Source organism: Paenibacillus sp. FSL E2-0151 (assembly GCF_037993015.1).
Lineage (GTDB): Bacteria > Bacillota > Bacilli > Paenibacillales > Paenibacillaceae > Paenibacillus > Paenibacillus amylolyticus.
In genome coordinates, this window is sequence record NZ_CP150308.1 from 3,224,616 (window position 1) to 3,339,958 (window position 115,343).

111 protein-coding genes and 1 riboswitch (2 of these 112 cut by a window edge) are annotated in these 115,343 nt (G+C 44.4%); of the genes, 93 read left to right on the forward strand and 18 right to left on the reverse strand.

Annotation, left to right across the window (positions count from 1 at the left end):
* The 9 genes from MHI55_RS14695 to MHI55_RS14735 form a co-directional block, all read left to right on the forward strand.
* A protein-coding gene (locus tag MHI55_RS14695) for an ABC transporter substrate-binding protein (protein ID WP_340390449.1) crosses the window boundary here: on the forward strand, nt 1-255 show its end. The gene continues 1,311 nt to the left of window position 1, outside the view; 255 of the gene's 1,566 nt are visible here — the last part of the coding sequence; its start codon lies beyond the left edge, outside the window; the stop codon is at nt 253-255.
* A gap of 102 nt (nt 256-357) precedes the next feature.
* Nucleotides 358-1,275, forward strand: a complete 918-nt coding sequence (locus MHI55_RS14700; protein ID WP_017688654.1) for an ABC transporter permease — start codon at nt 358-360, stop codon at nt 1,273-1,275.
* A 16-nt stretch (nt 1,276-1,291) separates the two neighbouring features.
* The gene (locus MHI55_RS14705; protein ID WP_036670788.1) at nt 1,292-2,221 is read left to right on the forward strand and encodes an ABC transporter permease; all 930 of its coding nucleotides are present in this window, start codon (nt 1,292-1,294) and stop codon (nt 2,219-2,221) included.
* 21 nt (nt 2,222-2,242) lie between these two features.
* A complete protein-coding gene (locus tag MHI55_RS14710) occupies nt 2,243-4,261 on the forward strand; it encodes a S9 family peptidase (RefSeq protein ID WP_340390450.1) in 2,019 nt (672 codons plus the stop codon).
* Nucleotides 4,258-4,734 (forward strand): hypothetical protein, encoded by a 477-nt coding sequence (locus MHI55_RS14715; protein ID WP_340390451.1) that lies wholly within the window; start codon nt 4,258-4,260, stop codon nt 4,732-4,734. Before MHI55_RS14710 ends, MHI55_RS14715 begins: the two co-directional genes overlap by 4 nt.
* 165 nt (nt 4,735-4,899) lie before the next feature.
* A complete protein-coding gene (locus MHI55_RS14720; RefSeq protein ID WP_340390452.1) occupies nt 4,900-5,262 on the forward strand; it encodes an Asp23/Gls24 family envelope stress response protein in 363 nt (120 codons plus the stop codon).
* 32 nt (nt 5,263-5,294) lie between these two features.
* Nucleotides 5,295-5,903 carry an N-acetyltransferase gene (locus tag MHI55_RS14725; RefSeq protein ID WP_340390453.1) on the forward strand — a complete coding sequence of 203 codons (609 nt, stop codon included), beginning with the start codon at nt 5,295-5,297 and terminating at the stop codon, nt 5,901-5,903.
* Nucleotides 5,904-6,150: 247 nt separating this feature from the next.
* On the forward strand, nt 6,151-6,756 hold the full coding sequence (locus MHI55_RS14730) for a pentapeptide repeat-containing protein (protein WP_036608249.1): 606 nt from the start codon (nt 6,151-6,153) through the stop codon (nt 6,754-6,756).
* 142 nt (nt 6,757-6,898) lie between these two features.
* Nucleotides 6,899-7,282 carry a hypothetical protein gene (locus MHI55_RS14735; RefSeq protein WP_340390454.1) on the forward strand — a complete coding sequence of 128 codons (384 nt, stop codon included), beginning with the start codon at nt 6,899-6,901 and terminating at the stop codon, nt 7,280-7,282.
* Nucleotides 7,283-7,439: 157 nt separating this feature from the next.
* On the opposite strand, the gene MHI55_RS14740 is transcribed toward MHI55_RS14735, so the two are convergent.
* Entirely contained in the window at nt 7,440-8,945 is a 1,506-nt protein-coding gene (locus MHI55_RS14740; RefSeq protein ID WP_340390455.1) for an MFS transporter, read from the reverse strand.
* A 139-nt stretch (nt 8,946-9,084) separates the two neighbouring features.
* On the opposite strand from MHI55_RS14740, the gene MHI55_RS14745 reads away from it, so the two are divergent.
* The 9 genes from MHI55_RS14745 to MHI55_RS14785 all read left to right on the forward strand — a co-directional run bounded on the left by MHI55_RS14745 (nt 9,085) and on the right by MHI55_RS14785 (nt 19,308).
* Complete coding sequence (locus tag MHI55_RS14745; protein ID WP_282321534.1) at nt 9,085-9,924, forward strand: MerR family transcriptional regulator; 840 nt, start codon at nt 9,085-9,087, stop codon at nt 9,922-9,924.
* A gap of 383 nt (nt 9,925-10,307) precedes the next feature.
* The gene (abc-f, locus tag MHI55_RS14750) at nt 10,308-11,786 is read left to right on the forward strand and encodes an ABC-F type ribosomal protection protein (RefSeq protein WP_253508198.1); all 1,479 of its coding nucleotides are present in this window, start codon (nt 10,308-10,310) and stop codon (nt 11,784-11,786) included.
* A gap of 151 nt (nt 11,787-11,937) precedes the next feature.
* Complete coding sequence (locus MHI55_RS14755) at nt 11,938-12,504, forward strand: helix-turn-helix domain-containing protein (RefSeq protein ID WP_036608234.1); 567 nt, start codon at nt 11,938-11,940, stop codon at nt 12,502-12,504.
* A 351-nt stretch (nt 12,505-12,855) separates the two neighbouring features.
* On the forward strand, nt 12,856-14,010 hold the full coding sequence (locus MHI55_RS14760) for a glycosyltransferase (RefSeq protein WP_017688647.1): 1,155 nt from the start codon (nt 12,856-12,858) through the stop codon (nt 14,008-14,010).
* A gap of 37 nt (nt 14,011-14,047) precedes the next feature.
* Nucleotides 14,048-15,355, forward strand: a complete 1,308-nt coding sequence (locus MHI55_RS14765) for an aminotransferase class III-fold pyridoxal phosphate-dependent enzyme (RefSeq protein WP_338708741.1) — start codon at nt 14,048-14,050, stop codon at nt 15,353-15,355.
* Nucleotides 15,356-15,397: 42 nt separating this feature from the next.
* Nucleotides 15,398-16,429, forward strand: coding sequence for an alcohol dehydrogenase catalytic domain-containing protein (locus MHI55_RS14770; RefSeq protein ID WP_036608226.1), 1,032 nt, complete (start codon nt 15,398-15,400; stop codon nt 16,427-16,429).
* 92 nt (nt 16,430-16,521) lie between these two features.
* Nucleotides 16,522-17,766 carry an MFS transporter gene (locus MHI55_RS14775; protein ID WP_051449724.1) on the forward strand — a complete coding sequence of 415 codons (1,245 nt, stop codon included), beginning with the start codon at nt 16,522-16,524 and terminating at the stop codon, nt 17,764-17,766.
* Between the two features lie 267 nt (nt 17,767-18,033).
* Nucleotides 18,034-18,627 (forward strand): DUF1349 domain-containing protein, encoded by a 594-nt coding sequence (locus tag MHI55_RS14780; RefSeq protein WP_340390456.1) that lies wholly within the window; start codon nt 18,034-18,036, stop codon nt 18,625-18,627.
* Nucleotides 18,628-18,666: 39 nt separating this feature from the next.
* Nucleotides 18,667-19,308 carry an HAD family hydrolase gene (locus tag MHI55_RS14785; RefSeq protein WP_047842847.1) on the forward strand — a complete coding sequence of 214 codons (642 nt, stop codon included), beginning with the start codon at nt 18,667-18,669 and terminating at the stop codon, nt 19,306-19,308.
* On the opposite strand, the gene MHI55_RS14790 is transcribed toward MHI55_RS14785, so the two are convergent.
* Nucleotides 19,305-20,120, reverse strand: coding sequence for an AraC family transcriptional regulator (locus tag MHI55_RS14790; RefSeq protein ID WP_340390457.1), 816 nt, complete (start codon nt 20,118-20,120; stop codon nt 19,305-19,307). The two genes, MHI55_RS14785 and MHI55_RS14790, sit on opposite strands and share 4 nt — an antisense overlap.
* Nucleotides 20,121-20,415: 295 nt before the next feature.
* On the opposite strand from MHI55_RS14790, the gene MHI55_RS14795 reads away from it, so the two are divergent.
* From MHI55_RS14795 to MHI55_RS14805, 3 genes are all read left to right on the forward strand, one after another.
* A complete protein-coding gene (locus tag MHI55_RS14795; RefSeq protein WP_340390458.1) occupies nt 20,416-21,558 on the forward strand; it encodes an FAD-binding oxidoreductase in 1,143 nt (380 codons plus the stop codon).
* Entirely contained in the window at nt 21,555-21,842 is a 288-nt protein-coding gene (locus MHI55_RS14800) for a hypothetical protein (protein ID WP_340390459.1), read from the forward strand. The genes MHI55_RS14795 and MHI55_RS14800 overlap by 4 nt, the downstream gene beginning before the upstream one ends.
* A gap of 215 nt (nt 21,843-22,057) precedes the next feature.
* Nucleotides 22,058-23,293, forward strand: coding sequence for a cytochrome P450 (locus MHI55_RS14805; RefSeq protein ID WP_047842850.1), 1,236 nt, complete (start codon nt 22,058-22,060; stop codon nt 23,291-23,293).
* A 98-nt stretch (nt 23,294-23,391) separates the two neighbouring features.
* Here MHI55_RS14805 and MHI55_RS14810 read toward each other — a convergent pair whose 3' ends face one another.
* Nucleotides 23,392-24,831 (reverse strand): DHA2 family efflux MFS transporter permease subunit, encoded by a 1,440-nt coding sequence (locus tag MHI55_RS14810; RefSeq protein ID WP_076249946.1) that lies wholly within the window; start codon nt 24,829-24,831, stop codon nt 23,392-23,394.
* Between the two features lie 282 nt (nt 24,832-25,113).
* Here MHI55_RS14810 and MHI55_RS14815 point away from each other — a divergent pair, with 282 nt between their 5' ends.
* From MHI55_RS14815 to MHI55_RS14890, 16 genes are all read left to right on the forward strand, one after another.
* Nucleotides 25,114-25,719: a TetR/AcrR family transcriptional regulator gene (locus tag MHI55_RS14815; protein WP_047842851.1), complete on the forward strand. Its 606-nt coding sequence runs from the start codon at nt 25,114-25,116 to the stop codon at nt 25,717-25,719.
* Nucleotides 25,720-25,764: 45 nt separating this feature from the next.
* A complete protein-coding gene (locus MHI55_RS14820) occupies nt 25,765-26,298 on the forward strand; it encodes a GNAT family N-acetyltransferase (protein WP_340390460.1) in 534 nt (177 codons plus the stop codon).
* Nucleotides 26,299-26,371: 73 nt separating this feature from the next.
* The gene (locus MHI55_RS14825) at nt 26,372-27,046 is read left to right on the forward strand and encodes a response regulator transcription factor (protein WP_017688634.1); all 675 of its coding nucleotides are present in this window, start codon (nt 26,372-26,374) and stop codon (nt 27,044-27,046) included.
* Nucleotides 27,043-28,413, forward strand: coding sequence for a HAMP domain-containing sensor histidine kinase (locus MHI55_RS14830; protein ID WP_340390461.1), 1,371 nt, complete (start codon nt 27,043-27,045; stop codon nt 28,411-28,413). Before MHI55_RS14825 ends, MHI55_RS14830 begins: the two co-directional genes overlap by 4 nt.
* A 219-nt stretch (nt 28,414-28,632) precedes the next feature.
* Complete coding sequence (locus MHI55_RS14835) at nt 28,633-29,619, forward strand: alpha/beta hydrolase (RefSeq protein WP_340390462.1); 987 nt, start codon at nt 28,633-28,635, stop codon at nt 29,617-29,619.
* Between the two features lie 193 nt (nt 29,620-29,812).
* The gene (locus MHI55_RS14840) at nt 29,813-30,733 is read left to right on the forward strand and encodes an alpha/beta hydrolase (RefSeq protein WP_340390463.1); all 921 of its coding nucleotides are present in this window, start codon (nt 29,813-29,815) and stop codon (nt 30,731-30,733) included.
* A gap of 264 nt (nt 30,734-30,997) precedes the next feature.
* On the forward strand, nt 30,998-32,230 hold the full coding sequence (locus MHI55_RS14845; protein WP_340390464.1) for an alpha/beta fold hydrolase: 1,233 nt from the start codon (nt 30,998-31,000) through the stop codon (nt 32,228-32,230).
* Nucleotides 32,231-32,262: 32 nt separating this feature from the next.
* On the forward strand, nt 32,263-34,350 hold the full coding sequence (locus tag MHI55_RS14850; protein ID WP_340390465.1) for a serine hydrolase domain-containing protein: 2,088 nt from the start codon (nt 32,263-32,265) through the stop codon (nt 34,348-34,350).
* Between the two features lie 162 nt (nt 34,351-34,512).
* Nucleotides 34,513-35,187: a response regulator transcription factor gene (locus MHI55_RS14855; RefSeq protein ID WP_339199489.1), complete on the forward strand. Its 675-nt coding sequence runs from the start codon at nt 34,513-34,515 to the stop codon at nt 35,185-35,187.
* Nucleotides 35,184-36,545 (forward strand): HAMP domain-containing sensor histidine kinase, encoded by a 1,362-nt coding sequence (locus MHI55_RS14860; protein WP_339199492.1) that lies wholly within the window; start codon nt 35,184-35,186, stop codon nt 36,543-36,545. The genes MHI55_RS14855 and MHI55_RS14860 overlap by 4 nt, the downstream gene beginning before the upstream one ends.
* Nucleotides 36,546-36,739: 194 nt before the next feature.
* Entirely contained in the window at nt 36,740-38,866 is a 2,127-nt protein-coding gene (locus MHI55_RS14865; protein ID WP_339199979.1) for a serine hydrolase domain-containing protein, read from the forward strand.
* 25 nt (nt 38,867-38,891) lie between these two features.
* Nucleotides 38,892-39,833 carry an alpha/beta hydrolase gene (locus MHI55_RS14870; protein WP_339199494.1) on the forward strand — a complete coding sequence of 314 codons (942 nt, stop codon included), beginning with the start codon at nt 38,892-38,894 and terminating at the stop codon, nt 39,831-39,833.
* 180 nt (nt 39,834-40,013) lie between these two features.
* Entirely contained in the window at nt 40,014-40,388 is a 375-nt protein-coding gene (locus tag MHI55_RS14875; protein ID WP_339199496.1) for a hypothetical protein, read from the forward strand.
* 2 nt (nt 40,389-40,390) lie between these two features.
* On the forward strand, nt 40,391-42,109 hold the full coding sequence (locus MHI55_RS14880; protein ID WP_036670808.1) for an ABC transporter ATP-binding protein: 1,719 nt from the start codon (nt 40,391-40,393) through the stop codon (nt 42,107-42,109).
* Nucleotides 42,110-42,567: 458 nt separating this feature from the next.
* A complete protein-coding gene (locus tag MHI55_RS14885) occupies nt 42,568-42,990 on the forward strand; it encodes a MarR family winged helix-turn-helix transcriptional regulator (protein ID WP_036670809.1) in 423 nt (140 codons plus the stop codon).
* A complete protein-coding gene (locus MHI55_RS14890; RefSeq protein ID WP_340020300.1) occupies nt 42,987-44,066 on the forward strand; it encodes a low specificity L-threonine aldolase in 1,080 nt (359 codons plus the stop codon). Before MHI55_RS14885 ends, MHI55_RS14890 begins: the two co-directional genes overlap by 4 nt.
* 178 nt (nt 44,067-44,244) lie before the next feature.
* Here MHI55_RS14890 and MHI55_RS14895 read toward each other — a convergent pair whose 3' ends face one another.
* On the reverse strand, nt 44,245-44,919 hold the full coding sequence (locus MHI55_RS14895) for an AraC family transcriptional regulator (RefSeq protein ID WP_235193823.1): 675 nt from the start codon (nt 44,917-44,919) through the stop codon (nt 44,245-44,247).
* A 500-nt stretch (nt 44,920-45,419) separates the two neighbouring features.
* Between MHI55_RS14895 and MHI55_RS14900 the strand changes: the two genes are divergently transcribed.
* The 12 genes from MHI55_RS14900 (at nt 45,420) to MHI55_RS14955 (ending at nt 56,236) form a co-directional block, all read left to right on the forward strand.
* Nucleotides 45,420-46,184: a methyltransferase domain-containing protein gene (locus tag MHI55_RS14900; protein ID WP_340020301.1), complete on the forward strand. Its 765-nt coding sequence runs from the start codon at nt 45,420-45,422 to the stop codon at nt 46,182-46,184.
* A gap of 11 nt (nt 46,185-46,195) precedes the next feature.
* Nucleotides 46,196-46,825 carry a pentapeptide repeat-containing protein gene (locus MHI55_RS14905; protein WP_036670813.1) on the forward strand — a complete coding sequence of 210 codons (630 nt, stop codon included), beginning with the start codon at nt 46,196-46,198 and terminating at the stop codon, nt 46,823-46,825.
* A gap of 70 nt (nt 46,826-46,895) precedes the next feature.
* Nucleotides 46,896-46,996, forward strand: a riboswitch (guanidine-I (ykkC/yxkD leader).
* Nucleotides 46,997-47,097: 101 nt separating this feature from the next.
* Nucleotides 47,098-47,436, forward strand: a complete 339-nt coding sequence (locus MHI55_RS14910; RefSeq protein ID WP_036608190.1) for a multidrug efflux SMR transporter — start codon at nt 47,098-47,100, stop codon at nt 47,434-47,436.
* Nucleotides 47,436-47,750, forward strand: coding sequence for a multidrug efflux SMR transporter (locus MHI55_RS14915; protein ID WP_036670814.1), 315 nt, complete (start codon nt 47,436-47,438; stop codon nt 47,748-47,750). The genes MHI55_RS14910 and MHI55_RS14915 overlap by 1 nt, the downstream gene beginning before the upstream one ends.
* A gap of 117 nt (nt 47,751-47,867) precedes the next feature.
* Nucleotides 47,868-49,274, forward strand: coding sequence for a DEAD/DEAH box helicase (locus MHI55_RS14920; RefSeq protein WP_036608186.1), 1,407 nt, complete (start codon nt 47,868-47,870; stop codon nt 49,272-49,274).
* A gap of 142 nt (nt 49,275-49,416) precedes the next feature.
* Nucleotides 49,417-49,770, forward strand: a complete 354-nt coding sequence (locus tag MHI55_RS14925) for an MmcQ/YjbR family DNA-binding protein (protein WP_076249404.1) — start codon at nt 49,417-49,419, stop codon at nt 49,768-49,770.
* A 105-nt stretch (nt 49,771-49,875) separates the two neighbouring features.
* Nucleotides 49,876-50,568: a hypothetical protein gene (locus MHI55_RS14930; protein WP_036608182.1), complete on the forward strand. Its 693-nt coding sequence runs from the start codon at nt 49,876-49,878 to the stop codon at nt 50,566-50,568.
* 164 nt (nt 50,569-50,732) lie between these two features.
* A complete protein-coding gene (locus MHI55_RS14935; protein ID WP_127548351.1) occupies nt 50,733-51,617 on the forward strand; it encodes an alpha/beta hydrolase in 885 nt (294 codons plus the stop codon).
* Between the two features lie 230 nt (nt 51,618-51,847).
* Nucleotides 51,848-53,005 (forward strand): type III polyketide synthase, encoded by a 1,158-nt coding sequence (locus MHI55_RS14940; protein WP_339187569.1) that lies wholly within the window; start codon nt 51,848-51,850, stop codon nt 53,003-53,005.
* Nucleotides 52,992-53,711 carry a methyltransferase domain-containing protein gene (locus MHI55_RS14945; RefSeq protein WP_127548355.1) on the forward strand — a complete coding sequence of 240 codons (720 nt, stop codon included), beginning with the start codon at nt 52,992-52,994 and terminating at the stop codon, nt 53,709-53,711. The genes MHI55_RS14940 and MHI55_RS14945 overlap by 14 nt, the downstream gene beginning before the upstream one ends.
* A 6-nt stretch (nt 53,712-53,717) precedes the next feature.
* Entirely contained in the window at nt 53,718-54,866 is a 1,149-nt protein-coding gene (locus MHI55_RS14950; RefSeq protein WP_340390466.1) for an FAD-dependent oxidoreductase, read from the forward strand.
* Between the two features lie 179 nt (nt 54,867-55,045).
* Entirely contained in the window at nt 55,046-56,236 is a 1,191-nt protein-coding gene (locus MHI55_RS14955; protein ID WP_062834297.1) for a PLP-dependent aminotransferase family protein, read from the forward strand.
* 69 nt (nt 56,237-56,305) lie between these two features.
* On the opposite strand, the gene MHI55_RS14960 is transcribed toward MHI55_RS14955, so the two are convergent.
* Nucleotides 56,306-56,731 (reverse strand): MaoC family dehydratase, encoded by a 426-nt coding sequence (locus tag MHI55_RS14960; RefSeq protein WP_282321509.1) that lies wholly within the window; start codon nt 56,729-56,731, stop codon nt 56,306-56,308.
* 161 nt (nt 56,732-56,892) lie between these two features.
* Here MHI55_RS14960 and MHI55_RS14965 point away from each other — a divergent pair, with 161 nt between their 5' ends.
* The 8 genes from MHI55_RS14965 (at nt 56,893) to MHI55_RS15000 (ending at nt 66,040) form a co-directional block, all read left to right on the forward strand.
* Nucleotides 56,893-57,891 carry a LacI family DNA-binding transcriptional regulator gene (locus MHI55_RS14965; protein ID WP_340390467.1) on the forward strand — a complete coding sequence of 333 codons (999 nt, stop codon included), beginning with the start codon at nt 56,893-56,895 and terminating at the stop codon, nt 57,889-57,891.
* 102 nt (nt 57,892-57,993) lie between these two features.
* The gene (locus MHI55_RS14970; protein WP_081594975.1) at nt 57,994-58,893 is read left to right on the forward strand and encodes an AraC family transcriptional regulator; all 900 of its coding nucleotides are present in this window, start codon (nt 57,994-57,996) and stop codon (nt 58,891-58,893) included.
* An 85-nt stretch (nt 58,894-58,978) separates the two neighbouring features.
* Nucleotides 58,979-60,244 carry an extracellular solute-binding protein gene (locus tag MHI55_RS14975; RefSeq protein WP_036608163.1) on the forward strand — a complete coding sequence of 422 codons (1,266 nt, stop codon included), beginning with the start codon at nt 58,979-58,981 and terminating at the stop codon, nt 60,242-60,244.
* A 97-nt stretch (nt 60,245-60,341) separates the two neighbouring features.
* On the forward strand, nt 60,342-61,232 hold the full coding sequence (locus MHI55_RS14980; protein ID WP_036608160.1) for a sugar ABC transporter permease: 891 nt from the start codon (nt 60,342-60,344) through the stop codon (nt 61,230-61,232).
* A gap of 14 nt (nt 61,233-61,246) precedes the next feature.
* A complete protein-coding gene (locus MHI55_RS14985; RefSeq protein ID WP_081745887.1) occupies nt 61,247-62,128 on the forward strand; it encodes a carbohydrate ABC transporter permease in 882 nt (293 codons plus the stop codon).
* Nucleotides 62,129-62,276: 148 nt separating this feature from the next.
* Nucleotides 62,277-63,686: a spore germination protein gene (locus MHI55_RS14990; protein WP_036608157.1), complete on the forward strand. Its 1,410-nt coding sequence runs from the start codon at nt 62,277-62,279 to the stop codon at nt 63,684-63,686.
* A gap of 40 nt (nt 63,687-63,726) precedes the next feature.
* On the forward strand, nt 63,727-64,845 hold the full coding sequence (locus MHI55_RS14995) for an endospore germination permease (protein WP_340390468.1): 1,119 nt from the start codon (nt 63,727-63,729) through the stop codon (nt 64,843-64,845).
* Nucleotides 64,846-64,888: 43 nt separating this feature from the next.
* Nucleotides 64,889-66,040 (forward strand): Ger(x)C family spore germination protein, encoded by a 1,152-nt coding sequence (locus MHI55_RS15000; RefSeq protein ID WP_340390469.1) that lies wholly within the window; start codon nt 64,889-64,891, stop codon nt 66,038-66,040.
* A 345-nt stretch (nt 66,041-66,385) separates the two neighbouring features.
* Here the strand turns inward: MHI55_RS15000 and MHI55_RS15005 are convergent, their stop codons facing one another.
* Complete coding sequence (locus MHI55_RS15005; RefSeq protein WP_340390470.1) at nt 66,386-67,660, reverse strand: stalk domain-containing protein; 1,275 nt, start codon at nt 67,658-67,660, stop codon at nt 66,386-66,388.
* 266 nt (nt 67,661-67,926) lie between these two features.
* On the opposite strand from MHI55_RS15005, the gene MHI55_RS15010 reads away from it, so the two are divergent.
* Entirely contained in the window at nt 67,927-68,349 is a 423-nt protein-coding gene (locus MHI55_RS15010; RefSeq protein WP_017688591.1) for a hypothetical protein, read from the forward strand.
* 96 nt (nt 68,350-68,445) lie between these two features.
* Here the strand turns inward: MHI55_RS15010 and MHI55_RS15015 are convergent, their stop codons facing one another.
* On the reverse strand, nt 68,446-68,871 hold the full coding sequence (locus MHI55_RS15015; protein WP_340390471.1) for a hypothetical protein: 426 nt from the start codon (nt 68,869-68,871) through the stop codon (nt 68,446-68,448).
* A gap of 46 nt (nt 68,872-68,917) precedes the next feature.
* On the reverse strand, nt 68,918-70,150 hold the full coding sequence (locus MHI55_RS15020; protein WP_076249391.1) for a GAF domain-containing protein: 1,233 nt from the start codon (nt 70,148-70,150) through the stop codon (nt 68,918-68,920).
* A gap of 163 nt (nt 70,151-70,313) precedes the next feature.
* Between MHI55_RS15020 and MHI55_RS15025 the strand changes: the two genes are divergently transcribed.
* The 5 genes from MHI55_RS15025 (at nt 70,314) to MHI55_RS15045 (ending at nt 76,502) form a co-directional block, all read left to right on the forward strand.
* The gene (locus MHI55_RS15025) at nt 70,314-70,622 is read left to right on the forward strand and encodes a hypothetical protein (RefSeq protein WP_076249390.1); all 309 of its coding nucleotides are present in this window, start codon (nt 70,314-70,316) and stop codon (nt 70,620-70,622) included.
* A 186-nt stretch (nt 70,623-70,808) separates the two neighbouring features.
* A complete protein-coding gene (locus MHI55_RS15030; RefSeq protein ID WP_051449755.1) occupies nt 70,809-71,381 on the forward strand; it encodes an alpha/beta fold hydrolase in 573 nt (190 codons plus the stop codon).
* Between the two features lie 192 nt (nt 71,382-71,573).
* Nucleotides 71,574-72,572 (forward strand): AraC family transcriptional regulator, encoded by a 999-nt coding sequence (locus tag MHI55_RS15035; RefSeq protein WP_076249388.1) that lies wholly within the window; start codon nt 71,574-71,576, stop codon nt 72,570-72,572.
* A 129-nt stretch (nt 72,573-72,701) separates the two neighbouring features.
* Nucleotides 72,702-73,496, forward strand: coding sequence for an SDR family NAD(P)-dependent oxidoreductase (locus MHI55_RS15040; protein WP_076249387.1), 795 nt, complete (start codon nt 72,702-72,704; stop codon nt 73,494-73,496).
* A gap of 186 nt (nt 73,497-73,682) precedes the next feature.
* Entirely contained in the window at nt 73,683-76,502 is a 2,820-nt protein-coding gene (locus tag MHI55_RS15045) for a glycoside hydrolase family 2 TIM barrel-domain containing protein (protein ID WP_076249386.1), read from the forward strand.
* 106 nt (nt 76,503-76,608) lie between these two features.
* On the opposite strand, the gene MHI55_RS15050 is transcribed toward MHI55_RS15045, so the two are convergent.
* A complete protein-coding gene (locus MHI55_RS15050; RefSeq protein WP_076249385.1) occupies nt 76,609-77,982 on the reverse strand; it encodes a sugar phosphate nucleotidyltransferase in 1,374 nt (457 codons plus the stop codon).
* A 17-nt stretch (nt 77,983-77,999) separates the two neighbouring features.
* Nucleotides 78,000-78,809 carry a DUF6492 family protein gene (locus MHI55_RS15055; RefSeq protein WP_047842887.1) on the reverse strand — a complete coding sequence of 270 codons (810 nt, stop codon included), beginning with the start codon at nt 78,807-78,809 and terminating at the stop codon, nt 78,000-78,002.
* Between the two features lie 202 nt (nt 78,810-79,011).
* Here MHI55_RS15055 and MHI55_RS15060 point away from each other — a divergent pair, with 202 nt between their 5' ends.
* From MHI55_RS15060 to MHI55_RS15105, 10 genes are all read left to right on the forward strand, one after another.
* On the forward strand, nt 79,012-79,776 hold the full coding sequence (locus MHI55_RS15060; protein ID WP_076249384.1) for a YheC/YheD family protein: 765 nt from the start codon (nt 79,012-79,014) through the stop codon (nt 79,774-79,776).
* Between the two features lie 197 nt (nt 79,777-79,973).
* On the forward strand, nt 79,974-80,714 hold the full coding sequence (locus MHI55_RS15065; RefSeq protein WP_076249383.1) for a LytTR family DNA-binding domain-containing protein: 741 nt from the start codon (nt 79,974-79,976) through the stop codon (nt 80,712-80,714).
* Between the two features lies 1 nt (nt 80,715).
* Nucleotides 80,716-82,014, forward strand: coding sequence for a GHKL domain-containing protein (locus MHI55_RS15070; RefSeq protein ID WP_036670839.1), 1,299 nt, complete (start codon nt 80,716-80,718; stop codon nt 82,012-82,014).
* A 110-nt stretch (nt 82,015-82,124) separates the two neighbouring features.
* Nucleotides 82,125-84,176 (forward strand): serine hydrolase domain-containing protein, encoded by a 2,052-nt coding sequence (locus MHI55_RS15075; protein ID WP_340390607.1) that lies wholly within the window; start codon nt 82,125-82,127, stop codon nt 84,174-84,176.
* 195 nt (nt 84,177-84,371) lie between these two features.
* Nucleotides 84,372-85,775 (forward strand): PQQ-binding-like beta-propeller repeat protein, encoded by a 1,404-nt coding sequence (locus MHI55_RS15080; protein ID WP_076317945.1) that lies wholly within the window; start codon nt 84,372-84,374, stop codon nt 85,773-85,775.
* A gap of 351 nt (nt 85,776-86,126) precedes the next feature.
* Nucleotides 86,127-86,789, forward strand: coding sequence for a hypothetical protein (locus MHI55_RS15085; protein WP_076317944.1), 663 nt, complete (start codon nt 86,127-86,129; stop codon nt 86,787-86,789).
* A gap of 168 nt (nt 86,790-86,957) precedes the next feature.
* A complete protein-coding gene (locus MHI55_RS15090; RefSeq protein ID WP_340390472.1) occupies nt 86,958-87,938 on the forward strand; it encodes an SDR family NAD(P)-dependent oxidoreductase in 981 nt (326 codons plus the stop codon).
* Nucleotides 87,939-88,141: 203 nt separating this feature from the next.
* Nucleotides 88,142-89,032 carry a UDP-N-acetylmuramate dehydrogenase gene (gene murB / locus MHI55_RS15095; protein WP_340390473.1) on the forward strand — a complete coding sequence of 297 codons (891 nt, stop codon included), beginning with the start codon at nt 88,142-88,144 and terminating at the stop codon, nt 89,030-89,032.
* Between the two features lie 187 nt (nt 89,033-89,219).
* A complete protein-coding gene (gene tnpA / locus MHI55_RS15100; protein WP_340386860.1) occupies nt 89,220-89,693 on the forward strand; it encodes an IS200/IS605 family transposase in 474 nt (157 codons plus the stop codon).
* 243 nt (nt 89,694-89,936) lie between these two features.
* Nucleotides 89,937-90,629: a hypothetical protein gene (locus MHI55_RS15105; protein ID WP_340390474.1), complete on the forward strand. Its 693-nt coding sequence runs from the start codon at nt 89,937-89,939 to the stop codon at nt 90,627-90,629.
* Between the two features lie 93 nt (nt 90,630-90,722).
* Here the strand turns inward: MHI55_RS15105 and MHI55_RS15110 are convergent, their stop codons facing one another.
* Nucleotides 90,723-91,508 (reverse strand): DUF817 domain-containing protein, encoded by a 786-nt coding sequence (locus tag MHI55_RS15110; RefSeq protein WP_340390475.1) that lies wholly within the window; start codon nt 91,506-91,508, stop codon nt 90,723-90,725.
* Nucleotides 91,509-91,775: 267 nt separating this feature from the next.
* Between MHI55_RS15110 and MHI55_RS15115 the strand changes: the two genes are divergently transcribed.
* The 7 genes from MHI55_RS15115 to MHI55_RS15145 all read left to right on the forward strand — a co-directional run bounded on the left by MHI55_RS15115 (nt 91,776) and on the right by MHI55_RS15145 (nt 97,212).
* On the forward strand, nt 91,776-92,120 hold the full coding sequence (locus tag MHI55_RS15115; protein WP_017688572.1) for a YojF family protein: 345 nt from the start codon (nt 91,776-91,778) through the stop codon (nt 92,118-92,120).
* 23 nt (nt 92,121-92,143) lie between these two features.
* Entirely contained in the window at nt 92,144-92,818 is a 675-nt protein-coding gene (gene bshB2, locus MHI55_RS15120; protein WP_036670850.1) for a bacillithiol biosynthesis deacetylase BshB2, read from the forward strand.
* Nucleotides 92,819-93,135: 317 nt separating this feature from the next.
* A complete protein-coding gene (locus tag MHI55_RS15125) occupies nt 93,136-94,524 on the forward strand; it encodes a right-handed parallel beta-helix repeat-containing protein (protein WP_340390476.1) in 1,389 nt (462 codons plus the stop codon).
* Nucleotides 94,521-95,102 (forward strand): nitrous oxide reductase accessory protein NosL, encoded by a 582-nt coding sequence (locus MHI55_RS15130; RefSeq protein WP_340390477.1) that lies wholly within the window; start codon nt 94,521-94,523, stop codon nt 95,100-95,102. The genes MHI55_RS15125 and MHI55_RS15130 overlap by 4 nt, the downstream gene beginning before the upstream one ends.
* A 28-nt stretch (nt 95,103-95,130) precedes the next feature.
* The gene (locus tag MHI55_RS15135; protein WP_340390608.1) at nt 95,131-95,952 is read left to right on the forward strand and encodes an ABC transporter permease; all 822 of its coding nucleotides are present in this window, start codon (nt 95,131-95,133) and stop codon (nt 95,950-95,952) included.
* Entirely contained in the window at nt 95,945-96,658 is a 714-nt protein-coding gene (locus MHI55_RS15140; RefSeq protein ID WP_340390478.1) for an ABC transporter ATP-binding protein, read from the forward strand. The genes MHI55_RS15135 and MHI55_RS15140 overlap by 8 nt, the downstream gene beginning before the upstream one ends.
* A gap of 62 nt (nt 96,659-96,720) precedes the next feature.
* The gene (locus tag MHI55_RS15145; RefSeq protein WP_340390609.1) at nt 96,721-97,212 is read left to right on the forward strand and encodes a TlpA disulfide reductase family protein; all 492 of its coding nucleotides are present in this window, start codon (nt 96,721-96,723) and stop codon (nt 97,210-97,212) included.
* 144 nt (nt 97,213-97,356) lie between these two features.
* Here the strand turns inward: MHI55_RS15145 and metE are convergent, their stop codons facing one another.
* Entirely contained in the window at nt 97,357-99,651 is a 2,295-nt protein-coding gene (gene metE / locus MHI55_RS15150; protein ID WP_340390479.1) for a 5-methyltetrahydropteroyltriglutamate--homocysteine S-methyltransferase, read from the reverse strand.
* 224 nt (nt 99,652-99,875) lie between these two features.
* On the opposite strand from metE, the gene MHI55_RS15155 reads away from it, so the two are divergent.
* A complete protein-coding gene (locus MHI55_RS15155; RefSeq protein WP_339187504.1) occupies nt 99,876-100,499 on the forward strand; it encodes a hypothetical protein in 624 nt (207 codons plus the stop codon).
* Between the two features lie 151 nt (nt 100,500-100,650).
* On the opposite strand, the gene MHI55_RS15160 is transcribed toward MHI55_RS15155, so the two are convergent.
* Nucleotides 100,651-101,316: an MBL fold metallo-hydrolase gene (locus MHI55_RS15160; RefSeq protein ID WP_339187501.1), complete on the reverse strand. Its 666-nt coding sequence runs from the start codon at nt 101,314-101,316 to the stop codon at nt 100,651-100,653.
* 218 nt (nt 101,317-101,534) lie between these two features.
* On the opposite strand from MHI55_RS15160, the gene MHI55_RS15165 reads away from it, so the two are divergent.
* The gene (locus MHI55_RS15165) at nt 101,535-102,005 is read left to right on the forward strand and encodes a GNAT family N-acetyltransferase (protein ID WP_074095010.1); all 471 of its coding nucleotides are present in this window, start codon (nt 101,535-101,537) and stop codon (nt 102,003-102,005) included.
* Nucleotides 102,006-102,147: 142 nt separating this feature from the next.
* Here MHI55_RS15165 and MHI55_RS15170 read toward each other — a convergent pair whose 3' ends face one another.
* Nucleotides 102,148-102,516, reverse strand: coding sequence for a helix-turn-helix domain-containing protein (locus MHI55_RS15170; RefSeq protein WP_076212005.1), 369 nt, complete (start codon nt 102,514-102,516; stop codon nt 102,148-102,150).
* Nucleotides 102,517-102,621: 105 nt separating this feature from the next.
* On the opposite strand from MHI55_RS15170, the gene MHI55_RS15175 reads away from it, so the two are divergent.
* Nucleotides 102,622-103,479: an arginase family protein gene (locus tag MHI55_RS15175; RefSeq protein WP_340390480.1), complete on the forward strand. Its 858-nt coding sequence runs from the start codon at nt 102,622-102,624 to the stop codon at nt 103,477-103,479.
* 144 nt (nt 103,480-103,623) lie between these two features.
* Nucleotides 103,624-104,802: an MFS transporter gene (locus MHI55_RS15180; protein ID WP_340390481.1), complete on the forward strand. Its 1,179-nt coding sequence runs from the start codon at nt 103,624-103,626 to the stop codon at nt 104,800-104,802.
* Between the two features lie 87 nt (nt 104,803-104,889).
* Here the strand turns inward: MHI55_RS15180 and MHI55_RS15185 are convergent, their stop codons facing one another.
* Complete coding sequence (locus MHI55_RS15185) at nt 104,890-105,702, reverse strand: undecaprenyl-diphosphate phosphatase (RefSeq protein ID WP_036608062.1); 813 nt, start codon at nt 105,700-105,702, stop codon at nt 104,890-104,892.
* Between the two features lie 211 nt (nt 105,703-105,913).
* Between MHI55_RS15185 and MHI55_RS15190 the strand changes: the two genes are divergently transcribed.
* The 5 genes from MHI55_RS15190 to MHI55_RS15210 all read left to right on the forward strand — a co-directional run bounded on the left by MHI55_RS15190 (nt 105,914) and on the right by MHI55_RS15210 (nt 109,867).
* On the forward strand, nt 105,914-106,942 hold the full coding sequence (locus tag MHI55_RS15190) for an ABC transporter substrate-binding protein (protein WP_340390482.1): 1,029 nt from the start codon (nt 105,914-105,916) through the stop codon (nt 106,940-106,942).
* Nucleotides 106,943-107,149: 207 nt separating this feature from the next.
* Complete coding sequence (locus MHI55_RS15195; RefSeq protein WP_282321482.1) at nt 107,150-107,554, forward strand: MarR family transcriptional regulator; 405 nt, start codon at nt 107,150-107,152, stop codon at nt 107,552-107,554.
* Nucleotides 107,555-107,691: 137 nt separating this feature from the next.
* Nucleotides 107,692-108,336 (forward strand): SDR family oxidoreductase, encoded by a 645-nt coding sequence (locus MHI55_RS15200; protein WP_340390483.1) that lies wholly within the window; start codon nt 107,692-107,694, stop codon nt 108,334-108,336.
* Nucleotides 108,337-108,387: 51 nt separating this feature from the next.
* On the forward strand, nt 108,388-108,732 hold the full coding sequence (locus MHI55_RS15205) for a hypothetical protein (RefSeq protein ID WP_340390484.1): 345 nt from the start codon (nt 108,388-108,390) through the stop codon (nt 108,730-108,732).
* Between the two features lie 112 nt (nt 108,733-108,844).
* Nucleotides 108,845-109,867 carry an NADH:flavin oxidoreductase/NADH oxidase gene (locus MHI55_RS15210; protein ID WP_340390485.1) on the forward strand — a complete coding sequence of 341 codons (1,023 nt, stop codon included), beginning with the start codon at nt 108,845-108,847 and terminating at the stop codon, nt 109,865-109,867.
* Between the two features lie 133 nt (nt 109,868-110,000).
* Here MHI55_RS15210 and MHI55_RS15215 read toward each other — a convergent pair whose 3' ends face one another.
* Entirely contained in the window at nt 110,001-110,924 is a 924-nt protein-coding gene (locus tag MHI55_RS15215) for an AraC family transcriptional regulator (protein ID WP_340390486.1), read from the reverse strand.
* Between the two features lie 288 nt (nt 110,925-111,212).
* On the opposite strand from MHI55_RS15215, the gene MHI55_RS15220 reads away from it, so the two are divergent.
* Nucleotides 111,213-111,791: a TetR/AcrR family transcriptional regulator gene (locus tag MHI55_RS15220; RefSeq protein ID WP_340390487.1), complete on the forward strand. Its 579-nt coding sequence runs from the start codon at nt 111,213-111,215 to the stop codon at nt 111,789-111,791.
* A 99-nt stretch (nt 111,792-111,890) separates the two neighbouring features.
* On the opposite strand, the gene MHI55_RS15225 is transcribed toward MHI55_RS15220, so the two are convergent.
* Nucleotides 111,891-112,310: a MerR family transcriptional regulator gene (locus MHI55_RS15225; RefSeq protein WP_036608041.1), complete on the reverse strand. Its 420-nt coding sequence runs from the start codon at nt 112,308-112,310 to the stop codon at nt 111,891-111,893.
* 185 nt (nt 112,311-112,495) lie between these two features.
* Between MHI55_RS15225 and MHI55_RS15230 the strand changes: the two genes are divergently transcribed.
* The 3 genes from MHI55_RS15230 (at nt 112,496) to MHI55_RS15240 (ending at nt 114,697) form a co-directional block, all read left to right on the forward strand.
* Nucleotides 112,496-113,536 (forward strand): NAD(P)-dependent alcohol dehydrogenase, encoded by a 1,041-nt coding sequence (locus MHI55_RS15230; RefSeq protein WP_340390488.1) that lies wholly within the window; start codon nt 112,496-112,498, stop codon nt 113,534-113,536.
* A 187-nt stretch (nt 113,537-113,723) separates the two neighbouring features.
* Nucleotides 113,724-114,197, forward strand: a complete 474-nt coding sequence (locus MHI55_RS15235) for an HIT family protein (protein WP_101313719.1) — start codon at nt 113,724-113,726, stop codon at nt 114,195-114,197.
* A 128-nt stretch (nt 114,198-114,325) separates the two neighbouring features.
* Nucleotides 114,326-114,697, forward strand: a complete 372-nt coding sequence (locus MHI55_RS15240; RefSeq protein ID WP_036608035.1) for an iron chaperone — start codon at nt 114,326-114,328, stop codon at nt 114,695-114,697.
* A 75-nt stretch (nt 114,698-114,772) separates the two neighbouring features.
* On the opposite strand, the gene MHI55_RS15245 is transcribed toward MHI55_RS15240, so the two are convergent.
* Nucleotides 114,773-115,343 carry the 3' portion of an aldo/keto reductase gene (locus MHI55_RS15245; RefSeq protein WP_036608033.1) on the reverse strand. It continues 410 nt past the right edge of the window, so the window shows 571 of its 981 coding nt (coding positions 411-981); its start codon lies off the right edge, out of view; it ends in the stop codon at nt 114,773-114,775.

Genomic DNA, 115,343 nt, shown 5'->3' on the forward strand with positions numbered 1-115,343 from the left:
TTGGAAGAAGCAAAAGGCGAGTCGGATTACAACAACCCTGAAGTAGAGAAACTGCTTCAATCGGCATTGGTGAACATGGACCCTGCGTCTCGTGAGAAAGAGTATCAGCAAGTACAACAGATCTTCTCTGAAGAACGCCCAGCCGTATATCTGTACCAAATGGAAGGTGTCTACGGAACAAATGCTAAAGTGAACTTCGCGCCGCGCAGTGACGAGATGTTCTATGCTGACGAGATTACACCTGTTGCACAGTAACATCGGGTATAACAACCGGTCATTGAAAAGATAGGCCGTGAACGGCAGGGACTGGATAACCATGTTCCTGCCGTTCTTTTTTAAAAGGGAGGTGAACAAGGAATGGGCAAATACGTACTTAAGTCACTACTGCAGATCATTCCGGTGCTGTTCATTGTTTCATTAATTGTATTCATTTTGGTTCGAGTCACCGGTGATCCGGTTGCGTTAATGTTGCCTGAAACGGCTACCGCTGAAGATCGTGCTGTCTTGACGCAGGCACTTGGTTTGGATCAGCCTTTATATACGCAATACGTGAAGTTTCTGGGCAGTGCGATACAGGGAGACTTTGGTCAGTCTTTTCGCTACAATCAGCCTGCGCTAGAGCTTGTGCTGGAGAGATTGCCTGCCAGCTTTGAACTGGCGGTAGCCGCCATGTTTTTTGCCGTACTTATGGCTGTGCCACTTGGAGTCATTTCAGCTGTCAAACGCAATACGTTTACCGATCTCATTATTTCAGGAATATCCGTCATTGGTAAGGCGATGCCAAACTTCTGGATGGGGATTATGCTTATCCTCTTGTTCTCCGTCATGCTGGGCGTATTGCCGGTATCCGGTCGCGGAGGATTGTCACATCTGATCTTGCCGGCCTTTACACTTGGCGTTGGACTGGCTGCGCAGATGACCCGGCTGATTCGCTCCAGCATGCTGGAGATTCTCAACCAGGACTATATTCGAACAGCTCGCAGCAAGGGGCTTGGCCGGATGGTTGTCATTGTAAAACATGCATTTCGGAACGGATTGATTCCGGTCGTGACAATTATGAGTTTGCAGTTTACAAGTCTGATCGGGGGCACTTTGATTACGGAAACGGTATTCTCCTGGCCTGGACTGGGTCAGTTGCTGGTCGTTGCAGTCAACACACATGATATGGCGATTGTACAGGCAGCGGTGTTTGTCATTGCCTTTATCGTTGTGGTAATCAACATCTTGACGGATGTAGCTTACAGGCTGCTCGATCCGCGCATCAAATACGACTAGAAGGAGGTGCAATCATATGACAGGCAGCAATGAAATGCCAATTCCGGGTACAGAACAGGAACAAGACAATGGGCGTGCACCAACGGGATTTCGTTATATCTGGCAACAACTGATCATCAGCAAGACCGGAATGTTTGGTGCTGTGCTTGTATTGTTGGTTGTGTTAATTGCCATAGGTGCACCTCTATTGACGAGTCATGATCCGGCAGCGGTGAATCCGCTGGGCCGACTTAAACCACCAGCATGGCTTGAGGGTGGAACGGCCGAATACTGGCTGGGTACCGATAATCTCGGCAGAGACATGTGGAGTCGAATAGTATATGGTGCCCGAGTTTCCTTAATCGTGGGGATGGGTGCCGTGATTGTGTCAGGAATTATTGGCGCGATTCTGGGGCTGGTATCCGGATTCTACGGGAAATGGCTGGATGCTGTCATCATGCGTGTAGGTGATGCATTCATGGCGATTCCAACCATTCTGTTCATGCTTGTTGTGATGGCAATTGTTGGCCCGGGTATTACAACGTTGATCTTTGTCATCGGGGTGACGAACTGGGTTCCATTCACCCGTGTGGTAAGAAGTGAGGTTCTTAGTATCAAAGAGCGGGATTTTGTTCATGCTGCCAGATCAATTGGCGCGAAGAATGGAAGATTAATTCTGAAACACATTCTGCCGAATATCCTTTCATCCTTTATCGTCATCTGCGGTATGAATGTCGGCACGACAATTATTATGGAAGCTTCACTCAGCTTCCTGGGTCTGGGTATCAAACCACCTGATGTATCCTGGGGAGGGATGCTTAGTGATGGCAGACAATACGTTGCTACAAGCTGGTGGGTCGCTACATTCCCGGGACTAGCCATTACATTTACCGTACTCGGTGTTATTTTCCTTGGAGATTGGCTGCGTGATGTGCTTGATCCACGTACAGAGACAACCCATAAATAAACGGAGAAGGGAGCCATCAATATGAACCAAAGACCAATTATGCCGGAGGATCTGCGTCATTATCGTTGGATCAGTCAGCCAGTAATCAGTCTGAACGGACAAGTGGCTTATGTGGAACAGACCATAGATCAGGATAAAAATGAATATAACACGCAAATTCGAGGGATTTCCCTCGATGGTGATGAAGATATTGCACTTTCGGATGGAACAAAAGATTCCTCACCTGCTTGGTCGCCGGATGGCACACAGCTCACATTCATTCGCTCAGTGGATGGTGGCAAAGGACTATGGACGCTCCATTCAGATCAAAAAGAGCCGGTCATGCTGATATCTCCCGCATGTAAAATATTGAGTTATATCTGGTCGCCGAACGGGCAGTACATTGCGTTTACCAGCAAAGTGCAACCGGAGGACCAACAGAAGAAAGCAGACGCACAACAGGAGCCTGCACCTGTGCTGCGAGGTAAAGTCTTTGAGCGTACAACGCCGAAGGCGGAAGGGGCTGGCTGGTGGGATGGTCAATACAGCCAGTTGTTTGTATATGAGATCAAAAGCGGGGAGATCACACAGGTGACTTCCGGGCTATGGAATATCAGTGCTCCGGCGTGGTCGCCAGATAGCCAGCAGCTTTCTTTCATTTCGAAGCAAGTAGAGGACGAGGAACTTGATGCGGATCTGCTTTACTTTACCGATGTATACAGCATTCGATTGGGAGAAAGTGATCTGTTCAAAGTGACGGATTCCAGTCTGGCGATAAGCCAATTCTCCTATTCGTCCGACGGGCAGCAGCTGATCCTGATCGCCAGTGATCGTGAGTATGGAAGCGGGAGCCAAAACAGCTTATACGCTGTTCCCGTTCATCGAGGTATACCCAGGCCAATCGCACCTCAATTAGATATGCAGATTGGTAACGCGGCGCTTGGAGATATGAAGTCGGCAGGTGCGTCACCTTCTCCTATCTCGGATGCCCATCATCCGGAACGCGGTGTATATGTACTCGGAACACATAACGGGAATGTGGACGTGTATCGCATTCAAGAAGATGGGAATTATCAATCTGTGACGGGCGCTGGTGAAAAGGATGTGTATCAGTATACCTTAACGCCAGATGGTTCGTCGCTGGTAATCGCTGCGTTGACTGCTGAACACCCTGGAGAGTTATATCGCGTGGATATCGACAGTGGTGAAATGTTCAGACTCACCCGGCGTAATGATGAATTCATGGCTGAATTGGCTGTAAATGTGCCAGTCCGTGTAGAGTTTAAGTCCTCTGATGGATGGCCGCTTCAAGGTTGGTTAGCCACACCGGCAATACGTGACACCAATGGGAAACTGCCATTGATTTTGCAGATTCATGGTGGACCGCACGCGATGTATACGGGTACATACAGTCATGAAATGCAGACACTCGTTGCGCAAGGGTACGCTGTGCTGTGGATCAATCCTCGCGGAAGTATGGGATACGGTCAGGAGTTTGCCAGAGCTTGCCGTGGTGACTTTGCCGGAGGGGATTACCGGGATCTGATGGAAGCTGTTGATTATGCCCTGGCTACATATGATTTCCTTGATGCATCACGTCTGGGTGTAGCGGGTGGCAGTTATGGCGGAGTGATGACCAACTGGATTGTAGCGCATACCCACCGTTTCAAGGCGGCTGTAACCCAGCGTTGCATCTCCAACTGGTTGTCCATGTATGGAACGAGTGATATCGGAATTTCTTATGTTGAGGGAGTCATCGGTGGTAATCCGGCCGAAAACGCTGAATTCCTGTGGTCCCGCTCACCACTAGCTCATGCACATCACATTGAGACGCCACTTCTGATCATGCACGGAGAGCAGGACTATCGGACACCGATTGCGCAAGCGGAGGAATTATATACTACGCTAAAACGATATGGCAAAAAGACCAAACTGATTCGTTACCCGGGTTCCAACCACAGTTTACTAAAAAGCGGTAAACCTTCATTACGGATCGATAGCTTCGAACAGGTGAATGCCTGGTTCAATCAGTACCTCGGGAATGAGGAGGGCGAGCAATGAGTCGAACTCAGCTGTCCATTCCTGTAGGGCTTCTTGTAGAGAATGTTCTAACAAGTGGAGAATCAAAAGAAGTGATTATTGAATGTTTACAACGTCGAGACTATTCCCGGTTGCTCCCTCTGGTTAAGGAATCCGCGATGGATTTTGACGAAAGACTACAGACAGCAGATGATATCGGAGACGATTGGGAGAAGGCGATACGTCAAGGTTATGAGTTCAAGTTTTTGCATATTAACGGGTTGAAACGATTGCTCGATTTCCGGTTTGACCGTAAGGTGGATCGGGATTACGTTCAAGATGAGTTGTCTCTGAAGCATATTCGTTTGACCGCACAAGAGATTGAACTGCTACAATCGTTAATTGGCAGGCAGTGGATCGTGCAAGCAGAAGAAACAGAGGCAGCAGAAGAAGGTAGCAAAGAGAGTGGGATATCCTCCCGCATTCCTGTCCGTATTCAATTGAAGTTCCCTTAATATGGACCAAGAAGAAGCCGCGATGATCGCGGTTTTTTTGCTATGTACAGGTAGAAATGAGGATGACTGAATTCAAAAGTTGAAATCGGACTCTGAATGATTTATATTTATATTAAATGATACTATTATCTATCAAAAATGCAGGTATAAAGAGGGGGACCTAGGATGTCCATTCAAAATGTTTTAGGAAAAATTCAAATATCGGATGATGTGATCTCCAAAATTGTCGGCAAGATTGCGAATACCACCAGCGAGATTTCCTCCATGTCGACAGGACTTATAGAAGGGGTCACCAAAAAGTGGAGCGGGAAAAGTCTGCAAAATGGCATAGATATCCGCAAGGTAGAATCAAGACTGGAGATAAACTTAAAGATTGTCGTTTGTTATGGAACAAAAGTGCATGAAGTCTGCAGGGAATTGCAAAACAATGTGAGATTGCATGTGGAACAGCTGACCGGATTAACCATTGATACGGTGAATGTGATCGTTGAGGGGTTATCATTTAACCAACCTGCTGCCAAGCTTTAATCCAATTTCAGCTACATAGAGGAGTGACAGCGATGAATAAGATTTCCATAACAAAAGCCAGTCCACAATCAGTAGTCGGCGGGCAACTAAATCAGATGGCACTTGAATATATGGCCTATTCGCTTGCAGGTACCAAGGATAAAGGCATTATAGAGAAAACATTTAACAAGTTATGGCGTTCGAATCAGAACCGATTCAGTCACCAATATGCTTATGAAGCTAAAATGGGTAACCAAACGCTGGGCATGATCATGTGTTATCCGACCACTATAATGAACAAACTTGCTTTACCAACGTTCTCCAAACTGTTTGAACTTCGTAAATGGAGCCTGATTAAGTATAATCTCCAACACTGGAAAGAGTTCTACTCCATGGTGACATTAAAAGAAGCGGAGAACGACGAGTACCACATCGGGACATTGGCTACGTTGCCTGAAAGCAGAGGACTTGGTGTAGGGACACAGCTCATTCATTTTGCTGAGGAGCAAGCTATAACACAAGGTCTGTCCAAATCTTCACTTACGGTTAAAAAGGAAAATTTACTAGCTATTAAACTCTACGAGCGTTTGGGATACCAGAGAGTAGGGGAAATCAATAAACCTTCGTTATCCCTGTACAGGATGTCCAAAATATTGGTGTAGTGCTTTCTAAGAAGATTAGAATAAGCAACTGGAAGGTTCACATATATAAGCCCACATTGGAACAGTTAAAAGTGTGAGCTGGAGGGACGCTTTATGCGTCCCTTTTTTAGTTCTTCAAATTTTTCTCATAAAAAAGTAACTTGACTTTTGTGGGTGTTTAAGCAGGTACTTGACAGGGGTGTGGTATAGTATAAAAAGTTCTTTTAATGAAGAAAGACGGAGAAATATACAATGTGGGGTGTAACCAGTGTATCAATATAAGGATCAGGAATATGAAGCAGTACACTTTGAGGGACGTGATCTGCGCTATGGAGAACTCATAAGTTGTGTTTTCAAGCAGTGTACATTTATGAACGCTTCTATGGAAGAAATTGAAACGAGTAACTGTCGTTTTATCGAGTGTGACTTCAAAGGGGCTTCCATGAATGGTTCGATTCATACGGAATCGGCTTTTGAAAATTGCACCTTCGGTGGTGCAAATCTCTTTGCTTCCAAATTCAGCTCCTGCAAGATGACAGGCTCAGACTTTTCAGGTGCGCAAATGGATGGCATTACCCTAAGTCACGGCGATTGGTCCTATACCAATCTGAGACATACACGTTTGGGGAAACAGGATCTGCGAGGAATTCGTTTCTTTGAGGCTGACTTTACGGACACGGATTTCACCAAAGCGGATTTGAGAGACTGTGATCTTACCCGAGTTGTATTAAGCAGAGCCAAGCTTCAAGGGGCCGATCTTAGAGGGGCTAATCTGGAAGGCATCGATCTGAAATCACTGGATATCAAAGGCGTACGTTTGGATCGCGAACAAGCTGTTCTGTTTGTACGCTCGTATGGTGCGAAAGTAGACTAAGTTGAGTTGAACATACACAGCATGAAGCCGCCCTTAAGGCGGCTTTTTTGACGTTAAAGCTTTCCCATTCAAGCAAATTGGCAGGAAAAAGAGATCTAAACAAGAAGTAGTTAACATAAGTTTCAACTAAAAGGAGGTTATCATGACCGTCACATTAATTATTATTGTCGCTATTATTGTCTTTGGGCTTATAACAGGCACAATCACTACGATTATGGCATTTAAACTGCTACGTAACAATAAAGAGAAACATCACCTTCGCAAGAGCATTCTGATGGACGGAATTCCAACAGAAGCAATAATTCATGATATTGTGCAGACATCATCCAGTAGGGATGGAAGGCCTGGCGTGCGATTGGATCTGACTGTAACCCAAGTTGACCGCCGCACCTTCCCAACAATTGTAGAGACTTATATTCCAATCACACATATTCCCCATTTTCAGAAAGGAAATGTCATTAACGTAAGATACATTGCGATGGGGAATGAACGAAAAGTTGAGGTAGAGGATGCCTACCTTCCGTGAGGTGCCGCATGGTGGTAAGCTTCGGTTATCAGGCATATCAAAAACCATTACCTGAAACAAATCAGGTAGTGGTTTTTGACGTTAATTTAATTGAGTTAATCCTCTTCTTTTGACATATTTAGTATATACCTCGCTTTGTTTCATGAAGTGAATTTCATTACGTTTTAACGCTGTGCTTGTGGGTTCGTTTCAATCGCACAGCAACCCAACTCATAATCAGAGCAGCAATGAACAGAAATACGGTCACACCTGCAATGACAACAAAGAAGGATTGGTCAAATGCAGCAAAGGCGGCATTTTTGAGCGATTCAGCAGACGCAGCAGGCAAGCTTTCGGCAGCGATAAGCGCTTCATCCAAACTGTCTTTCGCATTGGCTGGCACACTAATTCCCACAGGAATCTTCATAGCGAGTGTGTAGAAAAGAGTCGACATGCTGCCGATGATCGCAATACCGGATGCTCCGCCCAGCTCATAACCCACTTCCTCAATGGAAGCGGCCATGCCCGCTTTGTGTGGTGGGGCATAACTCATAATGGAATGTGATGCAGCGGTCATCCCTGATCCAAGACCTGCACCAAGCAGTGCCAAGCCGATAATCTGCCCGGTGAACCCAGCATTGAAATACATCAGATACGTCCCCATGCCAAGGGCAGCGATGAAGAGAGTGAAGCTTTTGATATATACAACATCCACACGGTGCATAATGGCCCCCGTAACAGGTCCGGCAATGAGTGCTGCAACAGGTATGGATACGGTGAATAGTCCAGCCTGAAGCGGTGACATGCCTTCCACCAGCTGAAGCCGCTGAGTGACCATATATTGCACACCCATTTGTGCAAACAAGCCAACCAGTGCGGTAATAAAGCCGGTGCTGAATCTTGGGATTTTGAATAAGGACAGATCCAGCAGTGGATTGGGACTGTTATTCTGACGGCGAATAAAGATGATCAGGGACAGAACACCGATCACAGCAGCAATGATAGCGAGTGTGAGAGATCCTTCGCGTCTTGTGAATTCCTTAATAGAATAGATAATTCCGACCATGGCAATCATGATCTGAATGGAACTGGTGAAGTCCCACTTTTTCGAGGTATCCCCTTGATGTTTAGGGATCATTTTCAAGGCGAATACAAACGCGATAATGGCTATGGGCAGGTTAATCAGAAACACAGAGCCCCACCAGAAATGTTGAAGTAGCAGTCCACCAACAATCGGTCCCAATCCAGCACCACCTGATGCAATGGAACCCCAGATGCCGATTGCCAGTGCGAGTTCTCGCTCATTCGTAAACGTAACTCTGATAATCGACAATGTCGCTGGCATCATCATGGAGGCACCTACGGCTAGAAGAATTCTGCTCATGACCAGCATAGCCGGTACTGGAGAAAAGGCAGCAGCAAGAGAAGCAGCAGAAAAGACGAGCAAGCCCAGGGTGAATATTTTTTTATGACCAAGACGGTCCCCGAGTGTTCCCATTGCAGGAAGAAGACCCGCCATGACAAGGGAGTAACCGTTCAGAATCCATAATTTCTCCGAAGCAGATGCACCGAGATCATGGGTCAAGCTGGGTAGGGCTGTGTACAGGATGGTCATATCCATCACAATGAGTAATAGTGCACTTGAGACAATAACAAGAATCATCCAACGTTTGAATTTTGACATGTTTCCCTCCGGCGATATGAATAACTTACAATTTTAGACTAAACTATCGGGTAACCCTATAGTCAAACTTTTCTTTACACACTATAATGCATTTATATTGATAAAACTTAGACTACATATGTACATGGAGGGCCCATAGATGGCTGGACATCACGCACAACATTTTACCACCAGTGAATTTGCCAAGATCTGCGGAGTGACCAAACATACCTTGTTTCATTATGACGAGATTGGGCTGTTAAAGCCTGAATATACCAATGCCAAGGGCTACCGCTATTATGGTATGCAACAAACGTATGTGCTGGATGTCATACATGTGCTGAAGAAGGCAGGAAGCTCACTCCAAGAGATTAAGTCGTTTATTCAAAATCAGAATACACCATTGTTAATTGAGCTGTTTGAACAGAAATTAAAGGCACTTGAATTGGAGCAACAACGAATCAAACGTATGCAAAAGCTGCTAAGTGGTGCCATTGAAATGACGAAACAAGCCACGGATGCTTCTCCTGAAGGGCTGCATATCGAACAATGTGAGCTGGAGTATTTTATTGCTGTACAACTGGAGCAAGGGGATGGGGATAAGGAATTCTTCCGTAAGTTCATTGAATACAGGACCCATTGTGATGAACAGATGATCGACTATGAGTTTCCGGTATGGACGATCTTAACTCAGGAGCACTATGAGGCAGGAGAATACTATCCGGATTACTTTGGCAACAAAATAAAAGCTCCCATTCCAGGGGAAACGATATGGATTAAGCCAAAAGGGATGTATGCCGTCATGAATCATCGAGGTTCATACGAAAGCATGCCGGAGACGTATTCCCTCATGAAAGAGGAGATAGAAAAAGAGGGACTGCAAGTCTGTGGACATGTGTATGCACTGGACCTGCTCACTTATTTTGCAGAAAGTAACCCCGATGAGTACATCATCAAAATTTACGTAGAGGTGTGTAAGCCAGAAAACACAATGGTTTAACGGTACGAGGATGGAAGATGAGATCGAGGCTACACTGTCTTGACCCATATCGTATTCCATGTTAAGTTTTCTGTATTAAATTTTGAACTTTCAAAGGGGGGATAGAGTCATGACTGAATTAGAGGTTGTGGATGTTTATGTGGACCTGTCAACAAACATGAACAGTGGCATGGTTCACAATATGACTAATCAGAATCCGGCACTTTGTCCTCCTATGCATAGATCTACTTGGCGCTGAGTGGTTTATCGCCAGGTTTCTTTATTGTATAAGCGAATCTAAATTCTGATTATGTTCAAATATTAAAGTGAGGGAATCCATGCCATGTTCTATGGTGAAATCCCGTCAGTTTACTTTTATATTTCACATAAAAAGGATGATATGCATGTCTTTAATCAACGTTACCAACCTGACCTTTGCTTATGAAGGCAGTTACGATAATATATTTGAAAATGTTAGTTTTCAGTTGGACTCCGATTGGAAATTGGGTTTTACCGGAAGGAACGGCAGAGGCAAAACGACTTTCCTCAATCTGTTGCTTGGCAAATATGAATACAGCGGACATATCTCTGCGAATGTTAGCTTTGAATACTTTCCTTTCCAGGTAGAAAATAAGGGAGCCATGACCGTTGATGTCATCAGCGAGATTCATCCTGAATATCTACACTGGCAAGTTGTGCGTGAGTTTAACCTGTTAAAAGTGTCAGAAGATGTGTTGTATCGGCCTTTTGATACGTTATCCAACGGAGAACAAACAAAGGTGATGCTGGCTGCTTTGTTCCTGAAGGATAATCGGTTTCTGCTCATTGATGAACCTACCAATCATCTTGATCTTCATGCAAGACAAATTGTCAGTAATTATCTTGGCAGCAAGAGTGGATTTATTTTGGTATCTCACGATCGGGCGTTTCTGGATCACAGCGTGGACCATATCCTTTCCATCAATAAAAGTAACATCGAGATTCAGAAAGGCAATTTCTCCGCTTGGTGGGAAAATAAAAGAAGGCAAGATCAGTTTGAACTTGCGAGTAATGAGAAATTAATAAAGGATATCAAGCGTTTATCCGATTCAGCCAAACGGACCGGTGGATGGTCGCATGAAGTTGAAAAAACCAAAAATGGTACGAGAAATTCCGGTTCCAAGGTGGATAAAGGATATATTGGGCACAAGGCTGCCAAAATGATGAAACGTTCCAAAAATATCGAACAAAGGCAGCAATCTGCGATTCAAGAGAAATCCAAACTTCTCAAAAACATCGAGAGTGCAGAACGTTTACAGATTCATCAGCTGGATTTTCACAAGCAGGAACTTGTTGAATTGGAACATGTGTCGATATCATACGGCTCCAATACGGTGTGTAAGAATGTCAGTATCACGGTTGAAAACGGGGGTCGTATTGCCCTGTACGGTAAAAATGGATCTGGCAAATCAAGCATTCTTAAACTGATCTGTGGTGAAGATATCCCTTATACAGGTCTTTTCCGAAAGGATCATCAGCTTAAAATCTCGTATGTGTCGCAGGACACGTCCGATCTCGGAGGGCATTTATCTGAGTATGCGGCCACACAGGGGATTGATGAAAGCCTGTTTAAATCGATACTTCGAAAGTTGGATTTTTCCAGACTGCAATTGGAGAAAGATATCTCAACGTTTAGCGCAGGTCAAAAAAAGAAAGTGCTCATCGCTAAAAGTCTTAGTGAGAAAGCTCATCTGCATATTTGGGATGAACCACTCAACTTTGTAGATGTCATTTCACGTATGCAGATCGAAGATTTACTCTTGGAATACTCGCCAACCCTGCTTTTTGTAGAGCATGATCGTGAATTTTGTACAAATATTGCAACGAGAATCATCGAACTGTAAGTAACGTGAAAGATAACCATGTTAAGAGCCGCCAAATGGCGGCTTTTAGTATTACTCGTGAGGAAGTATGCTATAATTTTATAATCTCATCCAATCATTTGATGGATGACTAGATCAATTGTAGACTAATTCGCCAAGAGGTGTAATACCAATGAAAAAGGAAATGACAACAATCAAACAAACCAGGCTCCATTCCATTTTGGACGAGGCCACCAAATTGCTGATTGAAAAACCGAATGCTTCCATGAATGAAATTGCGGAATCTGCAAAAATCGGAATCGCTACGTTACATCGATACGTGGAAAGCCGCGAACAGCTTATGGTATATCTCGGATTACGCGCAATCGAGGTGGTCAGTGAGACCATGAAAGAAATCCAACTGGATGAGGAGCATTGTGAAAAGTACATACCTGAGCTGATCGAGGCGCTGATTCCATTAGGCGACAAAATTTATTTTCTGGCTCATGACACCACCATTAACTATAATCCCGAGATTGAGGGAGCAGATCTGAAACTGAGAGAACCTGTATTACACGCGGTCGGTCTGTTACAACAGAAAGGTTATTTCCGCTCCGATCTCGATAAAACCTGGATTGTCGATGTGTTGTATTCCATCATGTTCCTGACGTGGCAGCAGGTTGTAAGTGGTCATATCGCGAGAAAAGCAGCCCCTGCGCTTGTGGTGGATACGTTTTATCATGGATTTAAGCAGCGATAGGTCAGGGTCTATCCAATGAAAAACAATAGATTTTAATACGAAAACACCCTCAAAGAATCAACTGTATCGTTAGATACACAGACTCTTTGAGGGTGTTTTTTTGCGTTCACAACAGCGTTTCTCAGTGCGCAAGCTGCAAAGACATGATTTTCTCACATATTCAAATATTAACAGAGTTCAGAATTTAAGATTTTCAGTTTACAAAAAATGATATAAATTTCTAGTAGATTCAAATCATTACCAAATAAAGACAAAATATTCAAGTGAGGGGGCCGGACAGAAACACCAGCAATTGTGCAGTTCGAATCAGCTTATGTACTCATTCCATCAACCCAAATCAGGAGGGATTCCATGCTTTACACCATTATTGTGCCAGTCAACCAGGACTATAACATTTTGAACCTGTTCACAGATTCGCTACTCCGGACGGTAAGCCCATCCACTCAGATTATTTTCATCAACGATGGTTCCGGCTCAGCAGTCTTTCAACATCTGGATAAACTGAAGCAAGAAGTAAGAGAAGGTGTGACCATCGAGATTCTTCAGCATGATTTTCCACTCGGTTGCGCCGTGTCGATTAATAGCGCACTGAGCCTAGCCAAGGGAGAGTACATTTTCTTCCTGGATTCTGACACCATTCTTCAACCGAACTGGCAACCGATGATGAAAGAGACACTGGATAGCGATATTACGATTGGCATGATTGGGGGCGTTCTGTTGTATCCGCAAACAGGAGGCGTGCAGCATTGCGGCATTGCTTTTGCGGACACCATCGGCCGACACCTGTTCCTGAACGCATCTCCTGATGATATCCCGAAAGAAACCTTCTCTGTTCAACTGGTGGTGTTCGCCATGTTTGGCATGAAGCGGGAGGTGTATGAGACCATCGGTAACCTCGATGAGAAGTTCTTTAACGGATACGAGGACTTTGATTATCAGATGCGGGCACGAGCTGCCGGATACGATACGGTCATTAACCCGAATATTCAAGCGTATCACTGGGAACGCAGCAGCGGGATTCACCGCAACTTCAACCGCAAGAACAATCTGGCACGCTTCTGGAAAAAGTGGGGCGGTCAAATCGAGGCTGATGTATGGCCATTCGTTTTCAGTCATCTGAAAGCACAGCTGGAAAGCCAAGAGGAATACCAGCATCTGCCGATTGTCGGGATTGACCTTGCCGAGGTTCGAAGTGATGCCGATACATTCTGGACCAAGTTGGAGGAAGCCGAATTTGCAAATGTAGCCGAAGTACGGGACTATTCAAACCGCTTTAATTCCAATGGGGCCATCTGGCTGCCACAGGTACTAGGCAAGGAACTGATTCATAGTGAGAACCGGTTACTGTTTTTGGTGGACAATTTCGCCCGTTTGCTGGAGAACCGCTACTGGATTGAGATGAGACATGCTCATCGAGCCAAGGATCTGATCATTGATCTGTATGGCAATGTGATCACGATGGATCGCATATACGATGGATGCTGGCCTGGAACCAAAGTTCGGTAATTCACTCACAACGAAAATAAACAGGGAGGTACTTAAAGTGAAAGAAAAAGAGAGCACGCTCGATCGTGCCGTACGGTTTACCCGTAATCTGGAGTGGTTGGAACAAGTCGAGAAGGTAATTCCGAGCGGATGCAGCACTTTAGCCAAAGCACCTGAACGTTTATTTCCGGGCCATACACCCGTATGTTGTGCAGAGGCTTATAACTCCCGATTTACAGATATCGACGGGAATGAATGGCTGGATTGCGAAATGGCCATGGGTACGGCGCCATGGGGCCATGCCAGACATGAAGTCCAATTAACCGTCATTCACCAGTTGAAAAAAGGGACAAGCTTTTCTTTACCTGCCGACATCGAGCTTGAATGTGCCGAGTTGATTCTGGAGCGGTTCGAGGGTCGTTATCCATCGCTGCGCTTCACCAAGAGTGGTGCTGATGCAGTGAGTGGGGCCGTGCGTCTGGCCCGTGCCGCTAGTGGCAAAAGCAAGGTTATTGCGACAGCTTATCATGGGTGGCACGACTGGTCTGCCTACGGTTATTATGGTGGCCAGACGAAAGAACGTGGCATCCCGGTGGATATCGAGCGTTCAACGATCTGGGTTAACAAGCCTACTACGGAGCGAATTGAGGCTCAGATTACCGCGTCTCCCGAGGATATCGCATGTATTGTTCTATGCCCCAACGAGTGGAAAAAGGATGCGCTGGAGGAAGCCGTAAACCTATGTCGGTCTCTGGACATCATTATCATATTCGATGAGGTAACTTCCGGTATTCGAATGGGCAAGCAGGCTACAGCAGGAGAATATGACATCTGGCCTGATCTGCTCTGTATCTCTAAAGGTATGGCCAACGGTTTACCGCTCGCAGCGGTTATGGGGCCTGAGCACTTGATGTCTTTGTCAGGACAGGTCAGATTCAGTAATGCCCATTCCAGTGAAACGACAGCGCTCGCGGCAGCTATTGCCTGTGAACGATTAATGAAAAATGCGAAAGTATGGCCGACTTGGCGTGATCCGGCAACCCGGATCATGGATCGTCTGGAATCTGAACTTGTGTTACTCGGATTGACGGATCAATTGGAAGTGAGAGGGACTTATGCAAGCTTCTGCATTCAATCCTTGGCTGAAGATAACTTCCAAACCGATCCTTTCCGCGAGTTCATGGTGAAGAGAATGGCTCACTTCGGCATTTTCACCAAAGGATACTTTATTTTCTCTGATGCCCATACACGGGAAGAATTGCTATGGGTCGAGGAAGCGCTGTTGCAGATCCTGTCAGACTGGAAAGAGATTCAGAAGCAGGAACATCTTCATGCGATGCAACTTTCGAAAACGTTTGAAGCTTAATCCATAGATCATAATCAACAATCGACTAGGAGGAATTATTCAATGAAAGCACTCGTATATCAGGATCTCAAACAGGTGACTTACCAGGAGATTGAGGAGCCAACCATTCAAAAGCCAAACCAGGTAAAAATTAAAATCTATGGTTCCGGCATCTGCGGGACAGATCTGAATATTGTCAAAGGCAAAGTGCCGGCGAATAAAGGAACGATCATTGGTCATGAAGGCGTAGGCACAGTGGTTGAGGTGGGCGACGACGTTCGTGGTTTCAAGATCGGTGATCGGGTATTGGTTGATCCCACGCAATCTTGCGGTACCTGCTCATACTGCCGTGAGGGTCTGTTCATCTACTGCGAGAATTTTGATGACTATCAAGTAGGGATGACGACACACGGAACCTTTGCTGAATATTTTGTTGGGGACGAAAAGTATATCTATGCCATTCCGGATTCCATGAGTTGGGAAACGGCCATGATGATCGAACCACTGGGATGTGTACTTCAGACGTTCATGAAAGCAGGGACTAAGCCAAGTGACTCTGTACTGGTCCTCGGTTCTGGAGCAATCGGTTCCCTGTGTCAGCTAGTTAGCAAACGATTGGCAAGGCTTACCGTAGGCACGGAAGTTGATCCATACCGCAAAGAGTTCGCTTCAGGGATCGCGGATCATGTGTTCTATCCTCAGGATCTGACGCTGGATAAAGTATATGAGATCAATAATAACAAAAAGTTTGATATTGTAGTGGACGCGGTTGGTAACCAGCTTCATGTAGGGTTTGAGCTGATTGCCAAAGGCGGAAAAATTATTCCTATGGGATATGACGACAGCTATGAGGTGACGTTCAAATCAACAGCCGTGATTAATGATGGCATTAGTATCATTGGCGCAGTGGCTAATCACTCGATGATCAGTACGGCACTGAAATTTGCCCAAAGCATCCCGGAACTGGAACAGATGGTGACAGCCAAGGAACTGCTGAGTGATTATGAACAGGCCTTTAATGGAACGATTGGTTATGACATGCATACTGGAGAGAAGTTGCCGATGAATTCGGTCAAAACAGCTCTTATCCTATAAGAGGTACGATAAGCATGTAGACATTAGCGGGTTTGCCGCTGCGAGAAGTTTGAATTCGCAGCGGTGAAAACCGCAGAAGGAAGGGATATCGATTGAAATTGCTTCAAGATTTGCCGAAGAATCCACGCTACTCCATTTTACTCGAACCGGTATGGGCCATTCCGGGCACGATCGTTCTCTTTTACGCTCCTTTATATATGAAGGAAGCCGGACTTTCGGACATAGAAATCGGTTTAATCAATTCGGTGAATCTTTATTTTGCCTTTATCTTTCAATTGTTTGCGGGTTCCATTACGAATAAGCTGGGCCGGAAACGAACAACACTGATTTTTGATCTGCTTGCCTGGAGTGTTCCCATGTTCATCTGGGCCTTCTCCCAGAACTTCTGGCTGTTCCTGATCGCTTATTTACTGAATGCAACATCCAAGTTTGTAACGGTCGCCTTTAACTGTCTGATCATAGAGGATGTGGAGGAACACAAACGATCCAAGGTATTCGCCATTCTCAACATGATTATTACAGGGGCAGGTGTACTCACGCCTATTGCCGGGGTGGTCATTGCTGATTATGGTATTGTGCCTACACTCGCCAGCATTTACTTTGTCGGAGGCATCCTCATGACCGCCATGTTCTTCATTCGTAACCGATACACGGATGAGACCGAGGTCGGCAAGGAACTTATGGGATTGCATAGTAAAACCCGCGTGCTTCAGAGCTTGGGTTCCAGTCTGCGCCTGTTTGGAAAATCGTTCTACAAACGGAGACTTTTTCCGATTATTCTGATCACGGTGTTATCCAATCTGATTTTGCAGCTGAATTTCTTCCAGGTCATTTTCTTCAAGGAACAGTTGAAGTTTGATGACCGTGTCATTTCGTTTATCCCAGTAGTGACTGCGGTGACCGTCATGCTGCTCTATTTGGTCATCATTCCGCGATTGAAACGGCGTTCGGAGGAAAAGTATGTTGGTTTTTCTATCGTGCTTAGCACGGCCGGAGCCATTCTGTTTCTGTTGATCCCTGTGGGGAATATAGGGATGTTGTTTCTCACGCTAATCGTGCTCGCTGCGGGTAACTTCATTTTGCAGACGTACCGGGATTCCCTGCTGATGAACCGATTGGGTACGCATGAGAAAGCCGATATGTTCTCGGCCGTGCAGACCGTCATGACGCTTACAGCCATTCCATCCGGTTACCTGACGGGCCTGCTCTACCATCACAATCCAACACTGTTATTCAGCGTCATTCTTGGTCTATATGTTGTACTCATGGTCATCATGTTCTTCCTACCAGATCCGCAAAAGCACTCCCAAGTGCTGGAACCTTACAAAAATATGTAGAAAAAGGGGTTTACTGTATCTGGAGCGAATATGTAGTACAGAAAAAAACTAGTAAATGCATGTTCAAAAAGAGCGGTTTTCAGTACCGAGAAGATGGGATGAAGCTAGAAATGGAGTAGCGGAGCGTAGATAGAGCTACGTGAGCAACGGACATTTCGGCTGAATGCCATATTCGATGCTGATGATGCCACTAGGCATCCTTCGTAATCAAAAGCGGACTTTTTGAACTACCTCTAGAACATATTTTAACTTGGGAGGCTGCTAAAAATGACTAACGTAATGACAACAGAAGCGCGGAAGCAATGGAGCTGGATGAACGAGCCCGATATCTGGTCCTATACGGATCAGGGAGGTGTGCTGGTGGAAGCGAAGGCGGACACCGACTTTTTCCAAGATCCAGCGGGCAAGCACATTCGTGCAACCGCACCATTTCTGTCCATGCCTGTGCCTGGCGATTTCGAAATCACAACCCAATTAACCGTTGATATGAAAAATCAATATGATTCCGGATGTCTGATGGTGATGGCGGATGATCTTAACTGGTGCAAAATTTGTTTTGAGTATGATGGAAAAGTGCCTACCATCGTGTCGGTGGTGACACGTGATGGTTCATCCGATGATTGTAATTCGGTGGAAGTCTCCGTACCTAATCCCTATCTGCGTATACGCAAAGTAGAGGGCTGCATATCATTCTTTTATTCACCCGATGGGGATGAGTGGAAACTAATTCGTTATTTTGGCATGCCGATACAAGGGGAACTTCGAGCTGGATTAGTTGTTCAGTCGCCGACTGGAACGGGCTGTACGTGTCGCTTTTTATCGGTGAACGTTACTCATCCGGACTTGACCGCACGTTTCTAATCCGCTCCCCTGGCCGATCACTGGAGGGAGAACAGGTTCATGGTAAAAGCATTTATATTTGATTTTGATGGACTCATTGTTGATACAGAGACACCTTGGTATTATGCGTTTCGCGATATTTATGAAGAGCACGGAGTGGAACTTGGTCTGGAGCTTTGGTCGAAAAATGTGGGGACATCCTTTGAGGAATTTCATCCATTTCTGTATCTGGAGCAAGCGCTCCAAAAAAAGATAGATCATGATCATATCAAACTGCTCTCTGAACAGAAATACGAAGTCTATTTAGGACAGGCCGCCATTCTTCCAGGGGTGTATGAATTGCTTCAGTCTGCGAGGGAAAAGGGGATTCAGCTTGCGGTTGCTTCCAGCTCTACACGGGACTGGGTGCATGGTTACTTGCAGAAATTAGGCATTTTTGATTATTTCACAGTCGTTCATACATCCGAAGATGTGAAGCGAGTGAAACCGGACCCTGAACTGTACCTTCTTGCTCTCCAGAGTCTTGGGATCGAGGCTTCCGAAGCGATTGTGTTCGAAGACTCACCTAATGGCTTAAAGGCAGCCAATGCGGCAGGTATTCGTTGTATCATCGTACCTAACGAGGTAACGCGTGGTCTGGAATTCGCCATGCATGAACTGCGGTTATCCTCGCTGGCCGAGATTGATGTGGAGGCGCTCTAATCCAGATACTGCTTGCGTAGCTCGATAGGGGAGATCCCTTCGTATTTTTTGAACACTGATCCAAAGTAACTGGCACTGTTGAAACCAACGGCTTTGGCTATTTCATGAGCGGTCGTAGCGTTATTTTTGATGAGCATTTCCTTGGCTTTCAACAACCGATATCGCATCAGATATTCCAATGGAGTCATTTGAAATTCTTTTTTGAATATCCGATTGAGGTGCTGCTCGGTAACGTCCATCTGCTCAGCCAACAAGGGGAGAGAAATATCCTGATGATAATTTTGTTTGATAAAAGTAATGAGTTCATCCAATCTTAATCGGGCATCAGAACGTTCGTAAGCACTATAGCGTTCACCTTCAATGGTTAATCTGACCAAAAGCATGTACAGTAATGCGGATACGTGCCAGATCTGATCCTTGTGCCGGGACTGCAGCGCCAACGTAATTTCACGCAACAGGATATGAAGCATTCCATCCGGCTTGAAGGCGCGCAGCTCCCCGATCTGCAAGGTATGCAAGAACCGTGGCAACAAATAGCCATTGAAAGACAGACAATCAAATCGTAATGAATCACTCAGATTGTGGTAACGGTAGGTTACCTCCGGGAACAAAATGAGAGCGGTCCCTTTTTTGATCGAAAATTCATGATTCTTTGCTGCGATTCGCCCTGTTCCTCCGATGCACTGTACAATGCTGTAATCCCGTGAATGGTCGCTCCAATTCATCAATTCATCAACGGTCAACTGGTTTTGCCCTGTAATCATGAGCGGCATATCGGTATCCATCGGATTCCCCATACTAGGTTTCGGCATCGTCGTGTTATTCCTCTTTTCGTTAAAGGATCATGTGCGTAAGTGGCGTGGTTACAGCGTTAAAAGAAACCTAGAAAGAATTATATTACATAAATGGAATAATTTTAATTGAATGACGGGCAATATATAAAACGTTTTCATATAAATGCTTCAACGATTATTAATTGGATGAATGAGTATGAACTGTAGTCTGATCAGCCTCTATTTATGGATCTAAAAGTACGCCCGCCTTGCCAACAGAATGCGAAACGGTATACGCTATAACGAATGAGTGATTAAGGGAAGGGATGCAAACATGAAGAAAGTCATCGTAGTCGGATCGGGTATTCTGGGGGCATCAACAGCCTATCAATTAGCCAAGCGGGGCGCAGAGGTAATCATCGTAGATCGAAAAGATATAGGACAGGCAACGGATGCAGCTGCCGGTATCATCTGTCCATGGCTGTCACAGCGTCGCAATCAGGACTGGTATCAGCTCGCCAAGGCAGGTGCGCGGTTCTATCCGGGCATCATAGCGGAGCTTAAAGGCGAAGGAGAAACGGAAACCGGTTATGCTCAAGTGGGCGCGCTTAGTATTCATACGGACGAGGATAAAATCAACAAGATGGGAGAGCGGGCACATCTTCGCAAAGCAGATGCACCGGAGATTGGGGACATCACACCTCTTGATGCCAAAGAAACCCATGATCGTTTTCCTCTACTGGATGAACGTTATCAATCGGTACATATCAGTGGTGCTGCACGTATAGATGGAAGAGCGCTGCGCGATGCATTGATCCGGTCTGCACAGCGGAATGGAGCGGAAGTGATCCATGGAGACGCCACGCTTCAATTCGAAGCGGATCGGGTCATTGGTGTGAGTGTTAATGATCAGAGTTTCCTGGCAGATGAAGTCGTTGTCTGTGCAGGTGCATGGGCTAACGAACTGCTGAAGCCACTCGGCATACACTTTAAAGTGCATTATCAAAAGGCACAAATTATGCATCTACATGTCACGGATGGGGAGGATACAGGCCGCTGGCCTGTGATCATGCCACCTTCTGATCAATATCTGCTGGCCTTTGATCAACAGAAGATCGTGATTGGTGCCACTCATGAAAATGATGTGGAGGGTTATGATACAAGAGTCACTGCAGGGGGCATGCAGGAAGTTTTGAATAAAGGTCTGGAACTGGCGCCGGGGCTAGCCAATAGCACATTCCAGGAAGTAAGAGTTGGGTTCCGTCCGTTCACACCTGGCTTTCTGCCAGTAATGGGGGCTGTTCCAGGCTGGCAAGGTCTGATTACTGCAAATGGACTTGGAGCCTCTGGATTGACCATGGGTCCTTTTATCGGGAGTCAACTGGCGAAACTAGCTCTCGGTATGGAGCTGGATATCGATATTGAGCCCTACACTGTTGGCAAAGCAATGGATGAAATTGAAAGAGGTGAGTCATGACATATTCACAACGTGTATCCGATGGAGCGAACTCGTCCGATATCGTATATCTGGAGCATCAGATCGGTACGACAAAAGAAAAACTGCGCATAGCTTTGGAGAAACAAGAAACATACAAAAACGAATTGTCGGAATTGAAGTCATCACCAATCAGGAATGCATCGGAAGACAGTTCTGAAGAGCAAGTCTTAATGGAGAAGGTAAGCCAAACGAAGAACTTGATTGAAACCCTGTCTGAACAACTGGAACAACTACAGGAAGCATTGGCGAAACTAGGCGATTGATTGGTTCGTATGGCTTATCTCTCTGAGACATCGACAGAAATAATATACGATACGTATAAAACGAAAACCCCTTATATTAAGGGGTTTTTCTGATTTAGTTCAAATGGTTTATATCAATAAATGAACGATTGGTATAAAATGGAATCAGGTGCTGAACTGTCAATTCAGGTACCCATGTAACCAATCACGAAACTATGCTGAGAGGTGGATTCCAAATGTATAAAGAAGTGATACGTGTTGAGGACATCACGGGGTTTCAGTCCAGATCTGAAGAGTTTTTCCCACTTCACTGGTTTCGAAAAATGCTGTCCGAGCATCCAGTGTACTATCACGAAGATACAGACACCTGGAATGTGTTCAGATACGATGATGTGAAGCAGGTCCTTAGTAATCATGAGTATTTTTCAGCCGAAGGAACCCGGACAACGATTGCCGTTGGAGCAAAGAACAATGAAGGCACACCTCCAGACAAATTAAACATATCAAGTATCGATCCTCCCCGTCATCAAAAAAGTCGTTCGTTGTTATCGGCTGCTTTTACACCGCGTAGTCTGAAAAACTGGGAGCCACGAATTCGCAACATTGCAGAGCAGCTGGTAGCCGATATTGAGCCAAATACGACGATTGATATTGTTCAAGCGTTGGCCGCTCCGCTACCTTCGATGGTTATGGCCGATCTGCTTGGCATCCCTCTTACAGACAGCCATCGCTTCAAGAACTGGGTAGATATTCTGTTTCAACCCATCAATCCCAAGACGGCTGAGGAGAGTGAACTGAAAAAGCAAACTGCAGCTCAAGAGTATTATCAATTCCTGTATCCTATTGTGGTTCATAAACGGACTCATCCTGGTGAGGATATCATTACCGATCTGTTGAACGTGGATGTTGAGGGGGAGAAGTTCACGGAGGATGAGGTTGTTCGCACGACCATGCTTCTGCTTGGAGCCGGTATAGAGACAACGAGTCATATGGTTTCAAATACGTTCTATTCCTTCCTCTACGATGACCCGAGCTTGTATGGCCAACTCAGGCAGAACCCCGAATGGGTTCCGCTCGCAGTGGAAGAAATGCTTCGTTATAGGTTCCATAATGCCAAGCGGCATCGGACAGTAAAGCAGGATAATCAACTGCTCGGAGTGGATTTGAAAAAAGGAGATGTTGTCATCTCCTGGATGAGTGCAGCCAATATGGATGAGCAGATGTTTGAAGACCCCTTTGAGCTGAATATTCATCGTCGGAATAACAAAAGACATCTTACCTTTGGTAATGGCCCACACTTTTGTCTAGGGGCCCCGCTGGCAAGAATGGAACTAAGCATTGCCTTGACAGCATTTGTGGAGAAGATTGCTCGGATTGAACCGGTGGAGTCCTTTGATCTGGAGAATAATCTGGCCACTTCAGCTCCGGGACAGTCATTGACCCATCTGCCAGTGAAGATCGTTGCGGAGTGAGAAGGAATCATACGGGACACAACCTAAAAAGCGGCAGATCAGACGTAAACGTCTTGATCTGCCGCTTTGTTATGCAAGCAAGTATGAGGCTGGACACCTTAATTTGAATTCATAGAAACTTTTTGTCTTACCACCTGTTTGATTTCTTCCTCTTTGGCTTGTTTGGTGCGTTTGATAAAGAAGGAAAGGACCAATCCCACAACAGCGATACCGATGATAACAACATAAGCATCATTGATACCCTGGATCATGGACTCTGTAGCAAGCTGTTTTTGACTGAGACCATTGGCTGCACCAGTCGCCATCATATCCTGTACGTGTGCCGTTGTACGGGAGGTCATGACACTTACGAGCAATGAAGTACCTACAGCACCAGCCACTTGTCTGACGGTGTTGGAGATAGCTGTACCGTGTGCACCAAGTCTTGGTGGCAGTTGGTTAAGTCCCGCAGTCTGAATCGGCATCATGAGCAGAGCCATACCAATTCGGCGGCCGGTAGACATCAATACCAGGTATCCATAACTGGTTGAATCCGTTAAGTCAATGAAACCAATTGTTGTCACGATGGTGATCACCATCCCGATAACAGCGAGCCATTTCGCTCCAAATCGGTCAAACAATTTTCCGGCTACCGGCATCAGGAAGCCCATGACAAGCGCACCCGGCAGAAGCAATAATCCGGACTCCAGTGCAGTGTAACCACGTGCGTTCTGGAGATACAAGGGAAGCAACATCATGTCAGCATACATGATCATTGTAATCGCGATACTAATGACCGTGGTCAAGGAGAACATGTTGTATTTGAATGCCCGCAGATCAAGCAGCGGAGTTTCGGAAACGAGCTGACGCCATGTAAACAGGGCAAGAGAAACAATTCCAGCCGCAATGCAGATAAGAACTTCTGCACTTGACCATCCCAGACTTCCTGCTCTGCTGAAACCATAGAGCAATGCGCCAAATCCGATCGTGGATAGCACCACACTGATTGTGTCGAACTTTGTGTTGACCCGTTCGGATACATTCTTCAGGTATACAAACGCAAAAGCAATGACAATAAGAGTTAATGGAATCATGCCATAGAACATCGTTTGCCAAGAGTAGTTCTCGAGGATATAACCGGCAAGGGTAGGCCCGATTGCAGGGGCAAAAATGATGGCAAAACCAACCATACCCATTGCAGATCCTCGTTTTTCAGGAGCAAACAAGGTCAAAATAACGTGCATCAAGAGCGGCATGATAATGCCGGCACCCGCTGCTTGAATCATACGTCCTGTCAGCAGTGTGCCAAAGTTATCTGCAAGAGCGGATACGATGGTACCAATCAGGAAAATAAACATGGAAGCTTGGAATAATTGCTTGGTTGAAAAGCGTTGCATGAAGTAGGCCGTGATCGGGATAAGCACCCCGTTCACCAGCATGTAACCTGTCGTTAACCATTGTGCTGTTGCGGCGGAGATGTTAAAATCACCCATCAGTTCCGGTGTAGCGACACTCATGATCGTTTGATTCAACGTTGCAAGGAAGGCTCCCAAAATCATGATAAACAGGATGGGGCCTTTCTTTACGGATAATTCTTTTTGTACTCTAGCCTGACTCAATCCTTTTCATCCTTTCAATCCACACGTGACTAAATTTACAACGTGTTGTATAGTTTACATTGTATTTATTGAATTATATACATATTCGGACAGATTACAATTTACGTTATGACGTGTTTTCGTCGTTTATTTTACAAATAAAATGAATTTGTTGTGTAAATCAAAAATAAACGACTGATTGTTTAAAATTGTAATGTTTAAAATTTGATAGGAGGGATACACGTGAAAGACGAGAAGAAATCAGCCGTGGACCCAAGAATATTGCGAACGCGTCAGTTAATTCGAGGTGCATTTGTTGAATTGCTGCAGGAAATGGATATTGAGAAGTTGTCAGTCAACAAAATTGCCGAACGAGCGACGATCAATCGGGTAACCTTCTACCTGCACTATCGAGATATTACGGATATGATGGAGAAGATGGCCGACGAGATGATCGAGAATATTGAACGGATCGTGGATGAATATGCCCCTCATTTTGAGAAACAAAGAACGGAAGAGGCTTGGCCTGTTCTAGTCAAGTTACTGGAGCATTTTGCAGAGAACGCCTCGTTCTATCAGGTGGTTCTTGCTACAAAGCGCACACCGATTTTTACCGAACGACTGCTCAAATTGTTAAGTACGCTGGTCAAAGCCAAAATTGATCGGGTAGAGATGGAAGATGAACTCGAAGAATCCGGCATTCACAAAGAAATCGCAATATGGTACGGTTCTTCGGCTCTGATTGGAACCATTGTTGCCTGGTTGCGTAATGATATGCCATATTCACCTCATTTCCTGGCGAAGCAATTCTCGTTGATTCGCTCGTACTCTTATAATGACCTGATATAATCATGCTACAATTGCACCTAACGTTAATAGAGGAGGAATAAAGTAATGAAATATAGTGCAGAACGTATCTATGTGAGATTTTGGAATGTGGATGATGCCGCATTGCTTTTGGATCTACAGGTTCGCAACCGTGCGGAAATTGAGAACATATCAGCAAGTGATCGGGAGGAGTCTTTCTACAGCTTGGAAGGGCAAAGGTCACTCATTGAGAGCTGGAACAAGAAGAGAGTAGACGGAAATCGCTATTCTTTTGGTATTTTTCTACATACAACGGATGAACTCGTCGGTGAAATTTCTTTGTTCGAGATCATACTGCATTCTACCCCAAAATGGATCGTTGGTTATGTGACGGATACTCTGCATCAAGGAAAAGGATATATGAGCGAAGCCCTGCGATGTGTACTGGAATTTGCCAAACACGAAACTGAAATTACTCGAATCGAAGCTGGCGCTGTACCTGATAATACAGGTTCCATCCGTGTCCTTCAAAAAGCAGGATTCAAGGAGAATGGGTCACAGCCTGTGCCAATCCAGGGAACGTTGAAAGAACATACGATATTTGCTGTGGATATACTATAAGCAAGATGTTTTACTATTTACTATACAAGTTGGACTATATATTTAAACGTAACGGAGAGGACAGAAAAAACATATGGCTACTATACTCGTTGCAGACGACGATGCGAACATTCGTGAACTCGTCTGTCTATTTCTCAAAAACGATGGATTCACAACAGTGGAAGCTGCGGACGGTAAGGAAGCTCTCACTATATATGGCGAAACTCCAGTAGATCTGGTCGTCCTTGATATTATGATGCCTGTCATGGATGGTTGGGCACTGTGCAAAGAACTCCGAAGAGCCAATCCCGACCTCCCGTTACTCATGCTGACGGCGAGAGGAGAGACTTGGGAGAAGGTGAAAGGATTCGAACTGGGTACGGATGATTATTTGACCAAACCGTTTGATCCGTTAGAGCTGACCGCTCGTGTCCGAGCATTACTGAAACGATACAAAATCGGCTCCACACACACAATCCAGTTTGGCAACGTCATCCTGGACCGTCAGACGTATAAGGTGATGAGAGGTACAGAGTCGCTTACGTTACCACTTAAGGAGTTCGAATTGCTGTATAAGCTTGCTGGAACACCAGGACAAGTCTATACACGTGAGCAATTAATCGATCAGATATGGGGTATTGATTACGCGGGAGATGATCGAACAATAGACGTACATATTAAACGCCTGCGCGAACGATTCGCCACTACACCTGATTTTCGGATTGAGACGGTGCGTGGGCTAGGGTACAGACTTGAGGTCTATGAATGATCAGATCCTTATATATTCGTGTTGTTCTGACCTTTCTGGTGTCAGTCATCACAGGCACGATTATTTCATTTTTTATGTCAACCTGGATATTCGAAGATCAATTGAATGAAAATGCTCAAATTAACATACGCAACTTTGGCCAGGACGTTGTGCAGATTTATAAGACGCTGCCTGCTGATGAAGCAGAATCATTCGTTAGTAGAATGAAGCAACTTGATTCGTATCATATTCGAATTTATGATGCAACGGGCAAGTTCCAGTCTTATGGGAAGCTTAACGAACATAAATCATCCCCCGTATCGACGGATCAACTCAAGAAGGTGTTAAACGGAGGGGTTGTGCAGGACACACCTAAAGGTATCGCTACCGTTCTTTTGGGGCTACCGATCAAGACGGAAACGGGTACAAGAGCGATGTTTCTAGAAACACTCTCACCGCCCTCAGCCTCTTTTGTGGTCCAGTTTGGCTTGATTTTTGCAAGCTGTTCCTTGATTGTAGGAAGTTTGTTGATTGTGGTTGCTTCTGTATATCTGGTTAGACCGATCAAAAAACTGACCAAAGCGACCAAACGGATTGCAGCTGGAGACTTCAACGTCAAGCTGAACATTAAACAAACGACGGAGATTGGTACATTGGCCCGCAGCTTTGAAGAAATGATGCATGATCTTCAGCAGTTGGAGCAGATGCGCAGGGAATTCGTTACCAATGTTTCGCATGAGGTTCAGTCTCCGCTCACCTCGATATCCGGTTACGCTTCGGCACTGAAGCAAGTAAATCTCTCAGAACAAGAACGAAACCGTTACCTGGATATTATCATCTCAGAAGCAAAAAGAATGTCCAAAATGAGCGATAGCCTGCTGAAGCTGAGTTTGCTTGAATCGCAGTCACAGCAACTACGGCTCACCACCTTAAGCCTTGATGAACAGATCAGGCGGGTCATCGTGGCGCTTCAGCCGCAATGGTCTGGGCGCAACATTCATTTCGAGCTTGATTTGGAGAACGTGAAGGTAACGGCTGATCACGATCAGTTAAATCAGGTATGGACAAACATCATCGGAAATAGCATCAAGTTTTCCGAGGATGGCGGTATGATTAAAGTCAGTATCGAAGAGGACTTCAAAAATGTGACTGTTCGAATATCCGACACGGGCATTGGAATTCCCCTGGAAGATCAGAAGCGTATATTCGACCGTTTTTTCAAGGCAGATCGTTCCCACAGTCGTAAATACGACGGGAGTGGTATGGGACTTGCTATCGTTAAACAGATCGTATCGCTTCATCAGGGTGACATCCGAGTGGAAAGCGAACCTGGTCAAGGCACGACCTTTATTGTCACGTTGCCCATCCATCCACCAACGGATAGTTAGGCTCACAGGATAGGGTCAATGAATAGAATATCCATCGGGATTATCTAAACCGAATTTTTATGCCATGTGTAACATGCAAGTTTTCTTGTATGTTACACATGGCATTTTTTTACTTGTTCATATTCCGTTCATATTAATGTCATAAGGAGTACATCTTTGTTAGTTAGGCTTGCATTAGCGGCCTGTTAGGCCAATAAACACAGATGAGGATAGGAGCAGATGAATGTGAATCAACAAGCAGAGAAAGAAGTACAGAGTAAAACAAAAACAAAGAAAGTGTTAAGCATCTTGTTTAAAGTGTTTGCCGCAATCGTTATCGTAATCTTACTTTTTATAGCCACGGTGTATACCATTAACAAAATCAGTAGTTATTCGGAGCAAAAAAGAATGGAGCCGTATGGTCAACATGTATCCGTAGACGGAAAAAATATGAATGTGTTCATTCAAGGCGAAGGCGAGGAAACGATTGTGCTTCTGCCTGGTTTTGGAACAGCGGCACCAGCGCTTGATTTTAAGCCTCTCATCTCCGAGTTATCTCCATATTATAAAGTTGTCGTTGTTGAGCCCTTTGGTTACGGATTGAGTGATCAGACCAAAAAGGAACGCAGCACAGCAAATATCGTCAGTGAAATTCATGAAGCGTTACAGCGTCTACATATTGATCGTTATATCCTCATGGGTCATTCCATTTCGGGGATCTATAGCCTGGATTACGTGAACAAATATGCAGATGAAGTAAGTGCATATGTCGGGTTGGATAGCAGTGTTCCAGCGATAAGTGAACAGAAGATTGAATCATCAGATACACAACCGATTAAATGGTTCCGCAACTTGGGTTTCGCCCGAGTGCAACTGAAACTGAGTGCTGACCCTTATGATGGACTGCCTTATGATGAGCAAACGAAAGAACAATTGAACATTCTGATACGCAAAAATATGTATAATACCACGCAATTAAATGAGGCAGAAAGTATGTATTCCAACTTTAAAACAGCTGAACAACTAACTTTCCCTGTTAATCTTCCAGTTCTTTTCTTTGTTCAAAAGAATCATCCGGCAGCAGACAATTGGGTTCCGGAACACGAGAAGTTAATAGAGAACTCTGTGCGTGGTGAAGTGGTGCTGCTGGAAGCAAATCATTATTTGTATCGTTCCCATGCCAAAGAAATTGCTGAAAAATTCAGGGGATTTATGACGCAGCAGTAAATATAAATGAATTGGCTTGTTCATATTCAGTTCATATTGACGTCACGGGGAGTACATTTTCATTGGATAAGATTTCATTAGCAGCAAAAAAGACAATCGAACTATCAGTTCAAGACAGGAGAAGATAACACTGACGACGCAGCCTGCGGAAAAGAAAACAAAGAATAGATCAAAGGCCAAAAAAGTGAGAAACATGATACTGAAAATAGTAGGAGCAATCGTAATCGCCATTATTCTATTTCTAGGTATTGTTTATATCACCAATGTGATCAGTAGTAATTCAGAGGCCAAGAAAATCGATTCCTATGGTCAGCATGTATCTGTAGACGGGAAAAATATGAATGTGCTCATTCAAGGCGAAGGCAAGGAAACGATTGTACTTCTGCCTGGTTTTGGAACAGCTGCACCAGCGCTTGATTTTAAGTTGCTCATTGACGAACTATCACCATATTACAAAGTTGTGGCGGTTGAGCCATTCGGTTATGGATTAAGTGATGCTACTGAAAAAGAACGAACCACAGAGAATATCGTAAGTGAAGTTCATGAAGCTCTGCAGCAACTCGATATTCATCAGTACATGCTCATGGGTCACTCCATTGCAGGCATTTATGGCATTGATTATGTGAACAAATATCCGGATGAGGTCACGGCATTTGTCGGAGTTGATAGCAGTGTTTCAACACAACCGGGTATGGATGCCAAATTACCTACTAAAACGTTCGCATTTCTTAAAAAATCAGGTCTCCAAAGATTGGTGGTCAAATTTAGTAGTGACCCCTATGCTGGACTCGCATTTGATGAACATACCGTAGAGCAGATGAACATGCTGTCGAATAAAAACTCGAACAGTTCCACGACTTTGAATGAAATGGACCATATTGCTTCCAATTTTAAAGGAGCCCAAGGTTTAACCTTCCCTAAAGACCTGCCACTTCTTCTCTTTGTACAAGCGAATAATGAAGGTGTAGAAGGATGGATACCGCTGCATGAAGAGCAGATTAAGGATTCAGTACATGGGAAAGTAATCACCATGGATGGCGAACATTACTTGCACCATACGTTATTCAAAGAAATAGCTGAAGATGTTAGAGCATTCATGAACGAAGCGAAGTAAAAATTCTGTAAAAGTCCGTGATGAGAGAGAGGAATTCAATTGAGATTATTTGAGATACTGTTAGTTCTATCCTGTTTCGCGTTACTCATAGACCTACTATTTATTAAAAGAAGTGCAAAGAAAATAGGTTTGGGTTTGGGTATAGGAAGTAGCGTTATATTATTAGTTCAATTGTTTGTTGAGGGATACAGATGGCAGTTGCTTTTGGTATATATCATGACGGCTCTATTCATAATCATCGTTTTATTCAGACATTCCGATAAGATGGCGAATCTTAAAATAGGGAAGTTCTTGAAATATAGTTTATCTTCCTTAATCGTTATTCTGCTTGTTGGTTCTACCGTCTTGTCTGTATACTTACCTGTTTTTAATCTGCCGAAGCTTGATGGTCCAGAGAAGGTGGGTACTCAAACATTTCATTTAACAGACCAGAACAGAGACGAAATCTTCACTGAAGATCAAAGCGATAAGAGAGAACTAATGGTTCAAGTTTGGTACCCAACTGAAAACAGCAATAATAACAAGCGTGACACGCTGTTTCCAAAAGATAAAGAAATGTTCAAAAAGTATATTCAGAGCTTCTCTAATTCTTTAAAACTGCCCGAATTTTTGCTCGACTACTTGAAGTATAGTCAAACCAACTCTTATGAAAATGTTGAAATAGTACCTTCTACAAGTCCTTATCCCGTGGTACTACTATCTCATGGTATGGGAACCAGTAGAGTTCTACATGTATCACAGGCCGAGAATCTGGCCAGTCATGGGTATATCGTGGTCACCATCGATCATACGTATAGCACCTTTGCTACTCTTTTTCCAGATGGCCGTGTAACGGATTACAAAAAAAGTACGACCACACTAGATGAACGTACAAAAACAGGGAGTATATGGACGAAAGATGTGGAGTTTGTAATCGATCAAATCGAAAAGCTGAATTCAGGTGCAATCGAAAGTCAGTTTAAAGGGAAAATCGATCTAGATCACATCGGCGCGATGGGGCATTCTTTTGGGGGTGCAACCGCGTTTAATGCAACGTATTTAGATCAGAGAATCAAGGCCGGGGTTAATATGGATGGGTCACTATATGAAGTGGAAAATAGAGATGATATAAACAAGCCGTTTATGTTCATCCGATCGGGAAGTTTTGAAGACTGGTTCGCCAACTTTGAAATGGATAGAAATTCGGATGATGAAGTAACTAAATCTCTTTCAGATGAGCTGCACATTATGAAAAATGTTATGAATCATGGGGGAAAAGTGATCTATGTAGAAGGAACCCAGCACTTCAATTTCACGGACCTTCAGTTCTATTCAGAGCTGGTTAAACTGTCCGGTATCACAGGAGATATCAATGGTAAAAGAGGATCAAACATCGTAAATCAATATGTACTCGATTTCTTTAACAAGCAACTGAAAGGAACGGGTGGAGATCTGATTCAGGGACCAAATGACTTGTATCCGGAGGTGAAATTTGTAGACCCAGAAGAAATCAAATAACCAAAACACTTAAAATTCAGGAGATGATGTGAATGGGACGACAAAAGGGAAAACGAACTTCAATCGCCGTGTTAACGCTGGCATTAACGATGTTAGCTCCAATGTCTGCAATGGCTGCGCCTCCTACAAGTAGCAGTGATTTTACGTATGAACCAACCAAGAAAACGGTGATGGAGAAAGCCAAGTTACTCACTGAGAAGCATGGAATCACAAGCCTGCAATATGCCCTTATCGATGGTGGCGAGATTGTGGTGTCCGGTCAGACGGGCAAAAACGATAAAAACAACAAGGTGCCTCTTACGCCGGATACAATCTATGGCATAGGATCAACGAGTAAAATGTTCCTCACAGCTTCTGTTATGAAGTTAGTTGACGAAGGCAAGGTGGATTTGGATCTGCCTGTTGTGAACTATATACCTGATTTTCAGATGAAAGATCATCGCTACAAACAAATCACACCACGCATGCTGCTGAATCATTCTTCCGGTCTGCTGGGAGGCACGGGCAGTAATGCCACATTGTACGGGGACAATGATACGTACTCACATGATACGTTTCTGGACCAATTGGCGAGTCAAAACCTGAAGGCAGATCCCGGCGCGTTCTCGGTGTATAGTAACGATGGGTTTACGTTATCCGAGATTATGGTTGAACGTGTTAGCGGCATGAGTTTTACAGCTTTTATACACCAATATTTTACGGAACCTTTGGACATGAAACATACCAAAACACCACAGGATGTGGTTGACACGGCAGCAATGGCGGGAATCTATTCTCCTATGTATGAGGGTCAGCTTCCACAAGAGAATTATAATGTTATCGCTACTGGAGGCATTTATTCCACCGCTGAAGATCTTGCGAAGTTTTCACAAATCTTCACGGGAGAGGTCCAAGGCATTCTTACCGATAAGTCTGTAGAAGCCATGGCGCAAGAAGAGTACAAAAAAGGCATGTGGCCAGAGGGTGGCGATACGTCTATATCTTACGGTTTAGGGTGGGATAGTGTAAATCTGTACCCATTCAGTGAATATGGTATCAAGGCAGTAACAAAAGGTGGAGATACCATATCGTATCACTCATCATTAGTCGTACTGCCGGAATATAATCTGGCTGCAGCCGTTACCTCATCAGGTGGGACAAGTGCCAAAGATCAGTTCATTGCGAGTGAATTATTACTCAGCGCACTTGAGGAAAAGGGCATTATTACAGAACGGAAGCCGGAAAAATCGTTTGGTGTTCCAGTGAAGGCAGATATACCTAAAGAAATAGCCACGAATGCAGGTATATATGGCGGCAATAATTCAGTTAAGAAGATCGAAATGAATACGGCTGGACAAATGACTGTATCCACACCCGCAGCTCCAAGTGATCCGGCTCAAAAATACACCTATACAGCAGATGGTACTTTTGTTAACGATGAAGGCACGGAAAAGTTGAAATTTGTTAAGGAGAAGAATGGAAGGACTTATCTGTGGTATCGATCTTATATATCCTTACCAGGACTTGGACAATTGGCTTTCTCCGAATATAAAATGGAGAAGCTGGAAGCCAATGAATTATCCCAGGATATTACGGCCTCATGGGAGCAGCGTGAAGGTAAAAAATATTACCTGCTGAATGAGAAATATACATCAACGGTTTATCTCAATTCGGCACCAATTCTCCCTATTCATTTGGACAAAGAGACCCCTGGGTATGTATCCAATACTAAGATTATTGGAGCAAACGAAGCAGTCACGGAGCTGCAAATCCCTGGCCTGGCTGGACGTGATACAAAGGAGATTTACTTTGCTAAAAAGAACGGAGTAGAGTACATTACAGCCGTTGGTAGCATATACGCCAGTGAGGAAATGGTACAACCACTCTATTCGGGGAAACAATCTCTAGCAACGATTCAAGCAGATGGATATGCCAGATGGTTTTCGTTACCAGCAACGGTGAAAGGAAAAGTCATGACGGTTAAAATGCCTGCAACTGGCGCCTTTGCCGTATATGATCAGAAGGGTATTTGTATTAATCACACCGTAGTCAGCGGTCAGAATGAGGTTGTATTACCAGAAAACGGCCGCATTGTATTTGCAGGTGACGTGGATTCCACATTTGAAATTACATTAAAATAGATGTTGTACCGTAGTTAGTTTTATGAAAGAAACTAAGAAAGCAGCCGATCGAAGTAATCGGCTGCTTTTGTTCAATTTAACTATAATTAGTTTGTCACTTCAGTTAGAATTCTTCGCTCTTGCTCAACTGAAGAATTATTCTTTTTTAGGAGAGTGGAAACGATGCCTACGATATTGGTTGCTGACGACGATGCGAACATTCGCAAACTCGTCTGTTTATTTTTGCGCAACGAGGGATTTACATCTATCAACGCCGCAGACGGTAAGGAAGCCCTGGCTATCTATACCTCCACGTCAGTCGATTTGGTTATTCTTGATATTATGATGCCGGTCATGGACGGATGGGCATTATGTGAGGAACTTCGAAGAGCCAATCCGGATCTTCCGTTACTAATGTTGACGGCAAGAAACGAGACCTGGGAGAAAGTACAAGCATTTCAGCTCGGGACAGATGACTATATGACGAAGCCATTCGACCCGCTTGAGTTGATGGCTCGCGTCAAGGCACTGTTGAAACGATACCGTATAGGATTAACGCAGACGATCCAATTAGGAAACGTTATTTTGAACCGGCAGACTTATAAGGTCCTGAGGGGTACAGAGTCGTTCACCTTGCCGCTTAAAGAGTTCGAATTATTGTATAAACTTGCTGGATTACCGGGACAAGTCTATACGCGGGAGCAATTAATCGATCAAGTTTGGGGAATTAATTATACTGGCGATGATCGAACGATAGACGTGCATATTAAACGTCTACGCGAACGTTTTGCAGCTATCTCCGATTTTCGCATCGAAACGGTGCGGGGACTTGGCTACCGGCTTGAGGTGCAGGAGTGATCGGTTCTTTATATACACGCGTAGTCCTGACCTTTCTGGTCTCCGTGATCGGGGGCACAATCCTTTCTTTTCTTGTTACAACCTGGATATTTCAAGATAAATTAAACGATAACTTACAAGGCTCCTTGCTTGACTTTGGCCAGGATATCGTCCGCATTCACGAGACATTGCCGTTACATGAAGCAGAAATGTTTATAAGTGAAATGAAACAACTCAATTCCTATCACATTCGAATCTATAAAGCAACGGATCAATTCCAATCCTACGGAGAACTTAAAGAACAACATCCTTTCCCGGTGACGACGGAACAAGTGAAGAAAGTGCTGGATGGGGAAAGGGTCCAAGTCAATGGGATCGATACGTTCTTCTTGGGATTGCCGATAAAAACTGAAATGGGAAGCAAAGCAATGTTTGTAGAGCCCCTCACTTCCTCTTCCACCTCATTTCTCATCAAGTTTGTTGTAACTTTTATGATTTGTTCGTTAATAGCAGGAAGCCTATTGATACTAATTGCGGCTATGTTTCTGGTGAGACCGATCAAAAAGCTGACAGAAGCGACCCGGCTTATAGCTGCCGGAGATTTCAATGTCAAGCTTAATATTAAACAAAAGGGTGAGATAGGTACTCTGGCTCGTAGTTTCGAAGAAATGATGCACGATCTAAAGCAGCTTGAGCAGATGCGCAGGGAATTCGTAGCAAACGTGTCCCATGAAGTTCAGTCTCCGCTCACTTCCATTTCCGGTTTTGCTATAGCGCTCAAGCAGGTAGACCTCCCGGATGACGAAAGAAGCGATTATCTCGATATTATCATCACTGAAACTGCACGAATGTCCAAAATAAGTGATAGTCTGCTAAAGCTGAGTTTGCTTGAATCTCAATCATTGCAAATGCGGCTCGCCACGCTCAGTCTGGATGAACAGATCAGACAAGTAATCGTCGCTATTCAACCCCAATGGTCGGCCCGTAACATTCAGTTCGATCTTGATTTGCAGCCCACCAAAATCATGGCCGATCATGACCAGTTAAATCAGGTGTGGATCAATATCTTCGGCAATGCCATAAAATTTTCCGAAGATGGTGCCCGAATTAACGTCACGATCAAACAGAATATCAAGAACGTGACGATCCGCATATCGGATTCGGGTATTGGTATTCTCCCGGAAGACCAAAAGCGTATATTTGACCGCTTCTTTAAAGCAGATCGTTCCCACAGTCAGAAATATGAAGGAAGCGGTATGGGACTAGCTATTGTAAAGCAGATCGTCTTGCTTCATCAAGGGGACATTCGGGTGGAGAGCGAATATGGACGAGGAACGACTTTCATAGTCATCTTGCCAATCACAACACCCACAGAGTGATTGGATTTCATGTCTTCTCTTAGCTATGACACCCTGTATAAACCTCCTTGCGTATGATGATGCAAACTTTTTTTGCCTGTTCATCCCCCGTTCATGCTGCAGTCATTAGGGGGACATCTTGGTTTGTTATATTGTCTTTAGCGCCCACTTTAAGGTGGCTTAACACAATGATGAAGTCAGGAGTAGATGCAAGAATGAAACCAAGAGAGGTAACAAAACTGAAGATGAGTGTGAGGACAGCAAGAAAGAGAAATACTATAGCTGCTGTGACTCTCATGCTGACGATACTTGCCCCAATGTCTGCAATGGCCGCACCGGCTCCCATGAACAACAGTAACCTTACGTATGAGACAACAAAGAAAGCCGTGATCGAAAAATCCAAATTACTGACCGAGACGTACGGTACGACGAGTCTGCAATATGCACTGATCGATGGTGGAGAGATTGTGGTGTCCGGTCAAACGGGCAAAAACGATATAAACGATAAGGTGCCTCTTACTTCGAACACCGTCTATGGCATTGGTTCAACCAGTAAAATGATGCTTACAGCCGCTGTAATGAAGCTGGTTGACGAAGGCAAGATTGATTTGGATGCGCCTGTTGTGAACTATATGCCTGACTTTAAAATGAAAGATAACCGATACAAACAGATCACACCCCGTATGTTGCTGAATCATTCCTCCGGTCTTCTGGGCACCTCAACCAGCAATGCCACCTTGTACGGAGATAATGACACGTATTCACATGATACGTTTCTGGAGCAATTGGCGAATCAAAACCTGAAGGCAGATCCCGGCGAATACTCAGTCTACAGCAACGATGGCTTTACGTTAGCCGAGATTCTGGTCGAAAGAGTGAGCGGCATTGGTTATACCGCATTTATACACAAGTATTTCACGGAGCCTTTGGATATGAAACACACCAAATCACCACAGGATGTGCTTAATCCGTCAGACATGGCGGCAATCTATTCCCCTTTTTATGAGGGACCACTTCCAAAAGAGAATTATAATATCATCGGTACTGGAGGTCTGTATTCCACCGCTGAAGATCTGGTCAAATTTTCAAGAATCTTCACGGGAGAAGTTGATGGTATTCTTTCCAATAAGTCTGTAGAAGCTATGGCGCAAGAAGAGTATAAAAGAGGCATGTGGCCAGAGGATAGCGATACGCTGATGTCTTACGGGTTGGGGTGGGATAGTGTGAACTTGTTCCCATTCAACGAATACGGCATTAAGGCCGTTATGAAAGGTGGAGATACGTTATCTTATCAGTCCTCATTAGTGGTACTCCCGGAATATAACATGGCTGCAGCCGTTATCTCTTCAGGCGGGTCAAGCTTAACCAATAATTTCATAGCGAATGAATTATTACTCAGCGCACTTGAGGAAAAGGACATCATTACAGAACGGAAGCCAGAAAAATCATTTGGCGTACCCGTGAAGGCCAATATGCCTAAGGAAGTCTCCAAGTTTGCAGGTATATATGGTGGCAATAATTCAGTTATGAAGATCAAAATAAATACGGCTGGACAAATGACTGTATCTTCACTTACAGCTCCGAGTAATCCGGCTCAAGAATACACCTATACAGCGGATGGTACTTTTGTTAACGACGAAGGCACAGAAAAGTTGAGATTCGTTGTGGAGAAAAACGGGAATACCTACCTGTGGTCTCGATCATATATATCCGTTCCAGGACTCGGACAGCTGGCTTTCTCAGAATATAATGGGGAGAAGCTTGAAGCCAATAAATTATCCAAGGAGATTAAGGCCGCATGGGCAAAGCGCGATGGTAAAAAATATTATCTGGTGAATGAGAAATACACATCCATGGTCTATCTCAATGCTTCATCGATCCTGCCTATTCAGTTGAATAAAGAGAATCCGGGATATATGTCCAATAATAAGATTATTGGAGCCAACGAAGCAGCCAATCAATTGCAGATTCCGGGTACTGCCGGACGTGATACGATGGACATTCATTTCTCCAAAAAGAACGGAGGAGAGTATCTTACATTTTCAGGTTATGTATACGCTAGTGAGGAAATGGTGAAACCAATCTATTCGGGTAAACGATCCGCAACAACCATTCAAGCAGATGGATATGCCAAATGGTTTTCGGTACCAGCGACTGCGAAAGGAAAAGTCATGACAGTGAAATTGCCTGCAAATGGAGCCTTTGCTGTCTATGACCAGACCGGAATTTGTATTAATCACAGCGTAGTCAGCGGTAAGAATAATGTTGTTTTACCAGAAAACGGCCGTATTGTATTTGCAGGTGAGGTTGGTTCCAAATTCGAAATTTCATTAAAAAAGTAAATGAACTCAACAGGAGAGAACCATCATGATGAAAAAAATATTAATCATTTTGCTCAAAATATTCGGAGCCATCGTTATCGCTTTTGCATTATTTATTGCCACTGTTTTTATTGTTAATGTATTTAGCAACAAATCGGAAGAAGGGAAAATAAAACCCTATGGTCAGTTTGTAGCAGTTGACGGGAAAAACATGAATGTGTTGATTCAAGGAAAAGGAAAAGAAACGGTGGTATTGCTTCCTGGATACGGAACACCTGCCCCAGCCCTTGATTTCAAACCGCTGATCGATGAGCTATCTCCATTTTACAAAGTCGTTGTCATTGAGCCTTTCGGTTATGGATTAAGTGACATTACTGAAAAAGAGCGTACCACTGAAAATATGGTTAGTGAAATTCATGAAGCGTTACAGCAACTTGGTATTCATAATTACACGCTCATGGCTCACTCCATTTCAGGGATATACGGCCTGGATTATGTGAACAAATATCCAAACGAAGTAAGTTCATTTGTGGGAATTGAGAGCAGTGTCCCAACGCAGGGAGGTAATGATGATCCATTTCCAACCGAAACGTACAAACTGCTTAAAAAATCAGGATTCTACCGATTGTTAATGAAACTGGCCCCTGATCAACTGATTGCACCCGATGTTGATGATGAGACCAGAGAACAAATTAGAATACTTTCACTCAAAAATACGTTTAATCCGAACAACCTGAATGAAGGCGAAAACTTTGGTCCTAATTTCAAAGCAGCTGAGAACTTGTCCTTCCCCAAAGATCTTCCGTTGATTTTCTTCTTACAGGCGAATGATACGGAAACGGAAGGCTGGATACCCTTGCATGAAGAGCAAGTCAAAGATTCTGTGCATGGAAAAGTGATGACATTTGAGGGAGAACATTATTTGCATCACACCCGATCCAAAGAAATGGTTCAAGAATATAGGAAGTTTATGAGTGAGATAAAATAGTATTGTCGCCAACAAAAGAAGTCGCGAAATCGCGGCTTTTTTTTTGTTGGCAAAATGATGAATATACAAGCGTAGTTACTTTATTGGAAAATTTAGGTTGACACTTCTTTTTATCGCGTATACAATCGTATACATGAATACGCTGTATACATATGTATACACGTTATGGGGGTGGCAAATATGAGAGATCGTCCTATCGAAGAGAAGGATGGAAGTGTACGTCAAGTTGAGCGTCCGAGACGTGATATGAGTGACAATGAGCAACGTGGTGAACGTTCCAGACGTGGAAGAGGTCATGTTGAACATGAGGGAAAACGGGGCCGTGGTGCGCAAACATTCCGTCGCGGCCGAATTCTTGTATTTCTGGAACAAATGCAGAATCGAAGAACAACGCTCGCCAGACAACTTGGTCAGGAGGAGTATGAACATATTCGCCCGATAATCAGTGGGGAGTTGAAAGCCATTGATCAGGTCATCGACGAGTATATCCATCTTTTCGAGCTGCAAAATGAAGATGTAAACCCCAATAAGGATCTGGAGAGTGAGAGTGAATAAGTATGATTCGTCGTTTTTTTTCGTATTATCGTCCCTATAAAAAACTGTTTTTGATTGATTTTGGATGCGCTGTACTCGCAGGTCTTCTGGAGTTGGCTTTCCCCCTTGCCGTCAGCAAATTCATTAATGAATTGTTGCCAGGTCAGGATTGGCCTCTCATTATGCTTGCCTGCGTCGTGCTGTTATCCATCTATGCACTTAATACCGTATTGAACTATGTAGTTACATATTGGGGACATATGCTGGGCATTAACATTGAGACCAACATGCGTGAGAAGATGTTCGCTCACTTGCAGAAGCTGTCCTTCCGGTTCTTTGATAATCGTAAAACAGGCCACTTAATTGGTCATCTTACGAATGATCTGAATGATATCGGCGAGGTTGCTCACCATGGACCTGAAGATGTGTTCATCGCAGTGATGACATTAATCGGATCGTTCTGGCTGATGGCTAACATTAATCTGGAGCTTGCGCTGCTTACCTTTATCATTATCCCAATTATGGCTTGGGTCATTATCGTATTTGGTGGCCGCATGACAAAGACCTATCGGCGACTTTTCGGAGACGTCGGCAATTTCAATGCGCGTATTGAAGACAACGTCGGCGGTATGCGTGTTGTGCAATCGTTCGCCAACGAAGAACATGAGAAAGAACTTTTTGCAGTGGACAATCAGAATTTCCGTAAAACCAAACTGCTTGCCTACAAAACGATGGCGAAAAGTATCTCGGTGAGTTATATGATGATGCGACTGGTTACGGTGTTTGTCATGATCAGCGGGGCTTGGTTTTATATCGATGGCAGAATCAATATGGGTGACTTTATGGCCTTCCTGCTTCTGTCCAATATCTTCTTCCGCCCGATCGAGAAAATCAATGCCGTCATTGAAAGTTATCCAAAGGGCATTGCTGGTTTCAAGCGTTATCTGGAGATCATTGATACAGAACCTGAGATTGCGGATAGCAAAAACGCCGTTGAATTCGAAAGTGTGAAGGGTGATATTCGCTTTGAGAACGTCTCGTTTGGATATGAATCCAGTCGGCGTATTCTAAGTGATATCAGTCTGTCTGTTCGACCAGGGGAAACCGTTGCTTTTGTTGGACCTTCGGGTGCAGGCAAAACGACAATCTGTAGCCTGTTGCCTCGATTCTATGAGGTAGAAGAGGGACGTATCACTGTAGATGGTGTGGACATTCGTAACGTTAAGCTTCAATCCTTGCGCAAGCATATCGGAATCGTTCAACAAGATGTATTTTTGTTCTCGGGTACCATTAAGGAGAATATTGCTTATGGTGATCTGAGTGCAACGGATGAACAAATCTGGGATGCCGCCCGTCGTGCCTCATTGGAGGAATTGATTCTTACGTTGCCGGATGGTATGGATACTGTCATTGGCGAGCGTGGAGTTAAGCTATCTGGAGGACAGAAGCAACGGTTATCTATTGCTCGTATGTTCTTGAAAAATCCACCCATTCTTATTCTGGATGAGGCAACCTCAGCGCTGGATACGGAAACGGAAGCACTGATCCAGCAATCACTCGCTGAATTGTCGGTGGGCAGAACTACACTTGTGATTGCACACAGACTGACAACTATCAAGAATGCAGATCGAATCATCGTAGTAAACACAGATGGTATCGCTGAGCAGGGCAACCATGAGGAATTGGTCGCCGCTGGAGGGATATACAGCCGTCTTCATCAGGTGCAATATAGTCACTCTTAATCCATGTAAATTGAATTTACACTAGCCACTCCGATGACAGAATAACCTTCCGATCGCTGTTATCCCCAGATTTTTTTATTCCTCTTATCTAAAGGGGAAATCCGGGGATAGCGTATGCTTTCGATGTAGCTTTCTTGCAGAAAGCTTTCAGGCGAACGCTCCGCTTCTTCAGGTTCTTTCTGTCCTCTCCGTTTTGTGTAAATGTTTAGTTCAATTTATATAGAAACTTAAGTAGCTGACTAAGTATCTGGATCAAGTATCTAAAACAAGTAAACCTTGCCGCGCATATGCGCGGCTTTTTTTATTGATTGGATATTAAAAATGAAGTTATAAAATGCTATGTAAAATATAATGTTGACAACGTCCACTAACGTGATTATTATAATGTTGACAATGTCCACTAAAAAGGAGGGTTTGACATCGACTCTCAGTACATAAATCCAGATATACTGGCTGACATGCGACGTTTTAACCGTTTTTATACCAACATACTCGGTGTACTTGATAAGCATATTCTCGGAACAGGGTATTCGTTTGCAGAAGTACGAGTCATTATTGAGATTGGAATTCGGGGAGAGAGCATTGCGAATAATCTGGTAGATACACTGACCATTGATCGCAGTTACATGAGCCGAATTGTGAACAAGCTGTCCAAGGAAGGACTGCTGGTGAAAGTGGATTCTGCGGCCGACAGCCGGGTCAGTCTGATTCGTCTGACAGCCAAGGGTGAGGAACTGTATGCCCAATTGAATGACCGATCCGATCAACAGATCCTGAAGCTGATGCAAGAATTGAATGAAGAAGAGATTCAAGAGGTATACACCTCCATGATGAACATACAAGAGAAGTTGAACAAGAAGGCAGGAGAGACAACACGATGATACGATTTGAATGTGATTATAACGAAGGTGCGCATGAACGCATTTTACAAAGACTGATGGAAACCAATATGGAACAGACGAGCGGGTATGGCACGGATGGACACTGCGAACGGGCGAGAATGCTTATTCGTCAGGCTTGTGACAATGAGCAAGCTGATGTTCATTTCCTGGTTGGTGGTACACAGACAAATACAACGGTGATTGCCTCTATTTTGCGTCCATATCAAGGTGTGATTGCTGCGTCCTCGGGACACATTGCGGTTCATGAAACCGGAGCTATTGAAGCTACGGGACATAAGGTACTCACAGTTCCAAGCGAGGACGGAAAGATCACGCCTGAGCAGGTTAGAGCAGTCTACGATGCGCACATGAATGAGTCGTCGCCGGAACACTGTGTTCAACCAGGAATGGTCTACATATCCCAACCAACGGAGAATGGAACGATGTACAGCAAGGCAGAACTGCAAGCATTGCATACAGTGAGCAGAGCATGTGGTCTTCCTTTTTTCGTGGATGGAGCACGCCTTGGATATGCACTCGCTTCACGCGCTTGCGATATGACACTTGCTGATCTTGCTCGCTTGTGTGATGTGTTTTACATCGGGGGAACCAAGATTGGCGCATTGATGGGAGAGGCGGTTGTTATCCTGAATGATGCACTGAAACCTGATTTTCGTTATATGATCAAACAAAAAGGTGGCCTGCTTGCCAAAGGCAGATTGCTAGGTATCCAATTCGAAACGTTGTTCGAAGACGGTCTGTACCTCGATATTTCTCGCCATGCCATAGATATGGCCTTGAGAATTCATGACTCACTCGAACAGCAGGGGGTACGCTTCCTGTACGATTCACCAACCAACCAGCAGTTTCCGATTCTGCCTGATCGTTTGCTTGAGAAATTACGCAACGGTTATACGTTCACCTTCTGGGAAAAGGTTGACGATACACACAGTGCGGTGCGCTTCTGTACCAGCTGGGCAACGCAGCAGGAGAATGTGGATGCACTGACTCGTGACATCACTCAATTATTGCACGAAGAGATCCACGTGCCAGAACGGGTCGAAGCATTGGTCTAATCTTGTTCATTAAATTAAGGAGAACAGCTCCGATTTCCTTTCATAAATACGAGTATTTTGAAAATTCCAAAAGATATTACGCAGAATTTTGATACTGAAAAAAGGACAATCCGTTGTGGTTGTCCTTTTTTGGTTTGCCTTTTGTGTGATAGTTGTGAGATAGAGAGTACATACTCGGTTACTCACTCAAGGCCATGTCATATTTCTCTTTCAGCCGTCGGATATCGGCTCTTGGCGGCGCACCGAACATGCGTGCATATTCGCGGCTAAATTGAGAAGCACTCTCGTAACCAACCCGGAACGCTACATCTGCCGCGTCAGCAGATTCGGCCATCAGAAGTCGCCGGGCTTCCTGTAATCTTAATTGTTTCTGGAATTGTAATGGGCTCATAGCTGTGATCTCTTTGAAGTGACGATGGAATGAAGAGACGCTCATGCTCGCGGTCTCAGCCAGATCTTCAATGCGAAAAGGCTGTTCCCAATGATGAACGATGTACTCAATCGCTTCTCTGATCCGATAAGTGCTGCTACCTTCAACCGCAATCTGCGCCAGTTCTCCTCCGTAAGGCCCTTGAAGGAGACGGAACAGGATTTCTTTAACGTACAACGGAGCCAGAAACGGAATCTCTCCTGGCGTATCCAGCAATCGAACAAGTCGGAGTACAGCATCCTGAATGGACGATTCCATCTGACCTACAAACATGGCTCGTCTGGCGTTTTCGTTGAATGTTACCTTGATATTACATTCGTTAAGTACTTCGAGAATTTGGTTCGGTGTGAATTCGAGCTTAAGACTTAAGTAGGGTGCATCTGCGGATGCCTTGATAATCTGCCCGATGACCGGGAGATTCATGGAAGCAATCAGGTAATTGGAAGAGGGCCTGAGAGGATCAGGCAATCAATTAAGACGATTGATATACCGCTTGCAGCCCATGACTCGGCATACTAAGAGTATGTTAACAGAGCCAAGCGATTAAAGTTTATTTGAAAAGTTGGGTGAGTAAGGTGATGAAGTGGTTATCAAACCATGTGAGGCAAATTTTGATTGACAGGCTCGAATCACAGATCAAGTTCGAAGAAAATTCCGTACATCGAGAGATATACTTCACATGCTGGTTAGAGCTAGTTACCGAAGAGGTCGAGACAACATCAGTTTACAGAACAAATTCAAGGAGAGTGTGAGATATGGAATATGTGGGCTAACAGGAAATCTCAGTTGATCCGAATCCTTAATGTTGAAGTCGCCATTCGGCGGCTTTTTTTATAGTGATCTGATAAGTGAATTGACAGTTCCTTTATATTAAAGTTATTATAGATACATTAGATCCTTAATTGAGAAGGAGATTATAATCTATGAATAACGGACATTCATCCGGTCAAGTGAACGAATCATCGAGTGGTCATTCCGCTCCTTTTGCTACGTTACAGGGCACACCTATCTTATCATTGCTCCAGCCATCCCAAGGTGAACGTATTCTTGATGTAGGTTGCGGTAATGGCGGTCTGACAGCCAAAATTGCAGCCGCAGGAGCGCTGCCAACAGGTATAGATTTTTCAGAAGAGACGATTAGGCAAGCTAAACAGAAATACCCTGATATGAATATTCAAGTAGCAAATGCTTGTCATTATCGGACAGAAGAACCGTATGATGCGGTCTTCTCTCATGCCGTTCTGCATTGGATAAAGGATGCTCCAGCTGTAGTACAATCAATACAGTTAGCGCTCAAGAGGGGCGGGCGATTCGTGGCTGAGTTTGCTGCAAATGGTAACACGGCTATATTAATTACAGCGGTACAGGAAGAACTGGATGCCCGTGGATACAAATGGGAAGGACGGAATCCGTGGTATCACCCGACCATTGGCGAATATGCTAATCTTCTGGAGCAACACGGATTTCGAGTTAGTCTGGCTCAGCATGTGGATCAATTTACCCCGTTCAAGCCAGGTGCCAAAAAGTGGTTGACCAGCTTCGCGGAGTATTTATTCAGTGGTATCACACCTGCGGAACAGGATGTTATTATGGAAGCTGTTGAGAAAAAAGTACAGCCACAACTGATGCGGGATGGACAGTGGTATCTGGACAGAAGCCGACTGCGAGTTGTAGCTATTAAGGAATAGGGGAATACGGGATGAAAATGGACAAACCCAAGATTCAGGAGCAGTTGCTCGAACCGGAAACGATTGCATTCCTGGAATCCAAAGTGGAGTACAAACACAAACTGATCGAGAACATTACATTGGATCAACAGGAAGCGAGTAAGGTTTCCTTTGAAAATGTTGTATTTAGACATGTGACAATCTCGGAGTCTACCTTGGAACAATTTGAATTCACCGATGTCCGGTTCGAACACTGTGACTTCTCCAATGTCAATCTCTCTAGTGCCTTCATGCATCGAATCGAATGGCATAACTGCAAGTTTGTCGGAACTGATTTTTCCAATAGCCGATTGCAAAATGTCAGTTTCCTTCATGGTCTAGGCGACTACAGCAATTTCCGTTTTGCCCATCTGAAACAGGTCTCCTTCTCGGAATGTACCTTGATTGGTGCGGACTTTGCCTATCTGGCACTGCAAAAAATGGAGTTCCGTCAATGTAACATCGACCAAGCATCCTTAACGGGGACCAAAATGAAGGATTTGGATCTTAGCGATTGCGAATTTGACTCCTTGGTGCTGACGATGGAAGATCTCAACGGTTGTGTGATTTCACCACATCAAGCCGCCACATTTGTAGGATTAATGGGTTTGATTATCAAATAAAGGGCATGATCACATTTACGGGGTTGCCAAGATAGTGGAAGTGTGTATAATTGGAGTCACATTAGAATAAAAACAGGTTTTCTAGGGTTCCGCGATGTATGTGTCGGTCTGGTCCGAGAGAAAACCCGCAACCTGTTGGTTGTGCCACGGAGGGATAAAAGCCTGGGAGATGAACTGCTACATGCAGTTTGTTTCCCGGGCTTTTTTTGTTTTTACGCTAATGAACCTTACGGGTTGTACAAAAAATGTAGTAGAGAAGGAGTGTTACAAGAATGAATAAAACGTGGATGTCGGTTGTGATTGCTGCGTTGTTTGAAGTAGGTTGGGTCATTGGATTGAAACATGCCAGTGGTCTGCTGGAATGGGGGTTTACGTTGGTTGCAATTATCATTAGTTTCTCCTTGATGATTGCAGCTTCGCGTACACTGCCTGTGGGAACCGTATATGCCGTATTTGTTGGCCTGGGTACCGCTGGCACGGTACTTGCAGAGATTGTTCTGTTTAATGCGACTGTTCAAACCGGAAAAATGGTACTCATTGGTGTACTTTTACTTGGCGTGATTGGTCTTAAAATGCTGAGCAAAGAGAAGAATAAGGAGGTGCAGCTATAATGAACTGGGTATTTCTTATCTTGGCAGGTATATTTGAGATGATCGGAGTGCTGATGATAAACAAGTTGCACAAAGACCGTAATCTCATTTCACTGGTTCTATTGGTAGGCGGGTTTGGTTTAAGCTTCCTGTTCCTGTCCATTGCAATGGAAACTCTTCCGATGGGGACAGCATATGCCGTTTGGACGGGAATCGGGGCCTCCGGTGGTGCCATTCTGGGCATGGTGTTTTATGGAGAACCTCGAAATGCCCTTCGAATTCTGTTTATCGCTATGGTGCTCGGATCGGCAGTTGGTCTTAAATTGGTGAGTTAAACAAAGTGATTTTAAAAAGATAATGTACAAATTACGTTTTTAATGGTATCCTTATACGTTACGTGTGAAATAAAAGATGCGTCATATTGATAGATGTGCGTAAATGAAGGAGACAACATGACATTTAAGGACTTAAATATTATCCCCTCTATTATGGAAGGGTTAAGCAAAGCAAACTATACTAATCCTACCCCTATACAGGAACAGGCCATACCAGCTGTATTAGCTGGCAGAGATCTGCTGGGATGTGCACAGACAGGAACAGGCAAGACGGCAGCATTTTCAGTGCCGATCATTCAATTATTAAGCGAAAGATCCAAAGGGCAAGGATCGAAGTCCGCACGACATATTCGCTCATTAATTTTGACACCAACACGAGAACTGGCTATTCAGATCGCGGATAATATCAAGGTATATAGCCGGTATACGGACATTCGTTGTACGGCAATCGTTGGCGGCGTTTCGCAAAAAGTGCAAGAGCGTGCGTTGAATCAAGGTGCAGATATTATTATCGCAACGCCTGGTAGATTGAACGATCTGATTAACCAGAAACGTATTGATCTGAAGATGGTTGAGATTCTCGTTTTGGATGAAGCAGACCGGATGTTAGACATGGGCTTCATTCATGATGTGAAAAGAATCATTGCCAAAATGCCGAACAAAAAGCAGACGCTGTTCTTCTCAGCTACGATGCCTCCTGAAATCACCAAAATGGTTAAAACCCTGCTGGTTGATCCAGTCAAAGTAGAAATCACACCGGTATCTTCAACGGTAGACCGCATTGAGCAGTCTATTTATTTGTTGGAAAACGGCAAGAAGCAACATATGTTGAACCAAATTTTGGAGGATAAATCCATCGTCACGGCATTGGTGTTCACACGCACGAAGCGCGGCGCTGACCGGGTTACACGTGATTTGGCCAAAGCGAATGTTACGGCACAGGCTATTCATGGCAACAAGTCTCAGAACGAGAGACAACGGGCACTGAACAACTTCAAGAGTGGTGCAACACGTGTATTAGTTGCGACGGATATCGCGGCAAGAGGAATTGACGTAGAGGAACTTTCACATGTCATTAACTTTAACCTGCCTAACATTCCGGAAACGTATGTTCACCGTATTGGCCGTACAGGTCGAGCAGGCAAAAGCGGGATGGCCATCTCGTTCTGCGAGAAGGACGAACTTCCATTCCTGAAGGATATCGAGAAAGTAATCAAAAAGACGATTCCTGAAGTAAAAGGTCATCCGTATCCAATGACAGGTGTACCTGTGTTTGATAAAACCAGCAAAGCATCAGGCAGTAAACCTTCGTTCAACAAATCGGCTGCAGGCAAACCGGCGAAGTCCAAAGCTAACCCGGCACGCAAGCCCAAATCCGAATGGTTTGCCAAGAGTGGTAAATCAAACAGTAGTCGTTCAAACGACGGTAGACCCAATAGCAGTAGATCAAACAGTAGTAGCAGTAAATCTAACCATGGCTCATTCAGCCGCAGCAGCAAAACTAGGAATGATAGAGCCAATTAAGATCTAAATAAATCCAGATAAAACCTTCTCCATTCATTTGGAGGAGGTTTTATTATGTGCTTTTATGTGCAACGAGCTTATTTACATACGAACTTACATTCGGTATCATTATATCGTCCACTGGTGAAAGGGAGGTACTGACTTGAAGGATACGATGATTGAATACAGTTTGAAGAAGAAAGGTGCGACCAAGGATTATCCATTTGGGCCTGATCCAGTCGCGATGAAGGTCGGAGGGAAAATATTCGCATTACTTTTCGAAGACAAAGAAGAAAATGGTCTATTAAACTTAAAATGTGATCCCATTATTGCAGAGAACCTGAGAGAGCAGCATGAAGCGGTTCGACCAGGATATCATATGAACAAAAAACACTGGAATACCATTACGCTGGATGGTTCATTGTCCGATGAAGATGTCTATGTCATGATCGATCACTCGTATGATATGGTTGTCAAATCCCTTCCAAAAAGCGTTCGGGAGTCTTTGGCCGAATGAGGAGAACATATACCACTTTCTCTACACCTCATTCATCATGTTATTGACATTTAAGAGGTAGGTGAAAAGGCTAATGGTCTGCTTCTCTAACAGAATGAATATCCTATGAAAATGAAGACATATTTGAAGTCCATTTGGTTCCATTACCTTGGAAATAAACAAGATCGAACGGCCTTGTTTAATGTGGCTTCCCTTGTTATCAATGCTGTAACAGGGATAGGCAAGTTAATCCTGGGCATATATCTGCTTTCGGGATGGTTCATTACAAATGCTGTATATTATCTGATTCTGTGTGTGGCAAAAGGACAAGTGCTCCATAAATATACAGTTACCAAGAGAATGGACTCTCCCGAAGAAAGATATAGATTAGAACTTACGGTATATAAGCGCGGAGGTCTGTTCCTGTGTTTACTAGGCGTGTCCTATTCGATGGTCTGCCTGCGAATGTATCTAATCGGCGATGCCTTCATATATGAGGGTAACATCGTGTATATCGTATCTACAGTTGCTTTTACCAAGCTGGTTTTTGCCGTGTATGGTACCTGGGCGAACCGTCATCTCCATAACCCGATCATATCTACATTGAAAATGATTAACTTCACCGATGCGATGGTATCCATCGTGGTGACCCAAGCGACGTTACTTACCATGCAAGGCTCACCTCTTGCATTAAAAACCAGTAGCTTGTTTGGCATGGGGTGCAGCGTTTTATTTTGTTTGATGGGGGTCTGGATGATGTTCCACAAAAAAAAGGAAACAAGCACGGACCCAAACCAATCTCCTGGCACTGAATGTTAACATTGAAGCATTAAGAGCAGGGGAAGGTAATTTTGGTTGACGTTTCAGCATGTTGATCAATACATATCAAATGATTTGCACATGACGGAATAGACAAGTGTCATCTATACTTAAAGTGACAACGGAAGAAGGCGTATTGGCAATCCACTAAAGGAGTGATATCTATGGATCAACAACAACAATTGGCAATGGTACAACGTATGCGTCAAAATGTCGTCGGTACAGGTGCAGCTCTTCAACCCAGTTCCACGTATGCGGTCACAGTAAAAGAAGTCATGATTCCTACAACTAAAGGGGATACACGTGTACTTGTGTATACACCGGATAGGGAGCATTCCGCGCCTCTGCCGGTCTTTTTTAATATGCATGGGGGTGGTTTCATCTTGGGACAAGCAGAGATGGATGATCCATGGTGTCGCTTGATTGCTGATCGATCTGATTGTGTGGTCGTTAATATCGATTACAGTCTTGCACCAGAGCACAAGTTCCCAACGGCGGTTCATGAATGTTACGACGTTGTACAGTGGGTCCATGCCAACCCGCAATCCTTCTCGGTTAACCCGTCTCTATTCGCTATTGGGGGACATAGCGCTGGTGGTAATCTTGCTGCAGCAGTGTGTTTACTGAATCAGCAACGAGGTAGCGAGCTGCCAATTGTTCTGCAAATTATGGATTATGCCGTATTGGATGTGGCTACAGATCCGGCCGAGAAACCGAGTTTTGCAGAAGCCATTCCAGCCGATATCGCCAGAACGTTCAATGCTATGTACCTTGAAACGTCAGAAGAGGCGCAAGACCCGTGGGCTTCACCTGTGCTTGCAACATCAGTAGAGGGACTTCCAGAAGCATTGATCATTACCGCGGAGAAAGATTCACTGGCCCAAGAAGCAAGAACATATGCAGCAAGGCTGGAAGCAAGCGGTGTGAAGGTGACACTTAAGGAGTATAAGGGAGCCGCTCATGGATTTACGCATTTTGGCGATCTCCAGATGGCTGAGGATGCCTGGTACCTGATGAGTGACAAGATCAGAGAAGCATTTTCCAAATAACGTGTATCAGAGTGACGCTTAGAAGGAATATAGTTACCTTGAAGTCGCCTAATGGCGGCTTTTTTTCGTTCATTGGTGTAATTGCTTCAATGGCATGTTGAAACCAAGCTTCTGAGCTTGCGGATGTGTTAATAAACTAGATTAGGAGCCTTATTGAGATTATAACGATATCGTTAAGGGTAAGAGTTGTTAAATTAGAGGAAATAATGACCAATACCAGGAGGTTTATTATGAACCAATATAACAGTCCATCCGATATCGCGATTCTTGGCATGGGAACGGCTCTACCTGCTCACCCCGTAGCACAGTCAGATATTGCAGAACTAATCGCTTCTTCTCTTCAGGATCGGCCAGATTTGGCCCGTTTTGCCAGACGAATATTCAAGTCCTGTGGTGTTGAAACACGATATACCGTGGAACCGAGCTATCTGGGTTCACTCGAAGAATGCCGTTATCTGCCCTCTGGTGAGCGATCAGACATCCCGACAACCGAAGAACGAATGAATACATACAAGCGAGAGGCGCTTCCGCTCGGGGTTGAGGCTGCAGAGAAAGCCCTGGAGGATTCAGGCGTATCTCCAAAGAGCATCACACATATCATCACGGTCAGCTGCACAGGTCAATATCTGCCGGGTCTTGATGTTATGCTCATCCGTCATTTGGGTTTGTCTGCCCGAGTTAATCGACTGCCGCTAATCTTTCAGGGTTGTGCCGCAGGGCTGAAAGCCATTCAGATGGCACGAGATGTGGTGCAGGGAGCTCCCGGATCACAGGTCCTTGTGGTCTGTGTAGAGTTGTGCACCATTCATTTTCAGCCCGTACAAGATCGGGAAGCGCTGTTTGCAGCTTCATTCTTCGGAGACGCTGCTTCTTCTTGTGTAGTGGGCACACCAGAACCTCAGCACAAGAATGTTTTGAGTCTGGGAACGGGTTATTCTGTGCTTCTTCCCGATTCGACTGAAGATATGACCTGGGAGGTGGGGAATCTGGGGTATGACCTGTATCTATCCCCACGTATTCCAAAATTGTTAGGTGTTCACCTGGAAGAGGAACTGCGTCTCTTATTGCAAAGTGAACAGCTGCCTGAACTGTGGGCCATTCATCCGGGAGGACGTGGGATTGTGGACTCTGTGCAGAATGTAATGAAGCTTCGAGACGAGCAAACAAAGTATAGCAGGGATGTCCTCAGAACGTATGGTAACTTATCCTCCAATACCATTCTGTTTGTAATGAACGCGATGCGTGAGGACATGAAGGTACAGGGTCAATCCTCCACAGATGGTGTAGCCATGGCATTTGGACCGGGACTCACCGCAGAGTTGATGAAATTCACTTATGTACCCTCATTATCTTCAGTGATGGAGGAGCACGATCATGTCCTTTTTTAGAACATTGTCCATTCGAGCCAAGGAAGATGAACTGATGGATGACTTCTCTCTGGGAGGGGAGGAGCTGCGTGAAGCGCTTAGACATCTGAGACGTCTTAACAAAATATTTGCAGCACCTGGCCCAACTCTGGCTGGTGTAGAGAAGTTGTGGAACTCAGTCGGTAAGCCGAATAAGCTGACCCTGCTGGATGTGGGGGCAGGTTCAGGGGATGTGAACCAGAAACTACTGCAATGGGCAGATCGTCAGGGTGTTCAGCTGGAAATTACGTTGGTTGATCTGACGGAAGAAGCGTGTGATGAAGCGAGACAACTATTCCGTGACGAATCCCGAGTCCGGGTACAACGTGCCGATCTTACACAACTGCCGGATGCTTCAGCAGATATTGTGACAGGTTCCCAGTTTGTACATCATTTTGACGGAGATCAGCTGGTCGATATGGTTTCTCATATGCTAAGAGCATCCAGATACGGTGTCGTTATTAATGATATTCACCGCCACCCCGTATCCTATAAGGCGGTCTGGATTACTACACGGATGATCTCGCGCAATCGTTATATTCGTCATGATGGGCCTCTTTCCGTAGCCAAAGGTTTTACAGGGAGGGATTGGAAGGAACTTAAACAACGTCTCAATCATGATACGATGACCTATGAATGGAAGCCCTTATTCCGTTATTCTGTTGTAATTCCCACGAAAGGCAGGTGATCTTACGTGTCGAAATCGATAGATGTGATTGTCATCGGAGCCGGAATTGCCGGCAGTACATGTGCAATGCAACTGGCAGGGAAAGGACATCGGACCCTTTTGCTGGATCGCCAGGAGTTCCCGCGGCACAAAACCTGCGGTGAGTTCATGTCACCCGAAACCAAGGAGATGTTAGAAGTTCTGGATATTCACCTTCTGGACCAGTCAAAGAAACCGAGCACCATGGATCATGCCAAAATCGTTATGCCACAAGGCGGAGTGATCGAAGCACCGCTGCCGGGATTCGCATATGGCATAAGTCGATATGAGCTGGACCAGATTTTGCATCAGAAGGCGCTGGAGGCCGGAGCCCAGATTGTGACCAAAGCGACCATAACGAGCATCGAGCAGCTTGAGGATGCCAGTTATGAGGTTCAGGTGAAACAGGGAGATGAGCGGATCAGTTACAGAGCCAAAGCCGTTATCGGGGCACATGGGACCAAAAAGCCGCGGGGGATGGCTTCCGCACCTGATCTGCGGGACCAAACCGTATACGTTGGCGTTAAGTCCCACTTCAGCGGGATAGAGATTCCCGCACGCGTAGAGTTATATTTTTGCGAGGGTGGTTACGTGGGCATTTCTCCGATTGAGGATGGTATTGTGAATGTCGCCGCATTGTTAACACTGGATACCGTCCAGGGAAGTGGCAAGTCTGTAAACGATATTTTACAGGCGGCATCCCTGACAAACGTGAGCTTGGCATCCCGTTTAGCTGAAGGAAAACCTGTAGATGGAACGCAAGTGTCGATTGCGCCGCTGCATCTGTCCAACGTTCCTGAACCGTGGTCTCAATATCCGCATATTGGGGATGCCATGCTGATGATACCGCCCTTATGTGGAGACGGAATGTCCATTGCCCTTCGCTCCTCACTCCTGTGTGCAAGGTGGACTGACAAGTACCTGCAGGGCGATATTGAACATGCCGATTGGCAGAGTAATTACACGCTGGAAGCAAGCCGTGAATTCACCCAATTGCTCAGACGCGCAAGAAGAATCCAAAAGCTGGCTTTTGCTAAGACCAATAAATTCTATCCTGGTCTGGCCCGGATGATCCCTGGTCTAGCCGCTTATGTTGTGAAGGCCACACGGCTATCCGAGATGAACGCAGCGCGCTAACAGGCTGAATGTTTGCTCAATACTTCTGCGAAAGAGGTTGCTGACGGCGGCCTCTTTTTTGGCGTACAAACATTAATTTTGTGGAGACAGTTTGGAAATTCGGGAAATGCTCGTATAATAGAATTTAATGTAATGATAGAGAGTTAATTCAGATGAAATGTCGGGAGGCACTAATTAAGATGAACTATTCATTTTCCAATCGTATCGCAGCACTGCAACCATCCATTATTCGTGAGATTCTGAAGGCTTCTTCGGGACAAAATGTGATTCCATTCTCCGCGGGAAATCCTGCTCCGGAAACCTTTCCTATTGAGGCGATTCGCACATTCACTCAATCCATTCTGGAGCATGACCCCGTCACAGCTCTGCAATATGGGATAACGGAAGGATATGTTCCCCTCAGGGAAGCATTGACTCAACATTTGAAGACAGGTTTTGATACAGGTAAACCATCCGATCAATTGTTCATTGTATCTGGAGCGCAGCAGGGGATTGAACTGGCCTGTAAAGTATTCTGTAATGAAGGGGACACGATCATCTGTGAGAGCCCGAGCTTTATTGGTTCCCTGAACTCCTTCCGGGCATCCGGTGCAAAGCTTGCCGGTGTTCCGATGGAGATGGACGGTATGGATATCGAGAAGCTGGAACAGGCACTGCAAACGGAGCCTAATGTGAAACTGATTTACGTGATCCCGAGTTTTCAGAATCCGACGGGTGTAACAACGAGCCTGGAGAAACGTAAAGCCATATACGAGCTGGCTAAGAAGTATGGCGTGATGATTTTGGAAGATAACCCGTACGGAGAACTTCGATTCAATGGAGACGATGTGCCAACCATCAAGTCTATGGATGATGAGGGTCTGGTCATCTATGTTGGATCATTCTCCAAAATTCTATCGGCGGGACTGCGCGTTGGTTTTGTACAAGCGCCCCATGAAGTCGTGGAGAAGATGGTTGTTGCCAAACAGGGAGAAGACGTACATACGGCCATGCTTCCACAGATCCTGGCGTACAAGTTCATGACAGAGTATGACTACGCGGGGCACATTAACAGCATTCGTGAGGTCTATCGGAGAAAAGCAACATTGATGATGGACAAGCTGCAAGAGCATATGGGTGAGTCCATTACCTATACCCAACCGGATGGTGGACTGTTCCTCTGGTGTGATCTGCCGGCACATGTGCCAATGCTTGATTATGCCAAGACAGCGGCAGCTCAAGGTGTTGCGGTTGTACCGGGAAATGCATTCCTGGTGAACGAGCAAGACCCTTGTAATGCCATCAGACTTAATTTCTCAACCCCTTCAGACGAACAGATTGTCAAGGGTGTAGAGATTTTGGGGCAGGTATTGAAAGGATATAACGCTTAAAAATGCTTCAATGTGATATATCTACGAAAAGCCGCCAATTGGCGGCTTTTTTTGGGCTTTTTCTCGTCCTTAATTATCAATTAAAGCACTTAATTCTGCTTGAAATACCTTTTGATTCTTCTGATTGAAAGTACTCAGCAGCACTGTAACAATCCCATTTCCTTTTCGTCTGGGAGTCAGTCCAATGACTTCTGCAATGACATGAAGTTCATCATCCGGAAAGACCGGTTTCAGGAATTGAATGTTATTCATTCCGGTGCCCGCCACGACATGCTCTCCATAGACCCCGACCTCAATCCATAATTTAAAGGAGATATTCATCGTTTGCATGCCAGAAGCAATTAAACTGCCAAAGCGACCTTGCTTGGCCTTTTCCTCATCCAAATGCATGTACTGTGGGTCATAGATTGTGGCAAACTCAATAATATCACTCTTGGATAATGCCAAGGATGTGGATTTGTAGCGCTGACCTATTACATATTCACTAAATCTCATGAAGGCACCTCGGTTTCTTTAATATGTTTTTTCGTAGTTGATGTTTTGCTAAGAGACATGACTGGACTGACGTGTTAAAATGCTAGTGAACTATCCCGTGTGTATTGCTGTGTTACTGCCATAATGAACTAAACAGATGAAGCTGTTTTTGAGGAGTATATATGATGACAACGATTAAAGATGTAGCCAAGATGGCTGGTGTAGCCAGTTCGACCGTATCTTGCGTACTCAACGATAAAGGGAATGTAAGTGAGCCGACAAGACTTCGAGTGCTTGAGGCAGCGAGTCAACTCAATTATGTTAGGCATGGTCCTGCATCGGAATTAAAACGAAATAGTACACAAACCATTGGTATTATTGTCCATGACATGTCCAGCCCGTATTTCTCGGATTTGGTGAACGGAATAGAAACCGTCGTTATGAGTCATGGATACGATATGATCGTATGTAGTTCGTTGGGTGGAGAGAAGTCGACAGCCCATCGTTACATTCGTGAACGAAGAATTGACGGAGCTATTGTTATTGCTCAGAATATTCAAGATCAGTTGCTGATTGAAGCATCTGAAGCAGGGTTTCCGATTGTTGTCATGGATCGGGATCTGGATGCTCAACATATTGTAAAGGTTTTGATGAGTGATACGCAAGGCGGTTACTTGGCTACCCGTTATCTGATCGATAAAGGGCATCGGACAATAGCTTATATTAGTGGCCCGTCACAATCGGAATGTAATCTCCATCGTTATCAAGGTTATTTGAAAGCCCTGAAGGAGGCAGGTATCGAAGAGAACCCCGAATGGAAAATTGGCGGACAATTCATGAAGCAAGATGGGTACGATGCAGCCAAGAAACTGCTTGAAGGAGAGTTGCCATCCGCTGTATTTTTTGCAAATGATGAGATGGCGATCGGCGGCTTGGAAGCCTTCAGGGAGCATGATATCTCAATACCTGAGCAGTTATCCGTAATTGGCTTTGACAATATACCTGCATCTCAGTACATGAATCCACCTCTAACCACATTTCGTCAGCCGAAGAGGGATGCAGGCCAGCTTGCAGGTCATGTTCTCTTCCAACTGCTGAACGGAGAGATCGTAGAGACGTTATATACACTGGACATCCAATGCGTGGAACGTGATTCTGTTCGGCTCCTCAACCTGAGTTGAGGAGTTTTTTTGCATTCGATAGAATTTTAAATACTTAAAAAGAAAGGAGAGTAGCCATTAATGCATAATATAAAGATGAGGAGTATTTTTTGTTGGAAATAAATGGAGGTTGATACGATGGGTGTACCCACTTTTTTGGAGACAGGCCATATGCAAGAAGGTTTTCCCATTCGGGTAATTCATACAGGAAATCAGTTCAATTATGCTGCACACTGGCATGATGAGGTTGAACTGGTTCTCGTCAATGGTAAGAGCGCCAGAATTGGCGTGAACGACCACGTGTGTGAGTTGGAAAAGGGGGATGTGCTGCTGATCAAACCAGGGGATGTGCACTGCTTTTTGCCGGGGACCGAACATTTGACCATCATCTTGTTCCGACTCGAATTGTTAACCGGGAGTTTCACGACCGAAGCCGAAATTCAGGATCTCGGACAACTTTTCAACAAAACAACAGTTATTCCCTCGAATACGGGAAGTCAGAGCAATCTGACTCAATATATAGATGACATCATTACCGAGAAGAAAAATCAGAAGCCGGGATACCGATGGTTAATGGTATCCAGATTGTATGATCTCATCATTCTTTTATTACGTACCAAAGTACCGGTTACCACCGATGAATCTTCATCTTCAGGATGGGCATGTACTTCCTCCAAAAAATTTGAATTCCTTGAATCGGTCTGTGAATACCTGGAGGAGCACTATGCTGAGCCCATTAAGCTGGAACAGGTGGCAGAACATATTAAATTCAGCAAGTTCCATGTCTGCAAGCTGTTCAAAGAGATCAAGGGAGTAACACTGATGGAATACTTGAATCATTTTCGAATTATCAAGTCCGAGTGGGCTTTATTGTTCCGTCAGGATACGATTCTGGAGATTGCGATCGGACACGGATTTAACAATGTTAACTCCTATAATCGTCTTTTCAAAAAATATAATGACTGTACACCCTCCGAATTTCGTAAGAAACATCGTACGAATATCACAAAATATGGAGGGTAATGCACAATATTTGTGGAGAAAGCCCTCTCCAAAATCAATATACTCTAATAAATTGTAAGCGTTTCCTTTTTGAAGGAGGGGGCCTATGAAGAAGTGGTTTAAGCCAACTATTGTATTTGTATGTGCAGCGATGTTGTTAGCTGGTTGTCAGTTCAGTCCATCGAGTCAAACCAAGCAACAGGAGATTACCGTGTGGAGTTTTACGGATGAAGCAGGGTACGCCATCGAGAAATTTGAACAGAAATATCCTGACATCAAAGTGAACTTTGTCAACATCCCCGGTAATTTCTATATCACCAAGCTGAAATCTGCGCTACAGACAACCTCGAAGGCTCCAGATGTATTTATGATTGAAAATGCGAATATTCGAGAGCTGATTGACGTTCCATATCTGGAGAATCTATCAGCTTCGCCGTATAACGCCAATGAACTTATCCAGGAACAATATGCTTTTGTTCAGGCCAATGAACAGGACAGTGAGGGAAATGTCAGAGCAATAGGTTATCAGGGAACACCAGGGGGCATCTACTATCGTCGGGATTTGGCGAAGAAATATCTGGGCACCGATGATCCTGAGAAGGTGGGTTCACAGATCGATACATGGGAGAAGATCTTCGAGATTGGAGAGAAGGTACAGCAACTTAGCGGGAATAAAGTACATGCATTGGCGAATTGGAATGCTATATCGAATTCATATGATGGTATACCTTGGGTGAAGGACGGCAAACTTGTTATCGATCCAACGTACTTGGAAGTGCTCGATCTTGTACGTGAAGCACGTGAGCGGAATGTACTTGCCGAGTATGAAGATGGAAGTGCCGGTTACGCTGCATCCATGCAAAAAGGAGAGGTCATGTTCTATCCCGGGGCAACCTGGGGTTTGCAATATACGTTCAAGGCAAACGCTCCGGATACCGAAGGCATGTGGGGCTTAGCCCAGGGACCGTCAGCCTTTAGTTCAGGTGGAACCTACATCGCGATGTACAGTAAAAGTGAGAAAAAGGATTTGGCCTGGAAGTTTATTGAGTTCTATAATTTTGACCACGATTTTCTATCCGAGTTAGCGAAAGAACAGGATTATTTCACCAGCAACATGGTTGTGAATGATGAACTTGCCCCGTCTCTCTCATCATCTTATTTGGGAGGACAAAAGCATTTCGAGTTTTTCTCGGAGGCTGCAAAACGGGTACCTGTATACGAACGCACCAAATATGATGCCACGATTAACAATGATATCTACAAGATTGTACTCCAGTTATATCTCAATAAGGACATTCAGACCAAGGAAGAAGTCGTAAAGCGAATCAAACGTGATGTCACCTTGAGATTTCCGGAACTGGAAGTGGATTAGCTTAGGACGTGTCTCAAAACTCCTTCGGAGTTTTCAGACACGCCCTAGAAGTAAGCGAATGAATATACACATCCGATGATAACTGGGGGGATAGAACATGTTTGCCAAAACGATTCGTAAGGACCATTACGGCTACTACTTCATTGCTCCGTTTTTTATTATTTTCACCACTTTTGGGCTGTATCCCATTTTATATTCCCTCTACATCAGTTTCACCAACTTTGATGGGATCACGACACCTGATTTTGTAGGGATCGGTAACTACGTTGCCGTATTACAAGATCCGTTGTTCTACAAAACCTTGTTTAATACGTTATTCATCTGGGGCGTATCTGTAGTTCCACAGCTCACAATCTCACTTGTGTTGGCTTTTATCTTGAATGATAAGCTGCTCAAAGGACGGGACTTTTTCAGAGCGGTATACTTTTTTCCCAACATCGTTACGGCGGCATCACTTGGATTGCTTGTCAGCTTGATTTTTGACTGGCAGTCTGGCGGACTGAATCATTTTTTGGTGCAGACCGGCATAATACAAGATCCAATTAACTGGAAAAATGACCCCTGGTTTATGCGTCTTATTGTATCATCCATTTTGTTTTTTCAATACTTCGGCTATTCCATGGTCATCTACCTTGCAGGTCTTCAGGGCATTGATCCTTCATTGCTGGAAGCTGCACAGATGGATGGCGCGAAAAAGAAACATATTTTCATCCATATTATCGTGCCGATGCTCCGTCCAATAATTCTGTTTCAGATGATTACATCCATTATTGGTGGCATCCAGATTTTCGATCAGCCATTTACACTAACCAACGGCAATGGCGGTCCTGACCGAGCAGCCATGACGAGCATTATGTATCTCTATAATGTAGCATTTCAGAGCACACGATTTGGTTACGGCGCTGCCATCGCATTTTGCCTGTTTATTATCATCATATTGTTGTCCGTTGCATCCTTCATCATGACCAAGCGGAAGAGCCGTTCATAGGGAGGGGAGTTCTTATGCAAACTGCAAAATCAGTTGAACAACCAAATGCGGCGATTCAGCAATATGCCAATACAAGGGGCCTGACGGCAGGCAAAATCATCATCTATCTGTTGCTGACAGGTCTTGCCGTGCTCTGCATTATTCCATTTTATCTGATGCTTATCTATTCCACACATAACAATGCAACGATTGCTTCGACGTTTACATTTCTCCCTGGGTCATTTTTGATTGATAACTATCTGAACATGGTATCCAAAATCAACATATGGCGTGGGTTTGCCAACAGCATATTTATTGCCGGAACATCGACCGTATTATCTCTGTATATTGGGGCCTTAACTGCGTATGGATTTGCCAAATTTAAATTCAAAGGACGAAACGGGTTGTTCCTGTTTCTGTTAGCAACCATGATGGTACCGGGTCAACTGGCTCTGATTGGCGTATATCGACTATTCAGCATGATGGGACTTCTGGATAGTTATGCCGCAATTATTTTGCCTGCTGCGGCTAACGCGTTTAATGTATTTTTTATCAAACAGTTCATGGAGAGCAGCATCCCGGATGAGATTATTGAATCTGCGCGGGTGGACAGTGCCGGTGAGTTCCGGACGTTCAATCAGATTGTACTGCCTATTCTGGGGCCGGCAATCGCCGCCCTTGGCATATTCACGTTTATCGGATCATGGAATAATTTCCTAACACCGCTGGTGCTATTTTTCTCCCTGGATAAATATCCACTTCCGGTATTGGTTGCGCTAGTGCAGGGGTACTATGGGATGGATTATGGACTCTTGTATTTGGGTGTAGCGATCTCAATCCTGCCTATTATCATTGTATTTTCTATATTTTCTAAACAGATTATTGGGAGTGTTGCTTTGGGTGCTGTGAAAGGATAGGAATGAATAGTGTTCTATATCATCAGAGTCGCTCATGAGGGCGGCTTTTTTGGCATTCTATATTTTGCGTATATATCCCATCTGATAAGTAAAGGATACCTTTAACTGAGAATATCTGGACGGAGCGTTTACGGAAAGGGGAGGCGTCATGGACACATCAGCGATAACACAACAGGACCTGCCATTAACCGGAAATCTTGCTATTGATCAAGAAATGTTACGCTCCGTTTTTGCGGGTTGCTCGGACGTTGTATTTCATACATTCCAAACGGCGTGTCTTACATCAGCATTATGCGTATATTGTGTTGGTGTATGCGATACGGAGCGGCTGGAACGCCAGGTACTAACGCCCCTTCAGGAAATGGGGATCGAAGCTGCGCAAGTTCCCCTAGCTTCTGTTAAGCAAGTTGAAACGACTACTCAGGCAGTACAGGCCATATTTGAAGGAGAAGCTCTGTTACTGCTGGATGGTTCAATAGGAGGAACTACATACCCTCTATACCTAGCTGCAAATCGTTCAACGGAAGAACCGTTAGCTGAATCGACCGTGCGTGGTGCACGGGATGGGTTCACAGAGTCGTTGACCATGAATATGTCTTTACTGCGCAAACGTCTCAAGACACCTGCATTGAAGATTCATACACGTAACATGGGAGATCGTACAAACACCAGTATTTCACTTGTATACATGGAGGGGATTATTGATCCCAAACTTGTTAAGGAAGTGGAGACACGACTTGGCGATTTAAAGCTCCGAGACGTACTGGAGAGTCAGTACATTGAAGAAGGCATTGTTGACCAGCGATATTCACCATTTCCACAGATGATTGCGACGGAGCGCCCGGATGTCGTTGTTTCCAACTTGCTGGAAGGTCGTTTTGCTATTCTCGTTGACGGAACACCGTTTACCCTTATCGCGCCAGTGACTATTTTTTCCATGTTACAATCCCCCGAAGATTATTATCAAAATGTGTTCATGAGTGTTTTTGTACGCTGGCTGCGATACATTTTTTTTGTTTTATCCATGCTGCTTCCATCGGCTTATGTAGCGATTACGACGTTTCATCAGGAGATGATTCCTACCGTATTACTTCTCAGTATTGCTCGGGCGAGAGAAGAGATCCCTTTTCCTGCCCTGGTGGAAGCGCTCATTATGGAAATTGCCTTTGAAGCATTGCGTGAGGCTGGCGTCCGATTGCCCAAGCAGGTCGGATCAGCGGTCAGTATCGTGGGCGCCTTAATTATTGGGCAAGCGGCGACGAGTGCCGGAATTGTCTCAGCCCCCATGATTATCATTGTCGCGATAACCGGTATCGCTTCTTTCATGATCCCTCGCTATGCTGCCAGCATCGCGACTCGTCTACTACGTTTTCCCATGATGTTTCTGGCGGGAACGCTGGGACTCACGGGTGTCATGTTGGGAGTCATCTTGGTTGTCATTCATCTAAGCAGTCTTCGTTCATTTGGAACACCTTATCTCTCACCGGTAGCACCTACGATGGCTAAGGAACTTAAGGATGTGTGGTGGCGTCCATCCCCAAGGAACAAACCACACTAGAACAATCTACATTCGAGCAAACAAGGGAGCGGGATTACATATGTTGACTGACAAAGGGAAAATATCGGTGACTCAATTGGCATTTATGGTCTTTCCCGCCATTCTCGCGACGGCTATCTTGTCTGTGCCTGGAATTACAATGCATTATGCAGGACATGACATGTGGATGACTCCAATTATAGGTTCTCTCGTTGGGTTGGCTGCCATTGGTATTTCCGTTGGACTTGATCGTTTGTACCCTGGAAAAACGCTCATTCAATCCAGTGTATTGATTATTGGTCGGATTCCAGGCAAGTTATTCGGTCTGATATATATCGCTTTTTTGCCCCACCTGACGGGCTTGATTATTCGAGAATACGGTGAATTCATTGTCAATAATGCACTTCCGCGTACACCTTTGTTTGTTGTGATGGGGACGATGGTTGTTGTATGTGCGATTAATGTCAGACTCGGGATTGAAGTTGTCGGACGAACCGCTCAGGTGTTTGTTACCCTGCTGATCGTTCTGCTGGCTTTGATCTTTATATTGTTGATTGGTGAACTGAATCCTGCCGAGCTGTTTCCTTTTATGGAGAAGGGTCCAATTCCCATTATTACGGGGGCTGCTGCACCTGCTGCATGGTTTAGTGAATATATCGTGTTGGCTTTTCTGCTACCTTATGTGAATGAAAAAAAACGAATAACCCGGGTCATGCTGGGTTCCCTTGTATTTACAACAACTGCGATGACAGTTACCAATCTGTTTTGCCTGTTTTTAATTGGTGATTTGACGGATACATTTGTATTTCCAGTCATGATCGCAGCAAGATACATAACCATTGCGGACTTTCTGCAACATATCGAATCCCTTATTATTGCCATCTGGATTTTCGGTATTTTCGTTAAAATTTCCGTTTTTCTATATATCTTTGCTACATCAACCGCGGAATGGTTTGGTTTGCGGGACTACAAACCTGTGGTTGGTCCACTTTCGTTTCTGTGCATGGTATTTGCTTACTGGGTTGTGTCCGGTGGATCTGGTGTTTCCAGTTTGGTTAGTGCTTCAGCCAACTTGTATACGATCAGCATTTTATTAATCCTTCCGGCTATGATCTACGGTGTTGCATGGCTGAAGAAAGGGTGGGCACATTTTCGGAAGAAGAATCGAGCGAACACCTGATTGATGGGGGGAGGAGCACTTGCGAATATTTAGAGTACTACTAATGCCAATATTGTGTTGTGTGCTTTTAAGTGGATGTTGGGATCGTATCGAGATTAACGATTTGGCTATCGTGCTGGCTACAGGGATAGATTATGAAGATGGTGAAGTACAATTGACTTCACAGATTTTCATTCCGCGAAAGGCAAGTGCAGGAGATAGCAGTGGGAGTGGAGGCAGTCCAAGCGGGGTAACAATGATTCGAACAGCGGAAGGACGTACAATTGCCGAGGCATTGAATCGGTTACAACGTAAAGTTCCCCGGAATATGTTCTGGGGCCACTGCGAAGTCATAATCATTAGTGAGCAAGCCGGCAAACGCGGTATCCGCGAGTATATCGATTTCTTCCTGCGTTACCCTCAGTTCAGGGAGCATGCATATGTCTTTTCCAGCGATAAGGCTGCGAAAGATATCCTTGCGTTACTTGATCCACTGGAGCGAAGTTCTGCTGAATCGTTGCGTGAGATGGCCAATTTGAAGTTAGGTACACGTGTTACTGCGCTTGAACTGGCTAAATCTATTGAAGGTCCGAGCAGTTCAGCCATTTTGTCTCGCATGTTAATCTTACCCCCGGAGCCCGATCAGGATAAACTGACGACAACGCCATATGTGAAAGGTCTGAGTATGTATAAGAAGGATCGTTATGTCAAGACGGTCAAAGAACCACTAAGCGTAGGTGTATTACTACTTGCAAAAGAACTGAACAGCATTATCATGCCCGTTGAGTTTGAGCCGTTAAAGGGTTCTTTTTCGATAAGACTCATTGAAAATAAAACCTCCTTGAAGCCGCGAATTGTAAACAAACAGTGGAGTATGAAGGTCGACATCCAAACCAGGGGAGAAGTGGTGTTAAATACGACGGATGCCAATCTGACGGATCCCGCTGTATTAACTAAACTGGAAAAGGAATGGTCGGCTAAACTCAGATCTTTGGCTCATGATGCTTTAGACATGTCCCAGAAAGAGCTACGCTCCGATTTCTTCAAATTCGCAGTTGAATTCCGCAGATATTACCCGCATCAATGGAAGGCGCAGGAGAAGAACTGGGAAACCATCTATCCTGATATGGACGTGCAAGTCAACGTAGATGCACATGTAGTACGCACCGGAAAATCAACAGGACCACAGGGGATACCTAATGAGGACGAAAGTTGAACAGAATCGGCTCCTGTACAAGCCTGGAAGAGAGGTGATTGAATGAAACTAGGCTCAATCCTTGGAATATTGATGCTGGCGACTGCGATAGTGTATGGAGGGTGGAAGAGCAGCAAAGAGAAGCGAGCCAGAATAGTGAGCGCGGGATTTACTGCTGTAGCGGCAGTAATTGGGATTATTCTTCTCTTTCAGCCCCGTTTGCCTGGTCCTACCCAGTTTGTGAAGCTTATATTTGGAAGTGTGGATAAATTTATAAAGTAAGATGATGGGAACAAGAAGGACCAAGTCTCTGCGTACCAGAGGCTTGGTCCTTCTTTTTATTTAAGTTGTATCCAGTTAGAAAGTTTACTCTTTGATCACAGAAGCATTTACGGCATCTTCCATTTTCGTATTGTAGGAACGGAACAGACCCAGACGCCAGAACGCGGCTCCTTTGAGGTCATAACGTTTGGCGAGACCCAGCTTATCATCAACAGAGGAGGGCGTTTCACTGCTTAGACTGATACCAAGCAGAAGCTTGCTCTTTGGTACACCAGCCTGTATGGCTAATTGAATCGCTTGATCCACAAGACTATTTGGCTCAGGTACCTGAGATTTGGTGCCAACCGGATTATACTGATAGGCCATAATAATAAGATCATCTGCAATAGAGGCAAGTGTTTTGTAATCATAACCTTTATAAGCACTATTTAGCGGTGGTACCGCCAGAGATAAAACTGTGTCCTGGGGCAAGGAACTCTTTAGTTGTTTCACGTAAGCATTGAGCAGCTTCTGTTGTTCTACCGCATCCAGTTTAAAGCCCAGTCCTTCAAAATCCAGAACAACTCCACCAAAACCATGCTCTGCGACAGCAGCAGTTATGCCTTCAATCGATTTCTGCCGCAGGCTGCTGTCGCTCAGAACTTTGGTCAGTTCACCATTTCCGTCCAATGCGTACACCATGAGCTGTGGTTGGATCTGCTGATCTGCTGCGTCAGCAACGATAGACTGCGGTGTAATATCACCCGCAGCAGCAGGGAGGCGGTACTCATCCCCTTGGAGCGTAAATTGGCCTTCACGATCAATGCGGCTCCAGCCAAAGGCTACGGAATTCATGGAAGTAATAAGGTCCTTTTCTTGAAAGGATTGCAATGCATAGAAGGCTCTCAGGTGCATCTCGCGTTGTGGGGAGACAAGGGAGACCGTCTTGGTTGCTTGATTCCAGCTTACTTGTACACCGAATTGGTTACTGAACGAACTTAGTGGAATAAGTACGCGGCCCTCCCGCTGAACGGGTGCTGCAGCAAGTGTAACTTTTTTTCCATTTACGGTCGCTGTGGTGCTGCCAACTTGTAATAGTACCTCGGTAGTTTGTCCTTTCACAGTGTTCGTTGCTTTTACAGTCTGTGATTTGCTGTTCCAGGTAATATCGATACCTAGGGCTTCCCCGACCGTCCGAAACGGAACGTAAGTGACACCTCTATCAATACGTGGAGCTGCATCAAATATCAGGGGCACATCATCCAATTGAACTGAGATGGCCGGGGCAGCATAGGCTCCACCGATATTGGGGGTACTTCCAAGAATAGAGAGAGCAATTACGGTAACCGCAGCGATGTTTCCTACACGTTTAATAAGCATCGTTTGTGTCCTCCAACTCCGTACATAATAGTAGAATTATATTTTGAACAGAATCTAGTAATCTAACATATGTAGCATAACAAAATTTTCATATCGTTCCAATATAAGAGTCTGGAATATAGTCATATATACCATATCGCTGTTTAATGGATTCTTCCAACCATAGTGTAATTGAATGATAGCTTTGGTGAGTTGTTGGCTAGAAGTCCAAACATAATAGTACGCTACGAATATACTATCCTATCCCAACATTAGGAGGTAGATTGATGAGCACATTTCTGGATGCAAGAACATCACAAAATGCCAGTTTGGCCAACTCAATAGCTATTCCAATATTATTCCTGAACACCCCACAGCTCTTTGGTCAAATTGGTCTGCAAACTGCCGGAGCAGGAGCCAATCCCAGAGTTCAATTTAAAGGGACGGTTTCTGTACAATTACCTTTAGCTCTTGTGGGCATAACGATTACCGTTGTAAGAGGTACCTTGTCAACGGACCCGGTTATTTACTCCGCAACGTCCACATTTGGTTTAAGTGTATTGGCACCACAAGTAATTACATTCTCTGGAAATGATTTTAATCCACCGATTTTACCACAATTAACTTACACTGCTTTTGTAAGCTCCAACTTGCTGGGAACAATCCGCGTTGGTCCCGAGAATTTTGATGGATTTGTGGTCTCTGATTAATAGCTCGCTCTAAAAATAGTTATGTTATCGTAAAAACAACCCCATATCTCTAATCTACGGGAAACCGATTAGAGGTATGGGGTTGTACATGTTTGTTCAATCTGAAACGACATATCCGTCGAAACTCTCGGGTCCCACCCGAGTAGTACCGAGCAGGTTTGTGCTGATAAATGCGGTATAGGTTAATTGGGGCATGAGCGGTGGGTTATAGTCAGTGGCAGAGAAGACAATCACTTCAGGGTTAAGCAGACCATTCAGACCATATGTGTGGTTTCCCGAGTATACAATTGGATCGGTTGCGATTGTTCCTCTTACCACAGTAATCCTTACTATAAAAAGTGCACGCGGCAATTGCACCGTGATGGTTCCTTTTAATGAAACTCTTAGATTGGTTCCGGCTCCAGCGGTGATGAGACCAATCTGGCCGAATAATTGTGGCGTAAAAATCACTGGAATCGGTATGGAAATGGAATTAAACAACGCAGCATTTTGCGATGATCTTGCATCGAGAAATTGAGTCAACGTATATACCTCCTATCTGTTTCAGATAGAATAATATATTCATCATTCAGATATTTGTATGGACGTTGGGTGCAGCGCTGGAGATATTAAAGACAAACCGACTGCCCATAGGACTGGACTCTTTAAGCCATACAACGCCACCCATTAATTCAGCGAGTTGTTTACAGATGGACAAGCCCAGCCCCGCTCCGCCATACTTTCCTGAATTACCATGAATCTGGGAATAGGATTTGAACAACAGATCCTGACGGTCCTGCGGGATGCCGATGCCCGTATCCTTTATTTCGTAGGATGCATGGAGAGTACCTTTGGTATCAGCAGATACCTCAGTAGAGATGCATACTTCACCTGTCTCCGTAAATTTTAGCGCATTCCCAACGAGATTGATTAAAATCTGACGAACTTTGTGCTGATCGCCCATAAGCATCAGATGATCATTAATATTATATTCTGCGTACAACCTAATTCCTTTTTTCTGTGCTTCAGAAGAGAATAATTGTAATACATGTTCAACTGTGTCAGAGACACTATAGGGCTTGATCTCCAGAGAGATCGCACCAGCTTCTGCTTTGGAGTAGTCCAGAATTTGATCCATCATCGACAGAAGGCTGGCGCCACTTGACTCAATGACATTAACATATAACGATTGATCCTCACTTAGCCTGGTCGATTGCAACAGATTGGCCATTGCAAGAACACCATTCATTGGCGTCCGGATTTCATGGCTGAGAACGGCCAGCAAATTTTTCTTTTCTTCAAGCACTTTTGCAGCGGTCTCTTCCGCCTGTTTTAATTGTTGCAGAGTTGTTTCCATCTCAAGAAGACTCGTGAAAAAGGAAGACAAGGAGAGAAGCAGATCCACGTCCTTTTGTTGATAGGAATAGAAATCCTGATCAAATGAGCAAAGGGAGCCGTAAATTTCTCCGTTCTCATTATGTATAGGCACACCGACAAATGAACACCCACCTACGAATTCGGTTGCGTCCATATGTCTGGTTAATGGATGTGTTAGATTATTATTGATTACTAACGGGCCTTGGGAATGTTCAGTCACAAGTGCACAGTATGACTCGGCGTTATCAACGACCAGCCCCTCACCCAGAATGAGTTTGTCACGATTATATACGTTCAGAACCTTGGTGGATAGATGATCCAACTGGGCAATACAAAACGTGTTTGCAGGAATTAACCTGCTTGCCGTGTCCATGACATTAGCAGCCGAATCATATAATTTATGTGAGACAAGGGATAGTACATCAATGAATTCTGTTTTTAACATATTGATTTGACTCCTCCTGATTGTAGAAATTCGTTGTGCACTGTATTCAGTATATATGAATTTGAAGAATCGATCATGTATGGTTTTGACAGTGGAAGACGGAAATGAGAAAATATAATGCTGTGTAACATGTATATATTAATAAAGTTTTGGAGGCAAATCAATGAATCAGCGTTTTCGAATTACCCGATCCATGCAGGAAAGCAATGCGGAACAATCCATCTCGCTGGAAGAGTGCAAACTCTACTTCGAATCCCAACCCGATTTTACCTATTCACCGGTTCTTAACATTGTAGGAGCTGAGAGCACCATGACCATCGACGGGGACTTTTTTATGTGGGACCTTGAGGGTGCACAGATTGCTTTTCGTTTGTACATGGGGGATCTGTATGTAGCTATTTCTAACGAAGCTATTGTTCCCAAAATGATTGAGATTGCAACGGATCTACGTGCAGATATCGTTGAAGGATAAGAAGTAGAGAACTAGAGTTTGATAAAAATGTAATGATGTTAGTTGTAGTATGTTTTAGAGATCCCTGTAAAAATGAGACTAAAGATTCATTTATATTCCATATGTTAGATTGTAATATATGGAATATAAAACATTTTACAGGAGGGTAATGAAGTGAAAAAGACCAAATTAATACTTGTTGTATTCATGAGTATGATCCTTGCCTTATCAATAACTGGAATAGGATCGAGTTCAAAGGCTTCTGCAGCTACGGCACGTACACCCATTGTATTGGTACATGGATTGACCGGTTCAGATAGCAATTTTACAGCAATTGAGAGTTATTTGCGTAGTCAAGGGTGGACAAGAGACGAATTATTCGCGATTGACCTTCCTAGCAAACAAGGAAACCAGCTGTTGAACTCCGCAGCAATTAGTCGATTCGTAGATGATGTTCTGCGCCAAACGGGTCATACAAAAGTCAATATTATAGCTCATAGCATGGGTGGAGCTAATAGTCTCTATTACATACTTAACCGTGGAGGCGCTTCCAAAGTGGATAAGTTGATTACCCTTGGCGGGGCTAATCGATTGACCACAACGACAGCTCCGAGTGGAATAAAGGTGACTTCGATCTATTCCACCAGTGACACGATTGTGTCCCCGGTACTTTCCCGTTTGAACGGGGCGAACAACGTTTCGGTTTCCCTCGTATCCCATATCGGTCTGCTGTTTAACTCGCGGGTGAATGCCCTGATCAAAACTGCGTTGAATGAGTAGCTGAACATACAAAATGTGCATTTTTTCATTGATATACAATGATTGACTTGAACACGACTGGCCATTTATGGGCAGTCGTGTTTTCGTATTACCCGGAAATGGCTCGCTGAGGTAAGTTTCAAAAATAGGTACATCCGTTCTATAATTAGAAATCAGAATTAAAAATGGAACAAGTTAAAGGAGTCTATATACATGCAACTTCTACCGAATGATCGAATTAAAGTTCATCCAGGTTTCTGGGCTGGTTTACATCAATTAGGGATTGGTGCTCACGACGTAGCTCGCACTGCACAATTGCCTCTTGAAGTAATCACTCAACCTGTAGTGACCCAATCTCAATACTTCGCAATCTGGCAGGCCTACTCTGATCTCAATGGGGACACCGCCGAGGGCATCATCAAACTTGCAACCGGATATGAAATATCGAAGTATCCTCCGCCTGTACTGGCGATGTACCATGCTCGTGATTATCGTGATGCGTTGAATCGCATGGTGCGTTACAAGCAAATGTGTCCTCCCGAGAGTTTGCAGATTACCGAAGCAGGGGAGGAATGTATCATTGAACTCGAATGGTTACATAAGGAGCAACAAGGTCCGCCATTACTTGTTGGTATTACGCTGGCATTTCTGATCGAACTTGGACGGAGGGGCACAGGACAACCTTTGACTGCCAAAAGGGTTGAGTTCTCCCAACCGATGGGTGACGTAGCCACCCTTGAGGCTTACTTCGGCTGCCGAGTTGATACGAATTCTAAGCATAATCGGCTGACGCTAGAACGGAAAGATCTGAGTCTTCCATTTCTATCGTATAACGAGGAGTTACTGGAGATTCTGACCCCGGCACTGGATCGGTCGCTGGACGAACAAGAGAGCAATCGTTCCATTACTGAAGTGGTCAAATGGATTATGAAACGCAGCCTCACAGGAAAGCGCCCTGACATCCAGACGGTCGCCAAAGAGCTTCGCATGAGTGATCGTACCTTGCAGCGGCGACTGACGGAGGAGAACACAAACTTCAAGCAATTATTAACCGAGGCCAGACGTGAGCAGGCCCGAGCGTACCTTGCAGATCCTTCACTTGATATCAAAGAAGTGGCATTTCTGGTTGGGTATGAAGATCAGAATTCGTTCTATCGTGCTTTCAAGACCTGGGAAGGGGATACACCTTCAAATTGGCGTGTAAGGCAATAACTCTGGCGCAAAATGCTAGTTACTAGGTCCTTCAGACTGCGTAATATTATACCTATCCGGTGCATGAAGCTATTGGCAATGTCCAGAAGAAGCAGCCGGATAGTTGTAATCATGAAGGAGAAATGCAGGATGGATATGGGACTAAAAGAGAAAACAGCCTTAGTTACAGGATCAACAAAAGGGATCGGCAAAGCGATTGCTATAGAACTCGCTCGAGAAGGTGTTCATGTTCTGATTAATGGACGTAATGATGAAGAGGTGGAACAAACCGTTCGTGAAATCAAGTCCACTTTTCCGGAGACCTCTCCGCAAAAGGCTACCGCTGATCTTGTGGATCTGGCGCAACGCCAAGCTTTATTCGAGAAATTTCCTGAAGTTGATATATTAATCAATAACATGGGGATATATGAAATCATGAGTTATGAAGACATAAATGATGAAGTGTGGGAGAAATATTTCCGTACTAATGTACTTGCTGCCAATGGCTTGTCCCAATTTTATTTACCTAAAATGGTGAAAAACAATGACGGGCGTATTATTTTCATCGCAAGTGAAGAAGCCCTTATGCCTTCAGGCCAGATGCCTCAGTATTGCATGACCAAGTCAATGCTGCTGTCATTATCCAAAAGTTTGTCCAAACTGACAGCAGGGAGCGAGGTTACGATCAATACGATCCTGCCAGGTCCAACACTGTCCGAAAACGTACAAGAAATCATTGAGGGCATATACCCTGATGAGGCACTTACTTTTGAGGAAAAAGAGAAAGACTTTATGAAGAGTAATCTGCCACAGTCCGAATTACAGCGATTCATCAAGCCAAGTGAAATAGGCAGACTCGCTGCATTTGTATGCAGCCCATGTGCTTCCGCCTTCAGAGGCTCTCCCATCCGGATGGACGGGGGCATGGTTCCCACCATATTTTAAAATTGTTCAGGATACAGGATATGGTTCCATAAGATGTCGCCAGCATTGGCGGCTTTTTTATTTGTAAATGATCTATGCGAGGGCGTCAATCGAGTTTATAATACAGGTATGTTTTTCGAAAACGATTTCTGTTCATTGGAAGCGATTACTTTTATCGATTATATGAATCTAAAAGGGGACACTATCATGATAGAAGCAATAAATCTGGAAGGCATATGGAAACTCCAACTTGATGAACATAAGGTGGAACGTGGTCTGAATTTCTCAGACGTTATTACATTGCCAAATACTACATCTCATGCGGCCAAGGGCAAGAAAAACGAGAATGTGTTAATCGGTGCGCTGACGGATGAGTACTTATTTGAGGGTTATGCCTGGTTTTCAAGAGAGATTGAAGTTCCCGAACACTTGGCTGGCAAACGTTGCTTCTTACATCTGGAACGAACAAGAGTTACCACAGTCTGGATTGATGGGGTGGAATGGGGAACACAAAACAGTCTGAACACACCTCACCGTTACGAGATTGAGGCAGGGCTAACCGCTGGGACTCATACAATTACCATTCGAGTGGACAATACCAATTATCCAACCAAAGGGGGTCACCTTACATCCGAAGACACGCAGACGAATTGGAACGGCATCACCGGGAAATTGGAACTTCAATTTTTCGAGCGTGTTTTCCTGGATAATGTTCAGGTCTATCCCGATCTTGCGACTCGATCTTTCGAGATCAAGGCAGCACTTGTTGGTGACCTGCAAGAAGCACGAATCGTGGTTTCGGCTGTTGCAGTCAGTGCAGATCCGGTGTATACGACCGAGGAACAGATTTTCGCCCCGGATTCGCAGGAAATCCAGCTGACGTACAAGATTGGTGAAGATGCGATGTTATGGAGTGATGATGAGCCTAACCTGTACCAACTTCATATTCATCTGCAAGATCAGGACGGCGAAGTGCTGGATTCCACCGAAGTATGGACGGGACTACGGGAATTCCGGGCTGCTGGAGACAAATTCACCATTAATGGTCGCAAAACGTTTCTTCGAGGCAAACATGACGGGCTGATCTTTCCGCTCACGGGATACGCGCCAACAGATGTGGATGAATGGGTTCGTATTCTCGCTATCTCCAAGTCCTACGGTATCAATCACTACCGTTTCCATACCTGTTGTCCTCCGGAGGCTGCTTTTATTGCAGCGGATCTGCTCGGCATCTACATGGAGCCTGAGCTTCCGTTCTGGGGAACGATTACGGATGAATCTTCGGATGGGCATAATCAAGCCGAGCAGGATTACTTGATTAGCGAAGGATTTGCGATGCTGCGTGCTTTTGGTAATCATCCTTCGTTTGTCATGATGTCGATGGGGAATGAACTATGGGGAAGCAAGGACAGATTGAATTCGATCCTGAAGGCATACAAAGCATATGATCATCGTCATCTATACACCGAAGGTTCGAATAACTTTCAGTTTGTGCCGGACATTCTGGAGGAAAGTGAATTCTTCTGCGGGGTTCGTTTCTCCAAAGAGCGCCTGTTCAGAGGTTCATATGCGATGTGTGATGCTCCGCTCGGTCACGTGCAGACCGACCTGCCAAATACATTGAAAGATTACGATTCAAATATTGTACCTGAGCAAGGCAGCGATGCTGACCCTTCTGGTCAGACTGGGGACAAAGAGATTCAGATTCAGTATGGGACTGGTTCCAAAACAGTGCAGGCCGAAGCTGGAAGTGACCAACTTGTCTCACACGTACCAATCATCTCGCATGAAATTGGACAGTACGCCACGTTTCCTAATTTCGAGGAGATCAACAAGTATACGGGTTCACTCAAAGCCAAGAATTTCGAAGTGTTTCGAGAGCGTCTGAATGCCAAAGGGCTGGGACATCTGGCGGAAGCATACTTCAGAGCCTCTGGTAAACTCGCGGTCGCATGTTACAAGGAAGAACTGGAAGCTGCTTTTCGTTCGAAGCAACTAGCCGGGTTCCAGCTGCTGGATCTTCAGGATTTCAGTGGTCAGGGAACGGCGCTGGTGGGTGTACTGGACGCATTCATGGATTCCAAAGGCATGATTACACCTGAGGAGTGGAGAACGTTTTGTTCCGACGCTGTGTTGTTGGCGAGATTCCCCAAATATAATTATCAAGCGGGTGAATTGTTCGAAGCACGCATTGAACTAAGTTACTTCCGCAGACAGGCATTGGACGGACGTCATCTGAAGTGGGAAATTCAAAGCGAGCAGATCGAAGGAAGCGTCCTATTGGAAGGGAGAGCAGACCTGCCAGCGACCCATGGAGAACATTATGTGAATGTCGCGGATCTCAGCATTCGCATTCCTGAAGTCTCCAATATGACCAAAGTGGAGCTTAGACTGTCCATTCCGGGTACGGATATCCGTAAGTCTTACGACCTGTGGATCTACCCGAGTCAGGAGGCAGTGGACCTGAGCGGTTTGAATCTATTTACCGAACTCTCGGAACAGGCGTTGGCGCTGCTTGAGCAGGGCGAGGATATTTTACTTTTCCCGAATCCTAATCAGCTTCAACACGCGATCCAAGGTTTCTATAGCACCGATTTCTGGTCTTACCCTATGTTCCGATCCATCTCGGAGAATATGAAAAGAGAAGTTCCTGTGGGCACAATGGGCTTGTTAATTCAACAGGATCATCCGGCCTTCGAACATTTTGTCACAGAGGAGCACTCAACTTATCCGTGGTGGAGCATCGTGTCCGAGTCGTCATCGATCATCTTGGATGAGTTGGATAAAGACTTGAATCCGATCGTGCAGACCATTGATAATTTTGAGCGAAACCACAAGCTCGGCCTGTTGATGGAGTGTCGGGTCCGGAAGGGGAGAGTGCTGATGGGAGCGCTGAATCTGGAGCGTCTGATGACTACATTGGAGGGCAGACAGTTGTTATACAGCTTCCAGCGTTATGTACAAAGTTCCGCTTACCAGCCAGTTGCACGTCTGGAAGTAGAGGAACTTCGCAAGTTGTTTAACTAAGATGTAGGGAGAAGAAGTGTCAGGTTTCCCTTAATTATGCTAATGAGCCCCTTCCGCGAATGGAAGGGGCTATAAGACATGCAGATTGAAACGGTTCATTCTCCCATTAAGCCTTAGATGAACCTGCACTTTTTAGGATTACATTCCAATCTTCTTCTTCAAAAAGTATGTTGTCTTTATCCTCTGTTACTCCGATCCGGACCTCAAGGATCACCATCCTGGTTTCAGCCAGAATAGAAAAGAGACTCTCCTTGGTAATCACGAACTGATTGCCCATACTCATTTGCATGACCTTTCCGTTTACAAGCACTTGCCCACTGCCTGCAAGCACGGTCCATGCTCTACACCCAGTTCTATGCCAGTTCAACCCGATATGTTTGCCCGGTAGAACCGTTATGTTTAATGTGGTCACAGTTGTATTCTCATCGTCTAACGAACTCTCAATGACACGATAACTGCCCCAGGTTGCTTCACCATACATCGGTTTTAATGGCAAGTTACCCAATTGCGCTTTAATTTCATTTGAATTATTTTTGTTGGCAATGAGAATGCCATCCGGACTTGCGGCAGCGATAATACCTGGCACGCCAATGACTTGGATGGGGTAGGGAAGCTCGTTAATAATATAGGAATCGGAGGAAGAACCCGAGATTCCACCGTGTCCGATTACATGGGTATCCAACTGTGCGCACAGCGTATCCCAGCTTCCGATATCCTGCCATACTCCCTTATAAGGCAGGACTACGGCCCGCTGTGCCTTTTCTGCAACATGCTTGTCAAAACTCCGTTCAGGCAACGCTTCATACAGGGACGACAATTGATCATAATGAACCGGAAGCCCCATTTTTTTAATATGGGATATCATAAACGCGACGGTGAATGCGTACACACCGCAGTTCCATAGAGCCCCACGTTGTAGCAGCGTTTCAGCAATGGAGGCTTCAGGTTTTTCTATAAATTGTGTTATGGGCGCATAAGCATTACGTTCTTCCCCACCCGGCAGGATGTATCCATACTGTTCTGAAGCATGTGTAGGCCTTGTCCCAATTAAAGCGATTTCGGCTTGAGAATGTTTCAATATGTCCGGCAGTAATTGGAAGTTGCTGAAAAAATCTTCACCTGCGAACACATCAGCTGGCGCGATACAGATCACATCGTCATCTTTGGCCATTCGGAAGGATTGCAGATATAACGTCGCTAAGGCCGCCGCAGTAAAAGTGCCTCGTTTATAAGGTTCCCCAATGACTGGTATTTTGCCTTGAGTATGTCGTGCCGTAATATTAGCCTGATCCTGATGTGAAATAATGAGTGTTGAATCCGTTAGGGATGAACTGTCAAGCTGGCGGCATACTCTGCTGATCATGGATTCCCTACCTCCAGCGGGTGATGGAAGTATATCTATGAACAGCTTGGAGCGAAGCTCATTGGATAACGGCCAGAGCCTTTTGCCAGAGCCGCCGCACAGCAGTACGATATGCATGGGCTTCCTCCTTAAGCTCAGGGAGCTTTACTATAGATTTTCCGTTTATGAAAGGAAAGAGAACGATATTTAAGAGCCAGATTGCGGATTTGTTGCTCTTTTAACGAAGAAGCGTTCACATTCAGACTTTTATTCTTGGAACTTCTAAGGACCATGCTGCCTGGGTTTTTCGTATACATAAAATTGGCATACGTTTCATACTCGGAGAAACCAAACTGTTTCTTCTTATTGATATTAGATATGATCGCTTTGTACCATGGCAGCTTATGAACCGCTTCAATTTTCTGTTTTAAGGCAGCGAGTTTCGATTTGTCGAACAGCATATAATGGGTGACAAAAGAGCGGGGACGCGGAGCTTTCATGCCTAACAACTTGCGGTAGGTATTGAAATATTCCGGCTGGCTCCAGTCACGGCAGTAAAAGACTGTTTTGCCTTCTACAAGAAATGAATGAGGTTTAATCAGTACGGTATCTGCATCCATGACTAGAAAGTACTTTGCCTTCACAATGGAATCTCCGTTCATTTTGAGCAGCTGCTGATATAACCAGCCTGACCGATTCCATCGGGAGGACTGGTAGTGTATGTCGTTTTTGGTTATAGGCAGGACGGATCGCTCATTAACAAAAATGCAGTTTTTAAGGGAACAGAGTTTTCTGATTTTGGTGCTAACCGGAGAAACAATATATATGCTTCCAATGGGATGTTTTACATAACGGCGAATGTTATCGATGACGAGGGGAAGGGTAGCCAAATCTTTCTCGATCGCTGGTATAAGAACATCAATCTTAGGCGCATTATTCAACCGGATTCCAGGCTGGACGGACATCTTCTCAACTCCTTGCACAAATCGTGATGACTCATTATATGGTATGTGTGCAAAAGTGTTTTGGTCAGGGCATGTGCAAATATACATTTTTACGAATAGGGGCTTTTGTTGAGGGTTCCTTTATCGGTATTACATATAATGCTTGCAGGATCTTGATCAAACAGCAGGCTTTGATGCGGTTGCTGAAGGGAGAGTTTACGACATGGGAGTTGATAAGTTGCAGCCGTTAAGAAGCAAGTGGTTAAAAACAAAATTGATCATTAATAATGAATTAATTAAACCGTTTATCCCCGACACACAGAAATATAACAAAACGAATCTGAAATCCATGATCAGCAAATATGGAATGGTCTATGTCAAACCCGAGAGAGGTACTTTCGGGATGGGTGTTATTAAGGCGGAGATGGAAAGTCAGCAACATTTTGTCTATCAGATCGAGCAAAAACGTCTGACGTTTGACAGCTTTGAATCGTTTTATAACAGTCTGACTCGTCTGGTGAATAAAAGAAGTTATCTGATTCAGAGAGGAATCCATCTGCTTAAGCACAATAACAGACGTTTTGACATCCGTGTCATGATACAGCTAAGCCCGACCAAACATTGGGAAGCCACCGGAATCATCGGGCGACTGGGTCATCCAAAGAAAATCGTAACCAATTATCATAGTGGTGGTACACCGATGGATATTCACAAGCTGCTAAAATCACATGCATCCACCAAACGCAGGAATGAACTGATTCAAGAGATGAATGAGCTTAGCCTGCGCATAGCTCGTCATATGAAAAAAAAGTACCCGCATCTTAAGCAAATTGGTGTGGATATCGGCCTTGACCACAGTCTGAAACCCTGGATTATTGAAGTGAATGTCAAACCTGACCCATATATATTCAATCAATTAAAGGACAAGACGATGTATCGCAAGGTAATACGGTATTACCGCCATGCTTTCCCCAAAAAAACAAAATAACAGACTGGACTTTTCATAGGAATGCTGGAGAAGGTTACAAGCTCAAGAGTCGCCAATGTGGCGACTTTTTTTGTTGATCTGCGTTTTAGGGTCGGAATAATGCATTTCATCCCCATTCGACTCCGAAACCTATGCTAAAATAGTATATTCGAGAGTGAAATTCAGAGTCGATGTCGATGAAAGGCGGATGTTCCCCCATGTTCAATATTGCAATCTGTGATGATGAGGAGCAGCAACGAGAACGTGTGAAATCCATGCTGGTCTCCTTATCTCTAAAAACCAATTTTGATTTTCAAATTAGCCTATTCACATCTGGTGAACAATTGCTCTCACACTACAGAGAGGTTGGGGATACATTCAATATTCTCATCTTGGATGTGGAGATGGGCGGAATGAACGGGATTCAGACCGCTAAAGAGATCAGGAACATGAAGTTTCTGGATGTACAGATTATGTTTCTGACCAGTTACCCGGAATATATGGTGGAGAGCTTTGATGTCATCACCTTTCAATATCTGATCAAGCCAATCCAGCCGCAAGTTTTCGAGGAAAAGATGATTAAGCTGTGTCAATATTTTCAGGCATTGGACAAAAAGTATGTATTAATCAAATCAGACTATGATGAACTGCTGCTGAAATATGATGATATTCTCTGGATTGAGGTCGTCAAAAGTTTAACGATCAAGAACAAGTTGAATTTTGTGACACAGGAAAATGTACATGAGACCAAAGGCATTTTATCCAGCTACGCTACAGGTTTGAAAGACCATGGTTTCTTACAGATTCATCGCTCGATTATCATCAACCTGATGCATGTTCAGAAGTTTTCCGGTACCCAGGTCGTTATGTTTAATGGAACGGAACTGCCCATAGGTCGATCCAAGGTCAAAGAAATCAAGGATGCTTACACCAAATATATGATCATGAGGATTCAATGATATGGGTACCTATATGATCTTTTCCATCATCTTTGTGACCTTACTTATGGCATTTCAGGCGAATTTTTATTTTGATTCTGTGTTGGGCAAGTCCAGACGAAAGCCGCGCAGAGCGATCTATTTCATGGTATTTCTCATGTTGGGTTATTTTTATTTGGTCTCTTCCTTCTCTGATATCATTTCTACTGCTGTTGCTCTGCTGTTAATCTTCAGTCTGGCACAGTCCTATGAAGTGGAGTTTAAAATCAAGCTTGTTTTTACCATCCTGTATGCGGTTCTGATTACTATGGCAAATACAATAGCCGTATATATTCTCGGAGTTTTGGAATCCACAGAATTCATTTCATGGGAACAGTTCAACGGAGAAAACCACTGGATTCTCTCCAAGGTGATGCTGGTTGGTTGCAGTATCATGTTCATTGTTATTCAAATTGTGCGTTTAGTGGCTAAACGCAGAAGTTTTGCCGTGCATTATCGTTATTATTTGCTGTTTCTTATCGTACCCATTATTACGATCTATCAGATCAATGTAGCCTCCATATATAGTGAAAAAAACATATTCTACGTCTTTTCTGTACTAGGCTCGCTATTTCTCAACGTGTTCATTGTATATGTATTCGATAACATGGTGGAAAAGGTACAGCTTGCGCATGAAAATACCCAGTTACAGCGTCAGATGGACTACCAGGATGCCAACTATGAGAAGACCGTTCACAGTTTCAAAAACATTAAATCCATCATCCATGATATCAATCAGCAGTTTCTGTATATTGATGAATGTATCCAACGTAACGAACTGGCAGCGGCAGGTGACCATATCAAGTCTACATTAAATACCATTGAAGGTGCGTACCAGCGGGTGAACTCTGGCAATCTGGTCATTGATGCACTCGTTACAAATACCTTGGCTATGGGGCAGGCAAACGGGATCAAAATCGACACCAAAATCCAGCTCCACTCGCAGCATATCCAGATCGATCGGTACGATCTGTGTGTGGTGCTGGGTAACATGCTCGATAACGCAATTGAGGCCTCCAAGAAGGTTAGACAGGCTGAGGATCGATATATCCTGATTGCCATTCACTCCACATCATCTACACTGGTCATCCAGATTATGAATCATGTGGAGCAACCGATCGTTGACTTGAAAAGTGACAAGCCCAATCCGGAGTACCATGGGATCGGTCTAACCAATATATCGCGAATGTGCGAGAAATATGGTGGACATATGAGTATTGAGCATCAGCATCGGAAATTTAACAACATGGTCGTGCTTCCGTTTCACACCGACAACCCCTGAACCTGCCGTTCAGGGGTTGTTTTTTTCCATTCAGGGTCCGTTTGCGTTTGATCAGTCTCTTCCCGGATATGATGAATTCATTCATAAGAACATTTGAGGGAGGACATATGATGAAGAAACTAATTAGTCTTTTATGTACAGCGGTGCTTGCAATTACACCGCTGGCAGATGTCAGAGCAGAGGCGAATAACAGCGGTACGATTGAGGCACGGGCGGAGCAGATCGCCAAGGAGATGGTGCAAAACTACGGTGTCACCAGTGTGCAATATGCGATCATGGATGAAGGGGAATATATTTTATCAGATAGTGTCGGATTGCACGATAAGGCATCACAGAAGCCAATAGACAAGGCTAGCATGTATGGCATAGGCTCGGTTAGCAAAATGGTTGTTACGGCAGCCGCCATGAAGCTGGTCGATTCCGGTAAAATAGATCTGGATGAGCCGCTTACTTCGTATATCAAAGACTTTAAAATGGCAGATGCGCGCTATACTCAAATCACACCGCGCATGTTGATGAATCATTCATCCGGTCTTTACGGTACACATTATGGAAACAGCATGTTGTTTGAAGATAATGACACCCGCAATCATGATGAGTTATTGCTCAAACTTCAGTCCGAAAAACTGAAATCCAAACCTGGTGCATACTCCGTCTACGCCAATGACGGTTTTCAATTGCTTGAAATCCTGGTTGAACGGGTGAGTGGATTAAGCTACAGCGAATATATCGCCAAGTTCATCAGCGAGCCGTTGAAGTTGGAATCAACGAAGACACCACTAGATTCCTTTGACAGAGCGCAATTATCCGAAACCTATTGGCCTACACTTGAGATGAAGATGCCTACCGAAAATGCAAACATTATCGGCACAGGCGGAGTGTACTCTACCGCAGAAGAATTGAGTCAATTCGGAGAGGTTTTAATGGGGAACAGACCGGATATTCTGTCCGAATCTGCTGTGAAGGCCATGCAATCTCATGAATATCGTAAGGGCATATGGGTATCTGATGAGCAAAATACGATCAATTATGGCTTGGGATGGGATTCGGTTGACCTTGCACCTTTCAGCGATTATGGGGTTACCGCGCTTGCCAAAGGTGGGGATACCATGTTGTACCATGCCGTGTTAATCACTATACCTGAACATGATATTTCAATGGCGGTTCTATCATCTGGCGGATCTTCCATCTACAATCAGATGTTTGCCAGCAAAGTGCTGCTGGAAGTTCTGGCGGATCAAGGCATCATTGACAAGGTTAAACCCGATCAGACCTTCTCGTCACCCGACAAAGTGAAGATGCCAACAGAATTAAGCGCGTACTCCGGTCTCTATGGTACGGTAGGAGAGACATTGGATATAACGATTAAGGATGGTGAAATGCAACTGCCTGCTTTGCTGGGTGGAATTATTCCAGAGCAGAAATATGTGTACACAGGCGACGAACATTTTACAAGTGTCGATGGCAGTGTGAAAGCTAGTTTTGTGAAGGAACGTAATGACAAGGTATATGTTAAAGTTCAGGGTATGATTACGTTACCCGGCATAGGCCAAACGGTAATGAACACGTATGATTATCAAAAACTGGATCATAATGCGCTTGACGCAGCAACAAAAGAGAAATGGACAGCTCGTGACGGCTCGAAATATTACGCGTTGGATGAAAAAATAACATCGATCTTTTATCTGCTTCCATCGATGCTGATCAAGAACCTGTCTGTTGACGCCGAACATGGTTACGCCAATGGTACGCAAATCATGGATGCAAACAACGCAGAGAATATCGCCGAGATTCCTGTAATGAACGGAAGAGACGCGTTTGATCTGCAATTTTACACAAAGAATGGCGCCGAGATTTTGCTCCAGGATGGGCAGGAATACATTGCTGAGGAGGCGATTACTCCAATCTTTGGTGGAAAAAAAGGAATTACGACTATTCCGGCAAACGGTCAAGCCCGGTGGTATGCGATCGATGCCCGATCGGGTAACAAATCCATCACGGTGGATTCTCCGAAGACCGGAGGTTATGCAGTGTATACTGATAAAGGGGAAATGGTTGACTTCTCTGTAGCAACCAATCATGAATCGACGAAACTCCCGAAAAGTGGTTTTATCGTTTTTGGTGGGGACTCCGGTGATATATTCCAGATCCAACTAAAGTAAAGCAGAAACTTCATTAATGAGTCACGTTCGCAACTTATCACCGAAAAAATACAGTTATCAAGAAGTCGCCTGGTGGCGGCTTTTTTGATATTTTCTTTGAATAATTTAACAATACGGTAACTATTTGGACCCATCACACGTTATGTTTATGTAGTTATATCTCAGGATTTTAATAACAGGAGGAATTCATTTACCATGGTCAATATACATAAACGTCAAATGAATAAGGAATGGAAAAGAAGAGCAGGAAGACCCATCATTGCAGGCATTACTGCCGGAATGTTGATGGTTCACGGCGTTATCGGCGTGTTGCCATCGCAGGCACATGCTGAAGCATCGGATGTATCCATCCGTAACTGGTATTCGTATCAACGAATCACTGTACCTGAACTGAAACCTTCTTGGACAGCGAAAGTAGATAACTATCTGAATATGAACGAGACTTATGTTGGAGTTAATGCGATCGCAGAAGAAGGAAAAGTATTCACGTTTGCTGGATCGAAGCTGATTGCACTTGATGCGACAACAGGTAAACGGTTGTGGACTTACGGCAAAGAACTGACTCCTTATATTACCTATCAAAGCGGGATTCTCTACGGACTGACCATTGATCACAAGCCATATGCCTTGAATGCGAAGACAGGCAAAGCAAAATGGCAGTCAGGTACATCCACCTGGATTGATACGTATAACCGTACGGAAGCTCTGATTCCAACGGTGGATACCCTCTACGTGATTAAGGGGAGTACAACGTTTGCACTGGATATCCAGTCAGGCAAACTGCGCTGGGAAGCAGATGAACCATTAGGTGAAGGTAATGGTACTGAGTATCTGAGAGAATCTAATGGTGTAGTGCTGAGAACCTTTTTTGTCCAAGGGGCACTTACATCCTTACAGCTTAATGCATATGACAAGAAAACGGGCAAGAAGATATGGGGTCATTTTGGTCAGGGGGAAGCTATTCAGATCAAAGACGGTCTTGTATACTCAGCGGACTACTATTCTTCGATGTTGGAAAATGACGAGTCTTCACCAGAACGCAAATGGAAAGTGAATGCGTACAACTTGAAGACCGGTGTGTTGAAAGGAAGTCAGGAGTATAAGTGGACCATGCCGGGGGATCCACCGTATGTGAATGGGTATGGAGGGATATTTTCCAATAAAGACAAACTATACATTCTACAAGGGGATAAGATAGCGGAGTATTCGTTGACCTCAACCAAGCCGGGTCCCGCGCCACTTCGAACTTTTCACCGTCCTTACGGCGAAAATATGGTATGGCTTGGCGTTACACAGGAAAGGTTGATCTTCAAAAACGGAAACACGGGAGAACTTACAGGCATCAAGCTGGCTAATGGTCAGGAGGTTCAGTGGCATGGTGATGCTCCCGTTTCTCAGATCGATGTTTACGGTAAAGGCATGTATCGAGCGCAACGTAACGGCACCCTGCTTGTCCTCAACATGATGTCGGGTCAGTCGGTCTTCCGCGTCTCCACCGGTGGAGATCTGCATAACACGACGTTAAAGACAAACGGAATGATCATCATCCAAACCGAAGGCAAACTTCTCGGCGTTAAGCTGCCAGCATCGCTGAAATAAGTGATTTAAGATGAAAAATATGTGAGAAGACTGGATTACGGCATAGCTGCCCATAATCCGGTCTTTTTTTATTTTTGCGCATAAAACACTGCAAAGTCCAAGTATTTGTACATGCAATCTGCCACGCGAAACCCCGCTTCCTCCAACCACACCAATTGATCCTCCAGCGTGGCATTGATATCCACCTTGCGTCTTTCAATCGATGCCGAGATGTCCGTATCGAGGGTTCTTCCCTGACCCTAGGGAAATACTGATTATGGATAAACTCATAGGTTGGACCTATGGATTCCGAGTCTCAGCCATGGGTAATAACATGTAAGCGCAGAATATAGACAGGGAGGAATGAACCTGATGTTTCAACCACGTTCTATTATGATGAGTATCTCGTTAATCGTTATAGTTCTAACACTTGTAGCTTGCTCTGGTAGTAATGAACCTTTGCCTAGCCCTCAACCATCAATGCCAGTAGGTGAACCTGCTCCAGCACCTTCAACAGAAAATGAACAACCAACTGAAACAGGTGGAACAGAAGAAGCAAATGAAACGGAGCGTCCACAGACCGCAAGTTTTGAAATGTTGACCGCAGATGGCAATCAATCACTAGAGGCGACCTTGCAACAAGGAGAAGGATTTTCCTTGTACGTATTCGAGAAATTCACATTTGATGCTGCTCAAGGCCGTCTGTCACTGACTAGTAACGCTGACTATTATGTGGATATTGAACCACTGCCTTCGGATTATAATCTGGCAGAACTGGAGACAGCGGGTAAAGAAGAATTAGAAAAAGCCGGTAAGGTATCTGATTATAGTGGAGAGCTGGTAGAACACCCACTTGGTTATGCCGAGCTCTATCTTCAGGCCTCTGGTGAAGAAGGCATTAGCGATTATATGGTCTGGAAATCAGAAGAAGAGGAAGCATTTCTATTCCGTCTTCATAATCCAAAAGGAGAAGAGGCCTCTGATTTCGCCAGTCCGGTCCTTGTTTCGTTATCCACCGTTCAGGGTGATTCGTAACGTGGATGACTATAATCATTTCAACGAAAGTCGCCAACTGGCGGCTTTTTTACGTTTACAGATTGCACGGAGAAGTTGCAGGTGATGTATTCACTTCCATTTGACTTAGAGTACGCTCTAGGGTGTAGACTTTGAAGAAGTAGAAATATTACTAAGGAGATGAACAGAATGACACAGGAAAATAATACTAGAACTTTACAACATAAAATGGACTCTGGCTTCAACCATAATAGTACAGCGGAGGATGTATTGAGGGATCTGGACCTGTCCGGACAGCTTGCTATTGTAACGGGTGGATATTCCGGCCTGGGGTTGGAGACGACACGTGCGCTTGTTAATGCGGGAGCCCGTGTAGTGGTGACTGCACGTCGTCCAGCGGTTGCGAAGGAAGCACTTTCGGGTCTGGAAGGTGTTGAAATAGATGAATTGGACCTCGCTGATTTATCCAGCGTTCGTGCTTTTGCGGAGCGGTTTCTGGCGAGTGATCGGGACATTGACATGCTGATTCTTAATGCGGGCATCATGGCTTGCCCGGAGACGCGGGTTGGTCATGGCTGGGAAGCTCAATTTGCAACCAATCATCTGGGCCACTTTGCCCTGACTAATCTGTTATGGCCAGCACTTGCAAGTCAGGGGGGAGCACGTGTTGTTTCCTTGGCATCAGCGGGACATCATTTCTCATCGATTCGTTGGGATGACATCCAATTTGAACATGGCTATGAGAAATTCCCTGCCTATGGACAGTCCAAAACAGCAACGATTTTATTCAGCGTTGAGCTGGATCGTCGAGGTACAGAGCACGGCGTACGGGCTTTCTCAGTTCATCCAGGCGGAATTATGACACCACTACAGCGTCATATGCCACAAGAGGAAATGATTGCTCTAGGCTGGATTGATGAATCTGGACAAGTGGCCAATCCTGCGTTCAAAACACCTGAGCAGGGGGCAGCGACGCAAGTCTGGGCAGCAACTTCACCTCAGCTTGAGGGAAAAGGCGGTGTCTACTGCGAGGATTGTGACATCAGTGAATTGGCTCCAGAGGATGGAGGTTTCTATGGGGTCAAGAAGTATGCCATCGACCCTGAGCAAGCTATTCGTTTATGGGAGCTATCAGCCAAGCTGACTCAAACAGACATAGAACTCTCATAATCATGTAGTTGCGGCAACAGAGCAACAGCTTGCTTCCATGCAGGAACTCACGGAAAAGTTCAAAATCTAAAGAGAATGTGATTAATTATAATGAAAACAACATAATTTCAAACAAAATCTCCTATTTAGCATATAATAAAGAAGGAGCATCTCATTTTCGCGATGGTGCAATCATTTCTTTATGAATTCAGGGAGAGAAAATCATGAATATTTTTGAGCATCAGATACCTTTGGAAAAAGTGAAATTCAATGAACCACTAAAAAATCACACGTTTATTAAAATAGGTGGCAACGCAGATATTCTCATCCATCCAACAACGATAGACGAAATCACTAAAATCGTGGAAATTGCCAACTTACATCAGTTACCTCTGACGGTCATTGGAAAAGGCTCAAACGTCATTATTAAAGACGGGGGTATCCGGGGAGTAACGATTTCTCTTAGCCACTTTGATCAAATTAAAGTGAATGAGGAGAGCATGATTGCGCAAAGCGGCGTTGATATCATTGATGTATCCAGACTTGCTTTGGAGCATAGCTTGACCGGTTTGGAGTTTGCTTGTGGCATTCCTGGCAGCACGGGGGGCGCACTTTACATGAATGCGGGTGCTTATGGCGGTCAGATCGCCGATGTTGTGGAACGTGCGACTGTGATCACCAAAGACGGCGCAGTGTTGGAGATTCCGCGAGAAGAGATGAAGTTTGGTTATCGAAATAGTCTCTTCAAGATGGATCACTATATCATACTGGAGGCCGAATTCGGGCTCAAAAAAGGAAACAAGGAAGATATTGCAAGCAAAATGAAGGAATTAACGTTCCTAAGAGAATCCAAGCAGCCGCTTGAATTCCCCTCTTGTGGAAGTGTATTTAAACGACCCGAAGGACATTTTGCCGGTAAACTGATTCAGGATTGTAACTTGCAGGGCACTCGCATCGGAGGCGCTGAAATCTCCATGAAGCATGCAGGTTTCATCGTAAATGTGGATCACGCTACTGCCCAGGATTATATGGATCTGATCCAATTTATTCAGAAGAAAGTATATGATACGTTCCAAGTTGAATTGGAAACCGAAGTAATCTTTCTGGGAGAATAGCTTCGATGAATGACTTGAAAGGTCGCCAATGGCGGCCTTTTTTGATTATGGCTTTAGCCAGTTGAGTGCGTGAAACGCGCGAAACAAAAAACCACCCGCTATGCGGGTGGAGGGATCGAGGGTTTGACCACCAAGACCATTCCGATAAAATTGAGATGTTCAGGCTCAAAGAAAGGAATGGTCTTAGATGGCAAACAAGAGCTATAGCCTAGCTCACACAAAGTGGATGTGCAAATACCACATTGTATTCACCCCGAAGTATAGACGGAAAGAAATCTATAATCAAGTAAGAAAAGACTTAATCGAAATTTTTAGACGTCTATGTAAGTACAAGGGAGTAGAAATTATAGAAGGTCATATGATGCCCGATCATGTTCACATGTTGGTAGCGATTCCACCGAAAATAGCTGTCTCAACGTTCATGGGATATCTAAAGGGAAAAAGTTCGCTAATGATATTCGAGAAGCATGCTCAGCTCAAGTATAAATACGGCAATCGAAAGTTTTGGGCAGAAGGGTACTATGTGAGTACAGTGGGTCTAAATGAAGCAACGGTAAGAAAGTATATTCGTGAACAAGAAGCACATGATCAAGCGTTAGATAAGCTGAGCGTAAAAGAATACGAAGATCCATTCAGCAGTCATCGGAGCAAAAAGAAGTAAAACCAGTTTAACTGGTGAGTGAAAGTGACAAATAACACTGAGCCTGAACAGCCCTGCTGTCAGGCTAGCGTCTTTAGGCGCAGTTTGGCAACAGGGGGTTATACCCCAAGAGCAAACCACCCGTTGGACGGGTGGTCCTGATTGTCCGAATTATATTTAAACAAGAACTAATATGCTAATTATGGTAATATCAGAGTGATTGTATTTAATATTTCATCGTTATCATAAGGAGTGTACATGGAGATGTTCAAGCGTAACAGGAGAATTTTGCTAATCACTGCAATGGTAATTTTACTATCGCCCCTGTCAATCTTGGCATATATGTATATGAATGAACGAGCTGGCGGGCTAGCCGATCAACGGATATCCAAAGTTTGGGGATTGAATGAACCTATACATATTCCTATAGCGAACAGTCCTCAAGGGGCCGTTCAAGAATTTAGAGGTGAATCTTATACCTCCCAATTCATTCATCAGGAGGCTGTGGACGGGGGCATGATTTTGTTTACACAAAAAAAGGGTCGGGAAAATAACAGTAATCTTCAGATGGAGTATACCCGCAAGAACATTTTCGGATGGAAATGGGTATGGGGTGGAGGATATTCCATTAATGAATCAGTTGAATCCAAGTTTGCGTTGAATTATATGAGCATACCGAAATTAGAAAAAGTCTCGGCCCCGTTACCGATGTTATTTGGTGACATCATAGACTCCACTATCAAACGTGTAACTGTTGAAATCAAGCAAAATGGAAAGCCTGAAACTTTCGATGCGAAGCTAGTTGAGGCAGGTGAGAACCAACAAATCTGGTATGCATTCCTGCCTTCATCAGCTACTCCTCCTTATACAATCAAAGCATATGATGAAAAGGAGAGCCTCTTAATCAACAAAGACATTGAAGAGGCAGATAGCTTTGGCTCATTATTTATTGAATAATCTCAAATAGAACTCCAGTAAAAAACAGCGGCATTCGAAGACTTTAGGTACGAGTCTAAGATTGTTGCTGTTTTACGGTTAGAGAATAAATAGTTACCTGGACTTTGGATCATCTGCGGTTCGATTGGCCTTCACATATTTGAGCTGCGCAACGATGATGACACTGATGATGACCAGCAGGAACCACGAACTAATTTTGCTAAAGCTAACCAGTTGCCAGGCATCATGCTGATCAGGGTATTTCCAGGCATTGAAAAATGTAGCGATGTTCTCAGCAGTCCAAATGAAGAAACCAACGATGATAAAAGCAAGCGATAAGGGCATTCGATAGGTCGTTGCTCGTACCCGGTAAATAATCCAGGTTTTCCAGAAGACAATAAATACAAGCGCCGTCAGCCACCAGCGAAAATCGGGCATAAAATGATGAGTGAAAAAGTTAATATAGATGGCTGCTCCGAGCAGCATCGAAGGTGCAAAACCAGGCCATTCGGTCATGTCCATCCGCAGTCTTCGCCACACCTGACACATAAAACTGGCTACACTTGCATACATGAATCCACTATAAAGAGGGACACCCAGGATTTTGCTGTATGCTTGCTCAGGGTATGACCATGATCCCATCCATACTTTATAGATTTCTAGCACCAGGCCAATAATGTGAAATACACAGATGACCTTGATTTCATCCTTGGTTTCCAAGCCGCTTCGATACATTAGGTACTGCACAGCAAGCAATACGAGCAGAATGGCATCATATCGATGAAGGTAAGGAATAGGAACTACGGTGGACAGTGCCAGTGTTCCAAAGATCGCTACGGGAAATATGCAACTCATGGCCTGATGATAGCCAAAATGAAGTAGTTGTATTAGAGATTTCAAGTCGAGTTAAACTCCTTTCCAAACATGTTGGAGCAAGATTCATTTAAAATTTAAGGTTCTTCATCACGGGCGTTTTTGCCTACACTTCATAATATAGATATGATCCATGAATAAAAAGAGAAAAAACCACGCAAATCTGTTCTTGTTTTCAAACTGGAATCATCATGAGAGGGCTCTATGAGAGGTCGACAGGGTCACTCCATGTATATTCTCTTGTGGTTATGTTAAAATGAAATTTGTACAATTACATTAGACAAGGAGGCCGCTATGCAACCGATTAAACCTCAAGACATTCAGCTCCGGATCAATAATCTTGCTGATCAGGACTTATACGTACATCTAGAACTTACGTCAGGTGCTTACGCACAACACATGGACAGTACAAAACATCCAGCATCGGCATTCATTACTAATGCGGCCATACGATATACGCAGGGGTCCATTTCAGGTACAGGTCCATACCGTGTTGGTCTGAAAACAACGCAGGGATGGCTTTACGCCGAAGGACTTACACATATTGATGAGCAGGAACAAGAAAGACTGATTCTCGCCGGTCACGACAGCCAAGGTAAACTAGTTGTGGCGTTACAATTAAGCCGAGAGATGTTCTGATGAAAGCGGAGGATTGAATAACCATGAATACTACACACAACGAGCATGAGCGCATCTTGGTGGTATATCCACATCCAGATGATGAAGCTTTCTCTGTATCGGGAACGTTAGCCAAATACATAGATGGCGGTGCCCATGTAACCTATGCTTGTCTAACACTTGGCGAGATGGGGCGCAATATGGGGATTCCTCCATTTGCCAACCGAGTGACGTTGCCTGGCATCCGTAAACAGGAACTCATCGAAGCTTCTGAAGCGATTGGTATTCAGGACCTGAGAATGCTGGGTTTCCACGATAAAATGCTGGAGTTCGAAGATCCACAGTTACTGGAAGACACCATCATGTCGCTACTTAAAGAGTTGAACCCTACGCTGGTCATAACGTTCTATCCGGGGTACAGTGTTCATCCCGATCATGATGCAACGGGAGCCGCTGTTATACGTACAATCACTAAACTTCCTGTGGATGAACGTCCGATTGTTCATTGCGTTGCGTTCGCTAATAATCAGGAACAGTACATTGGCAAACCGGATGTATTTGTTGATGTATCCGAATTTTTGGATCGAAAAATGGCGTCCATTCGTGCCCACCGTTCACAATTCCAGGCAGCAGAGCTTGTAGGAAATCGTGAGCTGAATAATGAAGAAATCAAGAAACGTTTTGGCAGAGAAACATTTTGGACCTATCCATTTGAATAATATATTACTTAGAAGTCGCCTATATGGCGGCTTTTTTTGATTTGCATCACAATATCGACACAAAAATGTAGCGTCTATAGCCTAATTGAGCTATATGGAATAAATATCATTTTAAGTACACTATGATCAGGATTGTGATAACGCTTCATTTAATGCGCTGCTTCAATGGATGAGGAACATGGAGAGTTGATTTTAAGTGGAATGGAGGGATGGTGTGTACAACCAACGTATATTTTGGATTAACGTAAAACCCGTTGAATACATTGCCACAGCAATAAGCAACTGTAACAAGAAGCCGGAATTGCGCGGTTTGAATCATGAGTAATCCTTGGGCAGGCTTGGGTGCATTCAACAGTTGTAAGAAGAGTCGGGTTACGGGTTTCATTTTTCTAATCGGAATGATGATGCTCCTACTATCCCTTCCGCACGGTGCAGTCATGGCCTATCCCGGACATCGTGATCTCATTCCCCTTCAGCCTATGATTGACCGTTCTGCACCTGGAGAAGTCATTGAACTTGCATCAGGTCGTTATTCTGGACCCGTGACGATTGACAAAAACATCACCATTCAGGGTGATCCTACGGTCATAGTTGTTAATGCGGAAGCCACCTCTACGATAATGATTCGCTCGGATGGGGTGAAATTGAGCGGTTTTACAATTGAACATGATACGAATGAACAGACTGCAGCGATTCAGGTTGAAGGGAAAAACAGTGAATTCACGGATCTGCACATTCAGACCCAGGGGTATGGGATGATCATCCGGAATTCGAGTCAGGCAACGATTCAGCGGAACAACATTACGTGGGCCGGGTCTGATTCTGCTTCCAGTGGCCAGAAGGGCAATGGCATTGATCTGTACAACTCCCATGATAGCTACATTGAAGCCAATGAGATCACCGGCATGAGGGATGGAATCTATCTGGAGAACAGTCGCAAGTCTACTGTGCAAAATAACAGGCTGTTACATACAAGGTACGGCATCCACTGTATGTACATTGACGGCTCTTCTGTCATGGACAATACCGGAGAGGAGAATATGACAGGTGCCATGATTATGGGCGTCAAGAATACGGTCATATCGGGCAATTCTTTTCGCAAACAGAGTACCAATGTTCACTCCCAAGGGATTTTATTGTATGACGTACATCAATCCTCTGTTCACAACAATGTAGTGGAGGGTAATCGTGTTGGCATGAATATTGCAGAATCCTCAGGTAATGAGATTCGTGGCAATGCGGTGCTTCGGAATTTTGTTGGCATCCAGCTTGTTCTGGCAGAAGCTAATGAGTTTACACGTAACCAATTGGTGTCTAATGTCATTGAAGCTTCGGCGCTGGATAGCCCGAATAATGTCCTGATGGAGAATTACTGGGACTCCTTCCAGGGGCTCGATCTGAATCAGGATGGAATCAGTGAAATTTCCTATGCCATCAATCCTTTTTATGAGCAACTGGTCAGTCGAAATTCTGCGTATCAGCTCTTTTTCCAATCACCGGGTATGGTCTTTCTGAGTGAATTGTTTACAGAAGGCAGAGAACAATGGACTACCGACAAATCGCCACGAATGAGCATGGATACGGAATCTGATCTGCACATGTCAGTGGAAAGTGCTACAGGTTCCAAGATGGTGTGGATGTTCGGGTTAGTTCTGTTGGGTATGGCAACTTTTATAATCATCTATATGGGGGTATTACGAAAATGAACAAAGGCTTGAACAGAAGATGGACATTGGTCATGGTACTTATGTTTGGCATGGTATTGTTAACCGCTTGCGGAACAAAATACGCGGCATTGCCGATCAATGAAGACGTGGACATCTGTGCGATCTGTAAAATGCAGGTGAAGGACGACGCATATGCAACACAGCTCACTACGAAAGACGGCCAAAATTACAAGTTCGATGATATCGGCTGCATGAACCAGTGGAAAACAGAAAATGGCACAGATAACATCGGTATGGACTATGTACGTGATTATAATGACAAGGAATGGATTGAATACAGCAAAGCCACGTATGTATACGACGCTTCATTGCGTACGCCTATGGCCTATGGAATTCTTAACTTTAAGGATAAGCCCTCGGCTGAAGCTTTCATTGCAGAGCAAGGTGTTGGAACCATTATGACCGCTGAGGATCTTGCCTCTCATGACTGGAAACAGAACACAGAGAATATGGACATGATGGGTGAACATGGGCATGATGAGCACGGACATGGTGAAGAAGGAGACGGTAATGAGATGCATCAGGAAGGTGAGATGAAAGAAGAGTCAGGCCACTAAGTATGACAATAGAAAATGGTGATCAATGATGTCAGATATGATACAGATTGCAAGACGAGAAGTGAAAATGGGATTTCGCAATCCTTGGGCGTATTCGTTTCTGATCCTTTTTTGCACATTTAGCTTAAGCTTGTTACTTCTGAATTCGCAGAATCTGGTTGAAGGATATTCAGGCACCACAGGTTCCATGTTGAATCTCATTCTCTACCTTTTGCCATTAATGACGCTATTCCTCGGATCCTTCTCAGTAACATCCGAAAAGGAAGACGGTAGCTGGCAGCTGCTGTCCACGTATCCCATCGGCACGATGTCTTTTATTGTGGGCAAGTATCTTGGGCTGTCGATTGTTTTAATTACCATTGTTGCGTTTGGATATGGCCTGATGGGGGTCATTAGCGGAGTAATCGGAAATCCACTGGATGTAATGACATATCTTCTCTTTCTGGCATTCTCGTGTGGACTGGTGTTGTTATTCCTGACGTTGGCGCTATTTATCGGTTCGTTGTCGCGCAATCGGTGGCAGGCGTTAACCATATCCGTGACCGTATGGTTTTTCGCAGTCATTGGATGGCCGACCTTATTGCTCTCTGTGCTGGGACTGATGCCTTATCTATGGGTGAAGCCGCTGCTGGTTATGCTAACACTCATCAATCCGGCCGAGCTGGTGCGATTGTTTGTAGTCATCAAACTGGGAGGCGGCTCCATTCTTGGACCAGAATATTATCGATGGGTGGAGTGGGTGCAGCAACCAAATGGCAGTTGGATCTTCATCGGGATATGCCTATTCTGGATTGCTTTCTCTGTCCTGGCGGTATATGCGATCTGGGAGAGGGGGCGTTCTCATGGATAAGGTGGGACTCGAAGTGATGGGATTGTGCAAATCCATTAAAAAGCAACCAATTGTTGAGGATATCTCCTTTCGCATTACTTCAGGCCAAGTGCTTGCCCTCTGTGGAGGGAATGGTGCAGGAAAGAGCACGGTGCTGCGTATGATCGCAGGAATTCTTCGGCCTACCTCCGGTGATGTTGCGGTGAACAATGTTCGATGGTTGAAGGAGCGCAAGCGTTATTCAGAGCAGATTGGATATATGCCGGACGATTATCAATTTAATCAAGGACTAAGTGCGGAGGAAATGCTTCTGTTCTGGGCTTCTCTGAGGAAAGTTCCCAAGGAGAGAGTACAGGAAGTACTGACCATGGTAGGTTTGGAGGATCAAAAGAAAAACCGGGTTACGACCTTCTCCAAAGGCATGCGCCAACGTGTGTTATTCGCCCAGGCTGTGCTGTCGAAACCTCCACTGCTCATCATGGATGAGCCAACGAATGGATTGGACCCATTCTGGATGCAGGAATTAACTCAGCTACTCAAGGGCATCAAACAGGAAGGCCACATGGTCGTGTTCTCGACCCATCAGCTGGAGATCGCAGACGATATTGCGGATCAGGTGATATTCATGAACCATGGACGTAATGTTGGAGAGGGCTCTACTCACGACTTTTGTGATCAATTCGGTTCGCTCCATGCAGCATTTCATCAAAGTCTTGGTTTAAAGTGAAGGTGAGTTTATTGCAGAAGAAGAGTTTTAAAAGTAGACGTACACTTACAATTTTGATTGGTGTGATCGCATTGTTAGTTGGTACATGGGCTATTTTCGAAAATGTATCGACACCCGAATCTCAGCGAGGTAACGCCATTGAAGCTGGTGCCGTGGCCCCTGAGTTCACAGCGGTTAATTCAGAAGGCGAACAAGTCAGACTGTCCGATTATCGGGGCAAAGCCGTGATGATTAACTTTTGGGCTTCATGGTGCACACCTTGTGTAAGGGAGATGCCGCTCGTTCACCAGATTGCTCAGGACTATCAGACCGACGTGGAAACCCTGTTTGTTAACGTGGGGGAATCGAAGGGTACGATTCGTGAGTTTATGGATAAGCAGGCGTTTGATTTTCCGGTGATCATAGACGTGACGGGCAACATATCAGGTATGTATCGTATAACGGGTTTGCCCGCAACAATGGTCATTGATAGGGATGGGGAGTTCCGTCACATACTGCTCGGTGAACTGACCGAAGATATACCATTGCAGCAATGGCTGGAAGAGAGTATCTAGTCGTAAGCGTTGGGTGGTGGTGAGAAAAGGGATAGGAACGCCAAAGATCGCCATGTTACAAGTGAAATCAGATAAAAAGCCGGACACCCATTTAACGAAGGGGTGTCCGGCTTTACTTTTGAAGTTATGCTGCTTCGCAGCCGATTACAATACAGCAGCTGAAGCGTGATTGTTACGAGCGATTCTGGTTGCGTCAACCATGTTACGCAGAGAAGCTACCGTTTCTTCCTGTCCACGGGTTTTTAATCCGCAGTCCGGGTTAATCCAGAACAACTTCGGATCAAGAACACGCAGGGCACGTTCAATCATGCTGCTCATTTCATCTACACTCGGAACTCGTGGGCTATGGATGTCATATACGCCAAGACCGATACCGAGCTCATACGTATTTTCTTCAAAGCTATGAATCAGTTCACCGTGACTACGGGATGTTTCAATGGAGATAACATCCGCATCCATAGCTTCAATGGAATCAATCATGTCATGGAATTCGCAATAGCACATATGCGTATGGATTTGAGTCGTTTCATGCACCGTGCACGTAGAGATACGGAACGCTTTGACCGCCCAAGCCAGGTAATCGGCTTGTTCATTTTCTTTCAGCGGAAGTCCTTCACGAACAGCCGGCTCGTCAACCTGGATCATACCAATGCCTGCCTGTTCAAGTGCTTCGACTTCCTGTCTCAACGCATACGCCAATTGATAGGCAATCTGCTCACGAGCAATGTCTTCGCGTACGAATGACCAGTTCATGATGGTAATCGGGCCAGTCAGCATGCCTTTGACAGGACGCTCTGTCTGCGATTGAGCATATTTCGTTTCTTCCACTGTCATTTCACCCGTAAATGCAACATCACCGAAAATAATAGGTGGCTTCACGCAACGTGAACCATATGATTGTACCCATCCAAACTGTGTAAAGGCAAAGCCGGCCAGTTTCTCGCCAAAGAATTCAACCATGTCGGTACGCTCAAACTCACCATGCACCAATACGTCAATTCCGATCTCTTCCTGAATCTTAATCCAGATATCAATCTGCTCCCGGATGAAGGCAGCATACTGTCCGTTGTTCAACTCACCCTTGCGCCACAACTGACGTGCTTTTCTGACTTCGGCAGATTGTGGGAAACTACCAATCGTTGTTGTCGGGAAGAGTGGCAATTGCCATTTGGCCTGTTGAGCTTCATGACGCTCTGCAAAAGGACGGGAGCGCTCCGGCTGTTGAACACTGATGGAAGCAACGGCTTTCTGTACAGCGGTACGGTTTCGATCTTCGGATTGCTGAAGCGCTTGAAGAGGAAGCTCTGCTTCGTCTATTTTGGCAGTAATCTCTGCACTTGGTGAAGATAAGGCTGTAGTCAAAAGAACAATCTCTTCCAGCTTTTCATCTGCAAATGCAAGTGCATTCTTCAGTTCAGATGTCAGTTTTGCCTCACGGTCTGTCGTTACTGGCACATGCAGCAGGCTGCAAGATGATTGCACGATGATACGTTCAGGCGTCACGAACTCAGTTAATTCATTCAGCAAATTCAGTTTTGTTTGAAGGGAAGCTTTCCAGATCCCACGTCCATCAATAATACCTGCACCGAGCACTTTGTCTGCCGGGAAACCGGATGTCCGAATAGATTGTGTGTTACCAGAGAGTCCGTGTACAAAATCAAGTCCTACACCTTGAACTGGCAGTGCAACAATGTCGTTGTAGTTTTCGACAGATTCAAAGTACGTTTGCAGCATGATATTCAGGCTTGGAACGGCTGCTGCAAATGTCTCATATATTTTATTCAGACGCTGTACGTCTTCATCGCTTAATTTGGTTACCAGAATAGGTTCGTCGACCTGCACCCACTGAACGCCTTCGCTTGCAAGTTCCTGAAGCAATTGAGTATAGAGTGGAAGCAAGCGGTCCAACCAAGCGTCTGTCTCGGATTTATCATAGCCTTTGGAGAGCTTTAGGAAGGTTAACGGTCCAACGATAACCGGCTTGCCTTCAATGCCGAGTTTTTCTTTTGCTTCACGATAAGCGAGAAGTGGTTTGTTCTCCGTCAGAGTTGGGGAAGCCCCGTCCAGTTCAGGTACAATGTAGTGATAGTTCGTGTTGAACCATTTTGTCATTTCACTTGCTGCGGCATCTTTCGTTCCCCGTGCAATGCCATAATATACGGACAACGGAACGGAACCACCATCATAAGCAAATCGTTTAGGGATAATGCCAAACATCACAGCCGTATCCAGGATATGATCATAATAGCTAAAGTCATTCACCGGAATGATGTCGATGCCTTTTGCTTGTTGCTTGCGCAAATGATCGATACGAATTTCCTGCAAACGTGCGTGGAATTCTGATTCCTCCAGCTTACCTGCCCAGAACGCTTCCAACGCTTTCTTCCATTCCCGATCAGCACCAATACGCGGATATCCCAATACACTACTTTTTGTCATCGTTTAAAACCCCTCTGCTTTTATGTTACACAAAATTTATCACAGATCCGGAGTTATAATGTAATTCCATTAAATTATACCTAGTTATAGCCTAGGGCTATATCAAAAGGTGTGTTCAGCATGAAGTATAGAACTTGAAGAAGTCATTACGTTTGAAATAGACCCCACTAATGTTACAATGGTGAGCTATGTTCATACGATTGATTGAAAGGAAGGCGGTACGCATGAATCTGTATCATATCCAGTCCACCGTGCACGGAATCAACAGAGTAACATCCTTTTTGGAAGACAATTATATTGGTATTGCTTGGTCAGGTACAGGGGATCTGGAGCAAACGCCCCGGGAACTATGGAAGGAACTGTTGGTTCAACACTATCCCTTGGATGAAGCAGAATTGGCGAGCACACTCGCGACATTACATATGTTTGGTAACCTCATGCAGGATGGAGATTATGTCTTAATTAGTGATGATGAATGGACGTATGTTGGGGATATCGGGGATTATTATTACGACGATTCCGTTAGTTCTGAAGAGGACTTGATATGTCACCGTCGCGGAGTTACATGGTTGGGTCGTATTCCTCTCGCTGAGCTGAATGACAAAGTGCAGGCACTGCAAAATGATTCAGCCATCCTTGCGAAGTTTGAGTATCCCATATCACAAGCACAGCTGGATCGAGGTCTTGCAGTCAGTGTAACAGCCGAAGCAACCAACTCTCTCTCAACAGGGGTAGATGAAGCCACAATTCAGACAGCTCTCCAGGTGCTGAGAGAAGCCTTACAAAGTGAAGAAGAAGAGCTGCGAATTCGTGCGGCTACAGCCATTTTACAGTTTGCAAAACAATAAAACCTTAACTATATAAATTGAACGAAACATTTACACAAAACGGAGAGGACAGAAAGAACCTGAAGAAGCGGAGCGTTCGTCTACAAGCTTTCTGCAAGAAAGCTACATCGGAAGGCTGTTCTGTCATCGGAGTGTCCAGTGTAAATATTCTTTAGTTCATTTTATATAGCTCTGAGATCTGTTCATTTACATTCCTATGAGTTAGTCCTCCGTGATAACAAACCACAGATGAAATGTCGAGTTCGATATACTTTTTCAAAGAGAATCGAGCTGTCTCTGTATCCAATGTAGTAGGTTCATGAATTCCTCCAAGCATGCCGTCTACACTATACATTGAATCTCCGGCGATGAGCGTCTTGCTGTCCATCAAATATAGACTGATATGACCTGGCGTATGACCAGGTGTATGAATAACGCGAATTCCACCGCAAAACGGCAGTTCCTGACCATCAGTCACCGTTTCATCTACTTTGCCCTTTGGAGGATGCTCAAGGTGACCATCTTTGAGAAGAGGGAGCTGGCCCTCAATATATGGCTTATCCAGCTCATGCGCATATATCTTGACTTGTGAGCCGCACTCCTGCAAAATCTCGGGAAGACACCCTATATGGTCCACATCCTGATGCGTCAAAATCACTGCTTTAAGTCGGCTGATTGGCACACCAATCTTTTCGAGTGCGATACGCAAATCGTCATATTGTCCAGGGAAACCGGTATCTATTAACACAACCATTTCTTCATCCCATATCAGAACAGGGTGAATTATATTCCTCTCAAAATCAAGCTGAAGCATCTCTATTCCCTTTGAAATTTCCATAATATCAGACCTCCGAGAGTTAAAATTCATATACATCGTTGCTTGTTATATTTCTTATGTAAACGAATAAAGACGGCAATAAGATACGTTGGGGTATTTATAGAGTGTACTTATAGAAATATTCAATGAATGGGGGAATTGACGCTTGCTGTTGGGAATGATAATTTAGATATATCATTTAAACCAATAAGTCCAATAAGATAAAGGGGGTATGTGGGATGACACATATCGTGCATGCAGCAGCTGAAGATATTCGAAGCGAGGATTCGCTGTTATTGATCAAGGAACTGAGTGAAGAACTCGGTTTGTTATATGGCGGTGATGGAACTGCGGGATTTCAACTGTCAGACGTTGAGGTGCCACGTGCGGCTTTTATCGTTGCCAGGATCGACGGGTATCCGGTTGGTTGCGGAGCACTTAGACCCCTTGATGATACATCTGTAGAGGTTAAACGCATGTATACACGCAGTGGTTACCGCCGTAAGGGGATTGCCCAGGCTATATTGGCCGAGGCAGAGCGTCTTGCGAACGAACTTGGTTATACCAATCTGAAACTGCAAACAGGCCCCTTGCAACCAGAAGCAGCAGCGCTGTATGAGCGTGTAGGGTATTATCGAATTCCTGTTTTCAGTGGCAATTGGGACAGAGTGTTGGCCTATCAGAAAGATCTGGTACACGAAAAAGTATAATTCTACGAATCACAGCTTTTATTTGCTGAACGTACAGAGGAACACAAGATAAAAGTAAAAAAGTCGCCGATTGGCGACTTTTTGCATTTTAACATACTGCATTTACTCCAATTATTTCAGCTGAAAATATAGACAAAAGCGTTCAATCCGTTGCGCTATTATTGATCAATAAAGGTTCTTGATGTTGAACACCCCATTCGCATAGTCCTTCCAAAACGGGCAATAACGTTTCAGCTTTGGCTGTCAGACGGTACTCGACTTTAGGAGGGACTTGGGGATACTCTTTCCGTTCGACCATACCATCTGCTTCCAATTCTTTGAGCTGTGAACTCAGCGTTTTATACGTGATAGCGCCGATCTGTCTTTTAAGTTCATTGAAGCGGACAGGCTGGTTATCAGCCAGAAGATACATAATCACCATTTTCCATTTGCCACCAATGACAGACAACGTATATCCAAAAGGGGTATCTTGAATGTTTTTAACTTTACCGTGGTATTCAGCCATACTCATCATTTACACTATCCTTCCGGGTAGTACCTATCATAAAAGACCGTACTATTTATTTGTTTGGGCTCAGTTTATACTAACCTTACTTTGAAGTAAAGGAGATTTACGATGACTCAAAAAACAATACGTCTGCTTATGCCACAATGGCAAGGTGGAGATAATCCAAACTACTCTTTTGGAGCGGAGCTGCTTGCATGGCTTGCACCTGACAATGATCAACCTCTCATTCATGTTCCTGTTGAGGCTTATGATGGAACATCTCTGGTAAGCGAGAACGGGATAAAAGGCAGAACACAGCTACTTCAGCAATTGCAGGCTGCCCAGCATATTATTCAAGCTCACCAGCCCGATCGCATTGTCATGTTTGGCGGTGACTGTTTGGTTGAACAAGCCCCGTTTGCTTATTTAAATGAACGATATGGCGGAGAACTTGGTTTGATATGGATTGATGCACATGGTGATCTGGTTAGATACGAGGGCTATGACAACGGTCATACTTTACCGCTTGGGAACCTTCTTGGGGAAGGCGATCCGGAGTTTGCTAAACATGTGAGTGTCCCCTTGAAGCCCGAACATGTCTTCATGGCCGGGTTGACAACCCCCACGGAACAGGAAACCGAAGTGATTCAAAGATTGGGTATCCGAACGGCTGGAACTGAAGAATTAACCCATGGCATGGATTCGATTAAGAAGTGGATTAAAGAGACTGGGTTCAAACACCTGGCAATTCATCTTGATCTGGATGTGCTTGATCCCAACATGTTCCGTTCATTGTTATTCGCCAAACCAGGGGAACCTTATGTGTTTTCACCAGCGGGAACCATGCAATTACCACACTTGCTTCATCTGATCAAAGAACTGTCTGAAGAAACAGATGTAGTTGGATTAGGGATAACTGAGCATATGCCGTGGGATGCCATTAACTTGAAGAATTTGCTTGGAGAAATACCTATCCTGAACCAGTGATATAGGTAATAAGTCGCCAGAATATATCAGAATACTGATATAAGGAGTCAAAATATAGGAAGATTACAGATAGAAATATCAATATTATTATATGGGTGGTTCGACGAGAATCAGAAATTAAACAAACTGAGGAGAGACACCCAGATGGTCACGTTATTGTTAATTATTATTTATCTCGCATTTATAGGGCTGGGATTACCTGATGCTTTACTTGGCAGTGCCTGGTCCGTTATGAAAAACGATATACATGCGACAACAGAAATGGCTGGTTACATATCGCTAATCATTTCATTTAGTACAGTAGTGTCCAGTCTAATGGCCAGCCGATTGTTACACCGGTTCGGAACGGGTAAAGTCACGTTATTCAGTATCCTCTCAACAACGATCGCGCTGTTGGGATTCTCATTCTCTGAGAATTTTGTGTTTTTACTGATTCTGGCGATCCCTCTCGGCTTAGGTGCAGGTTCGGTGGATGCGGCACTAAGTAATTATGTAGCATTGCATTTCAAGGCCAAGCATATGAACTGGTTGCATTGTTTCTGGGGAATTGGCGCAGTGACAGGCCCACTCGTTATGGCATATTGGCTGAATCAAGCAAACAACTGGCGTGCAGGATACGTTACTGTGGCGTTGATTTTGCTTGGGATTGTGGTGGTCTTATTATCAACTTTGTCTCTATGGAAGATTTTTGAGAAGGGAAGAGTAGAGGGTTCAGGCGATGAGAAGAAACGCGTAAGCAACCGTGAGGCCATACGTATCCCCGGCGTGAAAATGTCGATGATTGCGATGCTCTGTTACAACGGTTCCGAAACTGCTGCCGGTCTGTGGATGGCTTCTTTCTTCATTGTTAGCAAAGGAGTTTCTCCAGGTACTGCCGCAGCACTATCCTCTCTATTTTTCATTGGCATTATCTTGGGACGTGTAATCTCAGGTTTTCTTTCCACTCATGTATCCAGCAAAAATCTCATCAGATATGGTGGAATCGTTGGATGCTTCGGATTGGTTATCCTGATTATGCCGATTCCTTACTGGATTGCCGCAGGGGCTTTATTTATCGTGGGATTGGGCGGAGCACCGATCTATCCGAGTATTGTTCATGCGACACCGGAACGCTTCGGTGAGAAGGCATCCCCAAGTGTAATTGGACTTGAAATGGCCAGTGCCTATACAGGTTCAACACTCATCCCGTTAGGTATGGGACTTATAGCCAGCCAATGGGGAATGTCAATGGTACCCCTGATCCTGCTGATTCTGTTCAGTGTTATGTTCGCGGCTACAGAGCTGGTTAACAGAAGCAACAAGGCTACGCGCCTGACCGTCTAGCTCTTGCTATAGGTCATTAAGGTTCTGCCACTATACAACAAAGGAACAACCATCGCTGGTTGTTCCTTTTGGTGTGTGGACTATTTTTTATAAGAAGATCAGTAACAATGTTCCTGCAGCAAAACAGTAATACGAAAAGTATTTCAGATTGCCTTTGGCCATAATGCCCATAAACCATCTCATGGAGAAATACGTGACAAAGAGTGTCGTGATGAATGCGATCAGATAAGGGATAGCCAGTTGTGATCGATTCGGATCATTGGCAATGTCGGATACCCCCATGATGAGTCCGCCAATACTGATGGGAATGTACAGCATAAAGGAGAACTTCAAAGCTGTTTCCTGTTTCATGCCAACAGCGATGGACGCAATTACAGTTGCCCCTGAGCGGCTAATCCCCGGAATAAGAGCGACCGCCTGAGCCAGACCTACCAACAATGCATCTTTCGTAGACAGATCACCGTCTTGCTTGCGACCACGAAGATTACGAATAAGCCACAAGGCAACCCCGGTGATTAATAGCGCGATGGAAACGGTATATACGGATGAGAAGATTTCTTCAATCCGGTCCTTGAACAGGACTGCAACGACAGCAGCAGGGATCGTACCAATAATTATGTATAAGCAAAACATGAAGTCTGCTCGATATTCTTCTTTACGAGTACGCAGGTAACCTAATGCACCAATAATCAACTTTTTGATATCTTCCCGGAAAATAAAAATAATAGCGATAAGTGATGCTGTGTTTGTTAAAATCTCAAATGACAATCCATTCTGCTTGATGCCCATAAGTTTCTGGGCGATGATCAGATGACCGCTTGAGGAGACGGGGATTGGCTCCGTCGCACCTTGAACAATACCTAAAAACAAATACTTTAACCACAATATAATCTCTTCCATGTTGTCCTCCTTTAATACGTTTCATTGGCTTTCCAATGATCTCTCTTTTTAATAAAAGTGACTTGTCTACTCTATTGATGATAGCTGTTTAAGTTGGTGACTTGCAAGTTAGAGTTCATAGAGGGGGTGAAATAAACATAGCTTGTCAAATCCTGCATAGCATGATATCGTTGATAACGATTATCAATATCAACGAAAAGGTGGGTTTATTTTGCGTAAACAGATAAAATCAATATGGATCATGATGGCACTTTTCTTGCTGATTGTACTTAGTGCATGTGTTCAGTCTGCGACGACCAATAGTACAACCGGGGACAGCACGAATGCGGCTGCGGAGAAAGAAACCAAGACGAACTCGGATTCAGCTTCTTCCGCTGATAAAGCGGCAACTGCCGAAGAGGAACTTGTTACATATCAATCGGATGCAGGCGAAGTACAGGTACCGAAGAATCCTAAGCGTATTATTGATTTGACATCATTTTCGACAGGGTACTTTGTTGCCCTGGATGCACCGGTAGTCGGCGCATTATCAGGAGCGATGAACAACAAATATATCAAGGATCAACTTACAGCAGCGGGTACCAGTGATCTGGGTCAAGAGCCTACACCAGAGAAACTAATCAGTTTAAAACCTGACTTAATTATCGTGTACACTGGAACAGAGGGTATCGATAAGCTGGAGCAGATTGCGCCTGTTGTACAGATTGCATATGGTAAGCGCAATTTCAAGGATCTAATGCTTGAAATGGGTAAGCTCACGAATAGAGAAGACGCAGCGAAAGCTTGGAATGCTAAATGGGAAGCGAAGATCAACGAACTGAAGCCCAAGGTTCAAGAAGCTGTAGGCGATCGTACCGTTTCCATACTGAATCCGTATGCCAAAGGATTATTTGTATTTGGTCATAACTATGGTCGAGGCGGTGAAATTATTTACGGGGAGTTTGATCTCAAGGCACCGGCCAAGGCCCAAGCTGAAGCGATTGACAGCGGGACTGGATGGGCTTCAATCTCCATGGAACTATTACCGGAGTATACGGGGGATATCATCTTCACCAGCCCGTGGTCAGGAGATACAACCGATCCCAAGATCGTATATGATAATACATTGTGGAAAAACTTGCCTGCGGTGAAGGCAAATCATGTGTTCCAGCTTGATCCGACTTCAGACTCGTACAACGATCCGTTAACGTTGGAAGGTCAGCTGCAATTTATTTCCGATAGCTTGCTTACCGCGAAGTAAGATTAGACTGCATAAATGGTGATACTGGAGCATTTCCAAACGTCGTTGCAAGACGGGGAAATGCTCTTCTTATGAGCTTAGAATGTTATATACGTCGAACTTGGATGGGTTTTGACCAATGTAATTAAGCTTGATACAATAGGATAACAGCTGATGAACATTAAATATCAAGTGGGGTGATCTAGATTGCAGCAAAAGAGTGAACGTTTGAATGTTTGGTTGGCTTTCTCTAACATTCATACCCATCTGAACGAGAAGCTGGAACAAGCTCTGCTTCAACAATATGACTTATCTTTGAAGGAATTTTATGTGTTAAACTTCATATATAATGCGGAGGGTAAGGAATTACGCTTACAGCAACTTCAAGAACTAGTAGGGTTGAGCCAAAGTGCTACTTCCAGGCTCGTCGTTAGGATGGAAGCCAAAGACTGTGGGGCTCTGGAAAGACATGCATGTGAAGATGACCGACGTGGCATTTACACTCGTATTACTGAGCTTGGAGAGAATAAATACAAGAAAGCACTTCAAACGTTTAATCAGGTCTTGCAAACTGAATTGGAACAGGATGGATTTGAGACTCGATTAGAGAACCTCACTAAAGAATTGTTCTAAGGCTAGGGGAAATATAGGGTAATGTAGTCATTTACCCTATAAGAAGACTTGACACTCATTAATATATCCGTTAAATTAAATGCATGCGCATGAATTTAATATGGGTGGGGTGATTTTGTATAAAGGAGGTATTGAACATGAAGGTCTTCGTTGTAGGATCGAATGGACAGATTGGTCAACAACTTATTCATCTTTTGAAGAATAGTGAAGAACACACCGTTCTTGCCATGGTCCGAAAACAAGAACAGGTAGATTCATTTGCAGCACAGGGTGTGGAAACGGTGCTTGCCGACTTGGAAGGTACGGTTGACTCACTTGTAGCTGCTGTAACGGGTTGTGATGCCATTGTATTTGCAGCTGGTTCTGGCGGTACAACGGGATATGATAAAACACTCCTGATTGATCTGGATGGTGCCGGGAAAACCATTGAAGCGGCTCAAAAAGCGGGTATTGATCGATTTATCATGGTGAGTGCGATCCAAGCCAATAATCGTGAGAACTGGCATGATAACATCCTTCCATATTATGCAGCGAAACACTATGCTGATAGATTGTTAGAGATCAGTAGATTAACATATACCATTATACGTCCAGGGATTCTAATGAATGAACCGGGAACAGGAAAAGTAACTGCTGCTGAGAATATAACAACCGGTAACATTGCTCGTGAAGATGTAGCTCATGTGATTTTGGCCAGTTTGAGTGAGAAGAATACCTACAAGCGTTCATTTGATCTAATCGCTGGTGAGGATACAATATCTGAGGCATTGAGTGGGCTCTGATCCAAAACAAAATTTTCGACGATATCTGATGAGTTAAGAGAGGGCTATACAATGATTATGTTGATGCTTTTGACCTTCATATTAGGTATCTTCATCGTTGTACGTCAATTTTGGCCAGTACGCAATCTTGAATATATAGATTATCAAGTATTTCTCAGACAAGAGCGTGATTTTCAGCAGTATAAAGTGATCGATATTCGAGATGCGACGGATTACATGGCTAATCCTACTCCCGATACGATTAACATCTCATTGGGGCGTCTTGCTTTCACATGGGAAAAATACCTTCTTCGAGAAGATAACGTAATTATAATGTCACCTGGTATGCTTCAATCCAAAAAGGCTGTTCGTATTTTGCGAAAGCATGGATTTGAATGTCTTTATGTGATGAAGTAAAAGATATATGTGAGTTCCAAATCATACGGAGTTATTAATTGTAGGCATTGATTCGATGCTTGCGCATGCATTTTTATTATTCATGATTCATGAAAAGGGGAGTTTTATTTTGATGACAGATTTGTTTAGTCCATATTCTTTTAAAAGCCTAGAGCTTAAAAACCGTGTCGTAATGGCTCCAATGTGCCAATATTCAGTTGAGCAAAAAGATGGTATTGCAACAGATTGGCATTATATGCACTATGTTAGTCGTGCCGTGGGAGGAACAGGTCTCATTATCATTGAAATGACAGATGTGGAGCCGGATGGCCGAATCTCAGATTATGATCTTGGGTTATGGTCAGATGAACAGATCCCGGCTCTGAAGCGGATCGTAGATGCGTGTCACAGTTATGGTGCCAAGGTTGGCATTCAGATTGCTCATGCGGGCCGCAAAGCAGAAGATGCTGAGGTTCCAGTTGCTCCATCCGCGATCGCCTTTGATGAGAATTCCAAGCAACCTCGAGCGCTTACAACGGACGAAGTAAAAGGAATGGTTGAAAAATTCCGGAGTGCTGTAGCTCGTGCTGTGAAAGCTGGTTTTGATGCGATTGAGCTTCATGGCGCACATGGATATCTGATTCATCAGTTCCATTCTCCACTAACAAACAAGCGAGAAGACGAATATGGTCAAGATTTAACGTTATTCGGCCGGGAGATCATTCAGGCTGCAAAGGCAGAGATGCCCGAGGATATGCCCTTGATGATGCGTATTTCAGCCAAAGAATACGTCGAAGGTGGCTATGGCATTAACGAAAGTTCCGAGTTTGCCAAGGCTTATAAAGAGGCAGGTGTTGAAGTATTTGACATCTCATCTGGTGGCGAGGGACCTATTGGTGCATCGGGCAGACCAGGAACTCACGCAGCTTATCAAGTACCTCTCGCTAAAGCAATCAAAGAAGCTCTTGATGTGCCTGTGATTGCTGTTGGAAGGCTGGACGACCCGAAATTGGCAAATGCAGTCATCGGAAATGAAGAAGCTGATCTCGTTGCAGTCGGAAGAGGGTTGTTAAGAAATCCTTACTGGGCCTTGGAAGCTGCGACTGCTTTGCGCAAGACAACGGACGTTCCAAAACAATATACAACTGGTTTTTAATGTATTAATAATTTAACGATTAAATGATCTTCATTAATACAGAAATAAGAAAGGACTCCTCTAATAAAACAGAAGGAGTCCTTTTTGAGGTTAAACTAGACAAGGTAAAGGAACGATATCAGCCAGTAACCAGTCAAGAGATGGTAGTCGGCTCATCGCTTCCGCCTCTCAAGCGTTTAATATCTTCTCTGGGCGGAAATCCGAACATGCGAGAATATTCACGGCTGAATTGGGAAGGGCTCTCGTAACCTACCTGAAATGCTACATCTGCTGCATCGGTGGACTTGGATAATAACAAGCGGCGCGCTTCTTGCAGCCTAAGTTGTTTTTGAAACTGAATCGGACTCATGGCAGTCACTTCTTTAAAGTGTCTGTGCAGCGAGGCAGTACTCATATTGGCCAAATCGGCTAATTCCTCAACCCGAAAATTTTGCTCAGAGTGATTCATAATATATTCAATAACGTCTCTGATTCGATAGGTATGGCTGCCCTCCATGGTAGCTTGTTCCAGGGCAATCCCATGTGGGCCTTTCAGAACTTTATAGAGAATTTCCTTTTTGAACAAAGGAGCGAGCAGCGGGATATCTTCCGAATGATCTTCCAACAAACGGGCTAACCTGACGACTGCATCCAGCAGAGACGGCTCAGCTTGGCTGACAAACATCGCACGTCTCGTTGTTTTCCGCGGTCTTGCTGGGAAATCGGAATGGTTCAATACCTCCAGAATCTCACTGGATGTGAATTCAAGTTTCAGGGCCAGATAGGGAGCCTCAGACGAGGCTTGAATCACTTGTCCACTAACCGGCAAGTCAACGGTTGCCACGATATAACTTCCTGGACCATACCGGAAACGATCCTGTCCCAGCAGGACCTCTTTCTCACCCTGAACGATAATGCAAAAGGATGGTTCATTCACTCTAAATATAGGTTCAGTAACGACCGATTCACGGATTAGAAATAATGAAGGGATTACCGTAGGATGCACCCCGTCCTTGTCAGAAAAACGGTCAATGAGTGTGGCTAATTCGTTCTGTTGTTCATGTATTTGATCAGACATGCAAAGTTCTCCTTTTTCCTCACAACATAATAATCACATTCTATCGTATATTGACCGAAGGCGGTAGAAAACGGATAGGAATAGGCAAACATTTGATGTGAATGGATAAGACATTCTGATTGCTGGTTACATAATCACAAGTACACAGGTCATGATATACAACAAGTACAGAAGATATACACTTACGGTTCAGCTAATACATGATAAGATAAGAATGAAAAGGGTATCTGCATCTTTTATTTACTGATCGTTCCCGATGTGTTAGATTGATTTTGGGAGGGAAGTTGAATGGCTAGAAGTAAAGAGTTTGAAGTGAATGAAGTATTGGATAAAGCAATGAAGATCTTCTGGGAACAAGGTTACGAGAAGACGTCGATGAGTGATCTGGTTGAGCATATGGGCATTCATCGCAGAAGTATATATGATACGTTCGACGATAAACATACGCTGTTTTTGAAGGCTATGGATCGTTATAGTGGCAAGATCAGCGCCACATTACTCGCAGAAATCAAGGCATCCAAGACGGCAGTGGAAGCACTGCATAAAATTTTCGATGTTATGATCAGTGAAGCAGAGGATACGCCATCGGGATGCTTGATCGTGAACTCCGCCGTGGAGCTAGGCACACGTGATCAGGAAGTGGACAACCGATCTCTTGAATCGTTTAACGAAGCTGAGCGGATGTTCGAGCAGATCATTCAATGGGGGCAGCGGGAGGGAGAATTCTCTTCTGATCATGATGCGAAGGAAATGGCAGAGTACCTGCACAATATTTCTGTCGGCATCAGAGCCATGGCAAGAACCTCGACGGATAAGGAAAAATTAAACCGGATTATCCATGTAACGATGAAACTTTTGGGAAAATGATGAGTAGAGACGTACCCAAAAAAGTAGCTTGAAATCCGTTAGAGGACTTCAAGCTACTTTTTTTTTGCGCTAATTTTAGAAAATAGAAAGCATGAACCATCAATTGGTGATGGCATTTTCCATCGGTTTAATTTTATGAATCTCTTCGGTCCCAGCCTCCAAAGCTGTTTCGTAGTAGGAGCGTTTGTGCTCGATGACTTCCATGGTTCTTCTTAGTTCCTCCATTTGTGCTTCCACAATAGCCTTTCGCTCCGTAAACATGTCATATCTTTGCTTCAGCGAGGAGTCCCCTTCAGAGCACCATTCAATGAAGTCTTTAATGTCTTTAATAGGCATGCCGGTCAGCTTCAGACATTGGATGATCTTTAGAAAGTCAATGTCGGAGTCTTTGAACAAACGTGTTCCACTTGTGGTACGTTCCACAAAAGGCATGAGTCCTTCCTTGTCGTAGTAACGCAATGTATATACCGTAAGGTCTAATTTTTTGGCAACTTCACCGATTGAATAGGTCATTTTCATAAAATTCCTTTCTACTGGGGGTAGACTTCGAGTTAACTCTAGGATGATCCGAGTGAATTCTACCATGCTGCATACAACATGTCAAAGTGAGCTGGAGATAAAAAAAGTAAGATAAACATTTGACTTAGAGTTAACTAGAGGGAGTAAGATTATTTTGAACTTTAAATTACTAGGAGGTTATACCATTGATTATAGCTAAAGCCAGAGCCGTTGACGGACCAGACCAACAATTCAGAAGTGCTGAAATTAAACGACGTGATCTGGATACCAATGATGTATTAATCGAGATTAAATATGCCGGTATCTGCCATTCTGACATCCATACTGCCCACGGTGAATGGGGCCCTGTGAATTATCCACTCGTTCCTGGACACGAGATTGCCGGGATTGTAACCGATGTAGGAACCGAAGTCTCCAAATACAAGGTCGGTGACCGAGTAGGGGTCGGATGTATGGTGGACTCTTGTGGTGAATGTGTTAACTGTCGCAAAGGTGAAGAGCAATACTGTCTCAAAGGAAATATTCAAACTTACGCTGGAGTAGACAAATACGGTGAGCCTACGCAAGGTGGATATTCAACTCATATTGTTGTCGTAGAGGATTTCGTCGTTCGCATCCCTGATAACATTGCACTTGATGCTGCTGCACCTTTGCTGTGTGCCGGTATTACGACGTATTCACCACTTCATCACTGGGGAGCTGGCCCAGGTAAGAAGGTTGCTGTTGTAGGTATGGGTGGTCTAGGTCATATGGCTGTCAAAATTGCACATGCGATGGGTGCGGAAGTAACGGTTCTCTCCCAATCCTTGAGCAAAAAAGAAGATGGACTGCAATTTGGTGCAGATCACTACTTTGCCACAAGCGAACCGGAAACATTCGAGAAACTTGCAGGCACCTTTGATCTGATGATCAACACAGTAAGTGCGAATATTGACATTAACGCTTATTTCTCCCTGCTCACACTGGATGGCACACTCGTGAACGTGGGTGCTCCTGCTGAGCCACTAGCCGTAAACGTATTTTCTCTTATCGGCCATCGCCGTTCATTCGCAGGTTCCATGATTGGTGGCATCCGTGAGACGCAGGAAATGCTTGATTTCTGTGCAGAACATGATATTGCGCCTAATATTGAGGTCATCTCCGCTGACCAGATTGACGAAGCATACAAACGTGTACTGGCTTCCGACGTGAAATATCGCTTTGTTATTGATATCAGCACCATGTAATTGTGAAGTGTGCAATAATGATAGTTAAAGATAGAAAAAAAGCAGCTGCCGCCAAGGTCAGCTGCTTTTTGCTTTTCAGTTTGTTAATTCCTGATCATTCTACAACCCGTGCTCTTTTCGCAACGAACAGAAGGTAACTGCGTCTAATAACTAGTGAAGTAAACATGAAAGGAGTAGAATGAGAAAGATGACAGTATCATTTTCACATCAGCCTGAAGGGTACGAATGTCCATTTTGTCGTATTTGGGGTATCGAGCGACCTGATCAGGGAACAAAACAAAGGGATATCATCTATCAAAATGAAAAGGTAACGGCATTTATAGCGGGCAAATGGTGGCCAAACAATAAAGGACATGTTCTTATTGTTCCGAATCAACATTTCGAGAACATCTTTGAACTCCCTGCGGATTACGCTGTTGAAATTCACCGCGCGGCTCAGCTTACAGCATTTGCAATGAAAAGTACATATGGATGTGATGGGATTTCGACACGGCAACATAATGAACCTGCTGGCAATCAAGACGTCTGGCATTATCATCTGCATGTTTACCCTAGATACGTGAATGATCAACTTTATCTGACAAATGGTTCTCCGTCCGATCCAAATGAACGCGCTTTTTATGCTGATCAGTTGCGATCTTGGATAAAAGAAAACATTTAAAGTCTAGCAGGCTACTCATTTTTTGTTGAGTTATCGGCAGATAAGGGTTTTTGAATTTGATATTCATGATAGAATAAGATTGAATTGGACAATATAAGTAGTAGATTTCTTGTTATAGGGGGAAACTAATGGAGACCTTTGCAGAATTTACAGCACGCATCGATAACCCGGAACACCAGGCACGAACGGAAGAAGTTTTGAACTGGGTCACTGAAAAATTCCCGAATTTAAAACAAAAAATAGCCTGGAATCAACCGATGTTTACCGACCATGAGACCTTTATTATTGGCTTTAGTGTATCCAAGCAACACTTGGCTGTTGCTCCCGAGAAGGCAGGAATTAATCGTTTTTCGGAAGAGATCACACAGGCGGGTTATGATCACACCAAAGAGTTGGTGCGGATGAAGTGGAAACAGGAGATTGATTTTTCGTTACTTGAGAGAATGATTGAGTTCAATATAGCGGATAAGGCAGAATGTTCAACATTCTGGCGTAAATAAATCGCGATATAAAAAGAAGACCCCCAACTTCCGGATACGGAAAGAGGAGGTCTTCTATATTTTAAGCAAAAGCGATTATTGAGCACCTACTACAGGGTGAGGTACATAGGGTTCTTCAAGGAATGAGACGTCTTCTGAGGTCAACTTAACAGAAAGAGCACCTACCGCATCTTCCAGATGCGATATTTTGGTGGCACCGATAATTGGAGCCGCTACAGTGTCTTTTTGCAGCAACCACGCAAGTGCAATGTGTGTGCGAGGGACACCGTATTTTTCTGCAATGGATGCAACTCGTTCAACAACAAGCCGATCCGCATCACTTGTCGCATTGTACTTGGATTTCTGAATTTTGTCTGTTTCGGATCGAAGTGTTGATACGGACCAGTCACGGGTCAACCTGCCTGAAGCAAGAGGACTGTAGGGAGTCACACCAATCTTTTCTTCCTTGCATAAAGGCAACATTTCTCGTTCCTCTTCACGGTAGATGAGATTCAGGTGGTTTTGCATGGAGACAAACTTGGTCCAACCATTTTTCTCTGCTACATGTAATGCTTTTTGGAACTGCCATGCAAACATGGCCGAAGCGCCAATATATCTCACTTTACCGGACTTCACCACATCATGTAAGGCTTCCATGGTTTCTTCA

Excerpts from the sequence above, each read along its gene's own strand:
- MHI55_RS14755 (WP_036608234.1), top strand. The coding sequence starts at position 11,938 with ATGAAAAAGGAAATGACAACAATCAAACAAACCAGGCTCCATTCCATT.
- MHI55_RS14760 (WP_017688647.1), top strand. The coding sequence starts at position 12,856 with ATGCTTTACACCATTATTGTGCCAGTCAACCAGGACTATAACATTTTG.
- MHI55_RS15140 (WP_340390478.1), top strand. The coding sequence starts at position 95,945 with ATGGATAAGGTGGGACTCGAAGTGATGGGATTGTGCAAATCCATTAAA.
- MHI55_RS14895 (WP_235193823.1), bottom strand. The coding sequence starts at position 44,919 with ATGAATCTCCCGGTCATCGGGCAGATTATCAAGGCATCCGCAGATGCA.
- MHI55_RS15180 (WP_340390481.1), top strand. The coding sequence starts at position 103,624 with ATGGTCACGTTATTGTTAATTATTATTTATCTCGCATTTATAGGGCTG.
- MHI55_RS14875 (WP_339199496.1), top strand. The coding sequence starts at position 40,014 with ATGAGAGATCGTCCTATCGAAGAGAAGGATGGAAGTGTACGTCAAGTT.
- MHI55_RS14810 (WP_076249946.1), bottom strand. The coding sequence starts at position 24,831 with ATGATTTTGGGAGCCTTCCTTGCAACGTTGAATCAAACGATCATGAGT.
- MHI55_RS14890 (WP_340020300.1), top strand. The coding sequence starts at position 42,987 with ATGATACGATTTGAATGTGATTATAACGAAGGTGCGCATGAACGCATT.
- MHI55_RS14700 (WP_017688654.1), top strand. The coding sequence starts at position 358 with ATGGGCAAATACGTACTTAAGTCACTACTGCAGATCATTCCGGTGCTG.
- MHI55_RS14965 (WP_340390467.1), top strand. The coding sequence starts at position 56,893 with ATGATGACAACGATTAAAGATGTAGCCAAGATGGCTGGTGTAGCCAGT.
- MHI55_RS14825 (WP_017688634.1), top strand. The coding sequence starts at position 26,372 with ATGGCTACTATACTCGTTGCAGACGACGATGCGAACATTCGTGAACTC.
- MHI55_RS15065 (WP_076249383.1), top strand. The coding sequence starts at position 79,974 with ATGTTCAATATTGCAATCTGTGATGATGAGGAGCAGCAACGAGAACGT.
- MHI55_RS14795 (WP_340390458.1), top strand. The coding sequence starts at position 20,416 with ATGAAGAAAGTCATCGTAGTCGGATCGGGTATTCTGGGGGCATCAACA.
- MHI55_RS14945 (WP_127548355.1), top strand. The coding sequence starts at position 52,992 with ATGTCCTTTTTTAGAACATTGTCCATTCGAGCCAAGGAAGATGAACTG.
- MHI55_RS14980 (WP_036608160.1), top strand. The coding sequence starts at position 60,342 with ATGTTTGCCAAAACGATTCGTAAGGACCATTACGGCTACTACTTCATT.
- MHI55_RS15010 (WP_017688591.1), top strand. The coding sequence starts at position 67,927 with ATGAGCACATTTCTGGATGCAAGAACATCACAAAATGCCAGTTTGGCC.
- MHI55_RS14995 (WP_340390468.1), top strand. The coding sequence starts at position 63,727 with ATGTTGACTGACAAAGGGAAAATATCGGTGACTCAATTGGCATTTATG.
- MHI55_RS14870 (WP_339199494.1), top strand. The coding sequence starts at position 38,892 with ATGATGAAAAAAATATTAATCATTTTGCTCAAAATATTCGGAGCCATC.
- MHI55_RS14985 (WP_081745887.1), top strand. The coding sequence starts at position 61,247 with ATGCAAACTGCAAAATCAGTTGAACAACCAAATGCGGCGATTCAGCAA.
- MHI55_RS15170 (WP_076212005.1), bottom strand. The coding sequence starts at position 102,516 with ATGAGTATGGCTGAATACCACGGTAAAGTTAAAAACATTCAAGATACC.
- MHI55_RS14820 (WP_340390460.1), top strand. The coding sequence starts at position 25,765 with ATGAAATATAGTGCAGAACGTATCTATGTGAGATTTTGGAATGTGGAT.
- abc-f (WP_253508198.1), top strand. The coding sequence starts at position 10,308 with ATGTCTTTAATCAACGTTACCAACCTGACCTTTGCTTATGAAGGCAGT.
- MHI55_RS14900 (WP_340020301.1), top strand. The coding sequence starts at position 45,420 with ATGAATAACGGACATTCATCCGGTCAAGTGAACGAATCATCGAGTGGT.
- MHI55_RS14970 (WP_081594975.1), top strand. The coding sequence starts at position 57,994 with ATGGAGGTTGATACGATGGGTGTACCCACTTTTTTGGAGACAGGCCAT.
- MHI55_RS14840 (WP_340390463.1), top strand. The coding sequence starts at position 29,813 with ATGATACTGAAAATAGTAGGAGCAATCGTAATCGCCATTATTCTATTT.
- MHI55_RS15210 (WP_340390485.1), top strand. The coding sequence starts at position 108,845 with ATGACAGATTTGTTTAGTCCATATTCTTTTAAAAGCCTAGAGCTTAAA.
- MHI55_RS14715 (WP_340390451.1), top strand. The coding sequence starts at position 4,258 with ATGAGTCGAACTCAGCTGTCCATTCCTGTAGGGCTTCTTGTAGAGAAT.
- MHI55_RS15060 (WP_076249384.1), top strand. The coding sequence starts at position 79,012 with ATGGGAGTTGATAAGTTGCAGCCGTTAAGAAGCAAGTGGTTAAAAACA.
- MHI55_RS15240 (WP_036608035.1), top strand. The coding sequence starts at position 114,326 with ATGGAGACCTTTGCAGAATTTACAGCACGCATCGATAACCCGGAACAC.
- MHI55_RS15080 (WP_076317945.1), top strand. The coding sequence starts at position 84,372 with ATGGTCAATATACATAAACGTCAAATGAATAAGGAATGGAAAAGAAGA.
- MHI55_RS15125 (WP_340390476.1), top strand. The coding sequence starts at position 93,136 with ATGAGTAATCCTTGGGCAGGCTTGGGTGCATTCAACAGTTGTAAGAAG.
- MHI55_RS15185 (WP_036608062.1), bottom strand. The coding sequence starts at position 105,702 with ATGGAAGAGATTATATTGTGGTTAAAGTATTTGTTTTTAGGTATTGTT.
- MHI55_RS14920 (WP_036608186.1), top strand. The coding sequence starts at position 47,868 with ATGACATTTAAGGACTTAAATATTATCCCCTCTATTATGGAAGGGTTA.
- MHI55_RS15045 (WP_076249386.1), top strand. The coding sequence starts at position 73,683 with ATGATAGAAGCAATAAATCTGGAAGGCATATGGAAACTCCAACTTGAT.
- MHI55_RS15040 (WP_076249387.1), top strand. The coding sequence starts at position 72,702 with ATGGATATGGGACTAAAAGAGAAAACAGCCTTAGTTACAGGATCAACA.
- MHI55_RS14960 (WP_282321509.1), bottom strand. The coding sequence starts at position 56,731 with ATGAGATTTAGTGAATATGTAATAGGTCAGCGCTACAAATCCACATCC.
- tnpA (WP_340386860.1), top strand. The coding sequence starts at position 89,220 with ATGGCAAACAAGAGCTATAGCCTAGCTCACACAAAGTGGATGTGCAAA.
- MHI55_RS15075 (WP_340390607.1), top strand. The coding sequence starts at position 82,125 with ATGAAGAAACTAATTAGTCTTTTATGTACAGCGGTGCTTGCAATTACA.
- MHI55_RS14725 (WP_340390453.1), top strand. The coding sequence starts at position 5,295 with ATGAATAAGATTTCCATAACAAAAGCCAGTCCACAATCAGTAGTCGGC.
- MHI55_RS15090 (WP_340390472.1), top strand. The coding sequence starts at position 86,958 with ATGACACAGGAAAATAATACTAGAACTTTACAACATAAAATGGACTCT.
- MHI55_RS14885 (WP_036670809.1), top strand. The coding sequence starts at position 42,568 with ATGCGACGTTTTAACCGTTTTTATACCAACATACTCGGTGTACTTGAT.
- MHI55_RS14915 (WP_036670814.1), top strand. The coding sequence starts at position 47,436 with ATGAACTGGGTATTTCTTATCTTGGCAGGTATATTTGAGATGATCGGA.
- MHI55_RS14710 (WP_340390450.1), top strand. The coding sequence starts at position 2,243 with ATGAACCAAAGACCAATTATGCCGGAGGATCTGCGTCATTATCGTTGG.
- MHI55_RS14855 (WP_339199489.1), top strand. The coding sequence starts at position 34,513 with ATGCCTACGATATTGGTTGCTGACGACGATGCGAACATTCGCAAACTC.
- MHI55_RS14745 (WP_282321534.1), top strand. The coding sequence starts at position 9,085 with ATGGCTGGACATCACGCACAACATTTTACCACCAGTGAATTTGCCAAG.
- MHI55_RS15020 (WP_076249391.1), bottom strand. The coding sequence starts at position 70,150 with ATGTTAAAAACAGAATTCATTGATGTACTATCCCTTGTCTCACATAAA.
- MHI55_RS15215 (WP_340390486.1), bottom strand. The coding sequence starts at position 110,924 with ATGTCTGATCAAATACATGAACAACAGAACGAATTAGCCACACTCATT.
- MHI55_RS15115 (WP_017688572.1), top strand. The coding sequence starts at position 91,776 with ATGCAACCGATTAAACCTCAAGACATTCAGCTCCGGATCAATAATCTT.
- MHI55_RS14935 (WP_127548351.1), top strand. The coding sequence starts at position 50,733 with ATGGATCAACAACAACAATTGGCAATGGTACAACGTATGCGTCAAAAT.
- MHI55_RS15030 (WP_051449755.1), top strand. The coding sequence starts at position 70,809 with ATGAGTATGATCCTTGCCTTATCAATAACTGGAATAGGATCGAGTTCA.
- MHI55_RS14975 (WP_036608163.1), top strand. The coding sequence starts at position 58,979 with ATGAAGAAGTGGTTTAAGCCAACTATTGTATTTGTATGTGCAGCGATG.
- MHI55_RS15035 (WP_076249388.1), top strand. The coding sequence starts at position 71,574 with ATGCAACTTCTACCGAATGATCGAATTAAAGTTCATCCAGGTTTCTGG.
- MHI55_RS15235 (WP_101313719.1), top strand. The coding sequence starts at position 113,724 with ATGACAGTATCATTTTCACATCAGCCTGAAGGGTACGAATGTCCATTT.
- MHI55_RS14865 (WP_339199979.1), top strand. The coding sequence starts at position 36,740 with ATGAAACCAAGAGAGGTAACAAAACTGAAGATGAGTGTGAGGACAGCA.
- MHI55_RS14785 (WP_047842847.1), top strand. The coding sequence starts at position 18,667 with ATGGTAAAAGCATTTATATTTGATTTTGATGGACTCATTGTTGATACA.
- MHI55_RS15130 (WP_340390477.1), top strand. The coding sequence starts at position 94,521 with ATGAACAAAGGCTTGAACAGAAGATGGACATTGGTCATGGTACTTATG.
- MHI55_RS14780 (WP_340390456.1), top strand. The coding sequence starts at position 18,034 with ATGACTAACGTAATGACAACAGAAGCGCGGAAGCAATGGAGCTGGATG.
- MHI55_RS15225 (WP_036608041.1), bottom strand. The coding sequence starts at position 112,310 with ATGAAAATGACCTATTCAATCGGTGAAGTTGCCAAAAAATTAGACCTT.
- MHI55_RS14845 (WP_340390464.1), top strand. The coding sequence starts at position 30,998 with ATGGCGAATCTTAAAATAGGGAAGTTCTTGAAATATAGTTTATCTTCC.
- MHI55_RS15200 (WP_340390483.1), top strand. The coding sequence starts at position 107,692 with ATGAAGGTCTTCGTTGTAGGATCGAATGGACAGATTGGTCAACAACTT.
- metE (WP_340390479.1), bottom strand. The coding sequence starts at position 99,651 with ATGACAAAAAGTAGTGTATTGGGATATCCGCGTATTGGTGCTGATCGG.
- MHI55_RS15000 (WP_340390469.1), top strand. The coding sequence starts at position 64,889 with ATGCCAATATTGTGTTGTGTGCTTTTAAGTGGATGTTGGGATCGTATC.
- MHI55_RS15165 (WP_074095010.1), top strand. The coding sequence starts at position 101,535 with ATGACACATATCGTGCATGCAGCAGCTGAAGATATTCGAAGCGAGGAT.
- MHI55_RS14990 (WP_036608157.1), top strand. The coding sequence starts at position 62,277 with ATGGACACATCAGCGATAACACAACAGGACCTGCCATTAACCGGAAAT.
- MHI55_RS15135 (WP_340390608.1), top strand. The coding sequence starts at position 95,131 with ATGTCAGATATGATACAGATTGCAAGACGAGAAGTGAAAATGGGATTT.
- MHI55_RS15155 (WP_339187504.1), top strand. The coding sequence starts at position 99,876 with ATGAATCTGTATCATATCCAGTCCACCGTGCACGGAATCAACAGAGTA.
- MHI55_RS15105 (WP_340390474.1), top strand. The coding sequence starts at position 89,937 with ATGTTCAAGCGTAACAGGAGAATTTTGCTAATCACTGCAATGGTAATT.
- MHI55_RS14880 (WP_036670808.1), top strand. The coding sequence starts at position 40,391 with ATGATTCGTCGTTTTTTTTCGTATTATCGTCCCTATAAAAAACTGTTT.
- MHI55_RS14850 (WP_340390465.1), top strand. The coding sequence starts at position 32,263 with ATGGGACGACAAAAGGGAAAACGAACTTCAATCGCCGTGTTAACGCTG.
- murB (WP_340390473.1), top strand. The coding sequence starts at position 88,142 with ATGAATATTTTTGAGCATCAGATACCTTTGGAAAAAGTGAAATTCAAT.
- MHI55_RS14905 (WP_036670813.1), top strand. The coding sequence starts at position 46,196 with ATGAAAATGGACAAACCCAAGATTCAGGAGCAGTTGCTCGAACCGGAA.
- MHI55_RS15025 (WP_076249390.1), top strand. The coding sequence starts at position 70,314 with ATGAATCAGCGTTTTCGAATTACCCGATCCATGCAGGAAAGCAATGCG.
- bshB2 (WP_036670850.1), top strand. The coding sequence starts at position 92,144 with ATGAATACTACACACAACGAGCATGAGCGCATCTTGGTGGTATATCCA.
- MHI55_RS15055 (WP_047842887.1), bottom strand. The coding sequence starts at position 78,809 with ATGTCCGTCCAGCCTGGAATCCGGTTGAATAATGCGCCTAAGATTGAT.
- MHI55_RS15175 (WP_340390480.1), top strand. The coding sequence starts at position 102,622 with ATGACTCAAAAAACAATACGTCTGCTTATGCCACAATGGCAAGGTGGA.
- MHI55_RS14955 (WP_062834297.1), top strand. The coding sequence starts at position 55,046 with ATGAACTATTCATTTTCCAATCGTATCGCAGCACTGCAACCATCCATT.
- MHI55_RS14770 (WP_036608226.1), top strand. The coding sequence starts at position 15,398 with ATGAAAGCACTCGTATATCAGGATCTCAAACAGGTGACTTACCAGGAG.
- MHI55_RS15005 (WP_340390470.1), bottom strand. The coding sequence starts at position 67,660 with ATGCTTATTAAACGTGTAGGAAACATCGCTGCGGTTACCGTAATTGCT.
- MHI55_RS15220 (WP_340390487.1), top strand. The coding sequence starts at position 111,213 with ATGGCTAGAAGTAAAGAGTTTGAAGTGAATGAAGTATTGGATAAAGCA.
- MHI55_RS14740 (WP_340390455.1), bottom strand. The coding sequence starts at position 8,945 with ATGTCAAAATTCAAACGTTGGATGATTCTTGTTATTGTCTCAAGTGCA.
- MHI55_RS14735 (WP_340390454.1), top strand. The coding sequence starts at position 6,899 with ATGACCGTCACATTAATTATTATTGTCGCTATTATTGTCTTTGGGCTT.
- MHI55_RS14790 (WP_340390457.1), bottom strand. The coding sequence starts at position 20,120 with ATGCCGAAACCTAGTATGGGGAATCCGATGGATACCGATATGCCGCTC.
- MHI55_RS15160 (WP_339187501.1), bottom strand. The coding sequence starts at position 101,316 with ATGGAAATTTCAAAGGGAATAGAGATGCTTCAGCTTGATTTTGAGAGG.
- MHI55_RS14705 (WP_036670788.1), top strand. The coding sequence starts at position 1,292 with ATGACAGGCAGCAATGAAATGCCAATTCCGGGTACAGAACAGGAACAA.
- MHI55_RS14805 (WP_047842850.1), top strand. The coding sequence starts at position 22,058 with ATGTATAAAGAAGTGATACGTGTTGAGGACATCACGGGGTTTCAGTCC.
- MHI55_RS14835 (WP_340390462.1), top strand. The coding sequence starts at position 28,633 with ATGAATGTGAATCAACAAGCAGAGAAAGAAGTACAGAGTAAAACAAAA.
- MHI55_RS15070 (WP_036670839.1), top strand. The coding sequence starts at position 80,716 with ATGGGTACCTATATGATCTTTTCCATCATCTTTGTGACCTTACTTATG.
- MHI55_RS15085 (WP_076317944.1), top strand. The coding sequence starts at position 86,127 with ATGTTTCAACCACGTTCTATTATGATGAGTATCTCGTTAATCGTTATA.
- MHI55_RS15205 (WP_340390484.1), top strand. The coding sequence starts at position 108,388 with ATGATTATGTTGATGCTTTTGACCTTCATATTAGGTATCTTCATCGTT.
- MHI55_RS14800 (WP_340390459.1), top strand. The coding sequence starts at position 21,555 with ATGACATATTCACAACGTGTATCCGATGGAGCGAACTCGTCCGATATC.
- MHI55_RS14830 (WP_340390461.1), top strand. The coding sequence starts at position 27,043 with ATGATCAGATCCTTATATATTCGTGTTGTTCTGACCTTTCTGGTGTCA.
- MHI55_RS14940 (WP_339187569.1), top strand. The coding sequence starts at position 51,848 with ATGAACCAATATAACAGTCCATCCGATATCGCGATTCTTGGCATGGGA.
- MHI55_RS14720 (WP_340390452.1), top strand. The coding sequence starts at position 4,900 with ATGTCCATTCAAAATGTTTTAGGAAAAATTCAAATATCGGATGATGTG.
- MHI55_RS15050 (WP_076249385.1), bottom strand. The coding sequence starts at position 77,982 with ATGCATATCGTACTGCTGTGCGGCGGCTCTGGCAAAAGGCTCTGGCCG.
- MHI55_RS14930 (WP_036608182.1), top strand. The coding sequence starts at position 49,876 with ATGAAAATGAAGACATATTTGAAGTCCATTTGGTTCCATTACCTTGGA.
- MHI55_RS14910 (WP_036608190.1), top strand. The coding sequence starts at position 47,098 with ATGAATAAAACGTGGATGTCGGTTGTGATTGCTGCGTTGTTTGAAGTA.